96 protein-coding genes, 2 tRNA genes and 3 pseudogenes (2 of these 101 only partly in view) are annotated in these 115,343 nt (G+C 58.6%); 53 read left to right on the top strand and 48 right to left on the bottom strand.

All coding sequences use genetic code 11. The annotated features are described in order from the left end of the window. Together AB4P90_RS15165 and AB4P90_RS15170 are read left to right on the top strand one after the other, a co-directional pair. A pseudogene (locus tag AB4P90_RS15165) lies at positions 1–115 on the top strand (hypothetical protein) (it extends 102 nt beyond the left edge of the window). A gap of 70 nt (positions 116–185) precedes the next feature. Next, a complete protein-coding gene (locus AB4P90_RS15170) occupies positions 186–599 on the top strand; it encodes a hypothetical protein (protein ID WP_069868617.1) in 414 nt (137 codons plus the stop codon). Between the two features lie 67 nt (positions 600–666). On the opposite strand, the gene AB4P90_RS15175 is transcribed toward AB4P90_RS15170, so the two are convergent. Further along, positions 667–1,122: a hypothetical protein gene (locus tag AB4P90_RS15175; protein WP_201914976.1), complete on the bottom strand. Its 456-nt coding sequence runs from the start codon at positions 1,120–1,122 to the stop codon at positions 667–669. A 228-nt stretch (positions 1,123–1,350) separates the two neighbouring features. Between AB4P90_RS15175 and AB4P90_RS15180 the strand changes: the two genes are divergently transcribed. The 3 genes from AB4P90_RS15180 to AB4P90_RS15190 all read left to right on the top strand — a co-directional run bounded on the left by AB4P90_RS15180 (position 1,351) and on the right by AB4P90_RS15190 (position 2,551). Continuing rightward, complete coding sequence (locus AB4P90_RS15180; RefSeq protein WP_201914975.1) at positions 1,351–1,602, top strand: DUF1654 domain-containing protein; 252 nt, start codon at positions 1,351–1,353, stop codon at positions 1,600–1,602. A gap of 461 nt (positions 1,603–2,063) precedes the next feature. Beyond that, positions 2,064–2,306 (top strand): hypothetical protein, encoded by a 243-nt coding sequence (locus AB4P90_RS15185; protein ID WP_191949322.1) that lies wholly within the window; start codon positions 2,064–2,066, stop codon positions 2,304–2,306. 71 nt (positions 2,307–2,377) lie between these two features. Next, positions 2,378–2,551 (top strand): hypothetical protein, encoded by a 174-nt coding sequence (locus AB4P90_RS15190; protein ID WP_191949323.1) that lies wholly within the window; start codon positions 2,378–2,380, stop codon positions 2,549–2,551. A 262-nt stretch (positions 2,552–2,813) separates the two neighbouring features. Here AB4P90_RS15190 and AB4P90_RS15195 read toward each other — a convergent pair whose 3' ends face one another. Continuing rightward, on the bottom strand, positions 2,814–3,197 hold the full coding sequence (locus tag AB4P90_RS15195) for a DUF6713 family protein (RefSeq protein WP_191949324.1): 384 nt from the start codon (positions 3,195–3,197) through the stop codon (positions 2,814–2,816). 193 nt (positions 3,198–3,390) lie between these two features. On the opposite strand from AB4P90_RS15195, the gene AB4P90_RS15200 reads away from it, so the two are divergent. The 9 genes and pseudogenes from AB4P90_RS15200 (at position 3,391) to AB4P90_RS15240 (ending at position 8,120) form a co-directional block, all read left to right on the top strand. Continuing rightward, complete coding sequence (locus AB4P90_RS15200) at positions 3,391–3,657, top strand: hypothetical protein (RefSeq protein ID WP_191949348.1); 267 nt, start codon at positions 3,391–3,393, stop codon at positions 3,655–3,657. Beyond that, positions 3,635–3,865 carry a hypothetical protein gene (locus AB4P90_RS15205; RefSeq protein ID WP_201914974.1) on the top strand — a complete coding sequence of 77 codons (231 nt, stop codon included), beginning with the start codon at positions 3,635–3,637 and terminating at the stop codon, positions 3,863–3,865. Before AB4P90_RS15200 ends, AB4P90_RS15205 begins: the two co-directional genes overlap by 23 nt. Continuing rightward, positions 3,862–4,089 carry a hypothetical protein gene (locus AB4P90_RS15210; protein WP_093114030.1) on the top strand — a complete coding sequence of 76 codons (228 nt, stop codon included), beginning with the start codon at positions 3,862–3,864 and terminating at the stop codon, positions 4,087–4,089. Before AB4P90_RS15205 ends, AB4P90_RS15210 begins: the two co-directional genes overlap by 4 nt. Positions 4,090–4,146: 57 nt before the next feature. Continuing rightward, complete coding sequence (locus AB4P90_RS15215) at positions 4,147–5,307, top strand: hypothetical protein (protein ID WP_236598452.1); 1,161 nt, start codon at positions 4,147–4,149, stop codon at positions 5,305–5,307. Positions 5,308–5,360: 53 nt separating this feature from the next. Then, entirely contained in the window at positions 5,361–6,350 is a 990-nt protein-coding gene (locus AB4P90_RS15220) for a RecT family recombinase (protein ID WP_093114026.1), read from the top strand. 53 nt (positions 6,351–6,403) lie between these two features. After that, positions 6,404–7,012 carry a lambda exonuclease family protein gene (locus tag AB4P90_RS15225; protein WP_395605085.1) on the top strand — a complete coding sequence of 203 codons (609 nt, stop codon included), beginning with the start codon at positions 6,404–6,406 and terminating at the stop codon, positions 7,010–7,012. A 2-nt stretch (positions 7,013–7,014) separates the two neighbouring features. After that, positions 7,015–7,257 carry a hypothetical protein gene (locus AB4P90_RS15230; protein WP_093114021.1) on the top strand — a complete coding sequence of 81 codons (243 nt, stop codon included), beginning with the start codon at positions 7,015–7,017 and terminating at the stop codon, positions 7,255–7,257. Next, positions 7,254–7,721, top strand: a pseudogene (locus tag AB4P90_RS15235) (hypothetical protein); the annotation flags it as partial. The gene AB4P90_RS15230 and the pseudogene AB4P90_RS15235, both read left to right, overlap by 4 nt. 72 nt (positions 7,722–7,793) lie before the next feature. Continuing rightward, the gene (locus tag AB4P90_RS15240; RefSeq protein WP_201914971.1) at positions 7,794–8,120 is read left to right on the top strand and encodes a hypothetical protein; all 327 of its coding nucleotides are present in this window, start codon (positions 7,794–7,796) and stop codon (positions 8,118–8,120) included. Between the two features lie 4 nt (positions 8,121–8,124). Here AB4P90_RS15240 and AB4P90_RS15245 read toward each other — a convergent pair. Then, positions 8,125–8,218, bottom strand: a tRNA-Thr gene (locus AB4P90_RS15245). 300 nt (positions 8,219–8,518) lie between these two features. Between AB4P90_RS15245 and AB4P90_RS15250 the strand changes: the two genes are divergently transcribed. Further along, positions 8,519–9,079 (top strand): hypothetical protein, encoded by a 561-nt coding sequence (locus AB4P90_RS15250; protein ID WP_201914969.1) that lies wholly within the window; start codon positions 8,519–8,521, stop codon positions 9,077–9,079. Positions 9,080–9,173: 94 nt separating this feature from the next. Here the strand turns inward: AB4P90_RS15250 and AB4P90_RS15255 are convergent, their stop codons facing one another. Next, positions 9,174–9,686, bottom strand: coding sequence for a hypothetical protein (locus AB4P90_RS15255; RefSeq protein ID WP_201914967.1), 513 nt, complete (start codon positions 9,684–9,686; stop codon positions 9,174–9,176). A 47-nt stretch (positions 9,687–9,733) separates the two neighbouring features. On the opposite strand from AB4P90_RS15255, the gene AB4P90_RS15260 reads away from it, so the two are divergent. The 7 genes from AB4P90_RS15260 (at position 9,734) to AB4P90_RS15290 (ending at position 15,006) form a co-directional block, all read left to right on the top strand. Beyond that, entirely contained in the window at positions 9,734–11,539 is a 1,806-nt protein-coding gene (locus AB4P90_RS15260) for a DNA cytosine methyltransferase (RefSeq protein WP_201914966.1), read from the top strand. Between the two features lie 44 nt (positions 11,540–11,583). Further along, on the top strand, positions 11,584–11,895 hold the full coding sequence (locus tag AB4P90_RS15265; RefSeq protein ID WP_201914965.1) for a DUF4406 domain-containing protein: 312 nt from the start codon (positions 11,584–11,586) through the stop codon (positions 11,893–11,895). Continuing rightward, positions 11,892–12,272 (top strand): hypothetical protein, encoded by a 381-nt coding sequence (locus AB4P90_RS15270; protein ID WP_201914964.1) that lies wholly within the window; start codon positions 11,892–11,894, stop codon positions 12,270–12,272. Before AB4P90_RS15265 ends, AB4P90_RS15270 begins: the two co-directional genes overlap by 4 nt. A gap of 479 nt (positions 12,273–12,751) precedes the next feature. Next, a complete protein-coding gene (locus AB4P90_RS15275; protein ID WP_201914963.1) occupies positions 12,752–13,387 on the top strand; it encodes a hypothetical protein in 636 nt (211 codons plus the stop codon). A 133-nt stretch (positions 13,388–13,520) separates the two neighbouring features. Continuing rightward, positions 13,521–13,988, top strand: coding sequence for a hypothetical protein (locus AB4P90_RS15280; protein ID WP_201914962.1), 468 nt, complete (start codon positions 13,521–13,523; stop codon positions 13,986–13,988). A gap of 137 nt (positions 13,989–14,125) precedes the next feature. Next, positions 14,126–14,284 carry a hypothetical protein gene (locus AB4P90_RS15285; protein ID WP_236598451.1) on the top strand — a complete coding sequence of 53 codons (159 nt, stop codon included), beginning with the start codon at positions 14,126–14,128 and terminating at the stop codon, positions 14,282–14,284. Further along, complete coding sequence (locus tag AB4P90_RS15290) at positions 14,281–15,006, top strand: hypothetical protein (RefSeq protein WP_201914960.1); 726 nt, start codon at positions 14,281–14,283, stop codon at positions 15,004–15,006. Before AB4P90_RS15285 ends, AB4P90_RS15290 begins: the two co-directional genes overlap by 4 nt. A gap of 35 nt (positions 15,007–15,041) precedes the next feature. Here AB4P90_RS15290 and AB4P90_RS15295 read toward each other — a convergent pair whose 3' ends face one another. Next, the gene (locus AB4P90_RS15295) at positions 15,042–15,233 is read right to left on the bottom strand and encodes a hypothetical protein (RefSeq protein ID WP_231125715.1); all 192 of its coding nucleotides are present in this window, start codon (positions 15,231–15,233) and stop codon (positions 15,042–15,044) included. A gap of 175 nt (positions 15,234–15,408) precedes the next feature. Here AB4P90_RS15295 and AB4P90_RS15300 point away from each other — a divergent pair, with 175 nt between their 5' ends. The 3 genes from AB4P90_RS15300 to xerC are packed head-to-tail and all read left to right on the top strand — an operon-like array spanning position 15,409 to position 16,874. Further along, complete coding sequence (locus AB4P90_RS15300) at positions 15,409–15,627, top strand: hypothetical protein (RefSeq protein WP_201914957.1); 219 nt, start codon at positions 15,409–15,411, stop codon at positions 15,625–15,627. A 2-nt stretch (positions 15,628–15,629) separates the two neighbouring features. Continuing rightward, complete coding sequence (locus tag AB4P90_RS15305; protein WP_201914955.1) at positions 15,630–15,839, top strand: DUF4224 domain-containing protein; 210 nt, start codon at positions 15,630–15,632, stop codon at positions 15,837–15,839. Continuing rightward, positions 15,840–16,874: a tyrosine recombinase XerC gene (gene xerC, locus AB4P90_RS15310; RefSeq protein WP_201914953.1), complete on the top strand. Its 1,035-nt coding sequence runs from the start codon at positions 15,840–15,842 to the stop codon at positions 16,872–16,874. Between the two features lie 384 nt (positions 16,875–17,258). Here xerC and AB4P90_RS15315 read toward each other — a convergent pair whose 3' ends face one another. The 8 genes from AB4P90_RS15315 to AB4P90_RS15350 form a co-directional block, all read right to left on the bottom strand. Beyond that, the gene (locus AB4P90_RS15315) at positions 17,259–19,505 is read right to left on the bottom strand and encodes a TonB-dependent receptor (protein ID WP_395605086.1); all 2,247 of its coding nucleotides are present in this window, start codon (positions 19,503–19,505) and stop codon (positions 17,259–17,261) included. A gap of 158 nt (positions 19,506–19,663) precedes the next feature. After that, a complete protein-coding gene (locus AB4P90_RS15320; RefSeq protein ID WP_019817090.1) occupies positions 19,664–20,647 on the bottom strand; it encodes a siderophore ABC transporter substrate-binding protein in 984 nt (327 codons plus the stop codon). Continuing rightward, a complete protein-coding gene (locus AB4P90_RS15325) occupies positions 20,644–21,426 on the bottom strand; it encodes an ABC transporter ATP-binding protein (RefSeq protein ID WP_014718542.1) in 783 nt (260 codons plus the stop codon). Before AB4P90_RS15325 ends, AB4P90_RS15320 begins: the two co-directional genes overlap by 4 nt. Continuing rightward, the gene (locus AB4P90_RS15330) at positions 21,423–22,373 is read right to left on the bottom strand and encodes an iron chelate uptake ABC transporter family permease subunit (RefSeq protein WP_019817092.1); all 951 of its coding nucleotides are present in this window, start codon (positions 22,371–22,373) and stop codon (positions 21,423–21,425) included. The genes AB4P90_RS15325 and AB4P90_RS15330 overlap by 4 nt, the downstream gene beginning before the upstream one ends. Beyond that, positions 22,370–23,260: an ABC transporter permease gene (locus tag AB4P90_RS15335; RefSeq protein WP_019817093.1), complete on the bottom strand. Its 891-nt coding sequence runs from the start codon at positions 23,258–23,260 to the stop codon at positions 22,370–22,372. The genes AB4P90_RS15330 and AB4P90_RS15335 overlap by 4 nt, the downstream gene beginning before the upstream one ends. A 50-nt stretch (positions 23,261–23,310) precedes the next feature. Beyond that, on the bottom strand, positions 23,311–25,080 hold the full coding sequence (locus AB4P90_RS15340) for an ABC transporter ATP-binding protein (RefSeq protein ID WP_395605087.1): 1,770 nt from the start codon (positions 25,078–25,080) through the stop codon (positions 23,311–23,313). Then, the gene (locus AB4P90_RS15345; protein ID WP_395605088.1) at positions 25,074–26,867 is read right to left on the bottom strand and encodes an ABC transporter ATP-binding protein; all 1,794 of its coding nucleotides are present in this window, start codon (positions 26,865–26,867) and stop codon (positions 25,074–25,076) included. The genes AB4P90_RS15340 and AB4P90_RS15345 overlap by 7 nt, the downstream gene beginning before the upstream one ends. Positions 26,868–26,975: 108 nt before the next feature. Continuing rightward, positions 26,976–27,527 carry a sigma-70 family RNA polymerase sigma factor gene (locus tag AB4P90_RS15350; RefSeq protein WP_014718547.1) on the bottom strand — a complete coding sequence of 184 codons (552 nt, stop codon included), beginning with the start codon at positions 27,525–27,527 and terminating at the stop codon, positions 26,976–26,978. A gap of 230 nt (positions 27,528–27,757) precedes the next feature. On the opposite strand from AB4P90_RS15350, the gene AB4P90_RS15355 reads away from it, so the two are divergent. Further along, entirely contained in the window at positions 27,758–29,923 is a 2,166-nt protein-coding gene (locus AB4P90_RS15355) for a condensation domain-containing protein (RefSeq protein ID WP_395605089.1), read from the top strand. Between the two features lie 47 nt (positions 29,924–29,970). On the opposite strand, the gene basC is transcribed toward AB4P90_RS15355, so the two are convergent. Continuing rightward, positions 29,971–31,290, bottom strand: a complete 1,320-nt coding sequence (gene basC / locus AB4P90_RS15360; RefSeq protein ID WP_014718549.1) for a putative histamine N-monooxygenase — start codon at positions 31,288–31,290, stop codon at positions 29,971–29,973. Between the two features lie 92 nt (positions 31,291–31,382). Then, the gene (locus AB4P90_RS15365) at positions 31,383–35,744 is read right to left on the bottom strand and encodes an amino acid adenylation domain-containing protein (RefSeq protein ID WP_395605090.1); all 4,362 of its coding nucleotides are present in this window, start codon (positions 35,742–35,744) and stop codon (positions 31,383–31,385) included. 141 nt (positions 35,745–35,885) lie between these two features. Between AB4P90_RS15365 and AB4P90_RS15370 the strand changes: the two genes are divergently transcribed. From AB4P90_RS15370 to AB4P90_RS15385, 4 genes are read left to right on the top strand one after another with little or no spacing between them, the layout of a single operon-like run. Further along, positions 35,886–37,031, top strand: a complete 1,146-nt coding sequence (locus AB4P90_RS15370; RefSeq protein ID WP_395605091.1) for an isochorismate synthase MenF — start codon at positions 35,886–35,888, stop codon at positions 37,029–37,031. 26 nt (positions 37,032–37,057) lie between these two features. Further along, positions 37,058–38,893, top strand: a complete 1,836-nt coding sequence (locus AB4P90_RS15375; protein WP_019817101.1) for a (2,3-dihydroxybenzoyl)adenylate synthase — start codon at positions 37,058–37,060, stop codon at positions 38,891–38,893. Positions 38,894–38,932: 39 nt separating this feature from the next. After that, positions 38,933–40,147, top strand: a complete 1,215-nt coding sequence (locus AB4P90_RS15380) for a histidine decarboxylase (RefSeq protein WP_395605092.1) — start codon at positions 38,933–38,935, stop codon at positions 40,145–40,147. A 14-nt stretch (positions 40,148–40,161) separates the two neighbouring features. Next, complete coding sequence (locus AB4P90_RS15385) at positions 40,162–40,497, top strand: isochorismate lyase (protein ID WP_395605093.1); 336 nt, start codon at positions 40,162–40,164, stop codon at positions 40,495–40,497. Between the two features lie 311 nt (positions 40,498–40,808). Here the strand turns inward: AB4P90_RS15385 and AB4P90_RS15390 are convergent, their stop codons facing one another. From AB4P90_RS15390 to AB4P90_RS15420, 7 genes and pseudogenes are all read right to left on the bottom strand, one after another. Next, positions 40,809–41,006, bottom strand: coding sequence for a hypothetical protein (locus AB4P90_RS15390; RefSeq protein ID WP_032872340.1), 198 nt, complete (start codon positions 41,004–41,006; stop codon positions 40,809–40,811). Between the two features lies 1 nt (position 41,007). After that, a pseudogene (locus AB4P90_RS15395) lies at positions 41,008–42,768 on the bottom strand (toxin C-terminal domain-containing protein); the annotation flags it as partial. Between the two features lie 328 nt (positions 42,769–43,096). Continuing rightward, complete coding sequence (locus tag AB4P90_RS15400) at positions 43,097–43,591, bottom strand: hypothetical protein (RefSeq protein WP_343077714.1); 495 nt, start codon at positions 43,589–43,591, stop codon at positions 43,097–43,099. A gap of 223 nt (positions 43,592–43,814) precedes the next feature. Then, the gene (locus tag AB4P90_RS15405) at positions 43,815–44,003 is read right to left on the bottom strand and encodes a hypothetical protein (protein ID WP_395605094.1); all 189 of its coding nucleotides are present in this window, start codon (positions 44,001–44,003) and stop codon (positions 43,815–43,817) included. A 574-nt stretch (positions 44,004–44,577) separates the two neighbouring features. Beyond that, positions 44,578–61,467, bottom strand: a complete 16,890-nt coding sequence (locus tag AB4P90_RS15410; RefSeq protein WP_395605095.1) for a hemagglutinin repeat-containing protein — start codon at positions 61,465–61,467, stop codon at positions 44,578–44,580. Between the two features lie 33 nt (positions 61,468–61,500). Further along, complete coding sequence (locus AB4P90_RS15415; RefSeq protein ID WP_122300773.1) at positions 61,501–63,222, bottom strand: ShlB/FhaC/HecB family hemolysin secretion/activation protein; 1,722 nt, start codon at positions 63,220–63,222, stop codon at positions 61,501–61,503. A gap of 271 nt (positions 63,223–63,493) precedes the next feature. After that, complete coding sequence (locus AB4P90_RS15420; RefSeq protein WP_106111180.1) at positions 63,494–65,353, bottom strand: calcium-binding protein; 1,860 nt, start codon at positions 65,351–65,353, stop codon at positions 63,494–63,496. A gap of 368 nt (positions 65,354–65,721) precedes the next feature. On the opposite strand from AB4P90_RS15420, the gene AB4P90_RS15425 reads away from it, so the two are divergent. Continuing rightward, positions 65,722–66,750: an IS30-like element ISShes10 family transposase gene (locus AB4P90_RS15425; protein ID WP_011711660.1), complete on the top strand. Its 1,029-nt coding sequence runs from the start codon at positions 65,722–65,724 to the stop codon at positions 66,748–66,750. 88 nt (positions 66,751–66,838) lie between these two features. Here AB4P90_RS15425 and AB4P90_RS15430 read toward each other — a convergent pair whose 3' ends face one another. The 8 genes from AB4P90_RS15430 to AB4P90_RS15465 all read right to left on the bottom strand — a co-directional run bounded on the left by AB4P90_RS15430 (position 66,839) and on the right by AB4P90_RS15465 (position 73,837). Further along, the gene (locus AB4P90_RS15430; protein WP_020302730.1) at positions 66,839–67,456 is read right to left on the bottom strand and encodes a hypothetical protein; all 618 of its coding nucleotides are present in this window, start codon (positions 67,454–67,456) and stop codon (positions 66,839–66,841) included. Beyond that, positions 67,456–68,154, bottom strand: a complete 699-nt coding sequence (locus tag AB4P90_RS15435) for a hypothetical protein (protein ID WP_019817111.1) — start codon at positions 68,152–68,154, stop codon at positions 67,456–67,458. Before AB4P90_RS15435 ends, AB4P90_RS15430 begins: the two co-directional genes overlap by 1 nt. A 56-nt stretch (positions 68,155–68,210) precedes the next feature. Beyond that, entirely contained in the window at positions 68,211–68,972 is a 762-nt protein-coding gene (pstB, locus tag AB4P90_RS15440; RefSeq protein ID WP_019817112.1) for a phosphate ABC transporter ATP-binding protein PstB, read from the bottom strand. Between the two features lie 76 nt (positions 68,973–69,048). Beyond that, positions 69,049–69,942, bottom strand: a complete 894-nt coding sequence (gene pstA / locus AB4P90_RS15445) for a phosphate ABC transporter permease PstA (protein WP_014718563.1) — start codon at positions 69,940–69,942, stop codon at positions 69,049–69,051. Then, positions 69,942–70,907 (bottom strand): phosphate ABC transporter permease subunit PstC, encoded by a 966-nt coding sequence (gene pstC / locus AB4P90_RS15450; protein ID WP_003191517.1) that lies wholly within the window; start codon positions 70,905–70,907, stop codon positions 69,942–69,944. The genes pstA and pstC overlap by 1 nt, the downstream gene beginning before the upstream one ends. Before the next feature lie 74 nt (positions 70,908–70,981). Next, positions 70,982–72,013 carry a phosphate ABC transporter substrate-binding protein PstS gene (pstS, locus tag AB4P90_RS15455; protein ID WP_044274067.1) on the bottom strand — a complete coding sequence of 344 codons (1,032 nt, stop codon included), beginning with the start codon at positions 72,011–72,013 and terminating at the stop codon, positions 70,982–70,984. A 444-nt stretch (positions 72,014–72,457) separates the two neighbouring features. Continuing rightward, positions 72,458–73,084, bottom strand: coding sequence for an isochorismate family cysteine hydrolase YcaC (gene ycaC, locus AB4P90_RS15460; protein ID WP_003191542.1), 627 nt, complete (start codon positions 73,082–73,084; stop codon positions 72,458–72,460). A 63-nt stretch (positions 73,085–73,147) separates the two neighbouring features. Beyond that, a complete protein-coding gene (locus AB4P90_RS15465) occupies positions 73,148–73,837 on the bottom strand; it encodes an isochorismatase family protein (RefSeq protein ID WP_019817116.1) in 690 nt (229 codons plus the stop codon). Positions 73,838–74,169: 332 nt separating this feature from the next. Between AB4P90_RS15465 and AB4P90_RS15470 the strand changes: the two genes are divergently transcribed. Next, the gene (locus AB4P90_RS15470; protein WP_069868521.1) at positions 74,170–75,066 is read left to right on the top strand and encodes a LysR family transcriptional regulator; all 897 of its coding nucleotides are present in this window, start codon (positions 74,170–74,172) and stop codon (positions 75,064–75,066) included. A 66-nt stretch (positions 75,067–75,132) separates the two neighbouring features. Here AB4P90_RS15470 and AB4P90_RS15475 read toward each other — a convergent pair whose 3' ends face one another. Further along, positions 75,133–75,591 (bottom strand): Hsp20 family protein, encoded by a 459-nt coding sequence (locus AB4P90_RS15475; RefSeq protein ID WP_014718573.1) that lies wholly within the window; start codon positions 75,589–75,591, stop codon positions 75,133–75,135. 227 nt (positions 75,592–75,818) lie between these two features. Between AB4P90_RS15475 and AB4P90_RS15480 the strand changes: the two genes are divergently transcribed. Further along, positions 75,819–76,247 (top strand): glycine zipper domain-containing protein, encoded by a 429-nt coding sequence (locus AB4P90_RS15480; protein ID WP_014718574.1) that lies wholly within the window; start codon positions 75,819–75,821, stop codon positions 76,245–76,247. 64 nt (positions 76,248–76,311) lie between these two features. Here AB4P90_RS15480 and treS read toward each other — a convergent pair whose 3' ends face one another. Both treS and AB4P90_RS15490 read right to left on the bottom strand, forming a co-directional pair. Next, a complete protein-coding gene (treS, locus tag AB4P90_RS15485; RefSeq protein WP_395605096.1) occupies positions 76,312–78,375 on the bottom strand; it encodes a maltose alpha-D-glucosyltransferase in 2,064 nt (687 codons plus the stop codon). Between the two features lie 153 nt (positions 78,376–78,528). After that, on the bottom strand, positions 78,529–79,338 hold the full coding sequence (locus tag AB4P90_RS15490; RefSeq protein WP_201914937.1) for an AraC family transcriptional regulator: 810 nt from the start codon (positions 79,336–79,338) through the stop codon (positions 78,529–78,531). Positions 79,339–79,525: 187 nt separating this feature from the next. Here AB4P90_RS15490 and AB4P90_RS15495 point away from each other — a divergent pair, with 187 nt between their 5' ends. From AB4P90_RS15495 to AB4P90_RS15515, 5 genes are all read left to right on the top strand, one after another. Beyond that, positions 79,526–81,151, top strand: a complete 1,626-nt coding sequence (locus tag AB4P90_RS15495) for an APC family permease (protein WP_395605097.1) — start codon at positions 79,526–79,528, stop codon at positions 81,149–81,151. Positions 81,152–81,162: 11 nt separating this feature from the next. Further along, a complete protein-coding gene (locus AB4P90_RS15500; protein WP_395605098.1) occupies positions 81,163–82,089 on the top strand; it encodes a 4-hydroxyproline epimerase in 927 nt (308 codons plus the stop codon). 37 nt (positions 82,090–82,126) lie between these two features. Beyond that, entirely contained in the window at positions 82,127–83,074 is a 948-nt protein-coding gene (locus AB4P90_RS15505; protein ID WP_102666554.1) for a dihydrodipicolinate synthase family protein, read from the top strand. 162 nt (positions 83,075–83,236) lie between these two features. After that, the gene (locus AB4P90_RS15510) at positions 83,237–84,808 is read left to right on the top strand and encodes an aldehyde dehydrogenase (NADP(+)) (RefSeq protein ID WP_395605099.1); all 1,572 of its coding nucleotides are present in this window, start codon (positions 83,237–83,239) and stop codon (positions 84,806–84,808) included. 2 nt (positions 84,809–84,810) lie between these two features. Beyond that, positions 84,811–86,058, top strand: a complete 1,248-nt coding sequence (locus tag AB4P90_RS15515; protein ID WP_395605100.1) for an NAD(P)/FAD-dependent oxidoreductase — start codon at positions 84,811–84,813, stop codon at positions 86,056–86,058. A 110-nt stretch (positions 86,059–86,168) separates the two neighbouring features. Here AB4P90_RS15515 and AB4P90_RS15520 read toward each other — a convergent pair whose 3' ends face one another. The 3 genes from AB4P90_RS15520 to AB4P90_RS15530 form a co-directional block, all read right to left on the bottom strand. Continuing rightward, positions 86,169–87,152, bottom strand: coding sequence for a GlxA family transcriptional regulator (locus AB4P90_RS15520; RefSeq protein WP_051661087.1), 984 nt, complete (start codon positions 87,150–87,152; stop codon positions 86,169–86,171). 755 nt (positions 87,153–87,907) lie between these two features. Then, positions 87,908–88,516, bottom strand: coding sequence for a LysE family translocator (locus AB4P90_RS15525; protein ID WP_395605101.1), 609 nt, complete (start codon positions 88,514–88,516; stop codon positions 87,908–87,910). A gap of 111 nt (positions 88,517–88,627) precedes the next feature. Continuing rightward, positions 88,628–89,077: a helix-turn-helix domain-containing protein gene (locus AB4P90_RS15530; protein ID WP_019817122.1), complete on the bottom strand. Its 450-nt coding sequence runs from the start codon at positions 89,075–89,077 to the stop codon at positions 88,628–88,630. Between the two features lie 96 nt (positions 89,078–89,173). Between AB4P90_RS15530 and AB4P90_RS15535 the strand changes: the two genes are divergently transcribed. Then, positions 89,174–90,115 carry an aromatic alcohol reductase gene (locus tag AB4P90_RS15535; RefSeq protein ID WP_014718585.1) on the top strand — a complete coding sequence of 314 codons (942 nt, stop codon included), beginning with the start codon at positions 89,174–89,176 and terminating at the stop codon, positions 90,113–90,115. A 50-nt stretch (positions 90,116–90,165) separates the two neighbouring features. Here the strand turns inward: AB4P90_RS15535 and AB4P90_RS15540 are convergent, their stop codons facing one another. Together AB4P90_RS15540 and AB4P90_RS15545 are read right to left on the bottom strand one after the other, a co-directional pair. Further along, positions 90,166–90,333 carry a hypothetical protein gene (locus AB4P90_RS15540; RefSeq protein WP_014718586.1) on the bottom strand — a complete coding sequence of 56 codons (168 nt, stop codon included), beginning with the start codon at positions 90,331–90,333 and terminating at the stop codon, positions 90,166–90,168. 218 nt (positions 90,334–90,551) lie between these two features. Then, positions 90,552–91,271, bottom strand: coding sequence for a DUF4377 domain-containing protein (locus AB4P90_RS15545; RefSeq protein ID WP_395605102.1), 720 nt, complete (start codon positions 91,269–91,271; stop codon positions 90,552–90,554). Positions 91,272–91,630: 359 nt separating this feature from the next. Between AB4P90_RS15545 and AB4P90_RS15550 the strand changes: the two genes are divergently transcribed. After that, positions 91,631–92,200, top strand: a complete 570-nt coding sequence (locus AB4P90_RS15550; protein ID WP_019817124.1) for a DJ-1/PfpI family protein — start codon at positions 91,631–91,633, stop codon at positions 92,198–92,200. A gap of 67 nt (positions 92,201–92,267) precedes the next feature. Here AB4P90_RS15550 and pgeF read toward each other — a convergent pair whose 3' ends face one another. The 3 genes from pgeF to AB4P90_RS15565 all read right to left on the bottom strand — a co-directional run bounded on the left by pgeF (position 92,268) and on the right by AB4P90_RS15565 (position 95,824). Next, positions 92,268–93,023, bottom strand: coding sequence for a peptidoglycan editing factor PgeF (gene pgeF / locus AB4P90_RS15555; RefSeq protein ID WP_073452387.1), 756 nt, complete (start codon positions 93,021–93,023; stop codon positions 92,268–92,270). A 233-nt stretch (positions 93,024–93,256) separates the two neighbouring features. Continuing rightward, a tRNA-Cys gene (locus tag AB4P90_RS15560) sits at positions 93,257–93,330 on the bottom strand. A 214-nt stretch (positions 93,331–93,544) separates the two neighbouring features. Next, the gene (locus AB4P90_RS15565; protein WP_395605103.1) at positions 93,545–95,824 is read right to left on the bottom strand and encodes an acylase; all 2,280 of its coding nucleotides are present in this window, start codon (positions 95,822–95,824) and stop codon (positions 93,545–93,547) included. Positions 95,825–96,066: 242 nt separating this feature from the next. Between AB4P90_RS15565 and AB4P90_RS15570 the strand changes: the two genes are divergently transcribed. Next, positions 96,067–96,447: a hypothetical protein gene (locus tag AB4P90_RS15570; protein WP_019817127.1), complete on the top strand. Its 381-nt coding sequence runs from the start codon at positions 96,067–96,069 to the stop codon at positions 96,445–96,447. Positions 96,448–96,457: 10 nt separating this feature from the next. Here the strand turns inward: AB4P90_RS15570 and AB4P90_RS15575 are convergent, their stop codons facing one another. After that, positions 96,458–96,652 carry a hypothetical protein gene (locus AB4P90_RS15575; RefSeq protein ID WP_014718591.1) on the bottom strand — a complete coding sequence of 65 codons (195 nt, stop codon included), beginning with the start codon at positions 96,650–96,652 and terminating at the stop codon, positions 96,458–96,460. Between the two features lie 172 nt (positions 96,653–96,824). Here AB4P90_RS15575 and AB4P90_RS15580 point away from each other — a divergent pair, with 172 nt between their 5' ends. Both AB4P90_RS15580 and AB4P90_RS15585 read left to right on the top strand, forming a co-directional pair. After that, on the top strand, positions 96,825–96,956 hold the full coding sequence (locus AB4P90_RS15580; RefSeq protein WP_019817128.1) for a hypothetical protein: 132 nt from the start codon (positions 96,825–96,827) through the stop codon (positions 96,954–96,956). Positions 96,957–97,191: 235 nt separating this feature from the next. Next, a complete protein-coding gene (locus AB4P90_RS15585) occupies positions 97,192–102,111 on the top strand; it encodes a membrane-targeted effector domain-containing toxin (RefSeq protein ID WP_395605104.1) in 4,920 nt (1,639 codons plus the stop codon). Positions 102,112–102,161: 50 nt separating this feature from the next. Here AB4P90_RS15585 and AB4P90_RS15590 read toward each other — a convergent pair whose 3' ends face one another. The 5 genes from AB4P90_RS15590 to AB4P90_RS15610 are packed head-to-tail and all read right to left on the bottom strand — an operon-like array spanning position 102,162 to position 106,567. Continuing rightward, positions 102,162–102,923: an ABC transporter permease gene (locus AB4P90_RS15590; protein ID WP_032902405.1), complete on the bottom strand. Its 762-nt coding sequence runs from the start codon at positions 102,921–102,923 to the stop codon at positions 102,162–102,164. Beyond that, complete coding sequence (locus tag AB4P90_RS15595; protein WP_019817131.1) at positions 102,920–104,119, bottom strand: ABC transporter substrate-binding protein; 1,200 nt, start codon at positions 104,117–104,119, stop codon at positions 102,920–102,922. Before AB4P90_RS15595 ends, AB4P90_RS15590 begins: the two co-directional genes overlap by 4 nt. Continuing rightward, positions 104,106–104,909 (bottom strand): ABC transporter ATP-binding protein, encoded by an 804-nt coding sequence (locus AB4P90_RS15600; RefSeq protein WP_014718595.1) that lies wholly within the window; start codon positions 104,907–104,909, stop codon positions 104,106–104,108. Before AB4P90_RS15600 ends, AB4P90_RS15595 begins: the two co-directional genes overlap by 14 nt. Then, positions 104,906–105,967 carry an acyl-CoA dehydrogenase family protein gene (locus AB4P90_RS15605; protein WP_014718596.1) on the bottom strand — a complete coding sequence of 354 codons (1,062 nt, stop codon included), beginning with the start codon at positions 105,965–105,967 and terminating at the stop codon, positions 104,906–104,908. Before AB4P90_RS15605 ends, AB4P90_RS15600 begins: the two co-directional genes overlap by 4 nt. A 39-nt stretch (positions 105,968–106,006) precedes the next feature. Beyond that, a complete protein-coding gene (locus tag AB4P90_RS15610; RefSeq protein ID WP_032902407.1) occupies positions 106,007–106,567 on the bottom strand; it encodes a carboxymuconolactone decarboxylase family protein in 561 nt (186 codons plus the stop codon). Between the two features lie 103 nt (positions 106,568–106,670). On the opposite strand from AB4P90_RS15610, the gene AB4P90_RS15615 reads away from it, so the two are divergent. Then, positions 106,671–107,576 (top strand): AraC family transcriptional regulator, encoded by a 906-nt coding sequence (locus tag AB4P90_RS15615; RefSeq protein ID WP_058409931.1) that lies wholly within the window; start codon positions 106,671–106,673, stop codon positions 107,574–107,576. Here AB4P90_RS15615 and AB4P90_RS15620 read toward each other — a convergent pair. Continuing rightward, the gene (locus AB4P90_RS15620) at positions 107,573–108,484 is read right to left on the bottom strand and encodes a LysR family transcriptional regulator (RefSeq protein ID WP_058409930.1); all 912 of its coding nucleotides are present in this window, start codon (positions 108,482–108,484) and stop codon (positions 107,573–107,575) included. The genes AB4P90_RS15615 and AB4P90_RS15620 overlap by 4 nt on opposite strands. 116 nt (positions 108,485–108,600) lie before the next feature. Here AB4P90_RS15620 and AB4P90_RS15625 point away from each other — a divergent pair, with 116 nt between their 5' ends. From AB4P90_RS15625 to treZ, 9 genes are all read left to right on the top strand, one after another. After that, the gene (locus AB4P90_RS15625) at positions 108,601–109,596 is read left to right on the top strand and encodes an aldo/keto reductase (RefSeq protein WP_019817132.1); all 996 of its coding nucleotides are present in this window, start codon (positions 108,601–108,603) and stop codon (positions 109,594–109,596) included. 133 nt (positions 109,597–109,729) lie between these two features. Then, on the top strand, positions 109,730–110,188 hold the full coding sequence (locus AB4P90_RS15630; protein ID WP_038450277.1) for an SRPBCC family protein: 459 nt from the start codon (positions 109,730–109,732) through the stop codon (positions 110,186–110,188). 93 nt (positions 110,189–110,281) lie between these two features. Further along, a complete protein-coding gene (locus AB4P90_RS15635) occupies positions 110,282–110,728 on the top strand; it encodes a DUF411 domain-containing protein (RefSeq protein ID WP_014718602.1) in 447 nt (148 codons plus the stop codon). Between the two features lie 3 nt (positions 110,729–110,731). Next, entirely contained in the window at positions 110,732–111,175 is a 444-nt protein-coding gene (locus AB4P90_RS15640) for a YqaA family protein (protein ID WP_032872364.1), read from the top strand. A gap of 47 nt (positions 111,176–111,222) precedes the next feature. Then, positions 111,223–112,224 carry an alpha/beta fold hydrolase gene (locus tag AB4P90_RS15645; protein ID WP_058409929.1) on the top strand — a complete coding sequence of 334 codons (1,002 nt, stop codon included), beginning with the start codon at positions 111,223–111,225 and terminating at the stop codon, positions 112,222–112,224. A gap of 25 nt (positions 112,225–112,249) precedes the next feature. After that, a complete protein-coding gene (locus AB4P90_RS15650; RefSeq protein ID WP_130175476.1) occupies positions 112,250–113,203 on the top strand; it encodes a D-2-hydroxyacid dehydrogenase family protein in 954 nt (317 codons plus the stop codon). A gap of 46 nt (positions 113,204–113,249) precedes the next feature. Continuing rightward, positions 113,250–113,426: a hypothetical protein gene (locus AB4P90_RS15655; protein ID WP_236466368.1), complete on the top strand. Its 177-nt coding sequence runs from the start codon at positions 113,250–113,252 to the stop codon at positions 113,424–113,426. Between the two features lie 254 nt (positions 113,427–113,680). Continuing rightward, entirely contained in the window at positions 113,681–115,237 is a 1,557-nt protein-coding gene (gene glgA / locus AB4P90_RS15660; RefSeq protein ID WP_014718606.1) for a glycogen synthase GlgA, read from the top strand. A 31-nt stretch (positions 115,238–115,268) separates the two neighbouring features. Next, positions 115,269–115,343, top strand: partial view of a malto-oligosyltrehalose trehalohydrolase gene (treZ, locus tag AB4P90_RS15665; RefSeq protein WP_395605105.1) — the start only. The gene runs 1,671 nt beyond the window's last position; only the first 75 of its 1,746 coding nucleotides appear in the window; the start codon lies at positions 115,269–115,271; its stop codon lies beyond the right edge, outside the window.

Consider the following 115,343-nt stretch of genomic DNA (forward strand, 5'->3'; position numbering starts at 1 on the left):
CCAAGGCAGTGTCGAGGCTGGCGGCAATGTTCGCGGTGCACTGGAGACGATCGGTGAGAACGCCGGGCATATCAAGCAGGGGTTGGCTAGGTTGAGGGCACAAGGGCCTGATTGATTACCTGCCCGCCAGTAGTGGCTGTACGCCACGAATGGTAAGGTGCTGGCTCAGTCAGAGAGAGACCCTCATGCTTAAGAAATTGCTCGCTGCTTGTGCCGCCTCGCTTCTTCTTACCGGGTGCGTAAAGCCCACTCCAGAGCAGCTTGAAAATCCGGACTATGGACCTTATCCCTTCGACTATGATCGTACGATCAAGGCATATATGGCGCGGACTCAGCCGGATCCTGACTCAACAAAGTATCAATTTCTGGGTGACCCTATTCCGATGTGGAATGGCATCTTTGGGCTTCGATTCGGGTATGGGATGTGCGTCATCGTGAATGCAAAGAATATTTATGGCGGCTATGCGGGGCAAGAATTGTGGTTTTTCATGCTGCGTGGCGATCAAGTCATGGAGACAAATAGCGCTCGTGTGGGTGGACACCCAAAGGCATTTGCTCGGGTGAAGTGCGAAAAAGTTGGCTTCAACCTGGGAGGCTGAACTAAGTCGAACCCTTGAGAATTTAATAGTGAAGCCCGTCGCGCGCGGGCTTTTTCATGCCTGTAGATTATTGCGACGTCACCGAGGCTTGCGGCTGTGCAGAAGGTGGAAGGCTTACAGCGCTCAGCTTGCCAGTAGCGTCTTCTGGAAGCGTGTACATTGCACCTGTCAACGGATCAACGATCAACATACCTATCAAGCCGCCAATAAGCAGGTTGCCCCAGTACCAACCGCTTACAGTCGACTTCAGAGGGACAATTGTTTCTGCATAGCCGTCTTTTTGGAAGGTAACGGTGTAGCTCTGGCTTTTAAAGTAGCCCCTGCTCGTCTCCAATATCGCGGAATCTGGAGTGACGCCCTTATGCAGCACACCTCCACTACTGTCCTTGATTACGTAGTTGGCATTCGTCGGAAGGCTGTACAACCCAACCTTCGGCTTGCTATCGCTGACAATGCTTGCGCAGCCGCCCAGGGCAATCATTGCAATAAGCACTACGACTCCCGCCGCCTTTCCCATCTTCATACCATCACTCCGTAGCGCCTTCATTGGCTTGGCCGATGCTCAGCCGGCGCGCATTGTATCCGAATGATGGCAGTTAGACACCCCGCCACAGAGCTTGGCTTTTATGGGCTTAGGGCGTCTTTAATCAAGCGATTCATGCATTTATGCATGAAACTTCCTGCCGCACTCTTGCCAAGATACGTCAGCATCAATACTGTGCATCCATACAGTATTCGCAAGGAGCGAAGTATGATCCAGTCACCCTACTCCACCCCGAAACCGAGAAACTCCTACGAGCTTGTGGGTCATCGCCTGCAACGCATAATTGCCTCTCCTAGAGTACAGCGGATTCAGTTGGTCGAGGTTTCCAGACGCGACGATGAAAGCCCTGAAGCTTGGCGCCAGGTCATCCAGGATATCGGCGACACCGCTGGCATAAGGATCGAGCATTTGGAGGGCGGCGCTGTCAGGATCGGCTGGCGCGAGTACTGCGATTCCTAAATGAGCTCGCCGATAGGCCGGCTTCCTGCTACCTCCTTCCCAATCACCCTATAAACACCATACATCGTGATTCAATCATGAAAAATACAAACACATTTCGTGTTGACACAATAAACACACTCTGTGATTATCGCCTCAAGCCAGCAATGAAGAATGTCGGCCAGCAGCGAAACCTGCGCCGTTCTTTAGCGATACCCATTGCCGGATCACCACCGGCCCAGATTCAAAGGCAGCGATGAACCGGCCTAAACGGTTCAGAGGGTTGGCAACTGGCCCGGGCGTGCAGCGTAAAGCGCCAAGAACAGTTATCCAGCGGGAGAACAAGCCGAAAGGCCCGCGGCTGGAAGAACATTTGATTTAAGCCGATGACCGACGCCAGGTGTTATGCGGGTCACGGCGGAAAGCATCACTGAGCAGCCTTCTTGCGAGGGCTGCTTGGGATGACAACCGAGGAATGGGCGATGAGCAATTCAGTTTTTGAAGCAAGCGATGAGGTGGTCAACGAGGCGGCCGCATCGTGCGCCAGGCTGCTGGAAAAGTGGTTCGGCGGAATCGACGAGGCAATTGCAGCGCTCGAAGCTGATCAGGCCGATATGGCAGACCTCGCGCTGCGCAGCTACATCAAACAGCGCAAGGCTATGACAGTCACCGCGCACATGAACATTCAGAGGTTCTCCCGTGAGGTTCTCGGGAAGGTCGCTTGAAGCATGACGGACCTTTTCACTGATGCCCATCCAGAGCGGTGGGCATTTGGAAAACAACCGAGGGCAAGACCATGAATATCGTGATCGGCACAGACACCACTTCTTATTGCGTGATGTGCTCGGATGAGGATCAAACAGCATTGGTGCTGCGAGAGTGCGAAGAGGATGGCCACCAATACCGATATGCAACTGATGCGGATTGCTCTCTGGAAAAGGTCGCGTTCCTTGACTGGAATCCAGCCTGAACAACCAGCGCCACGACAGCCTGTCGTTAACTGCCCTATACCGGTGATGGTTGAGGTCCTGGGTGAACCCACCCGATCCTCTCTATGAGAGCGCATCGGGGTGTGATTTGGAGTTTGCCTCGGCGGATCAGGGGCGCCCTGCGTGCGGGGTGGGGTCGACTAGGTAGCGCTGCCGAAATCGACGTAATTCTTTTGGGTTCGAATCCCTACCAAATCACACCCCGATGCGGACGAAACAGCGTCCTATAGCCGCCTAAATGCATCAACTCGTATGAGACTCAGCAAGCCTAGCATCGTAATTTCGGGTATTGACCAGCAACCATATGGAGCTGATCAAACAAAGAGTTATGACGGCAATAGAAGTGGGCAAATGAAACTGATGCGCGCCAGCCAGAGCCAGTCCGGCGTGAATAATGAATGTCAGCGCACCTAAACCGGCGCAGATCTTGGCAAAAAACGGCGCGCGACTCGTGCCCAGTAAAACATGCCGATACCCAATCAGTAACACAGGTATGACTAAGGCATTGAAGAGCAGAAAGCCTTGAATACCACCGGGCAAGAAAAACAACTCCCATTCGCGCCAAAAGGCAGCATCTATCTGATGAAGAACCAGTAAAAGCATCGTCAAAAAGTAGCTTCTTTCCATTTAAGCAGCCCCATAGGGAAAGTAATGATCATCCATTGATACAGCGCTTGGATGATATTAGCTGCCAAGACAAAACGCTAATGCTCCTCTGCGCCTCTACCCGTCAGCACTCCTCCCCCGCGCCCATCGGCAACCAGCGGGAGGCATGAGTGTTGACGAATACAGGTAAACAACCGCCACCTTGGAGGTGACCATGCACCACAGCATCCAATCACGCCGCGACGTTGTCGACGGCCTGCGTCAGCGCTCCCGTATCGCCACGGCCGATTTCTATCGGCTGATTGGTCGGCCGGTGCCAGTGGTTACCTTCCGGATGATGGTGAAGCCTGCTGGTCGTGATTTCTTCCATGTGGTGGATAGCCTGACCGGAAAGGTCATGGGTTTCCGCCGCGATCACAACGAAGCCTGCGCCCTCGCCCGGCGCCTGGAGACTCACCATGCCAACCAGCTACGCGGATAGCGCCCAGGCCAGGGAATCCGACAGGCGCTGGGACTTGCCCAACTTTGGCAAGAAGCAGCACGTCGACCTGTTCCACGAGTACACGGCTGACGTCGTCGCTGAGCGCGAGGCTCGGCGCATCAAAGAGCGCGCCAGCCTCAAGCTGCGCATAGGTGCCGTTATGGCTCAAATGGAGCTTATCTGCCCGCCAGTAGGAGGTGCCGAATGAACGTCGCACAGCGAGATCATAAGAACGCTGTGAGCTGGATCGAGGGCGAGATCGAAAACATGATCCGCGACCTGGGCAAGCCGAATGCCAGCTCAGCTGCTACATCGTGCGTCACCCTGGCCTTCATGCTGCGCGTTATCGACGACAGCGAACATCGCTACTTCCGGGCGCGCATCGACAAGATCTACGCCAACTACAACGCCTCTATCGTTTCCGCTGCTTAACGGCGCCACCCCACCACAACACTTTCAATGCTGCGCCAAGCGCGGCGAGGAATCGTCATGTCCACAAATCCTAAAAAAGCACCTGCACAAGAATCGCTCGAAATGAGCGAAGCCGAAGAAGCGAAAAAGGCTGTATCCCCTGCCGTGGCGGTGACCGACATCGCTGAATATCGGCCACACGAAGAACAAATCGTTCGCTTGGAAACAACCTACGCGAAGCTGGTCGTTGACTGCTCGACGAGCGAAGGCTTGGCAAATGCGAAGGAAGTCCGCGTCGATATCCGAGACGTGCGCTATGCGCTGGCAAACACCACCAAGACCGCGCTGGTGCCATATCAGCAGAAGGTGAAAGAAGCACAGGCTCGCGTCAACCAAGTTAAGGAGTTCGGTGAAGCGCTGAAAGCTCGCGTCCTAGTGCTTGAAGAGCCAATCGATGAAGCCATCAAGGCCGAAGAGAAACGCGTCGCCGACGCTAAGGCCGAGAAAGAGCGTGTCGAGGCTGAGCGTGTCGAAGCCATCCGGGCGAAGATTACCCGCTTCAGCTCTGTCGCTGCCGCATACGCAAGTCGCAGCGCTGCGGACGTCGCCGGAATTCTGCAAGGCGTTAAGGAGTCGGTCATCCTGCCCGAAGAATATGGCGAATTTGAAGCCGAAGGCACCATCGCTCGCGACAACGCAATTGAGCAGTTGGAAGCGCTACACAAGGCTGCCATTGACCGAGAAGAAGCGGCTGCCAAGCTGCTGGCCCAGCAGAAAGAGCTGGATGAACTGCGCGAGAAGCAACGCCTCGCCGACGCAGAGGCTGAAGAGCTGCGTAAGCAGCGCGCCGAGGAGGACCGTCTGCGCTTGAAGAAGCAGCAGGACGAGCTGGACCAGCAGCGCCGCGACATGGAAGCACAGCAACGCCAGCAGCGTGAACAGCAGGAAGAGCAACAGCGTCAGCAGCGAGAACGTGACGCCCAGTATCAGCGAGATCAGGAAGAGCTGGCCCGTCTGCGCGCCCAAGCTGCCGCGCCGGCCCTAGTTATTGCTGCGGCTCCTGCCTCGATCGAAGCGAATGCCGAGGTCGCACCAGTCAGCTCACAGGCGACCAGCGCTGAACAGGACGATTTGACTACGCCCGCGCCGGCAGTTGACGACATTGTCGAGGTTGTAGCGCTGGGTTTTGACGTCGACCTTGAAACTGCTCGCGCCTGGCTTCGCGCCATCCGCTTCTAACCACCCTTTCCATCTCACAGCCAGCAAATCTCATGCTGGCTACGGAGGGCGCTATGACCGATACAGACACCCAATCACCAACCGGCCTCGCCACCTACCATGACCCATCGCACAACGCGGCAGCACTCATCCTCGACCCAGGAACCATGCGGTCGATGAGTGACCTTGCAATGATGATGTCGAAGGGAGTGACCACCGTCCCGAAACATCTCAAGGGTAACCAGGCCGACTGCATGGCGGTGGTGCTTCAAGCGATGCAGTGGCAGATGAACCCCTTCGCCGTGGCGCAGAAGACCTTCATCGTCAACGGTGGCGCGTTGAGCTATGAGGCGCAGCTCGTTAACGCAGTAATCATCGCCAAGGCGCCAGTCAAGAGTCGTCTTAACTTCGAATGGTTTGGCCCCTGGGAAAACGTCATCGGGAAGATGCGTGAAGTCACCAGCAAGACCAAAAAGGACGAGGATACCGGAGAGTTTAAAAAATACCGCGTCCCGGCCTGGAGCTTTGACGACGAAAAAGGGATCGGCGTTAAGGTTTGGGCGACCTTCCGGGGTGAAGACGAACCACGCACCCTTGAGCTTTTGCTGACCCAGGTCCGTACTCGCAACTCTACGCTTTGGGCGGAAGACCCAAAACAGCAAATCGCCTACCTGGTTACCAAGAAATGGGCGCGCCTCTTCTGCCCTGACGTAATCCTTGGCATTTACACCCCCGACGAATTTGAAGATTCGTATGGTGGCGAGATCGACATCACTCCCGCCCAACAGACCGCAAACACCGCAGCAGCGGCCGGTGTGTCATTTGGCCCGAAATCCCCCTCGCCAGAAATCGACGGAGTATTCGCGGATCTGCTGTCCGTTGCAAAGCGCCAGGACATCGACGCCTACGCAGCAGCCTGGGCAGGCCTCAAGCCGAAGCAGCGCGCAGCAATCGGCCTGGAGTGCCATGAAGCACTCAAGAGCATGGCGGCAACCGTCGACGCTGACTTCACAGACATGACCAGCACCAACAGCGGCCAGCCCCACACAGAGGAGGCTGCGTAGTGAGAACTGAGCTTCAGGGCACAGAGAAGTGGCATGCAGATCGATCTGGCCGCGTGACCGCCAGCCGCTTCAAAGATGTGATGGCCTGGGGGAAACCTGACAAAAATGGCAAGCGCGAGCCAATGGATGCCCGCACGTCGTACATGCGGGAGTTGTGCTTTGAGCGCCTTGCCAAGAAGTCCAAGCACAACGTCAGTAGCGCGTCGATTAAGTGGGGTCACACCGAGGAGCAAAAGGCCCAAGACGCTTACGAAATGCTGACCGGCAACATCGTCCTCCCCTCCGAATTCATCGTTCACCCCAAGTACGACTGGCTCGGCTGCTCGCCGGACGGCCTGATAAATGATGACGGGGGCACCGAATCGAAGTGCCCATTCAACGAAGCAATACATATCAGGACTTGGCTGGAAGGAATGCCCGAAGAACACATGCCGCAAGTCCAGGGCTGCATGTTCGTTACCGGCCGCAAATGGTGGGACTTTATTTCGTTCGACCCGCGTCAGGATGAGGACTGTCAGCTCTACATCGAGACGATTTACCGCGACGAAGCCTACATCGCCAACCTGCACAGAGAACTGGTCCAGTTCAACCTGGAGCTGAATCGCATGGTTGATGAGGTAGCGGACAAAGCTCGGGCGCAAGCCCATCGTTTAGGAGCCTGATCATGATCAGCAACCTGAAATCAGTCATCGAGTTTCGGCGCGAGAAAGCGCTGGAGCTTTCCAGTCAAGTCCGGCGGCACCTGGCCGCCGGCGGCAAACTCACCATCGGCGATAGTCCGCCGATGAATCCAGACCCGGCGAAGCGTTCGGAATTCATCGACCCGACAACCATCCTCAAGCGCCGCAAGCCGCTCATCACCCGGGCCGAGCGTGAAGCGCTGCGCAAACTCGCGGAGGCTTTATGAGCAAGCGCAAACCCCACAACCTCAAAGCCCGCATTGACCGGTCCTGCCGGTCGCTGCTGGCCGCCAACCACGTCGCAGTGGTCAACATCGACCCCAGCGGCCGCCAGGGCATGATCAATTACAAGTCGCTCAAGAGCATCGCACCGGGGAAGATTGGCCAGGCCGTCTGCGGCATTCCCCACCGGTGGACGATCTACCTCAGCGCGCTTTGCATCGACGCCCGCGGTGACCACTACAGCAAGTCAGTGGAGGTGGCGCCCGATGGTGTTTACCTCTCCGACCACCTGGAAGACGTTATCGAGCATTGCTACAAGAAACTGCGGGACGAGGCCAATCAAAGCCAGATGGTGGCTTCGGGCTGGATCGCCATACCTGAAGCGATATCGCTGGACGAGGCGCACGCCGCGCGGATCTTCGAGGCCGTCGGCGCGTGGCGACAGTTAAAGGTCGACTCATGCGCCGCAAAGCCCGCACCCAGCAACGCAAACGTCAAACCTGGCTCGCACTGCCGGCCAGCGGAATAGAAGAGGTAGGCCATGGCCAAGACTGTGCAGGAACGATCGGCCAAGGCTGCGCAGAAGCGGCTGGCGGTCGCCGAGAAGGAATTGCGGCACAAGGTAAGGCCAGGTATCGAGCAGGCCATGGAGCGTATCCGGTTGCGCGGAAAGGTGCGGATCATCAGCGAGGTCCTGCAGATCGCTATCATGAAGATGGACTTGATGAGCGACGACGAACTGTCTGTCTTCCTGAGTTATCCGCGCCACGAAATCGTGATTAGCGAAAACGTGGCGCGCGACTTTCAAGAGAAGAGCATGCTGATGATTCAGCAGAGTCCAGGCGATGAAATCATATCGCCCGGATAGGAATTGGTGGGAACGGGGGGAGTTGAACCCCCTGCGGTGCTGTCCGGAAGCTAACATTACTCGTCGAGTTCTTCGCAATTTGAAAATCGAACGTTCCCAGAACCGCCCCACCTAATTCAAATGCTGCTGTTGTGCTCATCAGTAATGCTCCTAGATCAATGTCGGTGAAAAATGGGAGTGCCAATGGAAGCGCCCACCCGCCTACTGTGATTAGGTCCGATGCAATAGCCAAACCGCTGAAAAACTTCTCTTTTACGTCAGCCTTTAGTCCGTGCTCGTTAGAAGTCGCCAAAAGGCGAACTTTGCAATGGATGCGATAGTACACGCTGATCACCCTAGATTTCAAACAATGCCACTCACCGAGATAACGGAGGGCGGCGCCTGACTGGAGATAATCCATGAGCAACTACATGTACAAGACCACCGCTCCTGCCGTGGTTGCGGCCGTCATCGCCTGGGAAACCAAGCGCAAAGAGTGGGACGCCCAGCGCGCCAAACTTGGCCAGTTGTTCGGTGGTGCAGCCTCGCCGATGCGGTCAGGTAGTCGAAGCTACGTCGGCGGGGTGAAGATCAGTGCCAGCCGTGACTTGGATGTGCACTGGTGCCGCCCCGACCAGTACGACTACCGCGCCCTTCGCTCCAGCGCCAAGCCGGCGAAAGGAACGCCAAAGGAAGCGCGCGCCGCCCAGGTCGTCGAGCATGAGCGCCTTTCGGCACTGTGGAAGGAGCATTGCCCGGCCAGCATCGACATGGACGAGGCCTGGGAGGCGATTGGCCTGAACCCTGGCGCACTGTGGATGTGCGGCGGTGTGTTCTTCGAGCTGGATGGGGTCGTGTACCTGAACCTCGGCATCAGGCTTGAGGATGGGCACGAGAGCATCGATGGTTCCGCCGAGATCCTGGGCAGCGAATTTGAAGCCGCACGCCAGCAAGCGCTGGGACAACGCCAGGCCGCCTGATCCGGCTCCATGCCGGACACCCGTAATACCCCATATCAACGAAATCTGCCACCTCAGTTGCTCGGAAGCAGGATCGTGCCAGCCCCTACCGGTACTAATGCTTCGATTCAACAAGAGCCTTACAGGACTCCACTAGGGCTGGCGCAAGCTTACGCAATTTAACAATTTCGGAAATACGCTCGAAGGGATCTATATGACGACCATTTTCTAAAATAAATATTATTGATGTAAGGGATGCTCTCAATATGTGAATTTGAACATTGCGCGCCGGGTTTAGGTCGTCATCAAAATTAGCATTTAGTCGATTGATAATTCGGCTGAATGCAACAGACACGATTTGGTCGGCCAATCCTGAATCATCTTCTTGTGCAGGTTCAACGACATTTAAAAGCGTATCGCAATATTCCTTCGCGATCAGGTACAGCCTTCCTGCTTGTGCCAACGAAGTCTGGGCAGCGTCTTTCTTTTCCCTTTTGACTTGGTTTCTGGCCTGGCGGCTGGCGATCCACATCGCCGCGATGATCGCTGCAATAGATCCAAATGCCTGCACCCACGACGCCAAGCCTGGATGACTTTCGATCCAGCAAAATACGACTTCCCAACTCATAACCCACTCCCCTGTAGATCCCGGAACTATACCGGTGAGGATCCCCTATGTCCGCACAACAGAAATTGCCTCAGTTCATCCATGGCCAGCCGAGCATGGGCCTGCCGTTCGAAAAGGAACTGGTGGTAGACCTGTTCGCCGGCGGTGGCGGCGCCAGCACCGGCATCGCCAGGGCATACCGGGAGCCGGACGTAGCGGTGAACCACAATCCAATCGCCCTGGCCGTGCACCGCGCCAACCACCCCAAGACAGCGCACTATGTTGCAGACGTGTTCGAAGTTGATCCGCGTGAAGCCACTGGCGGGCATCCAGTCGCGATCATCTGGGCATCGCCTGATTGTCGGCATCACAGCAAGGCCAAAGGTGGAGCGCCACGTGATCGCGGGGTGCGTGGACTAGCATGGGTGGTGATTCGCTGGTTGTTCGTCACGAAATCCCGCCTTCTCTTCCTCGAAAACGTTGAAGAGTTCTGCGACTGGGGCCCGATCGACGATGACGGCCAGCCGATCAAGTCTGAGCGCGGCCGCACCTTTAAAGCGTTCATCGCCGCAATCAGTACAGGGCTGCCAGCTGATCACCCTGACATGCCGGAAATCATCGAGGCCATCGGAGAGTTCGTGCCGATGGAAGCTCTGGTGCGCGGGCTTGGCTACAACGCCGATTGGCGGGAGCGGATCGCGGCGAACGCAGGCACCCCGACCATTCGAAAACGTCTTTACCTGGTGGCCCGCAGCGACGGCAAGCCAATCGTTTGGCCGGAGCCAAAACGCCACAAGCGGCCTGCCGCGAAGCAATTGCCGTGGCGCTCTGCGGCCGAGTGCATCGACTGGAGCAATCTCGGCCGCACGATCTTTCGTGAAAAGCCGATGGCCGAGAACACCATGCGGCGTGTGGCCAAGGGCTGCTGGCGGCATGTGCTGACCAGTGCGAAGCCTTTCATCGTCCCCATGCGCGGAACGTCGTCGGCGCACACCAGCACGCACGGAACTGATGAAGCGCTTTCCACCATCAGCGCCGGCGGCACGCATCACGCATTGGTGCAGCCGGTGGCTTCTCCGTTCCTCACTGAGTGCGCCAATGGCTCATCTCAACGTAACTTCGACGCCCAGGAGCCATTGCGCACGCAGGTCGCTCAAGTCAAGGGCGGCCACTTCGCGATGGTCGCTGCACACATGACTGCATTCGGGCAAAACGCCGCGGGTTGCTCGCCTGACGACCCGGCGCAGACAGTTCTGGCCGGAGCTGCGCGCCACGGCATCGTCACGGCGTTCTTCGAACAGGCGAATGGCGGTTTCTACAAAGGCGACGGCCGATCGGCCCACGACCCGATATCGACAATCTGTCAGACCGGCGCCAACCAGCGCCTGGTGAGCGCTTATCTGGTCAAGTACTACGGCCGCGAGAAGGACGGAATATCGCTCAATGAGCCGATGCACACGCTGCCGACAAAAGATCGCGTCGCGGTCGTCGAGACTGTAGAGGTGCCCGATTCGCTGACTCCTGAGCAGATGGAAGGCGCGCGCCGCTGCGCCGCGTTCATGCACAAGTATTTGCCGGAGCACTTCAAAGACCCGGCAGAAATGGTGATGGTCGGCGGCTACGTGCTGATCGACATCACCCTGCGCATGTTGCAACCGCCTGAGCTGAAGGCCGCGCAGGGCTTTGACAAGGACTACATCATTGACCGCGGGTTGTTTGTCGACCCGGTTACCGGTGCCGAGGAATGGCGCGACGTCAAAAAGGCCGACCAGGTGCGGCTGATCGGCAACAGCGTCTGCCCGGATGAGGCCGAGGCACTAGTCGCCGCCAACGCCGCCGAAATCATCGAGCTTTACCAGCGCCTCGACGCATAACTCCCCCACTCCACCGCCCGGGCATGGCCCGGCAAGGACTCCCCGTGAAACGATTTTACCTAAGCGGGCCCATGAGCGGCTTGCCAGGGCTGAACTTCCCCGCCTTCCACAGCATGACCGCCAGCCTGCGCGCCAGCGGCCACACAGTCACCAACCCCGCCGAGATCAACTCTGAAGGCGGAACCTGGACCGACTGTATGCGTCGCGACATTGCCGCCCTGATGGACTGCGACACCGTGGCCACCCTGCCCGGCTGGGAGCATTCAAAAGGAGCGAAACTGGAAGTACTGATCGCCGAGAAGCTCGGCATGTCCGTTGTGGATGCCCATGATCTGGTAACGAGGGAGGCTGTATGAGCCACAACCAAACGATTGACGGCGTGCCGGGCGAGCAAATGGCATGCATGCTGGTGGATCGCAGCTACGACGTACGGGCGAAAATGATCATTGCCTTCAACGTGGCCAGGAAGGCTGGCGGCGATTTGGATGACGCGCTCGACGCTGCATATAAATCAGCCTTGCGCTTCTCGCCCAACCCTCTGGCGGCCGAACAGCCCGATCGCTCACCAGAGGCCTATGCCATCGAGCATGCCGAGTACATGGCCAAGTCAGCCGATGATGTGCTGGCGAAGTTCCAGGCATATGGCCTGGCCCTTCTGGCAGTCGATGAGGGCGGCGACGATGGTGAGGGTGAGTTGCTCGAGAATATCGACTCAACCCGCGGCGACCTGTAGGAGTCACTGGTAGATCTGCGCAGCATGGTTTACGAGTTCCGCAAGCGTGCCGCCAAATCCCGATAGGAGTACATCCGTACTCCACCCGCAACACCTGTAACCCCTCCCCCTTCAAAGTCAGCCGCTATAGCTCATATCAAGGGCAGGCGATCGGCTTTCGAGACTGCTCTTTCGTCCACATATTCTGGCCTTTGATAGACCCTTTCGTCCAAGACTCACTAACCAGTGAGCAGTTGTCGTTTAGTTTCTCGACAAAAGTCCTGGGATAGCCTTCGGGTTCGTCGCCTATACGCAGCCAATTTGGATCTGTGGATGTAACAACCGATTTATTTGAACTGCAGGCTGCCAGTGCAGCTAACGAGAGCATCAGAACTACTTTTTTCATGGAAATCCTAGGCAATCCGACAAATCGTCGGGCCATTATCTTGCCACTAATCCTTTTTAAACACAGCCCGCTCTAGGCGCCTGATGGTGAAGCCATGTCTGAAATAAAGGAACGCCCCATTCTATTCTCGGTGCCGATGGTGCGCTCCATTCTGGAAGGCCGGAAGACGGTCACGCGCCGGGCAGTCCGCGCCGACTTCAACCCGGAGGACCTGGAGGGCACGCTTAGTGCCAGTGAATGCCAGAAGCTCTACCGCGAACTGCCACAGCACTTCGGTGCCTCCTACTTCTGCCCATACGGCCAGCCCGGCAATCGCCTTTGGGTGCGAGAGACATTCATCGATCTGCGCGGCACCGGTGTCGAGCATCGCCCAGACCCGAACGGCCCGCTCCAGCGATACGCCTACGCTGCTGACTGCCGACCTGGGTCACACAGTGACGAGGCGAGGAAAGACTTCGGCCTGAAGTACAAACCCAGCATTCACATGCCCCGCGCCGCGTGCCGCATCCTGCTGGAGATCACCGACGTGCGCGTCGAACGCCTGCAGGACATCACTGAGGATCAGGCTACGGCCGAGGGCGTATGCGCCAGCGCAGTTGAATCGTTCAAAGCCGCCGGCGTGGAGCGGCCCGCCGGGTTCGCTTTCCGGGATATCTGGACTTCGATCAACGGTGACGAGGGCGGGCCGTCCAACCCGTGGGTCTGGGTGGTCGAGTTCAAACGGGTGTAGCGCAAATTGAGGAAGATCAGCGCTTTGCTCGTTGGGAGAGCCCGATAGCCATAAAGGCTATGCCGGGTATCCAAAAGCCAGGGTTAGATGTCCCCAAGCCGACTGCAAGTAGTGATACACCGACAGCAAACATATGCGCTCCTCCCTGAAAAACTATCCATTCCATATCCACCCATTTAAGCATAAACCGGCCATCAAAACGGCCAAGGACGAAGTCATGCCTGGTGAAAAGAGAATTTCCGATGAAACCTGGTCAGCCAATGAGGAACTGTTCAATTGCGACAGCCTGGGTGAGCTGCTGGACGAGAACGAAGACTTTAAAGTCGGGGCGACCGTTTGGAAGGGAGAGAAATTCCCGATAAACATCGCTGGCTATGTTGATGCGGGCGACATCATTGAAATGCTTGGCGAGCGCGCCTATGACGATGTGGGTGAATTCGCAGAGGACTGGCCGGACGTTCCTGATGAAGCCCGCCAGGAGCTCGACGCACTTCTTTCCGAATGGATCAGCAAGAACTGCACAGCAACGTTCTATCGGGTGCGCAACGTCATCGAGTACAAGCTCACCGCAGAGGATTTTGCAGGCCGGGTGACGCCATGATCGCCACCCTCTGGTTCGCCTACGTCTTCATCTAATAAGGGGCCCAAGCCATTAATACCTATAGACACACCTTCGCAGCCGTCTGCCCTTCCGACGGAGAAACGATCCTCTACAGGCTGGAATTGCGCTCAAGCGCCATGATTCGCGTCGAGCACATCAAGGCGACGACAGCGCTGATCACCAAAGGCTGGCATGAACAGATTGCCGACAGCCTGGCGGAATCCTTGGGCGGCGATCAGACCATCATCGCCACGCACCAGGGCGTCGAGATCGAAACGGTGAGGCTCAGCGGATGATTGCATACCACGGCACGCCAGTCGGCGGCACTCGCCAGGATGGCGCCCGGTTTCTTGCCGGCCGGCATGCCTTGGTACCCTTTCCGCGCCAGGACGACATGGGCATCGTTGCCGATGTCTGCCAGTCGTTTGTGTTCGACAACGGCGCGTTTTCGGTCTGGAAGAAAGGCGGAAAACTGGATATTGATGGCTACACAACCTGGGTTGAGCAATGGCACCGACATCCCGGTTTCGACTGGGCGCTGATCCCGGATGTCATCGACGGCGACGAGGCGGCCAACGACGCGCTTCTGGAGGCCTGGCCCAGAGAGTTACGCGGTGTGCCGGTCTGGCACCTGCACGAATCGTTGGAAAGGTTGCAGCGCCTCGCTGCCGGCTGGCCGACAGTGGCCATCGGCAGTTCAGGGCAATGGGCATACCCTGGAACGGCGGCTTGGTGGAAACGGATGGGTTCAGCAATGGATGCAATCTGCGACGACCAAGGCCGACCAGCCTGTCGCCTCCATGGTCTCAGGATGCTCGACCCCGCGATATTCCAGCATCTGCCGTTCGCATCAGCCGACAGCACGAACGCTGCGGTGAACGGCGGGAGTATCAGCCGATTCGGCATGTATGCCCCACCAACTGCGGGCCAACGCGCCAACGTCATAGCCGACCGCATCGAATCGCACAACAGTTCCCCGATCTGGCAGCGAGAAACCCAGGCCGAGATGGCGCTGTAACCCCAATCCCCCTATACGCCTGCCGGCGAGCTGAATCAGGGCAACTGACTATCAATCCATCGTTCAGCTGCCGCCATTGCGTCATCAAGCGCTGCCGGATAGTCAGGCCAAGGGCCCTCCAACTCTGCTGCAACCTCACCCAAGCCATTGATGGGTGCTGGCTCAATGATCTTTGCAGCAACAGGGCTCTGGTCGTTCGGGCGACGCCAGTCGAACTTGAGAAACATCACGTGGCCCCGGTAAGCGTGCGCTATCGGAGCATCGAAGTTGTGTGACACGTCCATGCCTCATCACGAACTTAGTTGAACCCTTTTGTACACCGCTTCGGTCCTGTTTGAAAGATAGGCAGAAAGCTATCACTCCAATCCCCTATGCGCCGCCCCAGCGCGGCAAGGACACCCCATGTTCGCTATGAAACTCACCCTGATACTGCTGGGCGCTTTTCTGTACCTGGTAGGAACCATCGGCTGGTTCGGCTGGCTCGGGCTCGACCTGCTGGACACCGGCACCACCGAGGCACTGCTCTACGCCTTCGCCGGCACATGTGCCTGGCTGCTGATCAGCTTCGGCCTGGCAATTCAAATCATCAAGACAGCGCGGCCCACGGCCGGCGGGAGGTAGGTATGGAGATTCACTTTCTGTCACATGAGGAAGTTTGCACGCTCACAGGCGCTCGGACAAAGGCGGGACAGGTACAAGTGCTCAAGCGGAACGGGATTCGCCACACCATTAAGCGTAGCGGCTGGCCTTGCGTCATAGCTAATGCGCTCACCGGAGAGGCGGTCACCGAAACTATGACAAAACCAAAATGGCAGCCGCGGCTGGTGAGTTAAATGGGAAGGAAACCAACACAGCCTGACAGCGTTACGCGCCTCAGAAAGCGGAAGCAACGCAGCGGAACCATCTATTACTACTACGACCTCGGGGGATCGCCAAGGAAGGAACTTGCCCTGGGCAGCGACTACGGGATAGCTATCGTGGAGTACGCAAAGCTTGAGAAGAGCCGCGCGTCCTCCGCCCTGGTTCAAGACGTGCTGACCTTCGCATACGTGGCAAACATCTACATGAACGAGGTGGTCCCTACCAAGAGCATGGCCACGCAAAAGGACAACACCCGGGAGCTGAAGCAGCTGCTGAGATTCTTCGATGATCCGCCCGCGCCCCTGGAGGCGATCGAGCCACAACACGTCGTTCAATACCTACGGCAGCGCGGCAAGACAGCTCCGGTGCGCGCAAATCGTGAGAAAGCTTTACTCAGCGCAATCTGGAACTTTGCCCGCAGCAGCGGCTATACGGCCTTGGCCAACCCGTGCGCCGGGGTGAAGGGGCACAAGGAATCTGGTCGCGATCAATACATTGAGGATGAGATGTTCGCCCTGGTGTACCAGCACGCTGAACAGCCGCTACGGGATGCGCTCGATTTGTTCTACCTGACCGGGCAGCGCATCGCTGACACCCTGAAAATGGATGAGCGAGACATCCGCGACAACAGGCTGGCCGTAAAGCAAGGCAAGACGAATGCAAAAAGGAGGATTGAGATAACGGGCGAGCTGAAGGTTGTGATTGATCGAATCATGGCCAGGAAGGATGGGCACAAGATCAGGACAAGCCGGCTAATCGTTATGGAGAACGGGCAGCCTATGACCAGCAGCATGTTGCGTGGGAGGTTTGACGCGGCCCGGGAAGCAGCCGGTGTTGAGAAGGGAGATTTTCAGATGCGCGACTTGCGCGCTAAGGCCGGTACCGACAAGGCAGAATCGAGCGGTGACATCCTGCAGGCTCGCGACCAACTTGGGCACACCACCGTCGTCATGACGGAGAACTACATCCGTAAGAGGATCGGCAAAAAGGTCACGCCGACGAAGTGATTTCTGCACCGCAATCATTTTAGCCCCCTTGAAAACAAAGGGCTGCGAGGGAGCTTAGGGGAACGCATAGCGGTGCAGAACTCACGCTATGTTATTGTTTTTAAATAATTACGTTGCGGACTTAAAATCCCCCGCTCGTAAGGGCGTCCCGGTTCGATTCCGGGTTCGGGCACCATCTCCTGTTCCACTGACGGCCAGCACTGTTTGTGGAACCCTTGAAAACCCGCCGTTTGGCGGGTTTTTTCGTTTATGGCGTTTCGTCGGTTTCCGTATGTTTGCAGACTTTCGTGTTTCCGAACTCTGCCAGCGAGGAAGCGCTCAGCCTGTATGAACGCTGGCTTGGCATTCCTCGCCAGGGTCCAGTGCTTTTGGACTTGCAAACCCTCAGAAATCTACCGTACCCGAGAGCAATACCGTGCGCGGCGCGCCCAAGCCGCCAGAAAGGCCGCTGCCATCCCCGCCGTTCCACGAACCAAGCCAGTACGCCTTATTGGTGACGTTCTGCACGGTGGCGCGCAAGGTCACAGGCTTGGTCTCGACCTTGAAGGCATAGCGAGCCCCCACATCGTAGGTGGTGTACGAGTCCAGCGACACCCGATGATCGTTGGTCGCGTATTGTTTGCCCGTGTGGTTGATGTTGCCGGTCAGGGTCAACCCAGGGACGTCGAGGAGGTCATACTCCGTGCCTAGCTTGGCAATCACCTTGGGCACGCCTGTCACTTGCTTGTCTTTGACACCACCGGTGACCACCTTGGTCATTTCTGCCTGGGTATAGGTCGCACCGCCCATCAGGCGCAATCTTGGTTGCAACTCGCCAAAGAACGACCATTCCACGCCACGGTTTTGTTGCTCGCCGTAGACGCCGAAGACATTGGTGAGCGGATCGGTAAAGGCACTGGGCTTCTCAATCTGGAACAGGCTGACGGTATGGGCGAAAGAGCCCAGGTCTACCTTGGTCCCCAGTTCGTATTGCTTGGTCTGGTACGGCTGCATGACCGCACCTGCGTTCTCTGCCGAGTCAGGGGCCGACGCGCCTTGGCTGAGGCCCTCGATGTAGTTGGCATAGAGCGACACCTCATCCGTCACCTTGACCAGAAGTGCGGTGGCGGGCGAGACACGGCTTTCGTCATAGCTGGTTTTCGAAGCCCTGGGGCCGAAAGCGTCGGTGGTGTTTTGCACGCGCTGACGACGGGCGCCTACGGTCCATTGCACACGGCCTTCGGCGAAGGACAGCGTATCGGCAATCGCATAGCTGCCCAGGTTGGCCCTGGTTTGCGAGGTGGTTGCACCATAGCCCGGGAAGGTCGGCGCGTTGCCAAAGTCGAGGTTGTCGTAATTTGTGGTGCCGGGGATGGCGGCTCTCGCGTCCTTGAAACTGTTGTCGGAGGTAAAACGGGTCGCGGCGATGGTCCAGGCATGATCCACGGGGCCCGTCTGGAATTTGCCCTTCAACCCGACCTCACCCGATTGCTGGGTGCCACTGCGAATCGAACGAATGGCCGAAGAGCTGATGCCACCCACATTGTTCACCAGGGTGCTTGAGTTGATCATCGCGTTGTAACCACCATCGCGCTGCCCCCACGCCGCGTAGGCAGTAAGCGAATCCGTCAGGTCGTATTCGCCCCGCACCATCGTGGTAGTGGTGTTGTTGATGGTGTAGGCCCACTTGGGTGCCAACGCATAATCGCCCTTCTTGGGGCTTGGCAAGTGGGTGACGTTGGCGGCAATTGTGTTGATCCCGAAGTAGTTGAGACCATCAATGCGTTCACGCTGTTTGTAGAAATCGAGCGATATCCGAGCCCGCTCGCCACGCCAATCCAGCCCGAGGGAAGACAGTGCCATTTTGTGTTGCTGATTATCCACGGGGGTATCGCCGTCACGGTAAACGCCGTTGAAGCGCACACCAAACTGCTTCTGATCACCAAAACGTTGCCCCAGGTCCGCGTGCACACCCCCTAGGCCCCGGGACTCATAAGTGGTGGTCAAGCGTGCCAACGGTTCGTCGCCGGCGCGCTTGGGTACCAGATTGATGCTGCCACCTACACTGCCGCTTGGCGGCATGCCGTTGAGCAGCGCCGAAGGGCCCTTGAGCACTTCGATGCGCTCCGCCAATTCGGTAGAGCCGCGCATATTCGGCGCCATGCCGACCAGGCCGTTAAAGGTGATGTCATCGGCGTTGCTGTAGAAGCCGCGGATGAAAAAGGTTTCAAAGTTGCTGCGTTTGGTGGGCACGTACACCGAGGGGTCGGTCGCACCGATCACCGAGCCGATATCCTGCGCCTGACGGTTCTGTATGTATTCATCGGTATAGCTGATGGTATTGAAAGGCGTCTCCATGAAATCCTTGTTGCCCAACAGCCCAACGCGGCTGCCGGAGGCAACCTGCCCGCCAGCATAAGCCGGCGGCAGACCTGTAGCGGGGTCCATGACGCCCTCCACCACCGTTTCCGACAACTCCAGGCTGGCGCTGCTTGTGCCTGCTTGCGGGGCAGCGCTCGCGGCGGTGGGCGCCGCCGTCAGCCCCAGTACCAGCGCCATCTGCACAGCCGTGAACATATGACTCAAAGTAAAGCGTTGCGCAGCCTGCGGTGAATCAGGGGTAGCGCGATGTTGGCGACAGCGTTCCGACATGCTGAATTCCTTTTGATTCGGAGAATGTGTATGTGCTCACTAGGCTTTCCGAACCAGAAGGCAAAACCCTCAATAACAATCATTAGCATTTGTGTTTTTTTGAAAATAAAGGCGAGTGCCTGCACGGCACCCGCCCTTGCGACCCCAAGCGCAGCGGGTCAGCCCTTGTAGCCTTGAACCACCTCGTCGGCCATGCGACCCAGACACGTTGCACTGACGGTACACAGGTACCAGGTCTGGGCGTCGACAAAGATCACACGTCCGTTGGTCCAGGCCTTGGTTTTGCGCAGCAGCGGGTTATCCAGGCTCTTCATGTCCAGCGCCGGCCGCCGTTCCATCACTGCGGTACGGTCGATCACGTAGAGAATGTCGGGATCGGCCTGCTGGATGAATTCATTGGAGATGGGCTGGCCATGTAAGCCAGCCTCGATGTCGGTGCTGGCGGGTTTTACGCCCAGGGTGTCGAAGATGAAACCGTAGCGCGACTTCACGCCATAGGAGGTAAATGCGCCGTTGTTATGCAAAACGATCAGCGCTTTCTCCGGGCGCCCATCGGTGACGCGCCGAGTCTGTTCAACCTTGGCGTCCATTTGCGCAACCTTCTGACGAGCCAACGCTTCTTTGCCTAGAATGCGCCCCAGGGTCATGAGGTGATCCTTGGCGGTGGCGAAGAGATTGCCGTGTTGGTTGGTCAGGTCCACATCGTCATAGAGCGTCGGTGCGATCTGGCTCAGTTCTGCGTAACTTTGCGCCTGGAGCGGCGAGATCAGGATCAGGTCGGGCTTGAGGGCATGCAACCGTTCAAGGTTGGGTTGGATGGTCGACCCCACGTCCATGATGTTCGGATTGTCACGGTACTGGGTAAGGAAACTCGCGACATAGTCCTTGGCGATACCCACCACCGGCGCGTCCAGCTGGTCGAGTGTATCGAGTTCACTCATATCGAACGCCACCACACGTTGGGGGAGCTGGGTGATCATCGTGCTACCCAGTGGATGCTCGATCTTGATCGGCTCGTAGTGCGTATGCGCAGCGACTGGCGCGGACGCCTGTGCCGAGGGTTTGTCACAGCCCTGCAGGCCGGCCGCCACCGCGACCGCCAGCAGTGCCCCACGGATTGTTTTTGCCTTACCAATACTCATATCTGCTCCCTTGATAATGATGGGTTGAAGTAGTTGCAGACGAACCCCTGCTCGCTCTGCAGAATCTCGAAATCCAAATCAAAGAGATCGCGCAGGTGCGCCTCGGTGACAACCTCCGCTACCGGGCCACGCCAGTGCACCGCGCCGTTTTTCATGGCCACGATATGATCGGAGTAGTTGGCCGCGAAGTTGATGTCATGCACCACCAGAATCACGGTGCGACCTTGTTCGTCACATAAGCGGCGCAGCGCACGCATGATTTGTACGGCATGCTTCATGTCCAGGTTATTGAGCGGCTCGTCCAACAGCAGGTAATCGGTTTGCTGGGCAATGGTCATTGCCAGGAACGCCATTTGCCGCTGCCCGCCGCTCAGCTCGTCGATGTAAGAAAGGCGTAATGGTTGCAACGACAGAAACTCGATGGCTTCGTCAATGACCTGGCGATCCTGGACGGTGAGCGCCCCTCGGCTATAAGGGAAACGCCCGAAAGCCACCAATTCTTCAACGGTCAGCCGCAGGTTGAAATCGGGTGTCTGGCGTAAGGTGGCGACACGCCTGGCATATTCGCGGATGGGCACATCCGCAATGCTACGCCCGCCAATCAGCAGTTCACCGCGGGTCGGCGCCAGCAGACGTGCGATCAACATCAGCAAGGTGGTCTTGCCTGCCCCGTTGGGCCCAATCAGCGAAGTCACCTGCCCTGGCGGGAACTGAACGCTGACGTCACTCAGGACGTGCTTGGTGCCGTAGGTCTTATAGACGTGACGAAGGGAAATCATGAAGCGCCTCGGGTTCGAATCATCAGCGCGAGGAAATACCCGCCGCACACCAGGTTGATGAGAATGCTGACGGAGGTGTTGTAGTTGAACATCTGCTCGACCACGTACTGGGCGACGATGAAAATGCCAATGGCAATGGCGCAACTCATGGGCAATGTAATCCGGTGCCGGGCGGTGCGGGCAAGCGCATAGGTGATGTTTGCCACAAACACGCCCATGAAAGCCGTCGGCCCGACAAGACTGGTTGAGACAGCCACCAGAATCGCGATCAGCGCAAGTTGCAGGCGCACGCTGCGTTGAAAATCGACACCCAGGGAAATCGCCTGGTCACGCCCCAGCGACAACACATCGAGCACCGGCAGGCTTCTTTGCGCGATAAAGCACGCCGCCGCCACCAGCAGCCCCGAATAGATCACTTGCGTGGGTTGCGCCTTATTAAAGGAGGCGTAGTTGAAACCCTGGAAGATCGAGAACTCACCAGGGCTGATCTTCAGTTGGATAAACTGGGTAAAGGTGCCCATCACCATGCTCAGTACCAGCCCAAGCAGGAGCAGCAGGTACACGTTGTTGCGTCCGTCATGGAACAGCCAACGGTGAATGAGCCCTGAATAAGCGAGCATCAACAGGATCGACAACAATACGTTACCGTTACGCCCCAACAGCACCAGGCTCTGGGTACCCAGCACCAGGATCAGCAAGGCCTGGAACAACAGGTAGATTGCCTCATACCCCATGATCGCCGGCGTCAGTATTCGGTTGCCGGCAAGGGTCTGGAAAATCACCGAAGAATAAGCAACGCATACTCCGGCAATAACCATCGCGGCCAAACGGGTCATTCGCTTGGGAATGACGTAGTCGAAGTCAAAGCCTGAGCCCAACAACAGGAACGCTATCGCCAGGACCAGCACCAGTGCCCATAGACCATAGCGGGTAGCCACACGCCTCATGCGTATTTCCTGATCAGCAACACCAGGAACAACACACCGCCTACGCTTCCCGCGGTGAGACCGATGGGCACTTCGAAGGGATAGATCAACAAGCGGCCGAGAATGTCGCACGCCAGCAACAGCGACGCGCCGCACAACGCGACGATGGGCAATGTTCGCTCCAGGTTCTCGCCGTAGTGCAACGCCACCAGGTTGGGAATAACCAGCCCGACAAAGGGAATGGCCCCTACGGTAATGACCGTGGCGGAAACGGTGACCGCCACCAGCATCAACCCCAACGCCGCATTTGCCGTGTAGTTCAGGCCCAAGCTGCCGGCCATGCCCTCGCCCATGCCGAGTACAGTAAAGCGGTGCGCGAACAGATAAGTGAGCACGACTATCGGCAAGATCAGGTAGATGATCTCGTAATTGCCCTGGACGATCTTCGAGAAGTCTCCGAGCATCCAGCCCTGCATGCTCTGCAAGATATTGTGACGATAGGCGTAGAACTCGGCGATGGCGCTCAATACGCTGCCGTACATCAGGCCGATGACCGGAACCATCACGGTGTTCTTGAACTTGATGCGGCGGATGATCGCGACATAAAGCAGGCTCGCCGCAAAGCAAAACGCCAAGGCAAACAGCATACGGCCGGCCGCACCGGCAGCGGGGGCCACCGTCAATGAAATCAGAATGCCCAGCTTTGCTGCATCCAGCCCGCCGGAAGTTGCCGGTTCGACGAAGCGGTTGCGCACGATCTGCTGCAGAATCACGCCGCACACGGCCAGCCCCACCCCCGTGAGAATCAGGGCGGCCAGGCGCGGAAGGCGGCTGGCAGTCAGTGTCAGCCAAGCGTCATCGGATAACGTGAACAGTGCCGTCCAGGAAACCTCTTTGACCCCCACCATCAACGAAAGGCAACAAAGCACGGCAAACACGCAGAGTAAGATTGCACGGTTCAAGAACCGCCCTCACCGTCTGATTCTCCAGCAATCCGCCAGCCTTTCGCGGCTTGGCGTTGGGCGAGAAAGTGCGCGTAGAGCCCTGGCTTGGCATTCAACTGCGCATGGGAGCCCTGCTCGCTGATCTGGCCGTGATCGAGCACTAGAATCTGGTCGGCCATGACCACTGTCGACAGCTGGTGCGCGATGACAATCAGCGTGCGCGTGCCGCGTAAACGCGCCAACGCTTGCGCGATCGCCGCTTGGTTCTCGGCGTCGAGAGCGGCGGTGGCCTCATCGACCAACAAAATCGGCGCCTCTTTGATCAGCGCACGGGCGATGGAGATTCGCTGTCGCTCTCCCCCGGACAGGCGTGCACCGCCCTCGCCTACTGGCGTGTCCAGGCCTTGGGGCAAGCGTTCGATGATCTCCAGGACGCCAGCCTGTGTTGCTGCTTGCATCACTTGGGCATCACTGGCATCGGGTTTACCGATGCGAATGTTGTCGGCGATGCTGCCCTGGAACAGGTAAGCATCCTGAAAGATCTGGCTGATCTGACCGGCCAGCTGCCCACTGGACATCTGCCGAACATCTACACCGCCCACCATCACGCGGCCTTGCGTCACATCGAAAAAGCGCGCAATCAGCCGCACCAGGGTGGTCTTGCCCGAGCCAGAAGCACCGACCAGCGCCGTCATGCTGCCGGGCTCGATACGCAGGCTGACATCGCGCAACACATCGGCCTGATCCTCGGCATAGCAAAAGCTCACGTTTTCCAATACGACCGATCCATCGACCGGCGCTTGCGGGGCCTGCGGCTCCGGCAAAGGGTCGACCTCGAAGATTTCGCGCACGGCATCAAGCTGACCGCGCGCGCCACGTAGCACTTCGCTATAACCTGCGACCTCCAGAAGCGGGTCGATAAAGCGGCTGACCAACAGCAACGACACGATCACGGCTATGACCGAAGACGGTGCCAGGCTTGCGCTCAACTGATCACCCAGCCATAGCGTGGCAGCCACCAGCAAGACGGCGAAGCCGGCCTGCACCGCCCAGGCATTGAACACCACCGACATCGCCGAGACGTGGATCAGCCGCTTTGCAGACTGCTGCTGGCGCCCGATGGCCTGCTCGAGAAACTGGGTGCCGCCGTCCTCGCCATTAAAGGCGCGGAGCACCGATTGTGCCTGGGCAAACTCGACCATGCGCTGGCTGGTCTGCGCGGCGCTGTGCTGAAAGCGTTGGTCGGCGCGCTGCCCCAGATGAGCTGTCAGTGCAAAGATACCCAACAAGAGGGGTAAAGCCAGTAGCGCGATCAACCCCATTTGCCAATGTAAGTTGAACAACGCGGCAACGATTACAACCGGTGTGACCACCCCTGTGATCAACGGCGTGAAAACGTGGGCCGGAAGCTGAGCCAATTCCATCATGCCCTGGGAGGCCAAATGGCTCAGTCGTGCGGTATTTTGTGCGCTGAACCAACCGACCGGCAAACGCGCCACATGGTCGCCGAGGCGATGACGACCACGCTGCAGAACAGCGATACCGACGCGGATACCCGCCTTCTCCACCGTCCGTCGCAAGGCCCAGCAAACCAGCACCCCGATCACGAGCGCAGTCAGCCATTGCCCTGCTGAGCGCACATCACCGTTCAGCAGACGAGTGAGCACCGGTACCAGAGTGACAATCGTCAGCCCGCAGAGCAGGCCGTAGACGAGCGTCATCCAAAGGTAGCGGCGCAATACGCGGGCATCTTCGCCCAGCAGTTGATTAAAGGTTTTCAGCATGACGATACCGCCTGTTCCTTGGCCTGTTCGTAGCCGCCCAGCGCCCACATTCGAGCGTAGCGGCCGTTGCGGGCGAGCAGTTCGTGGTGGCGTCCCTGCTCGCAGATCGTGCCGTTGTCGATCAGGATGATTTGGTCAGCATGCATCACCGTATCGAGGCGGTGCGCGATCACCATCAAGGTTCGGCCCCGGGCGAAGCGCGACAGTGCTTGTTGAAGCTTCACCTCGTTCTCGGCATCGGCCGCCGCCGTGGCTTCGTCGAGCACCAGCAGTGGTGGGTCCAACAATATGGCGCGGGCAATACTCACGCGCTGCAACTCGCCGCCGGAAAGCTGTACATCCTCCCCGATCACCGAGTCGTAACCTCGCGGCAAGGCGCAGATGCGCTCATGGATATTGGCAGTGCGGGCTGCGTCTTCGATTTCCTGCTGACTGGCCGAGGCGCGGCCCAGGGCGATGTTGTCGCGCAGGCTGGCATGGATAAGGCGTACCTCCTGCAACACAAAACCGATGCGCCGGTACAACTGCGCGCTCTCGATCCGCCTGAGGTCGACGCCGCCCAAGGTGATGCGCCCTTCACTCGGGTCGAAGAAGCGCAGCAACAGACGGGCCAGGGTCGACTTGCCGGAGCCCGAAGCACCGACAATCGCGGTCACCGTGCCCGGCTTGAGGATGAAGTTGACGTCCTTGAGCACCGGGGTCTGGCCGTCGTAGCTGTAGCCGAGCTGCTCGACACGTATTTCGGCATTTTCCGGCAACGCTGGCGCGGCAGTTGCCAAGGTTTCCAGCACGGGCGTTTGCAACAGCGTATGAACGCGCTGCGCTGCGCCCGTAGCATTGTTCAAGTCATGAGTAACGTAGCTCAGCAGCAACAGCGGCGCACAGATTCCCGGCGCCACTAAGGCAAAGGGCAACACGTCTACCGGTGTGATCCAGCCCAGGCTCACCCAAAGCGTTCCAAACGTCAGCACTACGCCGAGCACCGCCACCGGGGCAATCATCGCGTGAGCGTTGGCCATCGCGCTGACCAGCGGCCGGGTGAAGTCGGTAAAGGCCTCAGCGAAGCCATCAACCGCCTTGCGGTAGCTGCCATGGGCCTTGCCCTCGACCCCGAAAGCCTTGACCACAGGAATGCCATTGACGAACTCAACCACTGCATTATTGATGCGTGCCATGCCGGCGCCAAATGACTGCATGTTCGCCCCACTGGCCTTGGTGGCCCTGGAGAAAAACAGGAAGAACAGCGGGAACGGCAACAGCGAAACAATCGCCATGCGCCAGTCCATGACGAATAGGTAGAGAACCGAAACAAGAATTGCGCCGATGGTACGACCCAAGGTGGTAAAGAAGTGCGCGGTCAGGCTGTGCAACGTGCCAATGTCGTCTTGCATCGCTTGCTTGACCTCGCCGGAAGCCCGACTGGTAAACCATCCCAATGGCACCTTGGCCAGACGGCGGGTAATCGCCCGGCGCAAATGGCCAGTGATGCGGTTGTCGGCCAGGTGCGCAGCCATTTCGCCCAGCGAAATCAAGGTCATCCCGAGAAACAGGCAGGCCAGACTGATGATGACAACCCGCCAGACTTGATCCTGCATCTGGCTCCAGGCTGTCGCCACCTCATCTTGGGCCATTGCAAGCTGTGCGATATGGGCGATACCGGCCAGGGGCACCAGCGTCAGCATGGTACCGATGGCGGCCAATACCGCCGCGACTATCAGTTGCCCACGTATGGGTCTGAGTATCTGAGATACCGTGCCGGCAACGCCGGGTTCATCTGTAGCACTCATGAGTTCTCCTGAATAACCACTGCAGGTAGCCTGAAGGCCACCTGGCTTCCTTTAGGTTTGAGTGGTATGCACTGCGTACTTTGTATTCCGAACGGCAACGCAAAATCCTCAATCGAGACGTTCATTAATCGATGAGGCGGTGCCAGGCACCAGCCCGGGCACGAATGGGTAGCAGGCTCGCAGGCCAGACGCGATGTACTTCTCGACGGAAGACACCGACACTTTCAACTCGCAGGCAATGTCGCGGTGGCCCATACCATGCAACTTGCACAGCAGCAGCGCTTGGCGGGTTTTGGCTGGCTTGCGGCGCAATGCGTCATCGATCTGAGCCAGCGCTTCACTCACGAGGGCTCGTCGCTCCTCTGACGGGACCAACAGTTCGGCCTGCAACTTGAGCGCCTCCAGATGGCGGGCCTCAAGATGACGTCGGCGATAAAGATCGATCACCATGCCTTTGGCGATTTGGGTCAGGTGGGCGCGAGAATCCTCGGTGGAAGGAACCCGGCCTTTCTTGATGAGATTGAGATAGACATCGTGAGCGAGATCAGCGGCATCGACCGAGCTGCCCAACTTGCGGCGCAACAGGCTGCATAGCCAACCGTGATGGTCGACATAGAGCTTTTCAAATTGCTGCGTGGACGCGAACGCTCCGTTGTTCACAACACCTCTCCTGAGACGGTCAATTCGCGATCAGCTTTTGACTAATGCGAATAGGTATGATTATTATTTAATATCATACGGCGTTCATTGACCCCCTGCAAATGTGAGTTGCTTGCACCTTCTCTTGCGCCTGGATTTCTGAGCGTTGCAGCAGACCGAGGATCGGCCTGTCGGCACTGCGGTGCCCTCTCTACTTCTTACTATTCAGTTTGATAAGGCGGGAAATTTCCATGATGGAACTCAATCCAGACTCGTTACCGAAACTGTCTGTCACTGATAACGAAGAGCATTTCTGGCTCTTGCAGCAGCAATATCCCGAACGCGTGCTCAAGCACTTCAGCGCCTGGCGATTCGACGCCGACATTGACCTTTCACGACTTACGTCAGCGATCAGGAGCGTTATCGAAACACTCCCCGATCTGAATGCGCGCTACCTGTTCAACGACGATGGTGAAGTGCACAAAGTGCACGCCGCTGACTGGCAGTCCTGCTTTGAACTCGTGCATCTACACTCGGACGTAGAGGCCACCGAGCATTTGCGCGCGCAGCAAATGGCACCCTGGGACGCGCAAAGCCAGCCGCCATTCAAGGCGTTGATTATCCAAACCGGGCAAGACACTATCCTTGGCTTCATACTCCATCAGGTCCTCGATCAGAGTTGCCAGGAAGACCATTTGTATCACCAGGTATTGAGCGCCTATATCGGCCACTCGGCCAGCAATACGCCTTGGTTGCACGGCTTGGCGAATGGTGAAGCGCTATCGTCACCCATCAGTGCGCCCACCGCCCAGCCTGCGGCCAACGACGACGTTGCGTCGATTATTCTTGATGAGTTTCGAGCGGCCCTGGTAGAGCCTGACATGCAACTCACTGATGATTTCTTTGATTTCGGCGGTCATTCGCTACTGGCCACACGCATCATTGGCAAGCTGCTGAGCGGCCATGGCATTGAAGTCCAGTTCAATGATTTTTTCAGCGCGCCGTCGGCCGCCGCCTTGGCTGCACACGCCCATGTCATCGAGCAAAACGATGCAACTGCTGTTGCCATGGACCGCCAGCAAGACGTACAGAGGGCACCTTTCGCGCTGGCCCAAGCCTCCCTTGGGCGGGCTTACGCAGCCTTTGAGTTCGGGACAATTTTCAACCTGCCCTTTGCCCTGGACTTCCTCGACCAGGTGGATGAAGCACTGTTCGAGCAAGCTTTCCGTGACCTGCTAAAGCGTCACGCCAGCCTGCGTTCAACCTTCCACTTCGAGGGCTCTGAGGCGTACCAGCAGATCGTGCCGTTCGAGCAGCTGTCCGAATACAAGTGGTTCTGGCCAAGCCAGGAAAGCCGGGGTGCAACGCTCAAAAGCGAAGCCACCTATCAGTTCGACCTGACCCGCGAGCTACCCCTACGGGTTCGCTTCATTTACGACCCGCAACGCCAACGCCAAACCCTGTCATTGCTGATCCACCACATGGCCATTGATGAATGGTCACTCAACGTGATGATGGAGGAACTGGCTCAGGCCTACCTCGCCCGTGCAGCAGACAAAGCACCCACCTGGTCAGCGCCTGCACCGTCATTCCATGAGTTCGCCCTACGACAACAGGCCACTGGCATCAATCAACAGCATCTCGACTACTGGACGAACATGTTGCGCGGCGCAACCCAGGGCCTGGCACTGCCCTCCCCTGACTATCAGGCCAGCGTGCCGGCCAGCGAAGTGTCGACGAACGCGCAATGGTTCGAAATCAAACCCGACCAGGCGCTCACCGATAACCTGTATGCCTTCGCCAGACGGAATAACGCTTCGCTGTTCGGTGTGGTCTATACGGCGATTGCGTTATCCCTGCATAAACTCGGTAATTTGAAAGACCTTGTGATCGGCACGTCCGCCTCCGGCCGCACCGACCCAGGGTTTTATGAAACGGTCGGTTACTTCACCACGATGGTGGCGCATCGGGTGCAGTTCGATCCCCAGCAGGCCGTTGGCGCACTGATTGAAAACACCACTCGCCTGATCAATGATTCCATGGCTTATGCCGATATTCCGATGGAGCAGATCCAACAGGCCCTCGGCATGACGCCCGCAGACGGCCTGCTGTTCGACGTGTACATTCAAATACACGCCAACAACGCCTTGAATGGCACCCTGAGCACACCGGACGCCGGGACGATCCGCTACCGGCAGATTGACCCGGACAAGAACCAATCGATGTTCGGTATTCAGTTCGAAATCATGGAGAACACGATCGACGGCAAACGCTCGCTGCGCCTGGTCATTACTTACCGTTCGGACCGCTACAGCGCAGCACAGATGGCGCGCCTGAGCACGACCATAGATCAGGTGTTCGCGCTGTTTACGACGCCCGACGCAGCCCGCACCGCCCTTAACCATATCCACCTATAACCTGATCAGGGTCTTGGTAATGCTACCAAGACCCTCAACCCTCGGCTCTACGCTTCATGCATCCCGTATCGCTGGAACGATGACCGTTTGGGCAAGCGGTAGTAAGGCTGGCCAAGCAACTGGTTGATAATCGTTGCATTGCGAATCGCCGCAATCCCCAAGTCCGGCGAACCAACACCATGCTGGAAGATCTCCGCATTCTGCACGAAGACACGGCCCGTGCCTGCATCGCAGCGGCGTGCGGTGAAATCGTCCTGGACGATACAGTCACCATACTCATCGGTTTCAAGCACCACGCCCTTGAGCCTTTCAAACCACTGCGGCCATGTATGCCCGTAGCCTGTCGCCGCCACAATGGCATCAGCTTCAAGAGTGCCGGTCTGGTTCAATTCACGGTGCCGGTAAGCGATTTTCAGCATGCCATCAATCTCTTCCACGGCCTGCACCTCGCAATTGGATAGCAACGTCAGGCCCGGATCACTGCCGCCAATCGAGCGTTCATAGATCAGGTCGTAGATATCAGCGATGGTCGAGAAGCTAATGCCTTTGTACAGCAGCCCTTGCCCTGCAACGATGGCACGGCGTCGCTCCCTCGGAATGCTGTGGAAGTACTCCATGTAGGACGGCGTAAAACACTCCTGCCCCAGTTTCGAATACTCCATGGGATGAAAACCCGCTGAGCGTGTGATCCAGCGAATCGACGCCCCTGCTGCAATCCGCTCGGGTGTCAACTCGCTGAACAAGGCCAACACACATTCGGCCGCACTTTGGCCGGAGCCAATGACCGTGACCCGCTGGCATTTCGACAACTGTTGCTGACGCTTGCCGAACTCCGCCGAGTGCATCACCGGCGCGGTGCTCTTGACCTGTGCCCACTGGGGCAACACAGGCGCCGTACCGACACCAATCGCCAGGTCCCGACTGTGATAATAGCGCTTGAAGCCTGACACTGATTGGCTCTCTACCAGAAACTGGCCAGCGTTGGCGTCATACGTCACATCACAGATCTCCTCGCCGAAATGGCAGGCTGGCAGCTGCTGCGACGCCCAGCGGCAGTAGTGATCGTATTCACGGCGAGGCACCTGAAAGTTTTCGTAATAGTAGAACGGGTACAGGCGATCGTGCTGATGCAGGTAGTTCAGATAACTGAGCTGATGGGTGGGATCCGCCATCGTCACCAGGTCGGCCAGAAACGGAACCTGAAGCGTTGTGCCTGGTAACAAAAGCCCTTCATGCCAGCGAAATTCCGCTTTCCGGTCAAGGAATACACCGGTCACGCCAGGATGCTTGGACAGTAACGCGGCCAAACCCAGATTAAAGGGGCCAATGCCAACGCCGGTAATATCAACACTTTGTACATCCATCATCCAATCCATCTCCCTAGGCCCAACTGTTTGGTTATTGCAGTTGACGTGCGCGCAGGCGCACCACCGCGCTTATATCAACATCCGTTACACGCTCAGGAACCCTCAGCCATGAGCAGGCGTTCAACGTCTTGTGCATTGCGACAGCGCAGGAGCTGCCCTGGCGAAAGGCGCACCGAGAAATCCTCTTGGACCCGCGCCGAAATCGCCTTCAAATGCTGGGGCCGTAGCCCAAGGCTAATAAAGTCCACGCTGGCATTCGCCCCATCCGCCAGCGGTCGCCCCAGTACGCTCAAGTAGATATCCAATACCTTGTTGCGTGGGGTCGAGCGCCTCATCGCAGCGGGCTCACTTGCGTCATTTACCGAAGCCGTAAGCAGGCTGCGGGCCCGTTGACGATCAGGCTTGCCGTTCTGCGACAGCGGCAACGCGTCCACCCTGAGCAAACGCGTGGGCACATGGGAGTGCGGCAGGTGCTGACGGGCGAAGTTGCGGAGTTCGGTGGTGGTCGGCTCTTCGCCGCCCTGCTGACAGACATACAAAGCGCCAATGCAGACCTCGCCTTGGCGCTGCTCGCCGTAATCCACGACCAACACGTGCCTGAGCGACGGATGATTGATCAGCGCTATCTCGATATCCGGAAGCGATACCCGCACACCGCGAACTTTCACGTAGCCATTTACCCGACTGTCGAAGATCAAGGTACCGTCGCGGCGGTAACGCCCACAGTCACCGGTCCGGAACGCCCGAACGGCTTGGCCATGTTCATCAGTGACGGTCACGAACTCGCTTTGAGCCAACTCGCCGTTTTCGAGGTACCCCAGCGCGAGATTGACGCCGGCGGTGTGAATTCGGCCAACTACGCCTGCCGGGCAATGCTCGCCTCCTGGGTCTAGGACGAAGTAGCTATTTCCGGGCAAGGGCCTTCCATAAGGAATCAGCGCACGGTCATCGTCCGTAATTTCATGCCAGATACTCCAGATGGTGGTCTCCGTCGGCCCACCCAGGGAAATCAACCGAGATGACGGCAGCAGTTCACGCAACTCGGCGATCACGGCCGGCTTGATGTAATCACCGCCCTGAGCAATCAAACGCAGGCTCTTCAAATCATGGCTGGTGCGGCATGAAAGGAGCATTTCCAAAATAGCGGGCACAGAGCACCACAACGTCACCTGATGTTGGGCGATCAACTGGTTCCAGCGTACGGCGTCCTTTTCCTCGCCACCCCCGGTAAGCACCAGTGTTGCCCCTGCCGTCAGGCATCCGAAAACGTCAAACACCGACATGTCATGGTGAAGTGGAGTCACGGACATGAACACATCGCGCTCGGTGACAGCCCAACGTTCAAGGGTGCTGCCGACGACATTGGCGGTGGCTCGGTTGTTCAGAGCCACGCATTTGGGTTTACCAGTGGTGCCCGAGGTATAAAGGTAATAGGCCGGGGCGTCGCTTAACGACAGGTCATCCAGCACGGGCATCGCCTGGGTCTGCACAGCCAAGAGTTCCGCCGGTGTAGCCGTGACTGAGCCGACAGACTCATGCTGGGCAATCACCACAAGATCGGGCTGACAGTTTTCCAGCAGGTAACGCAACCGCTCGGCCGGCGCTGAAACGTCGATGGGAACCCAGATTACGCCTGTCAGAGCACACGCCAACGTCACCATCGTATGTTCCGGGCTGCGAGGCAGGCAGATGGCGACGACTTGCCCACGTGATAATCCGCGCGCTTTCAATGCCCCGATGATGCAGCACACGCTGTGGCCGAGTTCGGCATAGCTGATTAGCCGATCACCACTGACAAGAGCAGTTTTGGTATTGCTCCGATCAAAGATGTTGGTCGCGATCCTGTCGAGAAACCCTTCGCGGCACGCTTCAGTGACCCGACTATTGAAACGGTAGTGGCCTTTTTCGATTATCGCCTTGGCATCAACGGCCAAAACCCCGCTTGTGGTGGCTTGGTCGACCGCTTTTTCGATTGCGTTCAAAACGGCGCTGACAAGCTCCGGCTCCAGCACTGCGCGTGCATAGTCGATATCGAACACCAATTCGCCGTCGGCATTGGCCGAGAAGCGAATATCCATCGCCACCTGTGGCGTCTGGGTCAGACCGCCGTGCAGGCTCATCGGGCTGCCCTGCGCCGAGACTGGCCAGGAAAACCCGTTGGTGATCACCACCGGAAGCACCGGGCCGGGACCATGGGACTCGAACAGCAAACGAGCAAGGTCCACCCCTGAAAAGCTCAGGTGCTGCAACCCTTCCAGCACATCTACTTGCAGCTTGGCAGCGCGTTCGGCAAAACCATCTGGCTCGTCGCTCCAATTGATCGCGATAAAGCTTGAGCGATTCGCAAAGGCACCGACCGTTTGCGGGGCAACAGGCACCGCAACACACAAACCACCCTCATCGAGCCAGTGCGAGAGCACTTCGAGCACCAATGCCATTAGCGTGGTGTTTTTAAACAGCCGCTGCCGCGCGCCCAACTTGCAATAGGCGCCGAACGTCGGCTTGGGGATCAGCAGGCTCTGTCGCTCGTAGCGTGAAGCGCCCACCCGATCCAGCGCAGTGATCCACGGCAGCCGCGGTGCCCCGCTGACCGCAGCAAGCTTGGCTTTCCAATAAACGGAATCTGCCTTGCGCTTACTGTCCAAATCCTCTGGCTCGGATGCCGTCTGCGGGAACGACTCCTCGCCAGTTGTGCCGTCGAACAGCTCGACCATGAGGGTGGCGATTGAGCGCCCATCGAGAATCAAGGCGTCGAGGCGTACGAAGACGCTCAACTGGCCCTCCGGAAGCTTGAAGATCGTGACGTTCCAGGGCGAACGGTCCAGCTCGAACAACGCATGCGCATACGCCTCGCGGCGCGCCTCGACGTAGTTGAGCGCCTCTTCTGGCGATAAGGTCGTAAGGTCGACTTCGTCCAGGTTCAACTGCACCTCATCGCTGACGAACTGCACGAGTTTCTGCGCGTCGATGCGTACTCTCAGGCTTTCGTGGCGCTGGACCATCTCGACCAGCCGGCTCCGCAGCAGTGCCGGATCCATAGCGCCGCGGTACTCGCGAAACTCTTGCATGGCCACACCACCCAGCGGCATCTGCGCGCTGCGCCCAAGCAAATAAGCCTGCTGTAAAGCGGTCAGTGGTTTTGCGACAACCGCTGGCTGGGAGAGTGGCTGGTCCAGAACAGCGGAGCAAGCGGCCACCTCGCGCGCCATCAGCACGAAACGGTCGAAAAACTCCGACACCCAGGCGGGTGGTAACGCATCCAGACGGATATCCCAATTGATCAAGATGCCGCCGTCGGCGCAGACAACCTGCGCGTCTAGCGCAACCTGAGGCCCTTGGGAAACCACCCAGTTCATGGGGCCCAACACTCGCCGCACCCGCTCAGAAAGAAGGTCTGCGCCAGACAGATCCAGCCCGGCGGTAAACACAACAGGGGCCAGTTGCGCAGCGCCATGATGACGCGACAGGTCGCGCATCAGGTTCACCCCGGGATAAGCGCAATGCTCGAGCAAATCCACCATATTGCCTGCCAGTTGCCTGCACAGCTCGGCCAGGCTCCGGGCCGCCTCCAGATCGATATCCAGAATCAGCATGTTGGCAAAATCGCCGACGATCCGCTCAACCTCGCCCACCAGCGCAGGTCGCCAGAACGTAGGGACATTGAGGCGAAATCGCTTGTCTCCCGTTTGGGCGCCGAGGGCCGCTGCAAACACCCCCATCATCAAGGTAGACAGCGTTATTCTGCGTTCGCGGGCGAGACGCTGTAACGCCTGGCGCTCTTCTGGACCCAGCCATGTGCTGAGTCGATCGCTGTGCGGCTGGTCAGGCGGGGTTTCAAGAAAAGGTAACGTCGGCGCCGGCGCGATATCAGGCAGACGCTCGCGCCACCAGCGACGGTCCCGGTCGCGGGCCGTTTTAAGTGCGCTATCGGTGCGCGCTTTGTCATACCAGTCGAAGAACGATGGCGTGTGTGGCAGAGCGGCCTCTGGATGTTCATAGAGCTCTGCCAGGTCTTCTATCAACGTGCGAAAACTGGATGGGTCAATGGCGATCATGTCCGTATCGACATGCAGCCGAAACGCATCATTGGCCAGCAGGCTCACACAAAACCGTGCTGCGGGCCCTTGACACAGATCAAGCTGCTGATGAGTCCATTCCTCACGCTTGCAGAGCAGGCGCTGCGCAACCTCCTCTTCACTTATCGAACGTAAATCCTCCACCTCCAATAGCGGTGACTGGTCCATCGCAGCAATGGATTGAAGCCCTTCTGCATTCAGCCTGACTCGCAGCATGGGGTGCAGCCGACATACCTGCTCAAGTGCCTTGCGCAGCCGCTCCAGCTCAATGCAATGGCCATCGAATTCGGCATACAGATGAGCTGAAACTTTCCCTAAAAACGCATGAGCAGTCCGCCCGATCCAACAGGCGGCTTGCATTGAAGTTAACTCTCTCATGGCTCACTCATGTGATTGACAAATCGTAATGATTAGCATCACATATTAGAAACGATAATGATTCTATTTCAAGATTTCTTTTTATCCCTAGGCCACGGAGGCTTCCCCCAAATGAGAACGGGCACCCTAAGAACGACCGAGATGGAAGAGGTGCAACTCGCAGAGGTACAACGTAGTTTTTCGTTCACATCCGGCGATCGCGAGTTAGCGGTCACCGGGATGCTGCAGAGAATTGAAACACCTGCCATTGGCGGCGATGACGCCAATAGCCTGTTCCAGCAGACAATTGCGCAAGCGCTTGATCGGGCGCGCGAAGCTGGCCAGAGCAACCCAATCATCGTTGGCGCCATCCCTTTCGACCCTGCTGAACCTTCCTGCCTCTACATTCCCGAACACGCGCAATGGCGGACCCGAGACATCCACGCGAAAACGGGTATGTCGACGCTGCCTGAGTTGATCGAACAGAAAAACATTCCGGACGAACAGGCCTTCAAACGGGCGGTGGAACACGCCGTCGTCAACTTCCGCCACAGCGACGTACGCAAGGCTGTGCTCTCGGTTCAACGCGAGCTGATATTTGCAAACGATGTGGATGTGAGTGCCCTGCAGCACAACCTGAAAGCCCAGAACCCGAGCGGCTACCACTTCCGTGTGCCAATGCCTGATGGCACCACGCTGATCGGTGTCAGTCCCGAACTTCTGGTCCGCAAGGAAGGCCTGAGCTTTCTGTCCAACCCGCTGGCAGGGTCAGCCAAGCGCCTGGCCGATCCAGAAGCCGACCGGCGCAATGCAGACTGGTTGCTGACATCGGAAAAAGATCACTACGAACACGGGTTCGTGACCCAGGACATCGTCAGCCAACTGGGGAAACTGTGCACGCAGCTGAATGTGCCGCAACGCCCCTCCCTCATCAGCACGCCCGCGCTCTGGCACCTCTCGACCCGCATCGAAGGTACGCTGGCAGACCCGGCTGTATCGGCCTTGCAGCTTGCCTGCCGCTTGCACCCCACACCGGCTGTGTGCGGCTTCCCCACCGAGCGCGCCCGGCGCCTGATTCGCTTCGTCGAACCCTTCGAGCGCGGCCTGTTCACCGGCATGGTGGGTTGGTGCGATGCCCAGGGCAATGGCGAATGGGTCGTAACGATTCGTTGCGGCACGGTCAGGCGAAACAAGGTCCGCCTGTTCGCCGGCGCAGGCATCGTTGAAGCCTCAAGCCCCGACTCCGAATGGGCAGAAGTCCAGACCAAGCTTGGCACCATGCTGCGCGCCTGCGGATTGGCCCACTAACTCGAATTTTTTCACACGTGAATACTATGACTATTGAATTTAACCACTGGCCTCTGGAAAGCGCACAGCGTTATCGGGACAAAGGCTATTGGCTCGACAAACCGCTCACCCACCTCCTTCAGGAACGCAGCCAGTCGCAACCCGACGCCCCCGCGATTATTTGCGGCGATCGCCACTTCAGCTATGCCGAGTTGGACCAATTGTCTTCCAACCTGGCCTCGCGACTGGCCGCCAGCGGGCTTGGCAACGGTGACACTGCACTGGTGCAGTTGCCCAATATCGCGGAGTTTTACATTGTCCTTTTTGCCCTGCTCAAGTCAGGAATCGCACCCCTCAACGCGCTCTACAGCCATCGCAAACTTGAACTCAAGAGTTACGCCAAACAAATCGCGCCAACGTTGTTGATTGCCTCCCGCGAACATGAAGTCTTCCGTGACGACAGCTATATCGCCGACTTCAAGGAGGTGGGTTCAAGTCCAGACATCATCTTGCTGTTGGGCGAGCAACGTCACGAAAACAACCTCGCCGACTGGATCAATACGCCGAGCGAGAGCAACGTGAACGTCTCCCCCTCGGGGCCCGGCGAGGTCGCATTGTTCCAACTGTCAGGCGGCAGCACGGGCACCCCCAAACTCATCCCCCGCACTCACAACGACTATTACTACAACGCCAGGGCAAGCGCGCAAGTATGCGAACTTACGCCACGCACGCGCTTTCTATGCGCGCTACCTGCCGCCCATAACTTCTTGCTCAGCTCCCCCGGCGCCCTCGGTGTTCTACATGCTGGCGGCTGCATCATCATGGCGCCCAGCCCGGAGCCCTTGACCTGTTTTTCGATCATCCAGCGCCAAGAAGTCAATACTGTGGCCTTGGTGCCAAGTGCAGTCGCCTTGTGGCTGCAGGCAGCGCCGGAGCATAAAGAACAACTGCAATCGCTTGAGTTCCTCCAGGTCGGTGGCGCCTGTTTTGCCGACTCGCTGGCACGCCAGGTGCCCGGCGTGCTCGGTTGTAAGCTGCAACAGGTATTCGGGATGGCCGAAGGCCTGATCAACTACACCCGGCTAAATGACTCCGACGAACAGATTTTTACTACCCAGGGCCGTCCGATCAGCCCCGACGATGAAATCAAAATCGTTGACGAACAAGGCCTCCCCGTCCCGGACGGAGAACCTGGCATGCTCGCCACACGTGGCCCTTACACTTTTTGCGGGTACTACCAAAGCCCCGAACAAAATGCCCAGGCGTTCGATAACGAGGGGTACTACTACTCCGGCGACCTCGTCCAACTCATGCCCAGCGGCGATTTGCGCGTGGTCGGCAGGGTCAAGGACCAGATCAACCGTGGCGGTGAAAAAGTCGCCTCGGAGGAAATCGAAAACCTCATCGTCCTCCATCCTGATGTGACTCACGCGGGCTTGGTGGCCATGCCCGATGACAGGCTGGGAGAAAAAAGCTGCGCGTTCGTCGTCTCACGCAACCCGAGCCTGAAGCCGCCCGCGCTCAGACGTCACCTGATGGAACTCGGCATCGCCGAATACAAACTGCCCGACCGCATCCGGTTAATCGAAACCATGCCGCTGACCCCCGTGGGCAAGATTGACAAGAAGCATCTGCGTCAGCTTCTGGCAGCGGAAACCACCCGCGCCTGGTTGCAGACTCGCGTGCGGCAACTCGTCGAGGACTGTGAAGACCTGGACCCCGAGGAAAACCTGATTTTCTATGGCCTCGACTCCTTGCAAGTGATGAGACTCGCTGCCGAACTCAAGGAGCGTGGCATTGCCGTCAGCTTCGAAGAACTGGCGGATTCGCCCACGCTCAGCAGCTGGTGGTCATTGGTAGACGCGAGGCAGATAGCCGCCTGACCGGGCGGCGTCACCCAGTCGTTTTAAAAGGAGTTAGACATGACTTTATCCCCTGCCGACCAACGCAAGCTTGAAGGCTTCTGGCAGCACTGCGTGACACATCAGTATTTCAACATCGGGTATCCCGAATCAGCCGACTTTGATTACTCCCAGCTGCACCGTTTCTTGCAATTTTCGATTAACAACTGCGGGGACTGGAACGAGTACAGCAACTACCTGTTGAACTCGTTCGATTTTGAAAAAGACGTCATGACGTATTTTGCCGAGCTGTTCAACATTGCCCTTGAAGACAGTTGGGGTTACGTCACCAATGGCGGGACGGAAGGCAACATGTTTGGCTGCTACCTGGGACGCGAACTGTTTCCGGACGGCACCCTGTACTACTCGAAAGACACCCACTACTCCGTGGCAAAGATCGTCAAATTATTGCGGATCAAATGCCGTGCGGTCGAATCGTTGCCCAATGGCGAAATCGACTACGACGACCTGATGGTAAAAATAACCGCCGACCAGGAGCGTCACCCCATCATCTTCGCCAACATCGGCACAACGATGCGTGGAGCCGTGGATAATATCGAGACCATCCAGCAACGCCTGCAACAGGCAGGCATTGCCCGCCACGACTACTACCTGCACGCTGATGCGGCCCTGAGCGGGATGATCCTGCCCTTCGTCGATCACCCACAACCCTTCTCGTTTGCCGACGGCATCGACTCGATCTGCGTCTCCGGCCACAAGATGATCGGCTCGCCCATTCCTTGCGGAATTGTCGTGGCCAAACGCAAAAACGTCGCGCGCATTTCAGTGGAAGTGGACTATATCCGCGCCCATGACAAGACCATCAGCGGCTCGCGCAACGGCCACACCCCCCTGATGATGTGGGCGGCACTGCGCAGCTACTCATTGGCTGAATGGCGCCATCGAATCAAACACAGCCTGGACACGGCACAGTACGCCGTCGACCGCTTCCAGGCCTCGGGCATTGATGCCTGGCGCAACGAAAACTCCATCACCGTCGTGTTCCCTTGCCCATCAGAAAGAATTGCGACGAAATATTGCCTGGCCACCTCCGGTAATTCGGCACACCTGATCACCACACCTCATCATCACGACTGCAGCATGATCGACGCCTTGATCGACGAAGTGGTTGCCGAAGCTCAACTGAATACCCTTCGATCCAAGCGAGCATTCACTGAACAAACGGTCGTCGAGCGATTGCCCGCGGCGTCATTCAACTTGCGTACCCATTATTGAAAGAGACCAGCCTCATGCTGCCGCTAAAACCGCCACAAGCCTGCGAGAACCTCAATGACATTCGAGCGGGCATCGACTTTTTTGACCGCCAGATCCTTGACTCGCTACAAAAACGCCTGCGTTACGTAAAGGCTGCGGCGCAGTTCAAAGCCAACGAACAGGACATTCCAGCACCTGAACGCGTCGCGGCCATGCTTGAGGAGCGGCGACTATGGGCGGTAGAAGCCGAACTTGATGTCGCTTTCGTCGAGAAGCTCTACGAGCAGATTATTCACTGGAATATTCAACAGCAAATCCTGCATTGGCGGGCCACCCCACAACCAACGTACTCGGCGCAGGCCAAGTCATGACGATGGCGGGTGGATGCCTGACGACTTGAGGTCTGCGATTCACGCGGGCTGTCCTTGTTCGAGTGGTGTGTGTTCACAACTATCACCGTAGACCAAGGGCGGCCTTTTCTTCATTTTTTTGTAATCAGATCAGCCTGTTAGCTGTTAATTAAGTGCCATTCAAATCTGTCCCCTTTTTGTTTCGCCATAATGCTGATATCGAATTCTTTGCATTTGACCTTGCCCGTAATTCGATTGGCCGCAGTGTCGGGTAGAGTCACCGCAGCCCCATCTATTCTGCTCTACGCCCCCCGGCACTACCATAGCCCGCGTTAAAAATCCGACTCGCAATTAAATAAAACACAGACACCATCTTCCTTCCCAACCAAGCTGATTGGCTTTTTACTTACGCCACCGTCAACTGAAATCTCAACCATAAGAGTTTGATCCTCAAATGAGCGTAATTCTTCAATTAATTCAGAAATGGTCTTCCCACGTGTAATCCAATCCGGCATCTCAGTTTTTTTCATTTCAATCACCAATACGTTTCATATTCACGTCAAAAGTACCCAGTCTCGTATCTTTCGAGCCAAGCGCTTTAACCGATTTAGCTGCTTTCCATGCTCCTCCGTTATGTCCGTCAAGGTCCCTAGTGATATACAAATTCCCCTGTTTGAAAACAGCCTGCCCATCATGAACTGTTTCGTTGATTTTTTTATACCCCAACGCTTCTGCAGCCTGCTTGGCCTCCTTATTTGTCCTATAGACAGGTTCGGCAAGAGGACGAGGAGAATTTGCCTCGGAATCTTTACCGCCCTTACCTTTTCGAGCAGGCATCGCCCCAAATAAAATACTGGAAAGTAGCTCACCACCGCCAATCAGATATTTGTCGCTGTCATACGTCGGATTCAGCTCGGTCCCTTCGATGATTTGAGCGACTTTCTTTCCGACGAACGCATTCGCTTTGTCTATATTCTTCGAGATCGCCTGCCCCGCCTCGGTCCCCTCAACAGCCTTCATCGCAATGAATTGAGCAACCCCTTTCGGGCCTTGAGCCGCGGCCAACACATAGGCTATGGCTTCCACACTCTCAGGATGTTTGTTTTTATAAGCCTGTATTTCCCCGAGTTGACGAATCAGACCTTGAAGTTCTTCAATCCCTGTCGGGTTGACTTCCGACGTATCCAGTACCACTGCCTGAGGGTCGGGTTTATAGGTGCTCGACTCAACAAGCTTCTGCGCGTCGCTAAGCACCTGGGGTTCGATCCCATTTAACGACGCCATACTTCTCAGGACGCTGTCGATGAATTCGGGATCCCCCATTTTTGCCATTGCCGATCGAGGACTCATACCAGAGAGAATGAGGGCTTCAAGCGTGCTTTCTGCCAAGTCTTTGCCGGCCATGGCTTCTGCACGAGCATCCATCGGACGGCCCTGCATGACTTCCACTCGATTGACTAATGCATGCAATGCCCCGGCGGCCTTGTTGAAGTTGTCCAACGCCGTTTTATCGTAATTGAGTAGCCCATCAGACCATTGCTTCAGCGTTTCTCCAGGTTTGAGCACAGCATCAATGGACGAACTACTCGCATACAAATCCGTTCGTTTTTCATCATCCTTGGTGATCTCATAGGCCTTACCCACATCCCGGTTCAACCCGGCCGTAGAGTCACCTCCCGTCTCAGCATCCTTGCGCACAACGACTTCACCTGCCCCCACCGTGGCGCGGACAATCTGTTCACGTTCTTTCTCGTAGTTCCAACCCTCAACGCTCCAACCGGTCTTACCTTCCTTGCCTTTGCCCGCCTGGCTGCTGTCTTGTACGGTGTTGCCTTTGCTTTCACTGCTCCCGGCTTTATAGGTGCCGCCTACGTTCAGGTAGTACCCATGCTCTTTGTCTTGCCCGGCGATATCGCTGAAGCCGAGGGTGCCGGTGTCCAGTTTCAGGTTGCCGTTGTCAGCGGCGATGACGGCTCCGTCGATCTGGGTATGGTTCTCTGTTCTGATATCGACGGCATTTTTGCCGGTGATACGGGTTTGCTCTTCGACCCAGTCCGTTTTGCCTGTGGTCTTGCCAAAGCCGACCGAGCCGCTGACACCCGCACCCGGGCCGATGGTGGCCGTAACGCTGATATCAAACTCTTTGCCCTTGACCTTGCCCGTATCAGCGACCGACGAAACCTTGAGGTCGCCGCCCACACGCCCCACCACTTCATCGCCTCTCAGATTTGCTCCACCGATGGTGGTGTCTTTGCCACTGGCGAAACCCAGGCGGTCGCCGGCATAGAGAAAAAAGGGGACAGATTTATTTTCCAGAGACTCATTCCTTATATCTAAAAGGACTCGTCAAACCTATAAATAAATCTGTCCCCTTTTTTACATGAGATCTTGATCTTCAAATGACTGCAACTCCTCAATCAGTTGAGAAATGGTTTTTCCACGCACTGTCCAATCAGGAACTTTATTTTTGATCACTTTAAACACCTGCACACTTGATCTTCACATACAAAGCAAAATATTTTTCAGAATTTCATTGCCGAATCTCAAATACCCCCTCAAACCTGAAAATCAGTCCGCTCACTTTTTGTTTTGCTTTTCTGGGCTGACTCAATTCGAGGCTTCAGTCACGAGGCTTACAGCTTAAAACGGAAAACTCACGAGACAGCACTTCAAACCCAGAACCTCCGTAATCTTTAAACCTAAAGTTTACGCCTTCAAGCTGGTCTGCCGAAACATTTTCCAACTCAATCTCGCTCAAGTAAAAATCGCCATTTACTTCAGGAACTTTAAAATACCTCACACCCGCAAACTTAAGGCCAACGTCACATTCAAAACGATCAAGCTTATAAAGCATGGCAAGCATTATTTCATATGTCGAAACGCTCTCTCCCTCATACTCTTGCCGAACGCTAAAACTTAATACATAATTCAAATTATAGAAATTAAATTCTGGAATGATCGATAGCTTTTCAATTCCGTTCATATCACTTCCTATGGATTGCATATCCCCCTGACAATCCGGCTGTACACCAGGCCCAGCGCCTTTTACATTTTGATTTTTCAGTGAAAAAAATGGACAAAAAAAAGAGGACAGATTTATTTTCCGGAGACTCATTCGTTACATCTAAAAGAACTCGTCAACCCTAATAAATCTGTCCACTTTTTACTTCCCCAAGCCATGACTAAAGCGAGCAGTGAAGGGCGGAGATTTTGCAATAAACAGATATAACAACACCGGCGGGATCTGTTGTTGAGTAAAGCCCATGCAAAACAATTACTCATAAACTTTCGACGCACATAAAATCCTTGCAAAGGTGCTCCAGCTAGGGCTAATAACTTTATTGTCGCCCGAGTTTTTTTGCATACATATCTATTGATCTAACGCAGGCTTCCATTGCCGCTAAAAACCTTTCTAAGTCCGGATTTTCCCAGTCATTTGGATTAAGCACCAACCCCTCTCTGAACTCACCAACAAAATCCGCAAGATCTTCTTTTGTCTGTATATCTCTAACTCGCTCAAAACTCATACCGTCCTCACTTATAAATACCTCGAACACAGATAATCGAACCATTATTGGGGGTAGTCATTTTCCATCCTTCCTTAGCAACCTCTGCTGGCGTAGCCGGAACAACTTTGATTGGAACTCCCGCCTCAGACGCAGCAAGCAAACGTCTGTTGTCCAAGCTATAAACCGCCCCGTCCTTCTCAAACGAAAAAGGGGAGAGATTTATTTTCCAGAGACTCATTCGTTACATCTAAAAGGACTCGTCAAACCTATAAATAAATTTGCCCCCTTTTTTACCTTGAAGGTACTCATCATAAAGTCATTTGTGACATCTACTTTGGGAATGGGTGGCTCAATTCCCCCCAGTTCTTTTGTACCTACTCAGGAATGATTTGCAACTCACTCCACAATGGTTTCAGCCCGAGACCTTCCATATAGGTCCCATAGTCGACAAAGGCCTTAACCCCAATGTCTTCGTATAAAAACCATGAGGCCTCGCACTCTTGACATACGAACAAGCAAGTGTCGTTAGCTATAATTCTAACCTTGACAACTTCTCCCTGCACACACCTTGGACACAGCATATAAAATTTCTCTAATTAACAGGATAGGCGGTAATAACCTTATTGGTCCCAGGACGAACAATAATTTTAATACTTGTTTCTCCCGTAGTACCAATCGGTCGGCCCATTGGGACAACATATGCCCCCGGATCACCTGACACGGGACTACCTTTCTTGCGCCATGCCTCATCGACAGCGCCTAAAATTTCTTTTCTGTCCATACTAAATACGCTATGCGTTGTCTTGGCCGGATTCGGCTCCGCGTGCTCTAAAACATGCAAAACTCTGTTCCCTTGGACTGATCCTTGTCCATAGTCTAAACCTGCTGGAGTTGTCCAAGTCCGGGTGGCCTTGTCAAACGTTAGCTCTACTGCACCACCTGTCGCTTTTGCACCGCTCTCCTCACTGTACATGTTTCCCGGATCAAGTCGATGCTCCGGCGTCACATACTTACCATCGTCCTGTCGCCCATCCAGCTGCGTCCCACCGGTATGAACCGTCGGAGCAACCACACTGCCATCACCAAACCCGCCACTGCTCGGATGCACGGCAATGTCCGTGAGGATCGGATTGACCAGACTTCGATTGCTAGGATCAAGCAGGTGGATCGGGAATGCCGTACCAACAATCACATCCCAGATCAATATGCTGCTTTTCATGCTTTGCGCAGCATTTTCTCCAGTTTTGGCTGCTGCCTCAACCATGGAGTTTGCCGCAATACGCAAGTTTTCCTGAGTGGTTGGGTTAGCTGCAACTAACGCGCCGCCTATGGCTGTGATGCCCGCCATAGCGAGAGGTATCGCCGGTAAGAAGTTATTTTCTCCATGACCGCTTTTATTCAAGCTCGTTAGCAACGTCAACACTTGCTGAGCTTTTTGCGGGTCGTCTCCTGCTATCTGAGTGATCTTATCTGCCAGTGCTTGAGTTTCAGGAGAGTGGTCGTTATTTGTGATATTGCCAAGCACTCGGTTGACGATAGCGGACCGTTCCTCTACGTGGCGACTACCTAGCTGCCTAAAAGCAGCCTTGCCTTCCATCATGCGACCAACCCAATCAGGGTTTGTGCCTTGCGCAATCTCCGAACCAGCGCCGAGCAGGTCCACCATCTGGAAAATCGTCTCTTCGGTTTTGTCACCTAACTTGGCGGCGTCGGTTTTCCATTGTTCTAATGTTGCCTTTGGGGATGTCACCGCTTTCAACGAAGAGTCAGTTACATACAGATCCGTACGTTTTTCCTGGTCCTTGGTAACTTCGTAAGCCTTATCAACATCGCGATTGAGCCCCGTCACTGCAGATGTAGCATCGCCCACATCCCGCACAACGATCTCACCCGCGCCCACTGTCGCGCGGACTGATTGCTCGCGGTCCTTATCGTACTTCCAGCCAGTAACACTCCACCCCGTCTGCCCCGTCTTGCCTTTACCGACCTGGCTCGGATCCTGGGTAGTGCTTTCACCGTTTTTATAGGTGCCACCGACGTTCAAGTAATACCCGTGCTCTTTATCTTCTCCAGAGATGTCTCTGAACCCCAGCGTGCCGGTGTCCAGTTTCAAGTTGCCATTGTCTGAAGCGATTAATGCGCCATCGAGTTGTGTGTGCTTCTCCGTACGGATATCTACTTTGTCGCTGGCGGTAATACGCGTCTGATCCTGGACCCAATTGGTTTTTCCAGTGGTCTGACCGTAACCAACCGAACCGCTGACACCGGCACCCGGCCCGATGGTGACGGTGACACTCAGATCAAATTCTTTGCCTTTGACTTTGCCGGTGTCGGGGACAGAAGAAACATTCAGGTCACCGCCGACCCGGCCAATGACTTTATCTCCCCGCAAGTCGGCACCTGCAACCTGAGTATCGCGGCCGCTCTCGAAGCCCAAACGATCGGCAGCATAGAGATAGGCATCCTGTTGACGCTGCCCTTCCCGGTCCAGGTTCCCTTTGCCCATGCTGACGCTGGCATAAACGCCGACTCCCTCGTTGCCAAAGGTAAACCCGACTTCTCCACCTCCACTGTTTCTATTACTGTCGCTTGAACTGTCGTTCTGCGCAGCACGGATGCTCAAGTCGTTCCCTGCCTTGAGATCGATGTCGCGGCCGGCCTTGGCTTGAGTACCTATCAGGTTCAGGTCATTGCTCGCATTCAGGTTAATATCGCGCCCGGCCTGCGCTGTCGTGACGGCAGAAGTACCGTTACTACCCTTCTCGCTAGCAACGCCATGGCTTCCACCTACGCCTAACTTTACGCCACCACTGGTACCGCCATGGATGCCACCCCAGCTCTGACTCTCACTGTCATTTTGGTTAATGCTGCCCTTGGCTACATCAAGCAAAACATCTCGACCTTTGATGTTGATATCGCGGCCGGCATTCAACTGGCCGCCGCTGATCGCCACATCATTCCCAGCGACCATGTTGAGATCTTTACCGGCCTTCAGGGTCGATGAACGATTGGTCTCTTCAATCAGCTGTGTGCTGGTGCTGTGCTTGCTATTGCCGAATTTTACGTCCCCAGTGGGACCTGCAAGGAATTGGCTGACTGCATCAACACCTTTCAGCGTGCTGGAGCCCTTGCTGATATTGTCCTCTCCCTTCCCGGCCCCGCTCACCGCATCCTTGGTGTTGCCATAGTTATGGTTGATAGCCACGCTCAACCCGTTACGCTCCGTCTCCCGCTGCTGCTCCATCAGCAAACGTTCACGCGCCGCATCGATATTTATATCTCGCCCGGCCGTCAGCTCAGCATCATTGGCAGCCGATAGGTCAGAGCCGCGCTGGTTGATATCTCGCTTGGCATTGATCGTCAGGTCCTGCCCTGCATTGATCTGGCTGGCGGCTGCTGTTTGCTGCTCAAGTCTATTTTTCTCTGTACTTTTATCAGCGCCCACAAACAACGTCACACCATTGGCGTCACTCGATACGCCAATACCGGTCTGTTTGCTTTTTTGCCAATCGCGCTCACTGGTACTGCTTTGGGCCGCAAGTACATTGACATCGCGTCCTGCATTGAGACTGACATCACGCCCGGCGCTGACCCCACTGCCCACCAAGTTAATATCTCGCTCAGCGTGCAAGCTCGCATCACGATCCGCGGACACTTGGCTCCCCACGCTGGTGCTGCGTTGGGCTTCTTGGCCAGCTTTTTTGGCCGAGGAGATCGCAATAAACCCACCCGAGATCGAGCCGGTTTTCTTCTCGTATTTTTCACTACGGCTATAGGCGGTGTCGTTTGCAGAAACCAGGTTGATGTCGCCTGTCTCCTTGACCAGTCCAGACCTTAACTCGACATCATTTTCTGCACTAATCTCACTGGCCCGCACCCGCACATCATTACCTGCAGCCACCACCACATCGTTGCCCGCCTCCAACTCACTGCCCACTTGGCTCGCAGTAGTCTTCAACTGGCTTTTGCCACTTTTGGACAGCCCCAGGAACCCGGACTTGGTCTTCTTGCTGTAGGAACCATGCTCCTCGACACCCGACAGCACCGCGATGTCACCGGTGGCACCCAGCAACATGTCGCCACCCGCCTTCAACTGGCTGCCGATCACGGTGACGTCACGCCCGCCGTCGATGCTCATCCCGCCACCAGTCTTCTTGGTGGCATTGATGGTCAGGTCTTTGCCGGCTTCGACGACCGAGGCCACGTTGGTGCTGTCATAACTTTCCCGCTGTTGGCTTTTGCTGCGTCCGAACGAGCCCTTGCTCTTTTTCGAGTAGAACGAGGCGTCTTCGTCCAGTGCCGACAGGATGCTCACATCGCGCTGTGCATCGAGGGCCACGTTGCCGCCGCCGGCGATTCGGCTGGCGGTGAGTTCCAGGTCTTTACCGGCATTGAGCGACACGTCGCCGCCGGCCGTCAGCACGCTGGAAACCTGACTGATGTGGTCCTTGGACTGGGTGACTTTCTTCGTCTTGCTGGAGGAATGCTGTTCGTCGGCGGCCGACGAAATGCTCAGGTTTTCGGTGGTCGTAATGCTCAAGTCACGCTTGGCGTCGATGCGGCTGGCAATGGCGCTGAAGTCACGCCCTGCCGATACCTTGAGGTCACGGCCTGCCTCCACGCTGGCACCGTTTTGCGTCACGGTTTCGGTGCGCAGGCGGCTGCCCAGATCCAAGCCATTGCGTTGCTCAACGGCATCGATGTGCACATCGCGGCCAGCGACCAATGTGGTGTCACGTCCGCTTTGCAGTACGCCACCGGTATTGGCGATGTCACGACCTGCATTCATCGTCAGGTCATTGGCAGCCTCGATGCGTGACGCACTGTCGAGATAGTCGCGTCGCTCGGCAGTACCGTTACCAGTGCGGGTCACGGCACGCTCGTTGATCACATCCCCCTTGATCGCCGTCAGCGTGACATCGCGTCCGGCGATGATGCCGCCGGACTTGTTGACGATGTTGTTACCCGCCAGCAGGTCGAGGCGGTTGCCGGCTTCGATCAAGCCGCTGTTGATCAGGTCATTGCCCGCTTTGGCGGACAGGTTGTTGGTGGCACGCAGGGTCCCGGCGTTCTCCAGGTTTTCGCCGGCGATCAGGTTAAGGTCGTTGCCTGCGATCAATGCGCCATTGGGTGCAAGACGATTGTCGGCCTGGGCCATGTACAGCACCGGCACCAGCACCTTTTCACCGTTCACTTCGTGCTGTTCGAGCCAGACGATGTCATGGGTCAGCGCCGCGACCTGTTGCGAGGTCAAGGTAACGCCCACTGCCAGGTTCAGTTGCTGCTTGCTCTGGATCGCATTGTCCATCAGGTACTTGAACAGCTTTTCGTCGGTGTTCTGGCCGTCGATAAAACGCTGCCCTGTGCGCGCTTGCACGGCCTGCTGGATCAAGCGTTGCTCATAGAGCCCGTCGCCCAGGCGCTTGGCACTTTCGTCCGGGTTGTAACCCAGCCCTGCGAGCAAGTAGTCGGAGCTCATGAACTGCTTGAGGTCCGTGAGCACCGGGTTGGTTTCGATCAGGTATTTATGTGGTTGCGACTTTGGCGCGGTAGGCGTGAAGCCTTGCACGCGGTTGATGGTCTGGCTGGCGACCGGAGTGGTTTGCGCCAGCGCATTGACCGGCTGGGCAATCACCTCCGCGACCTGGGTTGGGCTGCTGCCCGCACCTTGTGCGACGGGTGTGTTCACCACCGGCTGCACGCCTGGCATAACCGGCGTCACGCCAGGGATGTTCAACGTCGGCCGAGCGGGCTCGCCCGGTGTGGCGACCTGAACGTGGGTGTCCCTTTGGGTCAGCGCCAGGTCTGGCTGATCCGCAGGCCCTGTGACCTTCGCCACTGGCGGCGTTGAACCGCTGGACGGATCTTGGGCGTTGATACCGTCGCCCCGGGCGATTTCACCTGGGGTGATCTGGCTGGGCGTCCAGCCACTGCCGTTGGCCACATCGCCGGCCCCGGCAACGTTAAGTGTTCTGGTGGTGGCGGTGACACCACTGACCTGACGTGCAGTGGAGTCCACCTGACGCGTAGCTGCGCCCTGTTGAGTGACGCTTTTGAAATCGAAGGTGCGCGTTTCAAGCGCCGGCTGTGCATCCTGGCGTTGAGCCAGGCCGAGTGTCGCACCGCCCATGGTCCAGCTTTGTGGGCCACTGGTGGCTTGGGTGGCCTGGGCATCCTCACCCGCCCGGCTACTGAGGCGGAACAGTCCGTGAGTGCCCGTGGGCAAGGTGAACCCGCGTAGCGTCAAGGGGTTGACTTGTTGTTGGGCCAAGTCCGGTGGCAGCTGTGGCGCGAGTTGCACGACCACCGTTGTCGGGGCGCTGGCAACACCCGTGTCCTCATTGCGCGCAGCGCGCCCGGCCAAGGCGGTAAAGGATGTCTCGATGCTGTTGATTAAGGATTTGGTGGCCGTGATGTTCACGGTACCGGCTGCCTGGATGATCGCGGGTGCCAATGACGCGCCAGCGGTCGATACCAAGGTATCGCCAATCAGCCTGAAGGCTGACAACGCACTGACCGGCAGGTTTTTGGGTCCGGGCTGAGCGTTGTAGGGGTCCATGATGTTACGTTTGAAACGCCAGTAAGTACCATTGGATGATTCCATCCGCCAAGTCCGGGTACGCGTTCCGGAGCCAGACGCTGCTCCTTTGTTAGTCAGCGTATCAGCGTTGATATTCATGTCCGCGCCGGAAGCGATGACACTGTATTCATTGAGCACATTATTTGCGACGACATCCATACGGCCGCCCGCCTGGATAGTCGAAGCAGCCGATGTTTTCAGCAGCTCACTTTGATAGTTCTCGGTACCAATAAAATCGACGACAAAACTGCCCCCGCTACAGTCCCAGCAGATATTTGTAAGCGACCCGCCACTACCGGGTGTTTCTTTGGTCGAAAATTCATCCCGACGGTTAGTCAGGCTGGCAACCTTGAGGGACATGTCTCGGCTGGACTCAATGCTCCCCGATATGTTCTCCAGGCTGACCGCCTTACTCGTACCATCAAGACCGCTTACATCCAGGCGCGCTAGGCTGTAGATATCACCGTACTGGTTCGTGATTGCGTTGCTATGCAAGGTCATGTCGTTGCCGCTGAACAACAAACCATGATCGTTCAACAAGGCGGCACCGGTGACTGTCACATTTTGTGCGCCACCCAATGTCCCGTAGTTGTTCAGCGTACCTGCCGAGAGTTCGAGGTTGGTCGCAGAGGTCAGCCGTCCATAGTTGTTCAATTGACTATCAACGTTGACGTGGGTATCGCCACCGCCAGTAATTTTGGCGCTATTGCTCAGATCCAACTGACTCGCATGCAGGTTGAGCCCCCGCTGACTGGTGACTCGTCCATTACCGCTATAAGCGCCCGCGAGGTCGATATTTAAACTGCCATCACTGGCAATCAACCCGTTATTCACCCAACTGCCACCCTTACCTTCCAGGTGCGTCGAAGCCAGCAACTGCCCGGTTTCCGTCTGGGTAAAGTGATTGACGTTGACGTTCAATCGCCCTGCCTGAATGACACTGGTGTTGGTCCAGGTATCCGCGTTCAGAGTCAGGCCACCACGAGTTACAACAGTGCCGCCCGCGCCGGTTACGTTGGGCAACGAGATGTCGAATGTGCCCTCACCCACATGCAGCAATTGGCCGCCGTTGTTCTGGAAGCTGGCGGCCGCCAGGGTCAGGTTCTGGTTGGCGGTTTCCACGGCGCCGTTACGGTTGTCGAACACGCTGCCGATCTGGAACTCTGTCTTGCCGGCGCGTCCCAGGGCGCGCAACTTGCCGCCCTGGTTATCGATGGCGTTGGCGGCCACGGTCAGGTTGTTGGTGCTTTCGATCAGGCCGTTGTGGTTGGTCAGTTGGCCATCGAGGCCAAGCGCGATCTGGTCACCGGCAATCTGGCCGGCGCTGTTTTCCAGGGCGCTGCCATTGATGCGCATCAGGCCCTTGGCATACAACGCGCCCTGCTGGTTATTGAGGGTGGCAACCGTCAGCCATGCATCGCTGGTTTGCGCGCCGAGATAGCCGCCCTGATTATCGAATTGACCGGCATTGAGTAGAAGGCGCTGGCCTTGAATCAAGCCGCCCTTGGGGCTGCCATTGAGGTCATGGCCATTGCGAAGCACTCCCACCACACCGGCTTCAATGGCGCCCTTGAGACTGGCGAGCACACCGCTACGGTTGTCGAGGTTCCCGGCCTTGAGGTGCACGTCACCGGTCTGGCTGATGATATTGCCGCCTTGGTTGTCGAGATCGCCATTGACCTCGACACGCAGGCCGTTCTGCCCCTGCAACTTGCCCTGCGCGTTCGTCAGGCCAAAGGCGTTGATGCGCAGGTCGCCGTCCTGGCTGTAGATCAAACCGTCAGCGTTGTTTTGAACGATGGCGCTGGCATCGATGGCCAGCGGACCTTTGGCCGCGACGGTGCCGCCTTGGCTGTTGTTCAGGCCGCCCATGGCCAATGACAGGCGTCCCTGGCTGGCCAGTTGGCCGCCTCGGTTATCCACCTCGATGGCGCGCTGGAGTACCAACGACCCAGTGCCTGCGATCTTGCCGTTGACGTTGCCAAGGTTGCCTTGCAGGTTGAGCACCAGATGGTCGTTACCCATCAGCGAGCCACCGGTGTTGAGCAAGTTGCCACCCAGGAAGTTCAGGTTGCGCAGGGCCGTGATATTACCGGCACTGTTGTCGAGGTCGGCCGCGCTCAGATCCAGCGTCGAGCCGCTGTCGATCAACCCACCTTGGGTGTTGTTCAATGCGCCAATCACGTTCAAGGTCTGCTGCGCGCCGCTGGAGATAACACCTTTGTAGCTGTTATCCAGGCTCGCGGCGCTGACACTCAACTGCCCTTGGCTGGCCAACGCCCCTTCGCCACTGTTGAGCAAGCTGCCACTGAGGTGCACGTCAAGGTCGCCGTTGCGACTGGACAGCGTGCCTTTGTCACGGTTATTCAAGTGAGTGCCGATCAGGTTGAGGCCCTGCCAACCCGATATCAGGCCGCCGCGGTTAACCAAGTCGCCTGCATTGAGCGTGAGTAACTGTTGGCTGATAAGCGTGCCGGCGCTGTTGTCCAGGCTGCGCCCCGTCAAGCTAAGTGCATTTTGGCTGGACAGTTCGCCGCCCTGGTTTTGCAGGTCGCGTAGGCGTTTTAAGGTCAACGGGCCTTTGGCAAAGATCAGGCCCTTGCGGTTATCCAGATCACCGTTTGCCAAGTCGACGCTCAGGTGCTGCTCACCTATCAACCTGCCGCCACGCAAGGCCATGGACGTGAGCGTGAGGTCCATATCACCCTTGGCCGATACCTCGCCGGCGTCACTGGCGTCTAAACTCAGGGCATTGAGTTCCAGGCTGCCCTGGCTGTTGATCAGGCCTTTGGCGCTGTTGTCCACGGCCAACGCATTGAGCGTCAGCGCGCTGGTACCCAGCAGGCTGCCGCCCTGGTTATTGAAGTTGCCCGCGTTGACTGTCAATGCCTGCGCGGCGTTGATCAAACCTTGTTGCCCGTTGCTCAGCAGCCCAGTGCTGGTCAATTCAAGGCCACCACGGCTGGTGAGCGTACCGCCGCTGTTATCGACCACGGCCGCTTGCGCACTCAGGCTTGCACCTGCAACCAAACCCTTGATGTTAGTGAGTACCTGGTCGATACGCAGTGTCAGGCCCTGGTTGCTGAGCAGGCGACCACCGCTGTTATTCAGGTTGCGCGCCACGATATTGAAGGCCTGGCCACTGGAGATTTCACCGGCCTGGTTGTTCACACCATTGAGATGGTTGAGCACCAGCGGCCCGGTCGCGTTGATGAGGCCCTGCTGGTTGTTGAGCTGGCCATTGTTCAGGTCCAGGATCAGGCCCGCGTTGCTGAACAGCTTGCCACCTTGTTGATCAAGCCCATCGACGCTGGCCGTCAGGACCTGGGCACTGCCGATGTTGCCGGCGCTGTTGTTCAGTAGCCCAGCCTTCAGCTCCAAGGTGTCGCCACTGGTGAGACGGCCCCCAGTGTTATCCAGCGCGCCAGTGGTTACACTGACCGCCCCTTTGCCACTGAGCACGCCCTTCTGGTTCCCCAGGCTAGCGCTGCGCAGTTGCAGCGTGCTGTCAGTCACGAGCTCACCGCCCTCGTTGTCCAGAGCCCCCTGCGAACCCAGCACCAACGCGTCGGCGCTGGAAATCCGCCCCTGACGGTTGACTACGCTCGCCGCATCGACGCGCAGGCGCCCTTCACTGTTGAGCACGCCTTGAGTGTTATTCAGCTCCCCTTTCAGCTCAAGTTGCAGAAGCTGCTGGGCGAGCAGTTTGCCGTTGCTGTTGTCCAGGTCCTGAGCGCTCAGCATCAGCCGCTGAGTGTTGAGCTGGCCTTGGTTGCGATTAAGCAGCTGGGTGAGCGTAAGGTTCAAGGATTGCCCGGCCAGCACACGACCCGCATCGCTGTTATCCAAGGTGTGCCCTGTAACGGTCAGGTCGGCGTTGGTCGATAGTTCGCCACCACGGTTGTCGACCCGATCGACCAGCAGTTTCACCGCCTTATCGGCGCCAACCAGGCCTTTGCGGTTGTCCAGGACCGCACCACGCACATCCACGGCTGTGGTGCTGATGAGTTGACCGCCGCGGTTATCGACCTGATCGATATCAACCGTCACCAAGGCTTTGCCCGATACATCACCGTCACGGTTGTCGAGTCGAGCGGAAGACAGCCGCATGGCGCCGTCGGCAATCAGCGTTCCGCGCTGGTTATCCAGCGCCTGGGTGGCAGAGACGTCCATGACGCCACGACTGTTGAGCAAACCATCAGTGTTGTCCAAGCGAGCACTGTTGGCGTTGAGGGCGGCTGCGCTGATCGCACCTTTGGCGTTGCCCAAAGCGTCTTGAATCTGCAGGATCAGGCCCTGGTTACTGATCAGCTTGCCACCGCCGTTATCCAGGTTGCGAGCCGCCAGCACGAAGGCTTGCTGGCTGGAAATTTCGCCGCGCTGGTTATTGATATCAGCCAGGTTTTTCAACATCAGCAGCGGACTATTGATCAGGCCACCCACGTTGCTCAGTCGGCCGTGGTTCAGGTCCAGGTCGAGCTGGGTGTTGCTGAACAGTTCACCGCCCTGTTGATTCAGGCCGGTGATCGCGGCGGTAAGATTTTTACTGCTGGCGATACATCCGCTGTTGGCCACCTGGGTGGCTGCCAGGTCCAGGCGATCAGCGCTGGTGATACGGCCAGTGTTGTTCAGCGTGCCGGTGGCCAGGGTCAGCGCGCCACGGCTGTTGAGCAGGCCTTTGGGGCCGTTGTCCAGGCTCGCGCTGGTGAGCGTCAGGGCGGCATCGGTCTCCATGACGCCGCCCTGGTTGGTGATAGCACCGCTGGCAGCAAGTGTGAGCGCACCCGCCGAAGAGACGGCACCCGCGTCGTTGTTGAGCGTCGCGCTGCTCACCTGCAGGGTACCTTCGCTGCTGATTTTACCCAGCTGGTTATCCAGCCGACCATCCAGTTCAGTGCCGGGAATGGCGACCAGCGACATGCTCAGCGATTGCTGGCCCGCGAAAGTGCCTTGGCCGTTATCCAGGCGCGCGCCGTTGAAGCGGTTGTCCCGGGCGAAAATCATCCCTTGGGCCTGGTTGATCACATGGGCCACGGCCAGTTCCAATGCGGTACCGGCGATCAGTTTGCCCGCGCTGTTATCCAGGTGCTGCGCCTTGAAGTCGATGCTGCTCTGGCTGGAAATCTCGCCCGCACGGTTATCAATGGCGTCGACCGTCAGTTTCAGCGCTTTTGTGGCGCCTACCAGGCCGCCATCGCGATTGTCCAGGGAGGCCCCGCTCAAGCTCAGCTCGTCCTGGGCAACCAGTTCACCGCCCTGTTGGGCCAGTACACCGATAGTTGCCTGTAGATCCGCCTGGCTGGCGATTCGGCCAGCCGCGTTTTGCACATTATCGGCAGTCAGTCGCAGGGGCCCTGCTGCACTCACCAGCCCCTTCTGATTACGCAATTGTTGTCCGGAGAAGCTCAGGGCCGCTTTGCTGCTGAGCGAACCTTGCTGATTGTCCAACTCACCCACATTGAGCTGAAGGTCCTTCTGGGCAAGGATCACACCACCACGGTTGTCGACGTTGGCGCTGTGCAGCGTCAACAGGTCCTGCCCGGTCAGCCGCCCTTCGCGGTTATCCAGACGACCGGCACGCAGTTCCATCGCGCCTTTGGCCAACACTTGCCCTTTGGCCTGATTGTCCAGTAACCCATCAATCGTGGCCTTGAGTTGGCCGTCGCTGCCCAGTTTCCCGGCCTGGCGGTTATCCAGACTGGCGGCCTGCACGTTCAACGAGGTGCCGGCCCCGAGCGTGCCGGCCTGATTATTCAGCGCGCCCTTGACCTTCACATCCAGGCTGACATCACCGAGCACCTGCCCGGCAGTGTTATCCAAACTGGCCGCCTTCAGCTGCGTGTGGCCTGCGCTGACGATTTCGCCCTGGTCGTTAAGCAGGTCCTCATTGACCACCAGGCGCGCATCCAGAGCGCTGCTGACCTTGCCTTCACGGTTGTCCAGGCGCGAGGCACCCAGCTCGACACCGGCGGCTGAAATCAGCCCTTTGACGTTAAGCAACGCCTGTTCGATTTTGAGGGTCAAGCCTTGGTCGCTGAGTAAGTTGCCGCCGCTGTTGTCCAGGGTGTCGGCACGCAAGGCAAAGGCCTTGGCGCTGGAAATTTCACCGTTACGGTTGTCGACGCTTTTGAGGTTTTTGAGCAACAACTGCCCTGGCGCGTTGATAAAGCCATCGGCGTTATTCAAGTGCCCCTGGTTCATGTCCAGGGTCAGTTCGCTGTTGCTGTAAAACTCACCGGCTCCGCGCTGGTCAAGGCTGCTGAGGCTGGCGTTGAGCGCCTGGCCACTGGCGATACGGCCCTCGAAGCGGTTGTCTACGTCGGTCGCTGTCAGGTTGAGGCGATCAGCGCTGGTGACACGGCCTTGATGTTGGTTAAGCAATACGCCTGTGGTCAGTTGCAGTGCACCGTCAGCCACAATGCGCCCGTGGCTGTTGTCGACACTGCCTGCATTCACCGTCGCCGTATCAGCGCTGAGCACCTCGCCGTTCTGATTGGCGAGGGCATTGACGGCGCTCAACAGTAACGCCCCGCCGCTGCTGATACGCCCGCCGTTGTTGCCAAAGCTGGCGCTGCGCAGTTGCAAGGCGGCGTCGCTGCGCATGACGCCTTGGCTGTTGTCAGCCCGCCCGGCCAGGGTCACGTCCAGGTTGCGTTTGGCGTAGACACTGCCTTGGGCGCTGTTATCCAGGCTGGTGGCCTTGAGGTTGACATCCTGCTGCGCAGAAATCAGGCCCTTGAGCTGGTTGTTCAGCCTGTCGAGCGTCAGCTGGAGCGTACTATTGGCCAGTACGCGACCGGCATTGCTGTTGTCCAGCTCACGGCCCATCATCGTCAGTTCGGTAACGCTGGAAACTTCACCCCCTCGGTTGTCCAGCTTGCCGATGGACAGGTTCATGGCTTTACCCGAATTGAGCAACCCGGCCTGACGGTTGTCCAGCTCGTCCCCCTTGACTTGCAACTGCCCGACCGACGTGATGCTGCCACCTCGGTTATCCACGCTACCCACCACAAGGTGCGCCTCACCCTTGCTGGTCAGACGGCCCTTGGACTGGTTGTCCAGGCTGGCAGCATTGACCGTCAGCATCTGACCGGCAGCTAGCGTGCCTTTGTCATTGTTGACCGCGCCGTGGCTGGTCAAGATCAAGCGGTTATCGCCCTGGATGCGCCCTTGACTGTTGTTCAGCGCAGCCACTTCGACTGTCGAGTGCTGACCCAGCAATTCACCGTTGCGATTGTCCAGCACACCTTCTACGCCGAGGTTCAGGTCGGAAACGGCACTCAGTTTGCCGCCCTGGTTGCCCAGGCTGGCGCTGCTGACCAGCAAGGCTGCCGCGGAAATCAGGCCACGGGTGTTATCCAGTGCCTGGGCGATTCGCAGGGTCAAGGCTTGTTGGCTGAGTAACTTGCCGTCCGCTGTGTTCAAGGCGGTTGCCGCCAGCTCAAAGGCGTGGGCGCTGGAAATTTCACCGCCCTGGTTATCAACGCTGCCCAGTTGCTTGAGCAGCAATTGCCCCGGCGCGTTGATCAAACCACCGTTATTGTTTAGGTAACCACCTTGCATATCCAGGCTTACATCGGCTTGGCTTGCGACATGCCCGTTACGGCTGTTGTCCAGTGCAGTAACGGTCATCCCCAACTGAGTGGCACTGCGCAGTTCTCCGCCTTGGTTGCTCAGGTTGCCCGTTGCAATCTTCAGCTCGCCAGCACTCGATAGCGTTGCGTCATCGTTGGTTAAACCACCGGCATTGATGGTCAGGCGAGCATCGCTGCGCAGCGTGCCTTGGGCGTTGTTCAACTGACCGCCAACATCGACGCCCAGTTGGTGTTTGGCGTACAGGCTACCGCCCGCGCGGTTATCGATGCCTTGTGCACTGATCTGTACCTGCTCAGCGGCAATACGACCGTTGAGCGAGTTGTTCAAGTCAGCAACGTTCACCTGCAAGTCAGTGCCGGCGCTCACCAGCCCCGCTTGGTTGAGCATATTCGCGGCTATACGCGCCGTCAGCGACGCATCGCTGGTCAGGGTGCCCTGACGGTTATCCAGGCTGGCGCTGTTGACGGTCACGCTTTGCCCGGCGGCCAATGTGCCTGCCTGGTTGCTGATCGCGCCACCCGCTTGGAGCACCAGCGTTCCATCACCCTGCACCAGGCCCTGGTCGTTATTGAGCGTCCCAACCCCAAGCACCAGGTGCTTGCCTAGCACCTTCGCGCTGCGGTTATCCAGCTCGCCATCGACTTGCAGGTTGAGGCCCTCCACCGCAGCGAGTCGACCGGCCTGGTTAATCAGTGTGCCCGCACGTACCTCCAGGGCCTTGGCGGTTAACCCACCTTTGGTATTGTCCAGGGCGCGGGCAATGCGCACGCTCAAGGCTTGCTCGCTGAGCAACTTGCCGGCGCTGTTATTGAGTTGATCCGCATTCAGATCGAAGGCTTGGGTGCTGGAGATTTCGCCGCCCTGGTTATCGACGCTGTTCAGTTGAGTCAGCAACAACTGGCCTGGGGAGTTGATCAAGCCGCCTTGGTTGTTGAGGTGACCCCGATTGAGGTTCAGGCTCAAATCGCCTTGGCTGAAGAGTTGGCCGCCATTGCTGTTGTCCAGGTGACCTACGGTCAACTGTGCGCCTGAATCGGCACTGAAACTTCCGCTTTGATTGGCGAGCAAACCACCCACCCGGGCGTTAAGCCGATCACGGCTGTGAACTCGACCGCGTTGGTCGTTGAGCAAACTGGCAACGTCAATATCCAGGCCGCTGGCTGCAATCTGACCGGCACCATTGTTCAGTGCCTGGGCGATACGCAAGCCCAAGGCTTGATCACTGAGCAGCTTGCCAGCGCGGTTGTCGAGGCTGTTCGCCGCGACGCTAAACCCACGGGCACTGGAAATCTCGCCACTGCGGTTGTCGACGCTATTGAGATTATTCAGCGCCAGCTGGCCACTGGCATTGATCAAACCTGCATCGTGGTTGTCGAGGTGGCCGTTGCTCAGGTCCAGGGTTAGGTCGCTATTGCTGTAAATGCGCCCTTGGTCATGCTGGTCGAGGCTGGTGACACGGGCATTGAGAGCCTTGGCGCTGTAGATTGATCCACCTTGGCTGTTATTGACCGGGCCGGCCGCCAGTTCAAGGGCGCCACCACTGGCGAGCACGCCATGTTGTTGGTTATTGAAGTTCCCGGCATTGACCTGTGCAGCGGCCCCCGATTCGATGCGGCCCTGCTGCTGATTATCCAACGTGCCGGCGATATTCAGCCCCAGCTCGCCCTGGCTGGTGAGGATGCCTGACTGGCTATTGTCCAGTTGCCCCGCGTTGACCCGCACCATCTGCCCGGCCACCAGGCGACCGTTTTGATTGTTCACCGCCGCGCTGGCAGTCAAGCGCAGCGCCTGGCCCGCAGATATCAGGCCGGCGACGTTGTCCAGGCTGTCGACCTGCAAGGTGACGTCAGCAAGGCTTGAGAGCTCGCCCTTGCGATTGACCAACTGCCCGATGCGGCCGCTGAGCCCTCGGTCGCCCACCACCAGGCCTGCGTCAGTATTGAGCAACTGCCCGGCATTGAGCTCAAGGCGTGAGGCGCTCAACACGCGGCCTTGCTGTTGGTTATCCAGTTCTTCGGTCGTCACCTTCAGCTGGTTTTGCGCGCTAAGGGTGCCGCCGCGGTTGTCGAGAGTGCCATCCACATTCACGGCTAGGTCACGACTGGCGATGACGGTCTTGCCGTTGTTATTCAACTGGGCGGCAGTGACGTGGATATCGCCCTGAGCATTGCGCGTCCGATCAGCGTTGACACCCGCTTCGATGACGCCGTTGTTGGTCAACACCCCACCGCTTTGCAGCGCCACGCGATCACGCGCAGCCAGGCTTTTTTGATTGAGCAAGCCGCCTTGCGTCTTCATCTCAAGCACACTGCCCGCCGCGACCACGCCCTGGGCTTCAACGCTGCGGGCCTTTACGTCAATGGCGCCGGCCGCCGTTGTCTGGCCCATGACCACGTGGCCACCGGCATCGATCTGAATATCACCGCCGGCGACCATATCTCCTGACAATTTCACGCCGACACCGGCTTCAGTACCGACCAGCTTGACCGCGCCCACATACATGCCGCCCAGCGCCGACGAGTCAATCGCCAGATCCGGCGCCTGGCTGCCATCTGCGGCTCGCGCGGTAGCATTCAAGGTGCGTGCGTCGACGTCGTTACGACCAGCGACGATGGTGAGTTTTTTCGCCTGGATCTGCGCATTGATGGTGGCGGCGCGGGTGATGATTTCGAACTGATCGACGTTGCTGGCGTTCAGGCCGGCGCCTTCGATAGCCACACTGCCCTGGTCCACTTGGTAACGATTGATCTGGCCGTTTTCAATCACGGCTTTACCGGTGGTGAGCGTCGCTTGCGGGGTGTTGATAAAGCCGCAACCGTTACAGCTGATGCCATACGGGTTGGCAACGATCACATGGGCCGACTGCCCGGCCACTTCGGTGTAGCCGCGCAGTTGGCTGGGGCTGCCGCCGTTGACTTCGTTGAGAATGATATTGGCCGCGGTGCCGTGGAGGTTGGGGTTGCCGACAATGATGCCGCCCAGTTGGGTGGACTGGGTACGGTCGGTGGCGTTATTGAGGATGACCCCGTTGGCGCCAACGTTGTAGTCATGAAATTGGTTGTGCGAGAGGCCGTTGGCGTTCGGCGTGGCGATGTTGACGATGGGCACGCCATTGCCCGCTTGTCCGAGCGAAGTACCTGGAGCATTCACCACAATGCCGTCTGCCTGGGCCAGCAACGGGTGCCAGAACATGGCGTTGGCCAGAATCAATGCCAACCCACGTTTAGGCAGCCCCAGGAAATGGGCGCGGCTTTTTACGGCAGCAGAAGGCTGGCGCGCGAGGAATGCGTACTGGCGAACGTCCATGTCATGTCTCGAAGCCCGAAGGCGGTCAAAAATTTAAAGGAAAAAGTCCAGACGGAAATAGATCGGCGCTTCACGGTCCGTGATCGCTTCCGGTCGTTCCAAAGAGTGTGCAAAGGTCACGCTGGCCGCGACGTTCTTGCCGCGCGCAAACAACTCCACCGAGTTGCTGCTCATGCGCCCATGCTGCTCGGCGTTGTAGCGGCCATGGCTGATGACGCCCTGGTCGTAGCCCAGGCTGGTGCCGTATTCAGTGAGCACCGGCTGCATCCAGGCCCAAGTCACCGGCCGACTCCAGCGCAGGTCGTTGCGCCAGTAGCCGCCGCTGTCGCCGGCAAGCATTTGGTCTTTGTAGCCACGAATCGACGACTGCCCGCCGAGGCTCATGCGCTGTGGGCTGAACAACACGTCTTCGCTGTGCTGACCGGTCATCAAACTGCTGAAACTGAGGGACTCACCCCACAGTTTGAATGGATACAGATAGCTCACCGTGGCGGTGTACTTGCGGTAGCGCGCATCCGGCTGCCCAGGCTTTGGATCGTGATTGGCCTGGGCATCGAATGCGCCGACGCCGTTTTGCATGCCAAGGTCAATGTTGAGGAATGAACCGCCGATACGCCGACCATGGTTGATACCCACTTGCGCTTCGCTGAGGCGGTTGCTGCTCAAGGCAAGCTTGCTGTCTTCAATGAAATTATTGGTACGAAGGTAGGCGATGCCAGTGTTCAGAGATGTTTTGCTCAACGCATCACGATGGATAACCCGCTCCAGGCGCAACTGGTGATTCTGACTGTCGCCGGTCTGCTTGAACTTGAAGTGGTTGGCCTCGGCCTGAGAGCGGTACTCACTTTCGATGTAGCTGTACGAGAGGTTCCACCAACCGAACGGCAGGCTGTAACTGAGCATCGAATTGCGCGAGGTTTTCTGGTGATCGCTGACGGCATCGTGGCCGCCACGTAGCGAAAGCTGGTCGGCCAGGCCCAACGGATTGTCCCAATCCAGGCTGGCGCCCCACTGCTGCTCACCGGTGCTGCGCTGGCCGCCGTTGTGCCGCGACAGGCCAACACGCCAGGGCTTTTGCGAGGTGTTTTTGACCAGTACATCACTGCCCCCCACGGCCTTGCCCGGCGCCAATTCCATCTGCGCCTGGTTCGACGGCAAGCGGTTCAACTGATCGACCATCTGCTCGATTTCGCGCAGATTGAGCAGTTCGCCCTGCTTGCCGGGGAAGCTCATGGTCAATTGACGGTCAGTGATTCCGCTGCCTTCGGCAGCCTTCAGGCTCTCCAGCTTACCTTCGACCACTTGGATCTTGAGATTGCCGCTGGAAAGGTCTTGCTGCAGCAAATACGCGCGACTGGTGACCAGGCCTTTGGCCAGATAACGGTCGGTGATCACCTTGAGCACTGCGTTGAGTTGCGGCACACCAAGACATTGGCCGAGGTAGGGCTTGATCAGATGAGCTCGCTCACCTTCAGTCAGCGCATCCGCGCCGCCCAGCTCGATGGTTTTGATCGGGAAGCAGCGGGTGTCGACAGGTGTTGCCGAGGTTGCCGGCGCGGCGGCTTTACCCGGCAAGTCTTTGAGCTCCTCAAGGCGCCGTTGCTGCTCTTCGAGCAGGCGGTCCTGGCGGTCACGGATCAGGTCGGTGATGCCGGGGGCGTTCTGCGGCGTGGCCGCTTGCGCCCATCCGGAGGTGCCCAGGCAAAAAAAAGCGGACAGCAGGCTTAACCTGGTCCGACGCGGTAAACGCCACACTGTATAGATCCCTCTATATGGCTTTATGCCATCCAATGTGGCGATGATAAGATGTCATTTTGATGGCGTCAATTAACAGTGCAAACTCGTTCAACCCTTCACGCAGAGCGGCTCAGGCGTGAAAATGAAGAGTTTTTGCCCGTTTGAGTCCGACCGCTAGGCACTGATGCTGCGTGTGGTACCGAGTCATTGCGTCAAACAGCAGGCCATAAAAAACCCCACAGCTTCGGGGAGCCTGTGAGGTTTTATCTTCTGTTTCGCAGGTGTCGCATCACACCACGCTGATCATCTCTGCACTCAACTGCGCCGCATTGAACCCCACCAAGGTGACACTGCTGTCCCCCGCCAGAATTACGCTGTCACTGCCATGCTGGGTAGTGGCACCGAGCACGGCATCGGCGCTGGCAAACAGCGACTTGGCGAACACCAGCAGGTCCTGCCCATTCTGGTGAATGTTGAAGTCGCTGATCACGTCGTGGCCAAACCCGCGTTGATCGAAAACAAACAGGTCGCTGCCCACGCCACCGCTGAGTTGGTCATTGCCCAGCCCGCCGATCAAGACGTCATTGCCGCTGGCGCCATACAGCGCGTCGTTGCCCGTGCCGCCCAGCAGTGTGTCGTTGCCGTCGCCGCCGTGCAGCAGGTCGTTGCCGGCGCCACCGTCGAGCCGGTCATTGCCGTTCTGGCCGAATATCAGGTCACGCGCGGCGGTGCCTTTGAGGGTGTCGGCCAACTGGCTGCCTTCGATGGATCTGGCATACGCTTTATCGGCGCCAAACAGGCCTTCGAAGTCGAGTTTGCCACTGGTCACCGTATAGGCCGGCGTGAGGACCTCGCCAATGCCACCGAAGAGCCCGCCGAACACGGGCACCTGGCCGAGGCTATTGGCCAGGCCGGTTTCGAACTCCACATGCTCTACGCCGTGCAATTCCTTGAGGCCGTATTGGCCGCTGCTGTCGTTCAAAAACAACGTGCCATCGCTGAGTTTCACCGCTTCGTAGGAAGATGCAGTGCCTTTGAGGAAGACTTTGTCGTTGCCTTCACCGCCGGCGACAATATCGGCACCGGTACTCACGCGGAAACTGTCGTCACCCTTGAACCCGTCGAGGAAGTCATCGCTGCGCCCGTCCTGCAGCTTGTCCGAACTGTCGGTGCCCAGCAGGAAGGCCGGTGTGCCGTAATGGTTGGAGGTGGCGGTCTGTTTGTCGCTGACCCAGGTAAAGCTGCGGCTGATGGCGTCGAGATTGCTGATGATGATGGTGCTGTCGCGTTCGATGTAATCGTAGAAGGTCGATTGGGCGATACGCTGGATAGGGTTGATGAAAATGCCTTCCAGATGCGCGGCCCAGCCTGACAGGTTGGCAATTGAGAACGGACCATTGGGCCAGGTTGGCAGCGCGTAGATCGTGTCGAACAGCACGATGTTGTCAGTCGTCGAAGTGTAACTGGCGTCACTGCCTTGAAGCGCATCGATAATGGCGCTGCCCACGTTGGTCTCTTGCCCCGTGAGGCGGTGGACCACATCGTTTTCAAAACCGAAGTTGAAGATTCCGTCGCTGTTGCTGGACTTGGGCGACTCCATGCCAAAGTAGTCCGAATCCTTGAAAAAACCGTCTGCCAAAGTGTCCTTGCCGATATACATGCTGTTGGTGACAGAACCACCCTGGCTGTAGCCGGTTACCAGAACATCTTTGCCGCTCAGGTTGTGGTCGGTGGCGTAATCCTTGATTGAATTGAGCAGGTAGTCGTAGCCGTTGATATAAGAGTTATCGATCATCGCCGGCCAACCCAGCAGATCAATTGGCGAGTTGGTGCCGGCAATGGAAAAACCCATTTTGACTAATTGGCCGCTGTCATCGTATTGACCAAACACCCTGGCCTGGGAGCCGAACACGCCGTCACCGGTAAAACTTCCAGTGATGTCGATGTGGCTGCTATCCACCTGCAGTTCGCTCGCGCCGATTTCACGCCAGCCCTTGGGCAGCGCGAAGGTGTTGCCCTCGCCCAGCACAAGCCCCGGAATATTGTAGAGCGCGCCGACGGTCGCGACACCACTGGTATAAGTGGCGAGGGTCCAGGCATCTGAAATCAGGACGCGGGCATCTTGCCCCTTGTAATCGAATATAGCCATGTCAGTACTCCTTGAGCCCAGCGATCAACACCGAAAGTCAACGGTAATACCTGATGCGTCGGGCTAAACAATATGCATTGAAGTTGTTGTTGTGCATTCTGTTCAGGCTGCTTCGTTGCTTAATATCGAGGTTGACCATTAAGGAAGCTCGTCAACACTAGCCTAGAAGTGCCGCGTTAAAGTGACCGACTATCGGATGATAAGGGTATGTACTTAGGGAGATAGACGACAAAAGCGCCATAAGCGCTGTTTGACGAACACGAGGTGAAGTTCTGTGTTGTTCGTGACTGGCGAGTCAAAGAAAATTAAACCCGGCGGCCGCAAAAACTGAGTGCAACACCTGACCTTTCCGGTACGGTGCTGCCACTATGTCCTATCACGAACTCAGTATCCCCGAACGTGCGACCCTTCAACTCGGCCTTGCCCAAGGTTTCAGCCAGCGGCGAATTGCCCGGATGCTCGGCCGCTCCCCCTCGACCATCAGCCGGGAGCTGCGCCGCAACCGGGCCCCTGGCACCCGCTACCAGGCCTGTGCTGCCCAGCAGCAGATGCAGGTCCGCCGCCAGGTCTGCAGGCCTCAGTGCAAGCTGCTGCCGGGCAGTGAGCGCTTCGAGCTGGTCGTCCATATGCTGCGTGAGGGTTTGTCTCCCGAGCAGATTGCCGGCAAGCTGCGCAGCATGAACATACCCAGCCTCAGAGAGGCCTACGTCTGCCGCGAGACGATCTATAACGCGATCTACGCCCTGCCGGTCGGTGGCCTGCGCAAGGAGCTGATCATCTGCCTGCGCCAGGGCAAGACGAGTCGCAGGCCGCGCTCTGGCGGCGTCGATCGGCGCGGCCAGATCCCTGAAATGCTCAGCATCCACGTGCGCCCGCCGGAGGTCGAAGACCGGCTGATGCCAGGCCATTGGGAGGGCGACCTGATCAAGGGCAAGGCCAATGCCTCGGCGGTGGGCACCTTGGTGGAGCGTACCAGCGGCTACCTGATGCTGATCAAGATGGCCGACGCGACGGCGACCTCGGCGCTGGAGGGCTTCAGTGCGGCGCTCAATGGCATGCCGCTGGCGGTGCGCAAGAGCATGACCTACGACCAGGGCCGGGAGATGGCGCGGCACGCCGAGATCACCCAGCGGACCGGGGTGGCGATCTACTTCTGCGACCCGCACAGCCCCTGGCAACGCGGCAGCAATGAGAACATCAATGGACTGATCCGCCAGTACCTGCCCAAGGGCACGGACTTGTCGGTGCATAGTCAGGAAGCCCTGGACGCCATCGCTTTGCAACTGAATATGCGACCGCGCAAACGCTTCGACTTCAAATGCCCGATCGAGGTGATGGGCGAAGTGATGCAAGAAGCCGTGGTGATGCGGCATGATGCTCCCGCTTCAATTCAATAACCGTGTTGCACTCAGATCCTGCAACCAGCCCCTTATAGCAAGTTGTGAACTGCAATAAGTGCTCAAGAAGTTCAGGTTTCTCTGGAACTCAGGAAGAATAAACCTCAGCACCTTGGCATACAGGCTGCTTGAACCTGGGTAATTGCTGCCGGGCCAGTTGCGCCTGCACGCCCGCGACGGCTTCAAGCACTCGTTGTGCCCAGTGCTCATCCTGCGGGTCGACCACCACCACGCGAAAGCCGTGGTCGTTGCCTTCAAGGCGCACGCCCTCGGAATCATCCACGTGCAAATCAATGTCGAAGGCCGGCGGAAATTTCGAGGGGGTGTTCGACAGCCCATGCACCGTGAGGGCGTGGTTATGCCGCTCGCTATTGACTACGCCGTCGACACGAATGCCGTACAGCATCAGCCAACGCCTGATGTAGGAAGGCGCCCTTCCCGATGAGGTATAGACCCAGATACTGCAACCCTGGCGCCGCAGCTGCCGCGTCAGCGAACGAGTGCCGATACGCAGCGGCTCTCCCCACCAACGATGAGCACAAGCCGGTAGCCAGCTGCTCTCGACGTCAGCGTGGTGGAGCTGGCAAGCCAATGTGTCGTCGATATCAAAGGAGATGCGTACGCGCGGGCGCTTGGCGGCACGCGTGAGAAGCGCCTGCTGGATGGCTTGCACGGCTCGGCTGGCGAGTGTTGGATACCGGCGCATTAATGGCCTCCCTGATAAATAGGCTGTGGTGCGTCGTTCAAGAAAAACGCCTTGGGATCCGGCGCCTGTTCCTCCAGGAAGGCGGCGTACTTTTTCTTGATCTTGGGCAATTCATACAACGCCTTGACCCCATGTTTGGCCGAGTTGCGGATTACCGAGGAAGGATTGAAGTAACCCTCGGCATTTTCCAGCGTCAGCACGAACGGTGGCAACCCGGCCCGCATCAGCAGATAACTGACGATCAGCGAACCACTGCGGTTGTTGCCTTCGATGAACAACTGCGGCTTGCTGAGGATGCGCACATACACACCGGCCGCACGCTTCCACACCGATTCACTGCGATACGCGCAGTACCAATTGAACAAGTCCTTGATACCGCCTTCAACGTTGTTGAAGAAGTGCTCTTCGGTGGCGGCCAGGTGCTGCGCGTATTCCACGCGGCGCGCCGGGTCGCTACCGCAGAGCACCGTGGCGTTGATCTCCAGCATCAGGTCCAGATGATGAAGGTCAAACAGGTCAACGCCCCGTGCGACATAGTCGTCAACCAGCGCATAGCCTTCAAGCACGTTGTGCAGCACTTCGTCGGTCAAGGGGTCGCGCGGCTCGGTAAATTGCGTGCTGAGCTCGGCAAAGCGGCTCTGCACTTTGCGGAGCGCGCGTTCAATCGCTGACAAATCAAGACGATGCGTTGCAGACATTGGCATTCCTGGGCTGACGGTGGCGCACCTGTGGTTTCTATCGAACATGGGGTTACTCAGCTGAACTTGCCACTGATGTAATCCTCGGTCATCTGTTCACGCGGGCTGCCAAAAATCTGCGCGGTCGGGCCCATTTCCACCAGGTAGCCGGTACGCGTGCCCTGGGAAATATCCACCGAGAAAAACGCCGTGGTGTCCGCCACGCGGATGGCCTGCTGCATGTTGTGGGTGACCAGGGCGATGGTGTAATCCTTCTTCAGTTCCACCATCAGCTCCTCTACCCGGCGAGTCGCAATCGGGTCGAGTGCCGAGCACGGCTCATCGAGCAACAGCACTTCCGGCTCGGTGGCGATAGCGCGGGCAATACACAGCCGTTGCTGCTGGCCGCCGGAGAGCGACAGGCCGCTGACCTTGAGCTTGTCCTTGACTTCATCCCACAGCGCAGCGCCTTGCAGGGCGTGCTTGACGCGATCGCCCAAGTCGCCTTTGTAGCGGTTCAGGCGCAGGCCGAAGGCGACGTTGTCGAAGATGCTCATGGAAAACGGGTTCGGCTGCTGGAACACCATGCCGATGTAACGGCGCACCACCACCGGGTCTACACCCTTGCCATACACGTCCTGCCCCAGGAAATGCACGTGGCCTTCGAAACGAAAACCCTTCACCAGGTCGTTCATGCGGTTGAGGCTGCGCAGTACTGTACTTTTGCCGCAGCCGGACGGGCCGATAAAACCGGTGATCTTGTTTTTCTCGATCGGCACATGGCTGTCACGCACCGCCATGAAGTTGCCGTAGAAAATCCGGTCCAGCTTGCAGTCCATGACCACAGGCGATTGGGTGACAAACGGAGCGGCTATTTGCGCAGTTGAGACGTTCAAGATTCAGATGCTCCCGTTCTTAATACTTAGGCTTGCCGAAGATACGGCTCACAATATTCACGACCAGCACGATCATCACCAACACCAACGAGGCCGCCCAGGCGAGCTCCAGCTGGTTGTCGAAGGGCATGCCGGAAAAGTTGTAGATCAGCACGGCAAGGGAGGCCGTCGGGTTCATCACCGCCAGGTCGCCGTCGTGGTAGATCCAGTAGTTGCTGAACAGCGCGGTAAACAGCAACGGCGCGGTTTCGCCTGCGGCACGTGCCACGGCAAGCATTACGCCGGTGAGGATCGCTGGCAGGCCGGTCGGCAAGATGATCTTCCAGATCACTTGGGAGCGGGTGCAGCCCATGCCGTAGGCAGCGTCCTTCATGATCTTGGGCACCATGCGCATCGACTCTTCCGCCGTCAGCACCACGATAGGCAGCATCAGTACCGCCAGGGCCACGCCGCCTGCCGGTGCCGAGTAGGTGCCGGTGGTCATCACCACCAAGGCATAGGCAAACACGCCGGCCAGGATCGAAGGCAAGCCGGTGAGCATCTTGGCGGCAAAGCGTGCAGCGTTGGCCAATTTGCTGTCCGGCCCCAGTTCGGCCAGGAAGATCGCGGCCATGATGCCGACCGGCACCGCAATCGCCGCAGCGATACCGACCATCACAAAGGTGCCTGCCATGGCGTTGCCAAAACCGCCGCCCGTCTCGAAGCCGGTGGGCGGCAACTCGGTGAACACCTCCAGGCTCAGGCGTGCGCCGCCACGGGTGATCAGCATGTAGAGCACAGAAATCAGCGGCACACTGGCCAGCAGCGCGCCAAACCATACCAATGTGGTCAACACCAGGCTGCGCAAGGCGCGGCCTTCGAACTTGCGCTGCAAGCTCGGTACAGCGGTGATAGGGGATGTGAGATTCGTCATCATCGGTTACCCCGTTGGGCGTAGAGCATGATCATGGAACCGATGACATTCACCAGCAGCGTGATGAACATCAAGACGAGAGCGGCGTACATCAATACCTCCACCTCGTTGGGCCCGGCTTCGGGGAAGTTCAGCGCCAACAAGGCTGCCAACGTATTGGCCGGCGCGAACAGCGACAGGGAAATGTTGTTGGCGTTGCCCACCAGCATCGCCAGCGCCATGGTTTCGCCCAGCGCACGGCCGAGGCCGAGTACCAGGGAGCCGAAAATACCGGTGGCGGCGGATGGCACCATCACCTTGAGGATCGCCTCCCAGTGGGTGGTGCCCATGCCGTAGGCGGCCTGCTTGGTTTTCATCGGCACGCTGGTGAGCGCGTCCTGGGACACGGCGGCAATCGTCGGCAGAATCATGATGGCCAATACCAGCGCCGCCGGCAGCAACCCCGGCCCGCTCAAGGACGTGCCGAAAAACGGGATCCAACCCAGTTCGCTGTTCAACCAAGTGGTCAGTGGCCGTATAGCCGGGATCACCACGTAGATGCCCCACAAGCCGTACACCACGCTGGGGATGGCGGCGAGCAATTCAACGATGGTGCGAAACACGGCGGCCAGCTTGGCCGGCAGGAAATCCTGGGTGAGGAAAATCGCCATGCTGACACCGAAAAAGCCGGCGATCAGCAGCGCGATAAACGCGCTGTAGAGCGTGCCCCAAATGGCCGGCAGGATCCCGTACTTGCCTTGGTTTACGTCCCAGACACTGCCAAAAAGCACATCGAACCCGTGCTTTTCCATGCCCGGCAAGGCCTTGCGTCCCACCTCGAAGACCAAGGCTGCGACCAACGCCAGAATCAGTACCACCCCGATTCGCGCGAGCCCACGGAAGGTGCGATCGACCAGGAAGTCTTTGGCCGAGGGAGGTTGGCAGGCAGAATCCCGGTTAACCGGTACGACGAAAGGTTTGTTCATTGGCTAATTCCGGAACAGGGGGGAAACGCCCCCGGCGCGGCAAACAGCCCACACCGAGAGCGGCCTCACGGGTGTTACTGAATGTTGGCGGAGGCTTTGCGAACCTGCTCTACCACCGATGGCGGCAGCGGGATGTAACCCATCGAGTCGGCGATTTTCTGCCCCTCGGTCAGGCTGTACTCAACCATTTCGCGCATGGCCTTGGCCTTGGCGGGGTTGCCGTTGTCCTTACGGAAAATCATCCAGGTGTACGAGGTGATCGGGTAAGACTTGGCACCGTCCGGGTCCGGCAACCAGGCCACCAGGCTTTCCGGCATCTTCACTGCGGCCAGGGCCTCGGCGCCGCTTTCGGCGTTTGGCACTACGTACTGGCCGGCCTTGTTCTGCAACTGAGCGAAGTCAACCTTGGCCAATTTGGCAAAGCCGTACTCGATGTAGCCAATCGCGCCTGGGGTCTGGCGTACGGTGGCGGTCACACCATCGTTCTTGGGCGACTTGATGAATTTGTCGCTGGCCGGCCAGTTGACGGTGTTGCCCTCCCCCAGCGCCGTTTTGAATTCAGGGTTGATGGTGGCCAGGTGCTTGGTGAAGACCGCCGTGGTGCCGCTGGAATCTGCGCGCACTACCACGGTGATCGGGGTGTCGGTGAGTTTCAGGTCCGGGTTGGCGGCAACGATCTGTGGGTCGTTCCACTTGGTGATCTTGCCCAGGAAGATATTGGAGTACACATCGCGTGGCAGCTTGAGGCCCTTGGGATTGCCCGGCAGGTTATAGGCCAACACGATTTCACCGGCGGTCATTGGCAGCAGTTGCACGCCTTCGGCGACCTTGGCGATGTCTTCGTCTTTCATGGCCGAGTCACTGGCGGCGAAATCGACGGTTTTATTCAGGAAGTCCTGCACACCGGCGCCGCTGCCCTTGGATTGGTAATCCACGGTGACGCCAGCGGTCTTCTTGCTGAAATCCTTGAACCAGGTGAGGTAGATCGGTGCAGGGAAGCTGGCGCCGGAGCCGGTGAGGCGTACGTTCTCGGCGGCGAAGGTCACGGAGGAGGCACACAGGGATACCGTAATGGCGAGTGCTGCGGACTTCATCAAGCTTTTCATTAAAAGGAACTCGTTGTGGTGACGGGCTCCCGAACTGTGAAGCAGGGTTGTTACATTTTTATGAAAATTGAATGGCGAGGGGGTGTTTTGTCCCGCTTTGCCGCCACAGCGCTGTATTTTTAGGGCATGGGTTAGTAACAAAATACGACTACAGTGTTGTCATCCCTCTAGCGGTACTGATCTTGCTCCCGTGACGGTCGAAGCTGATCCCATTGATGCTGCGCCATCCAACTGTGGGAGCTGGCTTGCCTGCGATGACGGTCTGACAGCCAACGCCTATTTACCTGACACCCCACCGTTGGATCGCGAGTGTGTCAGGTCAATAGGTGTCGGGCGCAATGCCGCCATCGCAGGCAAGCCAGCTCCCACATTTGGACCTAGGGGTGTCAGGGAAATAGGCGTTCTACCGCTCCCCCCACGGCTAGCGGCCGCCTTCCATCAGGCTTACTTGCCTTCAGTCAACGCGTTGTAGCTGGTGAACAGGTTGCGGTAGTCCGGAATGTGGTTGGAGAACAACGTCCCCAAGCCCTCGATGTCGTTGCGCCAGTCGCGGTGCAGCTCACAGGCCAGGCCAAACCAGGTCATCAGTTGCGCGCCGTTGGCGGACATGCGGGCCCAGGCGGACTGCTGGGTCAGTTCGTTGAAGGTGCCGGAGGCGTCGGTGACCACAAACACTTCAAAGCCTTCGGCCAGGGCCGACAGCGCCGGGAACGCCACGCACACTTCGGTCACGACGCCGGCAATGATCAATTGCTTCTTGCCGGTGGCCTTGATGGCCTTGACGAAATCTTCGTTGTCCCAGGCATTGATCTGGCCTGGGCGCGCAATGTACGGCGCATCCGGGAACAGGGCCTTGAGCTCGGGCACCAGCGGGCCGTTGGGGCCGGTTTCGAAACTGGTGGTGAGGATGGTCGGCAACTTGAAGTACTTGGCCAGGTCAGCCAGGGCCAGCACGTTGTTCTTGAATTTGTCCGGGTCGATGTCGCGGACCAATGACAGCAAGCCGGCCTGATGGTCGACCAACAGTACCGCGGCGTTGTCTTTGTCCAAACGAACGTAAGGTGTAGACATCTTCATACTCCTGATAAATAGGCAGCGCCCAACATGGGCTCGCCGCAAAAGGCCCCAGCGTATTTACTTGCGCTGTGAGTCTAGTACTTCGTGGTTGTTTGCCACTTCCTGAGCCTTGATGTAGCTCTCGATCAGAAGCTGGTAATGCGGCATGGCCTGGGTGTAGACGTTAGCCCACTCCTGGGCATCCGGGCGGTTCCAGGAGCCTTGCAGCTCCGACAGCGTGCCCATGATGTCGATCGGCACTACGCCGGCCTGGGCCAGGCGTGCAACGGTCAGGTCGGTGGCCAACCTGGAGTGGTTACCCGAGGCATCGACCACCGCGAACACCTTGTAGCCTTCATGCACCGCCGCAATGGACGGGAATGCCAGGCACACGCTGGTCAGGGTGCCGGCGATCACCAACGTCTTTTTGCCGGTGGCTTTGACTGCGGCATGGAACTGCGGGTTGTCCCACGCGTTGATTTCGCCACGGCGGGCCACGTACTGGGCGTGCGGCGCGGCTTCGTGGATTTCCGGGATCAACGGGCCGTTGGGACCTTGCGGCACCGAGGCGGTGGTGATGACCGGTATTTTAAGCAGGGTCGCGGCCTTGGCCAGCGCGATGGCATTGGCGCGCAATTGAGGAACATCAATGTCCTTGACGATCTGGAACAGACCACTCTGGTGGTCAATCAGCAACATGGCGGTGTCAGCGGGGTCAATCGTCGGCTTTTGCCCATTGAAGTTTGCAGCGTTACCTGATGCAGTCATTTGCATGTCCTCTTGCTTGGCGATACCTCCCTGGCGTGTGCGCCGGAACTGCGCCCGGCCGTGCCTGTACTTCCTGTACAGATACGCTTGGGCAAGGACGTGTGTCAGCAGGCCCACCCAAAAAAACAGTGGGACCACCTTAAGCATCGCGCTCAGGGTTAGGTAGTGGCTGAAACGGGCCGCTCCATCTCAAAAATGGAACAATGCAGCCGCACGGTGGCAAGCTCATTTGGACGTGCCAGTCGTTACAATGCGATCATCGGCTCCACCCCGTGGATTTCAGGCACTTGCGCCAATCATGACCGTTCACTTATTTCCAGGCAGGTGCCTTCATGGATATCAAACAACTTAAATTCCTGATCGCGCTGGAGCAGACGCGCCATTTCGGCCAGGCCGCTGCCCGCTGCAACATCACCCAGCCCACCCTGTCGATGCGCCTGCGCAACCTGGAGGACGAACTGGGCCTGGAACTGGTGACCCGTGGCCAACGTTTCGAAGGCTTTACTCAGGCCGGCGAACGCGTGTTGGCCTGGGCCAGGACCCTGCTCGCCGCCCATGACGGCCTGTTCGCCGAAGCCGCTGCGTGTCGCGGCCAGTTGGTCGGTAACCTGCGCCTGGGCCTGGTGCCCCTGAGCGGCTTCAATCCGATCAGCTTCATCCAGGGCTTGTCCCACAGCTTCCCGGAACTCAAGTTCAGCCTCACCTCCATGAGTTCGGACAAAATCATCGAAGCGCTGGGCACCAATCAACTGGACTTGGGCGTGTGCTACCTGGACCACGTGAGCCCCAACTACCTGGAATTTTTCGAACTGGGCGAAACCCGTGTCGGCCTGCTGTACGACACTCGCCACTTCCACTTCGAAGGCACGCAGATGAGCTGGGAAGAAGCCGCCGAACTGCCCCTGGGGATGATCAGCAATGGCATGCACTACCGAAAATCCATCGACTTGAGTTTCCGCAGTCGCGGTCTCGATCCCCAGCCGATTCTGGAAAGCGACTCCACCTATCAACTGTTCCAGGCCATCCACGAAGGCTTCTGTTGCGCAATCATGCCGTTGGACAGCGGCCTGGAAAACCCCATCGAAAACCTGGCATTTATCCACCTGCCAGACGCCAGTGTCCTTGCGCCCCTGGGCATGGTGATGCGCAAGACCGAACCGCGCTCGGTCATCGCAGAGAAGTGTTTTGCCGAGGCCAGGCAGTTGTTTGCACCCAATACCCAGGCTTAGCCGGCCTGCGTTTGCAGCGCGCACAAAAAAGGCGCTCCGTAGAGCGCCTTTTTACCGCCGATTGTTTTACTGCAAGCTGACCTGACGCAGCTCGGGTTTGGTCTCACCACCAATCATGATGCGTTTTGGCTTGGCCTCTTCAGGCACTTCACGCAGCAGGTCGATGTTGAGCAAACCGTTGGTCAGGGATGCGCCACGTACTTCGATATGGTCCGCCAAGCGGAACGACAACCGGAACGCACGTTGGGCAATGCCCTGGTGCAGGTAAGCGACCTTATCGTCGGTTTCGCGTTTTCCGCCGGAAACCGTCAATACACCCCTCTCGACCTGGATATCCAGATCCTCCTCGGTCAGGCCAGCCACGGCGATCACGATGCGGTAGGCGTCGTCACCGTGCTTTTCCACGTTGTGAGGTGGATAGGAATTCGGAGCCTCGCTGCGCAGCGCCGACTCGAACAGGTCATTGAAGCGATCAAAGCCCACCGATTGACGGAACAGTGGGGCCAACGACAGGGTAGTAGCCATTTTAAAATCTCCTGAGTTTCTCCAAGTGATTTAGTACGCAACCCGGATTCGGCATCGCGTGATCCAAAATTTATGGACGCGCAAAAGGAATTCAAGAGGGCTGGAAAAAATTTTTCTTGTGCAAGGGGCGATCACCGAAGCCCAAGTGTTATGACGTGTGCTCTAATCAAAGTGCCAGGCGTGCTTTACCCCGTGAGCGCCTGAGACAGCCCTTGAGGTACAAAAAAATGAAAATGACATTCCCGGCCCTGGCATTGGGCATTCTGATCTCCCAAGGGGCCCTGGCCGCTGGAGATGGTACAGCCGCGCTGGGAGGCGGTGTCGGCGGTGTGTTGGGCAACGTGGTAGGCCAGCAGCTTGGTGGCTCGACCGGTGCGGCCATCGGCGCCGGCGTGGGGGGCGCCGCCGGGAGTGCGGTGGGGGCGCAAAAGGGCAACAAGACCGAAGCGGCGATTGGCGGCGGTTTGGGCTCGGCAGGCGGTTCGCTGATTGGCAATCGCCTGGGCGGCACCACCGGCTCGACCATCGGCGCCGGCGTGGGGGGCGCAGCCGGTGGCGCGCTGGGTAATAACCTGGCCGATGACGAGAGCGGCCATCGTTCAGGCGGTGCCAAGCACAAAGGCAACAAGCATAAGCACAAGAACAAGCACCACTGATCGCGTGGCACGGCTTGCCATGTAGGAGCGAGCTTGCTCGCTCCTACGCCGGGCCAATATCCCTTTACATCGGCGTGCTGCTCACCACCCGCAACGCCAACCCTTCATACGCGTCCAGCGTGATCGTGAACGCACCCTCCTCTGTCAAATCGCCTTCCACCCGTTCATTGATGATATCCACCACCGGCCCCGGTGCGATGTTGGGCAGGTGCAGGGTTTCGGTGATCGGCGTGGCGCCAAAGTTCAGCGCAGTGATTTGAGTGCCCTTACCCGCCGGCAGTTCGTGGACCATGATCAGCAAGCCGGGATGCTCGACGTCCGGCACCAGGATCTGGCGGCTGGCGGCGATGTCGTAGGCGCGGCGTACGGCGAGGATTTTTTGCAGTTGGGAGGCAAAGGAGTCCGGGTCCTGCAGCTGGCTGTTCAGACTGCCATACAGGCTTTGTGAGCGCGGCATTTGCCCCGCCGACAGTTCGGCGTCGGGGTTCAGGTCTACCAGATCATAAGCGCCACGATGGATCCAGCGGGTGTCGCCATCGGCCATCAAATGCGCCACCTCTTCGGCCGCCAACGGCAGCGCGCCCACCAGGTCCCAGCCGGACAAGGCAAACACCCCAGGTTGCATGGCGTTGTACATCACCAGTAGCAAGTGGATCTGGCGAACCTGCTGTATATCCGCCGAAGTGATCGCCTCCAGGTCACGGATACCCAGGGCTGCGGTGATGATGCTGGCGGTGGTGCAGGACACGCCGTTGGTGACGAATTTGAGGTTATACGGCGCATGTTCGCCGGTGAGGCGTTCATACATCTGCTCGCGGATATGCTCGCGCAGGATGTTGCCGGGGAAGGTCTGGCCCTGGAACAGGAAGCTGTCATGGGCGTGCAGCGTCCAGAAATGCACCAGCTCCAGGGTCAGTTCATCATGGTTCTGCAGCGCGTGAATCAGTGAGCCGGGGTCGATGCCGAGGCTGTGCATCTGGCGCAGCATCAGGCGCAGGAATTCGGTATCGCCCATCAGCAATGCATGCTGGTAGGCCGGCCGGGTGATGAAGTCATAAGACAGGTCAGCGCCGCCGTGGGACATGGACGCGATGTCGTCCACGGTGAGGTTGAGTTCCTGAAAACTGAACCCGCCCGCCTTGCGAATGGCGCCGCCGAGTAACTGATTGCCGGTGATCGACAGCGGATGGCTTTCGGACCAGGCCGTGCCATCGAGCTTGCGCTCCACGCCGAGAAAGCCGTTGGCATCCAGGCGCAGGATTTTCGCGCCCATCACATCAATGGCGTGCAGCGCATCACCGATGATCATCTGCTGCGCAGCAAACGAAGGGTCGAGCCAGTTGAGCGACGGCTGGCCTTCCTTGAAGTAATGCAGGTACACCCAGCGCCGCGGCTTGCCATCCACGCCGAGCACCACCGGGGTGGCGCTCCAGTCGGTTTCTTTGACGCCGGGCTCGAAGAAAATCACCCGCTGCAATTGGCCGACGATGTAGTGCTTGTCACGCAGTGCGTCTACCTGGGAGGGGCTGAGGTTGTGTGCATCGCGCCCGGCGGCCACGTCGGGCAGCAACGGCCAGTCTTCCTCGCGGATTTCGACCATGTGGTACAGGCCGGGATAGTCCTCATAGACCATTTCAGCCAGGCGAAAGTCCGCGCCCTTGCCGGTGTGCGACGGGATCACATCGTCGATGATCACCGCATTGTGCGCGGCAGCCATGCGCGTCAAGGCCTGCAATTGTGCCTCGGTGCCCAGTTGCGGATCGATGTCGAAGCTGATGCGGTCGAAATTGCCGTCGATGGTCGGGGTGTGCTCGGTGCCAGACAAGCCACCGGACCTCTTCAACGGGCCGTTGTGAATGCCCTGGATGCCGATCTTGGACAGGGTATGCCACAAGGTTTCGTCCCCCAGCGCCTCCAGCACGGTGCCGCCTTCGCGGGTGACAATCGAGGCGGGGTAGGCCGTGAACCACACCGACGACAAGGCCGAAGCGTCACGCGGCCGGGTCTGTGCATAGGGCTGCTGCCACAGGCGGCCTTGCCCCGAATACAGCTTGGCCCGCTGCCGCGCTGCGTGGAGCATGGAATGTTGCACCAGCCAGTTCACATGGTCGTTGTTCGCCGCGGTCATAAGCTCGGTACCTGTCGTGGTGAAAAGGGTCGGTGTAAGCATATGAGGGGCGTGCGCGGCATTCGTTGCATCGACTTGGCTTCATCCAAATGTGGGAGGGGGCTTGCCCCCGATGGCGGTGGATCAGATAAAAATAGCCTGACTGACACACTGCTATCGGGGGCAAGCCCCCTCCCACATTAGATTTTCATCTGGCCTGCCGCCTTGCGTCGCTTGCCGGTACTGCCTCGGGGTGAACCCGGTTGAAGATTTGAACTGCCGGGTAAACGCGCTGTGATCGGTGTAGCCGCATTGCAGCGCCACCTCGGTAATTGGCAGCTCGGTATGCAACAACCGCCGGGCATGCTCAAGCCGGACTTTCTGGATCATTTGCCGAGGCGTGAGGTGAAACACGCGTTTGCAGTAGCGCTCCAGTTGCGCCACGGAAATCCCGGCGATGCGAGTCAATTCACCTAGGGTGACGCGGCGGTTGAAGTGGCTGCGGATGTGTTCGTCCACCGCCGCCAGGCGCTGATAGGCCGGGTGGGTTTCGCTGGCAGACTGCAAGTCCACCGAAATTCCGGCCAGGCCGATGATCGCGCCGAGTTGGTTGTACAGCGGCCACTTGTGGGTCAGGCACCAGCCGGGTTCGCGGGTGCCGTAGAGGTGCAATTCGAGTTGATCTTCCAGTACCAGCCCCTGCTTCAACACACGCCGATCTTGCTCGGTATAGCCGGGGCCCAATTGTGCGGGAAACACTTCGGCGCTGGTCTTGCCCAGCAGCGGTTGCAGGTGCTTGAGGCCGCAGCGTTGCACCAGGGTGCGGTTGGCGAGCACGTAGCGCGCGTCGATGTCCTTGATGAAAATCGCGGCATTGGGCAGTACATCGAGCATCGGCAGCAACTGCTCTACCCCGCTCAATAGCTGCTCGATGTTGTGGGGTCGGCTGCCCTGGAAAAGGCTCGCGAACGCGCTCTGCAGCATGACTTTATCTGCCCTTTTATTCGTCGACAGCCAGCAGATTGCGCCATGGAACGAGCGCTGTCGAGCGCGGCAAATTGTGCTGAATTCGTCATCCATCGCCGCATAAAACATCAATCGTCAGCCGGGCATGTGGGTTCAGGATAGCGCCACTGCATGCCTATCCAATAACTCACAAGAAGGCGCCGCTATGTCAGGCCAAGGCAAGTTCAAGAAACAGCTGTCACTGATGGACCTCACCTTTATCGGGTTGGGGGCCATCTTCGGTTCGGGTTGGTTGTTCGCTGCCAGCCACGTGTCTGCCATCGCAGGCCCGGCAGGAATTTTTTCCTGGTTGCTCGGTGGTTTCGCCGTGCTGCTGCTGGGCATTGTCTACTGCGAACTCGGCGCCGCCCTGCCCCGCGCCGGTGGCGTGGTGCGCTACCCGGTGTATTCCCACGGTCCGCTGCTCGGGTACCTGATGGGTTTTATCACGCTGATCGCGTTTTCCAGCCTGGTAGCAATTGAAGTGGTCGCCTCGCGCCAATACGCCGCAGCCTGGTTTCCGCAGCTGACCAAGGCAGGTTCCAGCGACCCCACCACCCTGGGCTGGCTGGTGCAATTTGCCCTGCTGTGCCTGTTCTTCGTGCTCAACTACCGCAGCGTGAAGACCTTTGCGATCGCCAATAACCTGGTGAGCGTGTTCAAGTTCATCGTGCCGTTACTGGTGATCGGCGTGCTGTTCACCTTCTTCAAGCCGGCGAATTTCCAGGTGCATGGCTTCGCGCCGTTCGGCTTATCAGGTATCGAGATGGCCGTGTCGGCAGGCGGGGTGATCTTTGCCTACCTGGGCCTGACGCCGATCATTTCGGTGGCCAGCGAAGTGAAAAACCCACAGCGCACCATCCCCATCGCCCTGATCCTCTCGGTACTGTTGTCTACGGCCATCTATGTGCTGCTGCAAACCGCGTTCCTCGGCGGCGTGCCTACCGACATGCTCGCCAATGGCTGGGCCGGCATCAGCAAGGAACTGGCCCTGCCCTATCGCGATATCGCCCTGGCGCTGGGCGTGGGCTGGCTGGCCTACCTGGTGGTGGCCGATGCGGTGATCTCTCCCAGCGGCTGCGGCAATATCTACATGAACGCCACCCCGCGCGTGGTGTATGGCTGGGCGCAGACTGGCACCTTCTTCAAGATATTCACGCGCATCGATGAAAAGTCCGGCATCCCGCGCCCGGCGCTGTGGCTGACCTTTGGCCTGTCGGTGTTCTGGACCTTGCCGTTCCCGTCCTGGGAAGCGCTGATTAACGTGGTGTCTGCCGCCCTGATCCTCAGTTATGCCGTGGCCCCGGTGACGGTCGCCGCCCTGCGCCGCAATGCACCCGGCATGGCGCGCCCGTTTCGGGTCAAGGGCATGGCGGTGCTGGGCCCGCTGTCATTCATCATCGCTGCGTTGATCGTCTACTGGTCGGGCTGGAGCACGGTGTCGTGGCTGTTGGGCCTGCAAATCCTGATGTTTGTGGTGTACCTGCTGTGCGCGCGCTGGGTGCCGACCGCGCACCTGAACCTCAAGCAACAAGTACGCTCCTCGGCCTGGCTGATCGGCTTCTACGCCGTGACCATCCTGCTCTCCAAGCTCGGCAGCTTTGGCGGTATTGGTGTGATCAGCCACCCGTTTGACACCCTCGTGGTGGCGGCCTGCGCCCTGGGCATTTACTACTGGGGCGCCGCCACCGGCGTACCCGCCCACTTGGTACGCCTGGAGCAGGAAGAGGACGAAAGCGAAGCCGTCAGCGACGCGCACTACAGCGCCCCACTGTCCCCGACTACCCACTGATGGAGCGCCTTATGAAACGACTGCATGTGATTGACTCACACACCGGCGGTGAACCTACACGCCTGGTCATGAACGGCTTTCCCGAACTGGCGGGTGCCTCGATCGCCGATCAACTGGACCACCTGCGCACCCACCACGATCAATGGCGCCGCGCCTGCCTGCTGGAGCCACGGGGCAACGATGTGCTGGTGGGCGCGCTGTACTGTGCGCCAGTCACGCCGGGGGCGACCTGCGGGGTGATCTTCTTCAACAACGCCGGCTACCTCGGCATGTGCGGCCACGGCACCATTGGCCTGATTGCCTCGCTGCATTACCTGGGGCTGATCCAACCGGGCGTGCACAGCCTCGACACGCCGGTCGGCCCGGTCGCGGCCACCTTGCACGAAGACGGCAGCGTGACCCTGCGCAATGTGCCCGCTTACCGCTACCGCAAGCAGGTGGCGGTTGAGGTGCCTGGGCATGGCGTGGTGCTGGGCGACATCGCCTGGGGCGGCAACTGGTTCTTCCTGGTGTCGGACCACGGCCATGAGTTGCAGATGGATAACGTGGAGGCCCTGACCGACTACACCTGGGCCATGCTCAAGGCCCTCGAAGCCCAAGGCATCCGTGGCGCAGACGGTGCGCTGATCGACCATATCGAATTGTTCGCCGACGACGCCCACGCCGACAGCCGCAACTTCGTAATGTGCCCCGGCAAAGCCTATGACCGCTCCCCCTGCGGCACCGGCACCAGCGCCAAGCTCGCCTGCCTGGCCGCCGACGCAAAACTGGCCGCAGGAGAACCCTGGGTACAAGCCAGCATCACCGGCAGCCAGTTCCTGGGCCGCTATGAGTGGGACGGCGAACACGTACGCCCATTCATCACCGGCCGCGCCTACATGACCGCCGACAGCACCTTGCTGATCGACGAACAAGACCCGTTTGCCTGGGGCATCTGAGCCCATTATTCATTCAACTGAAACCGGAGTTAGCACCATGAGCGACAACATCTTCACCGGCTGCATGCCCGCCCTGATGACCCCTTGCACCGCCGAGCGCCAACCGGACTTCGATGCCCTGGTGGCCAAGGGTCGCGAGCTGATCGACATCGGCATGAGTGCCGTGGTGTATTGCGGTTCCATGGGCGACTGGCCGCTGCTCACCGAGGCCCAGCGCCAGGAAGGCGTGGCGCGCCTGGTGGCTGCGGGTGTGCCGACCATCGTCGGTACGGGGGCGGTGAACAGCCGTGAAGCCGTATCCCACGCAGCCCATGCCGCCAAAGTCGGCGCCCATGGTTTGATGGTGATTCCCCGTGTGCTGTCCCGAGGGGCTTCGGTCACTGCGCAAAAGGCCCACTTTGCAGCGATCCTCAACGCCGCCCCCAACCTGCCGGCGGTGATCTACAACAGCCCCTACTACGGTTTCGCCACCCGCGCTGATTTGTTCTTCGAACTGCGCCGCGAGCACCCTAACCTGATCGGCTTCAAGGAGTTCGGCGGCGCCGCCGACCTGCGCTACGCCGCCGAAAACATCACCTCCCAGGATGACGATGTGACCCTGATGGTCGGCGTCGATACCCAAGTGGTGCACGGCTTCGTCAACTGCAACGCCACCGGCGCCATTACCGGCATCGGCAACGCACTGCCCCGCGAAGTGCTGCAACTGGTGGCGCTGAGCAAAAAAGCCGCCAAGGGCGATGCCAAGGCGCGTCGCCAGGCCCGCGAGCTGGAAGCTGCACTGGCGGTGTTGTCGTCGTTCGACGAGGGCTGCGACCTGGTGCTGTATTACAAGCATTTGATGGTGCTCAACGGCGACCACGGCTACGCCCTGCACTTCAACGAAACCGACGGCCTCAGCGCTGCCCAGCGCCGGTATGCCGAGCAGCAGTACGCGCTGTTCCGCCAGTGGTATGCCAACTGGTCGGCCGAACAGAACGTCGCTTGATTTTCTGTAGGCGCGAGCTTGCTGTGGCGAGGGAGCTTGCTCCCGCTGACTGCGCAGCAGTCTCCGGCTTTTATTGGGGGCGCTTCGCACCCCAGCGCAAGCATGCTTGCTCGTCACAAAAGCTCGCGCCTACAACACTCCTCTGTTTTTCAGGATGCCCCCATGACTCTGACAGGCAAGATGCTGATCGGACAGCAATCCGTTTGCGGCCATCGCGATGCGATCCGGGCGATCAACCCCGCTACCAACACCCCACTGGAACCCGCCTACGCTGGCGGGGATGAGCAGCACGTCGACCAGGCCTGCGCACTGGCGTGGGCCGCGTTCGACGCTTACCGCGAAACCACCTTGGCAGATCGCGCCACGTTGCTTGAAACCATCGCCATCCACATCGAAGCCCTGGGCGATGAGTTGATCGAACGCGCCTGCGCCGAAACCGGCTTGCCGCGCGCACGCATTGAAGGTGAACGCGGCCGTACCTGCGGGCAACTGCGCGCTTTTGCCCGCACCGTGCGCCTGGGCGAATGGCTCGACGTGCGCGTCGATACCGCACAGCCCCAGCGCCAACCCCTGCCCCGTGCCGACCTGCGCCAGCGCCATATCGCCCTGGGCCCGGTAGCCGTGTTCGGTGCCAGCAACTTCCCTCTGGCCTTCTCCGTGGCCGGCGGCGATACCGCATCGGCCCTTGCCGCCGGTTGCCCGGTGATCGTCAAGGCGCATAACGCGCACCCCGGCACCAGCGAGCTGGTGGGGCGCGCCATCGCCCAGGCGGTTAAAGAGTGTGGCTTGCCGGAGGGTGTGTTTTCACTGCTCTATGGTGCGGGTAACGAGATGGGTATCGCATTGGTGCGCGACCCGCGCATCAAGGCCGTGGGCTTCACGGGGTCGCGCAGTGGCGGTATCGCCCTGTGCCATGCGGCGCAGGCACGCCCGGAGCCGATCCCGGTGTACGCGGAAATGAGCTCGATCAACCCGGTGTACCTGTTTCCTGCTGCGCTTGAAGCTCGGAGCGAAGCCTTGGCCGAAGGATTCGTCGCGTCGCTGACCCAAGGCGCCGGCCAGTTCTGTACCAACCCTGGCCTGATGATTGCCCTGCAAGGCGCCGCTCTGGACCGTTTTATTCAGTCTGCCAGTGAGCGTCTCTCGCGTTGCCCGTCCCAGACCATGCTCACACCGGGTATTTTCAGCGCCTGCGAAACCGGCCTGAAGACCCTGGCCCAGCACGCCACCATAGCCGCCAAAGGCTTGCCAGCGACCGGGCCAAACCAGGGCCAGCCCCATCTGTTCGTGACCCAGGCCGAGGCGTTCCTGAACAATGAACACCTGCAAGCCGAAGTATTCGGCGCCGCCTCGCTGGTGGTGCAGTGCCGTGATGTCGAGCACATGCGCCAGGTGTCCGAACACCTGGAAGGCCAACTCACCGCCACCCTGCAGATGGATGACCACGACTTGCCACAGGCGCGGGCATTGCTGCCGGTGCTGGAGCGCAAGGCTGGGCGCCTGCTGGTGAACGGCTGGCCGACCGGCGTAGAAGTGTGCGACGCCATGGTGCATGGCGGGCCCTTTCCGGCGACTTCGGATGCGCGCAGTACCTCGGTGGGCACGGCGGCGATCCTGCGATTCCTGCGCCCGGTGTGTTACCAGGACGTCCCGGACGCCTTGCTGCCCACCGCGCTGCAGCACGACAACCCGCTGCGGTTGCGGCGCCTGCTCGACGGCCAGCGAGAAGCATGATCATGGCCGATCCCAAGCAAGCAGACATCGTAGTAGTCGGCGCCGGCATTATCGGCGTCGCCTGCGCCTTGCAGCTGGCACGCCAAGGCCGCCGAGTCGTCGTGCTCGACCCGCAGGCACCCGGCATGGGCGCCTCCTACGGCAACGCCGGCCACCTGGCAACGGAGCAGGTGTTCCCCATCGCCGACCTGTCGATCCTCAAGCGCTTGCCCGCCATGCTCCTGGACCCCATGGGCCCGCTGCGCCTGGACTGGACCTATCTGCCCCGCGCCCTGCCCTGGTTTATTCGCCTGCTGCTGAACCTGCGGCCAGTGCGTTATCAGCGCACCGTAGCCGGCCTTCGCGCGCTGAACGAAGGCAGCCTGGGCGCGTGGCAACGCTTGCTGCAATCGATTGGGCAAGCGCCATTGCTGCGTGAAGACGGTTCGCTGTTGGTGTATGAGCGCGGCGAATCCCGCGCTGCACTGGATGCAGTGCAGCAACGCATGCGGCAACAAGGCGTCGCCGTGGACTTCTGGAGCGGCGATGCGGTGCGCAAGGCTGCGCCGCAACTGAGCGACGCCATACAAGGCGGGTTGTTCTTCCCCGCTACCGGACACTTTCTGGACCCGTACACGGTGGTTGGCGAACTGGTGAACGCGGCCAAGGCTGAGGGGGTGCAATTTCTTCAGCAGCGCGTTCTGGACGGACGCGTGGAGGGTAGCGGCATTTCCCTGACGACCGACCAAGGCGTACTGACAGCGCAGCAAGTGCTGATCGCCTGCGGCGCCCACTCGGCCAAACTCACCGCAGCTCTCACCGGCAAACAGGTGCCGCTGGACACCGAACGCGGTTACCACCTGATGCTGCCCCACGAACAACAGCGCCTGCCATTCGCGGTCACTTCGTTGGAACGCAAATTCATCATGACGCCCATGACCGGTGGCCTACGCCTGGCCGGCACGGTCGAATTCGCCGGCCTCGACCGCCCGGCCAATATGCAACGGGCCTGGCAGTTGCACCGGTTGAGCAAAGGGCTGTTCCAACACGACTTGAGCGACAGCGCAGCCACGCCCTGGATGGGGTTTCGCCCTTCCCTGCCCGACTCGCTGCCGATCATTGACCGGGTGTGCGAAGGCAAAGTGCTGCTTGCGTTCGGTCACCAGCATCTGGGGCTGACACAAGCGGCGGTGACGGCCGAGCGGGTTGGGCAGCTTGCTGCGGGTGAGCGGGTGCCGCAATTGCACCTCTACCGCCTGGAGCGATTCTGAGAATACCGAGAACCCAATGTGAGAGCTGTCGAGCCCCGGCGAGGCTGCGAAGGGATCGCCTCGCAGCCCCTGAAGCACCGCAGAGTCTGTATCGCCCAGGGCTCGACCTGCTACTTGACCAACCGTTTCTCCTTGGAGGGGCGATAGCCGAAATACGCGCTGTAGCATTTGCTGAAATGGCTCGGCGAGACAAACCCGCACGCCACCAGCACATCCACCTGTGACAACTCGGTGTGCTGCAACAGGCGTCGCGCTTCAGTGACGCGCAATTCCATGTAGTAGCGTTGCGGCGTGGTACCCAGTTGTTCCTTGAACAAGCGCTCCAGCTGGCGGCGGGAACGGCCGGCGTAGACGGCGAGCTGATCGAGTTCCAGGGGCTCTTCGAGGTTGGCGTCCATCAGCTTCACCACCTCGCGCAGCGGCGCGCTGACACAGATGTTTTCGGTGGGTTTGATGCGGCGGTAGCGCGATTCTTCGAACGCCAGAATATCTTCGATGCCTTCGACCAAGGCTTTGCCATGCAGGCTCTTGATCCAGTCCAGGGCCATATGGAAAGCCCCCGAGGGGCTGGACGCGGTGAGGCGGTCGCGGTCGATGACGTAGGGTTCGCTGGTGACCTGCGCCGCCTTGGACACTTCGGCCAGTGCCGGCCGATGCTCGGGATGGATGGCACAGCGATAACCCTGCAGCAGCCCCGCACGCCCGAGGAACCACGAGCCGTTCCACAAACCGGCGAGGCGCACGCCCGCTTCACCCGCACTGCGCAGCCATTGGACAAATGGCTCGCTGGCCTTGAGTTCGGTGCGAAAACCACCGCAGATCACCAACAGGTCCAAGTCCTGCAAGCTCGCCAGCATCAGGTTCGCATCCGGGCGAATGATCAGGCCCAAGTCGCTGATGACTTCGCCCTCGCCCCACCCGAAAGTGCGCGTAGCGAACAGATCAGGGCGCAACAGGTTGGCGGTCACCAGCGTGTCGAGGGTCTGGGTGAAGGCCGGCAAAGAGAAGTGTTCGAGCAGCAAAAAACCGACACGGGTGACCGAGGTTGATTGCTGGGGGTTATCACTGAGGTAGCGCAGGTTCTTGCCTTGCATGCCACCGCTGAACTGGCGTCTTTCCATCGAGGGTCGGCCCACGCTTATTGTTGTGCAGTGGGCGCTATCTTAGGGGCAAATGCAGTGGCTGTCTCAGGTGACGCTCAAGGCGGGTAGCGGCCATTGCACTGATCTTGATAAAAACTGTTCGCTTCAAAAGCCACGGCCCAGGCGCTGCGCGCTGATCTGATACGGTTTTTTCTTTTCAATCTGCGCCTGTATTGAAAACCGCTTGAGGCGGACAATAGCCCCATCCCGACATTCCTGTCGTCCCCTTCCCCTCGGAGGCCTTATGACCAAGATGGCAATTTTCCTGTTCGGCTTTTTGGTGTTGACCATTGGCATCGGCATGTTGGCGACCATCTCACCGGTCTAAGCCCGCATCAACGTGGCGAGGGAGCTTGCTCCCGTGACGGCCTCATACCCGACGCCCCACGATCCAACTGTGGGAGCTGGCTTGCCTGCGATGACGGCCTGACAGCCGACGCCTATCTACCTGACACCCCGCGATCAAACTGTGGGAGCGGGCTTGCTCGCGAAGGCGGCCTGACAGCCGACACAATTGGATTGTGTGCATATCCATTGCTGCGGTAACGGCCACTTAGGGTTCCGCCTGACGGCGGGTCACTTTGGAAAAGAGCCGGAATGCCGGCCCAGCCCAAAGTAACCAAAGGGCTCTTGCCCCACCCTCGGCACCTCGCCTTGGCTCGGTGTGCCCGAACGCAGGCTTCGCATCGTGGTTACCTACGCCCGCCTCAGCCCACAAACAGCATCGGATACAGCGACAGCACCAACAGCCCGGCCATGGACCAGTTGAACATCCGTAACCAGCGCGGCTCGCGCAGCAAGTTGCGCAAACCGCTGCCACACCCCACCCATACGCACACACTCGGCAGGTTGACCACCGCAAACACCAGGGCGATCACCAGCACATTGGTGACATAACCCTCGGCCGGCGTGTAGGTGGTAATCGCCCCCAACGCCATGATCCAGGCTTTGGGATTGACCCACTGGAAGGCCGCCGCACCGAGGAAGGTCATCGGCTTGCCATGTTCATCCTGGTTATCAGACATACCGCCCGCATTGGCAATCTTCCACGCCAGATACAACAAATACGCGGCGCCGACATAACGCAACAGCGTGTAGGCCCACGGAAACAGCTTGAACACCTCGCCCAAGCCCAGCCCCACACAGATCACCAACAGCATGAAGCCGATACTGATCCCCAGTGCATGGGGCATCGAACGGCGAAAGCCGAAATTCACGCCTGAGGCCAGCAACATGGTGTTGTTGGGCCCTGGGGTGATCGAAGAGACAAAAGCGAACAGCACGAAGGCTGATAACAGGCTGGTAGACATGAACATGGCGCGGCATCCAAGCGGTGGTGATGTGCCTGCGACAGTAGTGGGTTATGGCGCGCTGCGCCCCGTACAGCTAGGGGTGGATCGAGGCATACACTTGCACAGCCTAAGCGCTTACCGAGACGCGTCGGGAACCGGTGTGGGAACCTGCCATGCCGGTTTTTTGCCCTCCTGACTGTCGAACATACGCCGCGCCTTGCGAAAGTCCTCCACGTTTTCGACCACCCAGGTCCAGACAGGCGACATGCGAATCAAAAGCTCCCTGCCCAGGGGCGTCAGCTCGTACTCGACGCGTGGCGGAATCTCACCGAACTCGCGTCGAACCAAAAAACCATCGCGCTCCATGGCGCGTAGGGTCTTGGTCAACATGCGCTGAGTCACACCCGTCATCTGCCGTTTTATCTCGGCATGACGCATCGCACCGTACACACCCAAGGCATGCAGGATGCCCAATGACCAGCGGCTACCGGCGTGAGCCAGGACTTCACGCCTGACGCCATCGTCTTCTTCCCTGAGCGACTGGCAGATAATTTCTGCCTGGCTGAGCGTTTCATGATCGGTCATTTCTACCCCTGGTATCACACGTGTGCCTTCTTATGAGCGCTGCCGAATCGTGCCAGCATGGGCTCATCTTATCGCCAACAGGTCTGCGGAGAAATCATGCCTGAAATGCCCCCACTTCCCTCTCAATCGATCCTCGTTCTAGGCGCCGGCGAACTCGGCCTGCCGGTTTTGCGCAACCTGGCGCGTGAGGCCAAACGCGCGCCCGGTTCCACTATTAGCGTGCTGCTCAGGGAATCGACCATCAACACGCAAATGCCCGAAAAAAAGGCAGAGGTCGACGAGCTGCGCAGCCTGGGCATCCAGATGGTCGCCGCAGACTTGGTGAACGACTCAATCGATCAACTTGCCAAGGTCTTCGCACGCTTCGATACCGTGATCGGCTGCGCAGGCATGGTCGCGGGCCGAGAAACCCCGATGAAGCTGGCGACCGCCGCGCTCAAGTCCGGCGTGAATCGCTACTTCCCCTGGCAGTTCGGCGTGGATTTCGAAGTAATTGGTCGGGGCAGCCCCCAGGATCTGTTCGATGCCCAGCTCGATGTGCGCGAGTTGCTGCGCGCCCAGCACAACACTGAATGGGTCATCATCTCGACAGGCATGTTCACCAGCTTCCTGTTCGAGCCGGTGTTCGAGGTCGTCGACTTCGACAACAACACAGTCAACGCCCTGGGCAGTCTGGAGAACAGCGTGACGCTCACCACACCGGACGACATCGGTACGCTGACAGCACACATCGTGTTCTTCGAACCCCGCCTGCGCAATCAGATTGTCTACCTGGCCGGCGACACCGTGACGTATGGGCAGGTTGCGAGCATGCTGGAGCGTGTTCTGGATCGCCCGTTCAAACGCAACGTGTGGACGGTTGACTATCTCATGCAGGCACTGGAGCAAGACCCCACACACCACATCAAGAAGTACCGTGCCGTATTCGCACAAGGCAAGGGTGTGGCCTGGCCTAAGGCGGCCACCTTCAACGAGCAACAGTCGATTCCGGTCACCACTGCCGAGCAGTGGGCTCGGGAAAACCTTGCAGGCCATTGAAAGTCGGATTCTGAAGCCAGCCGTAAAGGCTGGCACAGGTGAAGGGACGGTTAGCGGCTTTGAGCTTCACGCTGCTGGTCAGAGGCATGTTGTTTTTTTACATGCTTGCGCGACCTGAGCTCGTATTGATGGTGAATAAACCAGGCGACCAACAACACCCCAGTGACGCCAAAAACCAAGACCAACAGCTCTAGTGCGGTACCTTCATGTGAAAACATTTTTCGTTCCTCGTCCTGAAGCCGTGTGACCGAAAAAACAGCCACACCGAAATTGTTTGTAATAATTCAAACATTTTCAGGGTAGTCTGCAAAAGCTCAGGTGACAACCCCCGTTCGACCCAGAACCCTTGATCTAGACGTGTCACTCGTCGAAAACACGGATAAATCACAGGCGATAAAAAACCCCGTAGACGCGAATCTACGGGGTTTCTTTTCGCTTATTTGCTGCCTGAAGCGTCCTGCTCGACCACCATATCCAACACGTAGACCGTCGAAGGCGCATCCGCTGGCGGATTCTTCCATTCGTACTGTTTGACCCGCAGCACAGTGCGCACGCCGTCATGATGCACAAAGCCTTCGATAGGCTGGTACAGCGGATGCCAGGTGTCTTGGGTCGCCAGTTGCAGGCCCGCGTCGTCATAACGACGCTCGCGCACTTGGAGGCACTGATAATCTGGAATCAAAGGATGGCTGCACTTGACCGTCTTGGCCGCCACTTCCAGAAACTTGACCTCACCCTCGCTACCGTAGCGGGTCTGCGGGGTGGCCTCGCCTTGCAGCTTGAGCACCGAGCCATCCGCTGTCGTCAGTTGCAGCATCGGCGCCACGTTATCGCCGGTGATCACAGCGCGCAGCTCACCCTTGAACAGCCGCCCTACCTGGGCATCAAGGTCCATCAGGCTCTTGTCACAGGCCATCAGCGTAGAGGCCAGTGGCTGAACCTTCAGAACCCCGTCCTGATAGTGAAAGCCGCCGAACTGACGATTGCAGCCACCGCTGATGCTCAGGTTCTTGTCACCGAAGGCAACGCGCAACTTGCGCTCGATGCCTTTGTTCATCGCCACAAGAGGCTTGCCCGACGCGTCCGTTGCCGAGACCAGGTTCCAGTCGTAAGCAGATAAGGTTGGCTGGGCTATAGCGGCTGAGGTAGTTGGCATCGAAGGTGATTCTTCATGGCTTTTGGAAGGGGCGGCACAGCCTTGGATGAGTGCAGCACACACGGCTACAAGAAGAATTTTTTGTTTCATGGTTCACTCTGTCAGCTTTGATGAGCCCGGGCGTTATCCTGCGCTGGCAGGATAAGCGCGCGGCTGAACCGGCATGAGGAGGTCGCTTGAGGCTTTACTGAGCGTAGACCCAATGCGCGCTTGGCGGACCTCTTCCTTGGCCGATAGCAATCGGACATCATTTGCTTCGATCAGTTTCACGCATGACGCGCCGTTATCAACCCACGGCTGCCCTTGATGTATGTGTGTTGTCGCCCTATGTTATTGGCATTCATGGAGGATTCTGACTGATGCCACGCGTGGGATTGATACTGACACCCGGTTTTTCGGACTGGGAATACGCTTTCATTGCTGGAACTGCGTCTCCGTATTACGGGATCGACGTCAGGTTTTTCGCTTCTGCTACGGGGCAATTTCGCTCGCAGGGTGGATTGGCGGTAACGGTCGATAGCAGTTTGCAACAATGTCTGGACTGGAAGCCGGACGTTGTAGCCGTGATTGGAGGAATGGTCTGGGAGCGTGCAGAAGCACCCGATATTCGAGCGTTTCTTCATGCTAGTCGTTCAAGTGGAGCGACAATTGCCGGTATCTGTGGAGGAACGCTGGCACTCGCCAGGGCCAGCCTTCTCGACACCGTTCCTCATACATCGAACAGCGCTGACTTCCTGCAACAGAATGCCGTGGGTTATAAGGGGGGCACGCTTTATCGAAGCAGTCCAGTGGCTGTGGTTGCAGACCGCATCATAACTGCTCCAGGCCCTGCACCCGTTAGCTTCACCTGCGCAGTGTTCGAAGCTGCCGGGCTATCTTGCGAGACCACTTCTCAATTCAGATCAATGTTGGCAGCGGAACATCGGTGACTGCGTCGTCCTACAAAACAGCCGGTTAGGTGATGTGTTCGAGTCGCCGCCCATGGACGATTTTTGCCTATTGTGAACGACTGAAATCGCCATTCAATGAACCGGATTCCGAGAACGTTATCCAGGAATACTGGAAGGATTTAGGCTCGACTTGATGGCTCCGCCGCCGATAGCTGCCCAGATCAGCGCTGTGGCAATAAGTACAATGTTCGAGCACCTGAATCTGTTCAATACTCACACCGCTCGCCACCAAGTGGCGCAGCGCATATTTTCGTAGATCAAACCAGGCTTCATTATGTGTGATCTCAGGTTCGACCCAAGGCACACTCGCCGGTGGCACGCGATAGGGGGTCCACGGCGCAGAATCGTTTTGCCAAAGATGGCTGTCGACATGTTCAATACCTTCGACAAACTTCCTGCTCACCTCATAACAACAGGGGCCGATAGATGGGCCTATCGCTATTCTCAATCCCGCAAGAGAAGCACCTTCTTTCTCTAGCCGGCCGATCGAATGACCGAGAATACCTGCTTTCAAACCCTGCCATCCGGCGTGGATTGCCGCTACAAGTGGTTGATCAACCGAAGCAACCAGAACAGGCAAGCAATCGGCAGTAATGACCGCTATCGCACCCTGGACTCCTCTTGAGAATAGTGCATCGGCGACAGGACGTTCATCTCGTCCTTTCCCGTCAGCATCGACGATGTGCGTACCGTGAACCTGAGCACAGTAAAGTGTTCCTTCCGGCAGCGTTAAATTTCCCGAAGTCTCGAAACCGTGGTCCACGCCGGGGATTTCGAGCAGCAACGAAGACAGGTAGGTCATAGAGCAGATCCTATCGACGGCAACCCGGGTACCGGCATATCATCCGTAAGAGGGATGGGTCAAGTTCGCTTAGAACTCTATGTTTCGGATGAGGTGAGCCCACGTTTAACGGCGTCTCAAATTTGCTGAAAAAAGGCAGGGTTACGCAAGCGATCCGGAAAATTGCGGAAGCGATGACTAAATCGCAGGCATTAAAAAACCCCGTAGACGCTAATCTACGGGGTTTCTAAGAGTGGAGGCCGAGGTCGGAATCGAACCGGCGTAGGCGGATTTGCAATCCGCTGCATAACCATTTTGCTACTCGGCCTCAAACGATCAATGCCCTTGTTGCTGACATTCACCGCATACAAACTTGAGTGGGCTACGTGATGCCTGCCTCTACTCTAAACCATTGAATACATTGAAGTTTTTAATGCTTCATTGCGTTCGATGGGCGCCATTATGTACTCATTTGCCTAGGCCTGCAACCCCTTGATTTCAAAAAATATTCTGCCTTGGCATCAAGGGGTTGCGCGTCTGCCCTACTCCTTCACTGTTTGGATTTGGTAGTGCGGGTCGGCCTTGATCTGGGCTTCGGTGAAGGGCAACGGGTGCAGTTTTTTCTCGGAGAAGCCTTGGGTCTGGTCCTTTGAATAAGCGGACGCCGGGTTGCTGGACTCGGAGAATGCCAGGACGCCGACTGCGTTGGGGCCTTTGTCGTCGAAGCTGACGATTTGCAGGTAGCTGGTGCCGCTGACGACTTCGCGTTTGCCGTCGGCGCGGGGCACGGTTTGCATGGCGTTGTAGATACCCAGTTCTTGCGGGCCGCCGTGGATGGGGGTTTGGCCGGAGACTTGGATATCGCCCCAGCGGGTCTGCCCCAATTTGCTGACCTCAGCGCTGGAGGCCAGCATGGCTTCCAGCAGGGCCTTGGCGACAGGGGCGCGGTCAATGGCGAGGCCGCTTGGGGTGGTCAGTGGATGGGCCGGGTCGAAGGCCACGCGCCAGGCATCGGGGATTTGCTGCAGGTGTTGCATCAGGTTGATGAAGTGCACCAGGCCCACGCCGCTGTCGAGGTTGGCGCGCTGGTCCCAGTTTTTCAGGCTGGTGCACAGCGGTTGTAGCGCGTTGGCGTCGGTGCCGAGTTGGTTGGCGCAGAATGTCAGCAAGTCGGGCATGACCTGGCCCGCCAGGTACACCTCGTTGTCCATGACCATGTCTTGCAGATCAGTGACGGTGATCGGCTGCTGCTCAAGGGTTTGCAGGCGCTGGAGCGCGAAGCGCGCGCGCGGGCCGAGGCCGATGTTGTCCTGGCTGATCACCGGCGAGAAGCCGCTCAGCGGCGCCTTGGGGTTGGCCATCCAGGCAGAATCATTGGAGTGCTGCACGTAGTCGGTGCGTTGCAGTTGGGGCAACTGGTCGGCCGGAAAGATACCGGGCTGGGCCGCGCGCGGGTCGATATCCCAGGCGCAGGCGCTGTGGGCGCCGTCAAGCATGATCATTTGCAGGCCGGCCCGTGGGTCGCTGCATGTTGCCAGTTTAGCGGCGCTGACGTTGGGCACCACCGACAGGTTCATGTACAGGCTCTGGCCCTGGTCATCGGCGGCCAGGGTGTTGACCCAGGGGATGCCTTGCAGGGTATGCACCGAGCTTTGCAGTTCCTTGAGGCTGCTGGCGCGGTTCATGGCGTACCACTGTTGCAGCACCCGGTCGTTGCTCAGGTTGGCGTCGCGCAGGCTGAAGGCGTAGTGGCTGTCCCAGTCGAGCTTGCCCGGCCATTGCACCACGGGGCCGAACTGCGAACTGTAGACGTTGTGGGACACGGCCTTGAGGCTGCCGTCAGCTTGCTTGACCTGCACTGTTACGGCCGTTTTTTCCAGTGGGATGGACTTGCCGTCCAGCAGATAACGGGTGGCGTCCTTGGGGTCGAGGGTCAAGCGGTACAGGGTGAAGTGTTTGGAGGTGTCGACGGTGTGGGTCCACGCCACATGCTGGTTGAAACCGATGTTCACCACGGGCAGCCCTGGCAATGCGGCGCCCATCACATCCAGCTGGCCAGGGATGGTCAGGTGCATCTGGTAAAAACGCATGCCGCCCAGCCAAGGAAAATGCGGGTTGGCCAGCAGCATGCCACGGCCATTGAATGAGCGGTCACGGCCCACGGCGACGGCATTGCTGCCTCGGTCCAGCGTGAAGCGTTGCTGGTTGGCCGCGGCCAGTGCAAAGCCTTTGGCGTCGGATTGGACATCGGCGGTGGCTTGGGGTGGTGTTGCCCCGACCAGGGCTTCGGCGAATTGGCCGACGCCCCCTTCCACCAATAGCCTGCGGGTCAACTTGACCAGGTCTTGGACTACCAAGGGCCGTACCCACGCGGCCTGGCAATGCGCGGGTGCGCCCTGCTCCTTGAGGTAACGGTTGTAGCCGGCCACGTACCCTTCGAGGCGCTGTTGCATCTGCGGGCTCTGGGCTTTCCAGAATGCCGCCACTGCCTCGGGGGTATTCAACCAATTGAAGAACACATCGCTGGCGAGGTTGTTGCGCTCTTCCAGGGTCGCTTGGTCCGGCCCGAAAAACTTGGCGCGCTCGCCATTGACCGTGACCACTTCATTGGCCAGCAAGCACAGGTTGTCCTGGGCATAGGCGTACCCCATACCCACCCCCAGACCACGCTCGTCAAAGGCGCGAATATGCGGCACGCCATAACTGGTACGCCGGATATCCGCCGACGCCTGCGTCACTTGCTCCCGTGCCGATACGGCCAGGCTCAACCCCAGCAACAGCCCTGCCACGCCCACTCTGGACAACCCGTTGGAAATAATCACGCCGACTCCACAGTCAAATTGAACACCCTCACAAGGGATGGTTACCCCACCGTAAGAACGCAAATCGACCGGAATAATTTAGCCGCACAAGGCTGTATATCGTCAGCGCTTGAAAGGTGACAAATCTGATACCGACAAATTTTCTACATTCATCGTTTCATGATTTGCCTCACTCGTTCGTCTTATTACTCAAGAGCACCATCTTTTCCTGATCAGGCTCTGAAAAGAAAAGGAGTTTTTGCATGTATAACCCGCAAGTGCCCACGGATGGACATTCAAAGGCCACCGATACTCACTTTGGCAACGATACACAGGCGTTCGGCAACGCGCCCGAACAGCAAGGCAACCAGCGCATACGCCACTTACTCAAGTGTTTCGGTTTGCGCACCAGCCTGATTCGACTGAAGGTCATCGACGCCCTCCTCACCGCTGCCGCCAACCAGCGCACCCTCGGGGTACGCGGCGTGCACAGCCACCTGCTGGAGCTGGGCATTCCGTTGTCGTTTCTCAGCGTGCGCGAGGTACTCAAGCGTCTGTGCAGCGAGGGTGTGATCACCCTGAACGCCGACAAGAGCTACAGCCTCCATGAAGAGGCTGCCAAGGTACTCGAAGGTCGTGCCTGACTGACACGCGTCAGAAGTTAGGCTTGACCTTGCGGCGCATGATGCCGTTGATCACCACGACGACCACGGCAATCGCGATGGCCAGGTACTGGAAGGTTTTCTCGCTGATCACGCCAGTGTTCTGCAGATAAGACAGGCCGAACATCGCGCCCAGTACAGCCAGGGCAATCAGAAGCGAGTATTTCAAGCGTTGCTTTTGGGTCATGACGAATTCCTGGACCTGAAGGATGTATCCACTGTGTATCGCCGCGCATGCCAAGCACATACCCAACTACGGGGATGGCACGGCGTCGGCGGGGTCTTATGTTACAGGCGATGAACAGATTTGGCTTGTCCTACGCCTGACAGACCTTTGAAGCCCCTTGGAGAATTGTGAAATGCTTCGACGACTCATCCTGCTGGTTCCCTTGATGATCATGCTGAGCCTGGGCGGTTGTTTCTTCTTCCCGCGCGGCGGTGGCTGGCATGATCGCCACGATGATGGCGGCCGAGTTTACGAACGTCGCTGATCCCCTCGGGAGTACTCCGCCCTAACGAGCTGCCCCTGCGTGCTCACTGTGTGCAGCAAGCCCACTTTCCCCGTGTTGCTGCACCGACGCGTTACATATTCGTTAATAACATTTCCCCGGGCGCCTTCGGAACCTTCCGACGCTCTCATCCCAATCATTCGAGGCCCAAACAAGGAAGAATCATCCCTCGGATTATCATCAGGACGCGTGGGCCAATGCCATTGGAATAACTCACTTGATTTCAGGTATCGCCCACCATCGCCTGCGCCGAAACGTCTCCAGCGATGAAATCGCCGCTCCTGCCCACACCCGTCCGATGCCAGGGACGGTCCAGACGATAGCCGTTCCGGACGTGGATGCGATCACGCCGGTCAGTGCGATTCGTTCTGACCTGATCAAGGGCCTTCAAATAACTGATCAACGCTTGTTGCTCAATCAATACCAACAACTCAACCAGGACATCCAGGCACTGCTGCTGCGCCAGCCGACGCTCAGCAGTGTTATCGAGCAGCAATTGAATCGCAGCTTCGGTACTACACCGCCTGTAAACGCCTCGTCACTGTATGTGCATCGCTATCACACTGATGAACACGGCCAACGCACATTAATCTCGGTGCAGAGCATCACCGAAGCCCTGTTCAACGCACTGCGCCAGCTCAAGGCACCTCCCGGCGCCCAGGCCTCGACCAGTACTGCCAGCACGGAAGTCGGCTTCTACACCAGCGCCTCGCCAAGCGAAAGCAGCCAGCAATTGCACGCTCGCGACACCCTCCTTTCGATTGCACAAACCATCGAAAAAGAACTGCCCCTGAGCCTTTCCCGATTCTGGACCGAGCCACGCACGGGCGAACCCAACCCCGAGTCACCCCAGAACGAATTGCTCAGTATCCACCGAGAGATGCTGTCCACCCTCGCCGCCTTGGGCGTGGAAGACGGTGCGTTAACGCCCGCCGCCAAATCATTGATCGACAAGGCGCTTGAGTATCCAACCCTGCAGGCTCGGGAAAGCGCGATGAGGGATGGCGAAAGGCCCGGTGTCTACCCGCTCAAATTGGATACCCCAAGCCCAGAGGGAAGCCTGCTGGCAGGGGCCTTCCTGATCACCAGCAGCGATGGATCGTCGGCGACACGCCCATTCAGTAGCGCACAGACAGACCGCACCTTACTTCCTGGCCAACAGCAAGGCCTGACGGTGCTCTACACACCTCGCGATGGCTACGAAACCTTCGACAGCCCGGCCAAGGCACTTGCGACCTTGCGTCAACGCATTAATGACGACCCCGAAGCCGCAGCGCAGCTACTGCAGAGTTTGCCGGTGGAGGTTCAAAACGGCTTGAAGGATGACTGGAAAAATCACTTGAGCCAGGACCTCTCCCCAGTGACCGGCGACGTCATTGCCACAGGCGTGCCGCAGTTGCTGGAGCGCCAGCGGCATCAGGTGAGTAACGCACTGCAAGCGTTGTATGAGTCGAACAACGTTGAGCCGACGCTTGTCGACCCGTGGGGGCATCTTCTGACTGAGACGGGCCTGCCTGAGGCTGCCGACCTGGGACCGCATTTCGACGGCAACAGCGCCCTGTTGGCGCGTGCGCAATGGCTGGACGAGCGCGCGAACAGCATCGACGCGCGCCAGGCATTGGATCAACGCCTGGGTGATCAGAAAAACTGGCGATACCTTGCGCAAAAACTCAACGAGTCTGCCCAGGCCTTGCCGCAAAGCCCAACAGAACGTGAGGTGTCGGCCCTGCTGAAAAATACGCCGATGAATATCGCGCCAGACTCAGCCCATTACCAAGCCTACATACGGACACCTGGCATGTCCGTAAGCCTCGAAGCCTTCCTGCTTGAAAACGGCGTGCCATTGCCCAAGACCGTGGTCGACTTGCTGGCCTTGGCGCAAAGCGCAAAAGCACGCGCACAGCAACACCCCTTGGGCAACTTCGCAGGGGGCCTGTCCTGGCCGATCCCCTTGGATGTCAGCCAACAAGACACGCTGCGCACGGCCGCCGTCGAACATGCCAACAGCGATCCCGACTTACCGCAGGGGAATCCCAAGCGCGGCGTACTGGAACATCTGGGTAGAAACCTGAGTTTCTCCGAGCAGGCACTGGCGGACCCGGTCAAGGTGCTCGAAACCCTGATCAGCTCCAAGGATGGCCAGGCTCTCGGCCAAGCCATGCAAACCAAAATGAATGGTATCGCCACCGACACCAGCGCAAACGACTATGCGCTGGCGGCGATCCAATTGATGCTGGATCCCGAGTCGTTGACGGCGCCTGTGCGAAACCATGTGGCGGGTTTCGACCTGGCGCAGAAAAGTCATTGGGGCAAACCGCTTTCGACCATCACCAACAGCCTGCGCCAACACTTGATTGACACGGGGCGCGAATCCCCTGAGCTCGCTGGCGCGGCCGCACATCTGTTACTCAGACGCACTGCGCCGCAATTGCTGGTCAAGGACATTCCTGATTCGGTAGTTTACGGCAGCGCCGCGTGGGCGAACCTTTGCATTGCAGTAGCCGCCATTGAAGCCAAGACTCCAGGCCGCGTGGCCGCCCTGTCTTATGCCGAAGTGATGATCACCGCCGACACTGCTGGCGCCGTGCCCGCCTCTGCGCAAGCCGCAGTGATGTTGGATTGGGCCGTGGCCAATGACATTCTTCCAGCGAAAGACGATGCCCTGTATCAGCCAGCCGACCTGGAAAAAGCCCAGGCGCTGTTCAAAGCACAACTCGATACGCTGATAGAAGCCTCATCGCTCATCGGCGGGAGTTTTCCAAGCCGTAAACACATGGCGCTGGACCTCCTCGTGAAGACATTCGGCCCTGGCATGGATTTCGAGCTCAAGATGTTCTCCAGATACAATGGCGATACGCCCAGCGCGCCGCGCTCACTGGTGGAAATCGTCATGGAAGAACGGGTCATGGAGGGTCGCTGGGTACTCACGAAAGAAAATACCGGCGTGGACCTTGATGCCGTTATTGCCTTCACCCACAGCGCGCCATTCAATATTCAACGAGCGTTTGAGGATGCCTTTTCTACCGCCTTGGACAATCATAAGACCGTTAAAAAAACAGCTCTCCTCAACGCGCTCAGCAACCTGCCGCCCGAAGACAGAAAAAACTTGACCCAGGGCAAGCTCAATTATTTTCAAGAAAAAAGTTACAAGGTGGGCATGATCCCTTTCGAAGGTGACACCTTGTTTCACACCAGCCCTACGGTACTGGTCACCGCGCAAAACAATGGACAAACCACCACCTATGAGTTCGATACGGTAAACGGCGTTATCCGAAGCCGGGGCAACCGAAAAACACCGGCGGCCCCTGTCAAGTTCTCCAACGAGATAATCAGGGAAGAGCCATTTTATCCGGACAGAGACAACGTCAAGATCGTTGACAGCGGGCAATCGATTCTCGCAAGTATCCCGGCCAACCCTGTGCCGTTTTCATGGTTCGACCTGGGTGATTTGAAGGAAAGCAAGCTGGATCGCGAACAGCCCTCCACGGCACCTCAGCCGTATATGTTCCTGAACCCACGCACTCACCATATCGCCGACTCCGTGCTCAAGGCGTTGGACCTGGACAATCCCGCCATCAAGAAAGCCGCTGCGGGGACCACGACCTTTGAGCGTAATCATGAAAAGCTGACGAACTTCAAAGAGTTTTTGCTCGACCTTATTCCCTTCCGTTCCGCAATCGTCAATTTCATGGACGGCAACTACGGCGAGGGGATCACTGACGTCACCCTGGATATTTTCGGTTTGGTCACCGCCGGCATCGGCTTGGCGGCCAAACTCGGAAAAGTACTGGGTACGGCTGGGTCAGCAGTGAGCAAGGCGCTCAAGGCAACGAAAATCATGGTGCCAGCCCTGCTCAAGGAGTTGAACCCGTTAAACGGCGTGGGTGATCTGCTAAAGGGCTCAGGTAAACTCATTTACGAAAGCGTTGAAGCGATAGCTGGTGCGGTGCCATCCTTAAAGGGAAGCGCAAGCCACGAAGCGCTGATCAGCGCCGCAAGCCGCTACGAGGCAGCGGCAACCGGGACCTTCAAGGTGGGCAACCAGCGGGTTCATGGCTCTGCCGTCAAACACAACGGTAAATGGTACCCCTACGATGTGCATAAGCAGGAGGCTTACGGTGCGCCTCAAGCTTTTGATCCTGCGCATACGCTGATGCCACCCTCACCCCATGCTGACTTTTCCCCTCGGGGGCACATGAACGCTCGGCAAAACACGCGATTTCAACCCTACAAAAGACCCACCCCAAAAGCGCCGAACATCAATGGACACACGCCGACGATCGTAAACAAAACCGATCATCTGGACGCCATCAAAGACGAATACGTAAAACATATTAAAGGCGCCCCCAACGAAGGCCACTTCACACCCAGCCGAAGGCAACCGACACAAGAGCGGTTCAACGCAGAAATGGAAGCTTTCCATCAAAAACTGGACCCGTTGAACCCACAAAATCGCCCCATAATTCCAGAAACGAAACCTTACGAGACAGTGCCCGACCTGATCGAAAAAGCCTTGGACAATTCGGACGTGGTGGTATTCGGGGAGAGTCACCAGCATTTGGCCATGTTCCGCGAAATTGACGCAAGCATCGACCTGTTCAAGCGCAAAAATGTAAAGGTGGTCGGCATTGAAGGTGTCGTCTATGACAACAATGGACTACTCAAGGACGATGGCATGGGCCATACAGGCCACGGTTTGCGGCCCGCCCACCCTCAATTCAATCTGCAGACGTTGATCAGAAAATTCAAGGATGCCGGAATAGAAGTCGTGCCCCTTGACCACTTTTATCTGACACGCCACCGGCATGACCGTAAGGCCTACACGACGCTAAGCGAAACCGAACGAAACCTGAAAAGACTCAAAGAGTTCAACTACTACGCCGCACGCGTCATTGAACAACACAAGCATAAGGGTAAAGTGATCGCCTTGGTGGGCCGCCAACACATCAACTCCACTCAAGGCGTCACCGGCTTGGCTGAGGCGACCGGAGGCATTGGCATCGGTGTTTACGAACGAACAGGCATGAAGGTGGGCTACGGCACGAACTCCACGGATGCCAAACCGGGCCCGCTGGGTACCCTGAACGCTGACAACGATCTGGCGGGAGATCTGCAAATCTTTTCGCCAGCAACCTGATAACACGCTAAATAGTTGCCTGCGTAGCACGCAGGCAACGTTCGAGCCCATCAGCCGCCATGCACCCACCGCTGGTGCAACCAACGCGCTAACGCATCCAGCGCAAACCCCAGCACCCCAATCACCACCACCATCGCCATCAACTCCGAATACGCCAGGCGATCACGCGTATCGAGGATGTAATACCCCAGTCCCGCACTGACCCCAAGCATTTCGCAGGGCACCAGTACGATCCACAGGATGCCGATGGCCAGGCGCACGCCGGTCAGCACATGGCCGACGACGCCAGGAATGATCACCCGACGCAATGTCTCCCAACGCGTCGCGCTCAAGCTCTTGCTCAACTGCAACCAGCGCGGGTCGAGCTGACGCACGCCCGCTGCGGTGTTGAGCATGATCGGCCAGACAGCGGCAAAGGCCAGAAGGAAGTAGATAGGCTGATCGCCCACACCCATCAGCATCACCACGATCGGCATCCAGGACAGTGGTGAAATCATCCGCAGAAACTGGAACGCCGGCGTGGTCGCCGCCTCTAGGTTACGCGAACTGCCCACCAGCAACCCGAGGGGTACGCCTACCAACAACGCGATAAACAGCCCGACGAAAATACGCTTCAGGCTCACGGCGATATGCAGGTACAACTCACCCCGCCCGAGCAATTCCCACAAGCTGCTGGCGGTGGCCTCCAGGGAAAAGCGCGCCGATAGGCCATCAGCCTCGCCGAACACGTTCACGCCCAGCCACCACAGCACCAACAAACCCGCCAAGCCAATCAGCCCCAGCCACCAGCCGGGGATTCTGCTGTTGTTCAAACGCCGATCTCCTCGTGCCGCTCATAACCATCCGGCAAACCGAAGGTCTGCATGCCACCCACGGCTTCGATCGCGTTGCGCACGAAGCGGTCGTCCACCAGGTCCTTGGCCACGAAGGCAGGGTCCAGGCCTGCGAGAAACTTCTTGTCGCCTTCGATCAAGGTGTCCTTCAAGCGCCGCACCAGTTCTTCGGTGTAGCTGGGGAACGGGTACGGTTGGAAGTCGATGCGGTGCTCGTCCCAGTTGGCGTGCTGGATCGCGCCGTCGGCCACGTAGGAGGCGCGGTCGCTGGCCGCCGGCGCCAGGACTTTGCTCAACACCGGCTCGGCATGGGGCGTGTAACGGTTCGGGCCATCCTTGGACAGCAGCTTCACTGCCTCTTCACGGTTGTCGCGGGTCCACACCTGGGCCTTGACGATGGCGTTCACCACCTTCTGCGACCACTCCGGACGGTTGGCCAGGTCGTGCTCGTGCATGAACACCACGCAGCAGGCATGGTTTCGCCACACGTCACCCGTGAAGCGTTGCACGCGACCGACCTTGAGGTTTTCTGCCAAGGCATTGAACGGCTCGGCGACGATGTAGCCGTCGATGCGTTTGCTCGCCAAAGCCGGAGGCATGTCCGAGGGCGGCAACACGATCAGGTTGACCTCATTGGCAGCAATCGAACTGCCGGTGGCGCGGGTGACCGGCGTGAGGCCGTTATCGCGGAACAGTTGCTGCACCACCACGTTATGGATCGAGTACCAGAACGGAATCGCCACCGACTTACCGCCCAGTTGCTTCACGTCGGTAATGCCTGGGGATACGGTCAAGCCCGAACCGCCCACATGGTTCCATGCCACGACTTTGGCCGGGACCTTACTGGCGTAGCGCGCCCATACGGTCATTGGCGACAGCAGGTGTATCACGTTGACCTGGCCGGAGATAAACGCCTCGATCACCTGGGCCCAGCTACGCAACAACACCGGGCGCTCGGCCTTGATGCCTTCGGCTTCGAACAGGCCGTTGTTGTGGGCAACCAGCAGTGGCGTGGCGTCAGTGATGGGCAAGTAGCCGATGCGGACCGGCGCGTCGGGCTCATTGGCGGCGCGCGCCTGCAGGCTGCTCAACAGGGGCAAGGCGCCCGCGGCACTGAGCACGGCAGAGAGCTTGAGAAAGTCACGGCGCGAGTGGGTCAGGTCATCCAGACACATGGGTAAACTCCTGTTGTTCAAGGGGGTTGGGTTGAGGGCGGCTCGCCTGCCGTAAGGTTTTCAAAATCTCGATACGCAGCGCGCCAATGGCCTCGACCTGCTCTTCCCGAGGGTGCGGCAGGTCGATAGCCCACTCGCCCAACGTCCGCGCCGGGCGGTTACCCAGTAGCAGGATGCGGTCCGACAGCAACAGCGCTTCGTCGATGTCGTGGGTGATCAATACGGCCGCCGAGCCTTGCTCACGATTGACCTTGAGCAACAGGTGCTGCATATCGGCGCGAGTCACTTCATCGAGCGCGCCGAAGGGCTCGTCGAGCAGTAACACTTGTGGCTGACGCGCCAGGCAGCGGGCCAGTGCCGTGCGCTGTGCCATGCCACCGGACAATTGCGCCGGGAACTGCTGACGCGCAGGCTCCAGCCCCACCGCTGCAATGGCGTGGTCAACACGACGGCGGCGTTCTTCACCACTCAAGTGCGGTTGGCGAGCGAAATCCAGGCCGAAGGCAACGTTTTTTTCCAGGGTCAGCCAAGGCAACAGGCTCGGGTCTTGAAAAGCCACCACCACGCGCGGATGCGGGCCGCTCAACGGCTCGCCCAATACCTGCACGCGGCCAGCCTGAGGTGCCTGCAAGCCGGCTAGCACGCGCAGCAGGCTGGATTTGCCCACGCCGCTCGGGCCTAGGATCGACACCACTTCACCCGGTTGCAAGTGCAAGTCGAAGCCTTGCAACACCGGCCCGCTGCCATACCCCAGGCAAATGCCCTGGGCCGTCAATACCGCCTGGCTCATAGATTGGCCTGGCGGTGTAGCTCGGTACGCAGTTGCACCAGGCTGGGCGTTACGATCGGTACAAAGGCCGACTCGCGCCAGCGCCGGGCAAAGCCGCTGCCGTGGGCGGTCAGGTAGGCCTTGCCACCGCTGGCTTGCAGTTCAAGCTGCACAGCGCTGGCGGCGGTTTCGGCCAGCGCGATACGCAGCTTGAACAGCGGTATCGGCTCGGCGGTAAAGCGCCCGGCCAACAGCCCGCTTTTAAGCTCGCTGACCAGATGATCCAGGGTCACGCGCAGGGCTTCCAACTCGTCGCGCAACACGGTGCGACTGGCGCCCAAATGGTGGGCTACTTCAGCCAGGGAACGCCGCGCCAAACCAATCGACATGCCGCACTGCAAGCCTAGAAACGCCGGGCGTACCGCCGGTAAAAACTTGCGCGCATCCTCGTGCAGCAACCATTCGCGACTCAGCTCCACGCCTTCCAGGCCAAGCGCTGCGGTGTTGCTCGATTGCAGCCCGAGCAGCTCCAGGTCGCGGGAGCGCTGCAACCCGGCCACCGAATCCGGAATCGCCAGGATAAATGGCGCGCCGCCCCCTGCATGCTCGATGGCCGCCGCAGCGACAAAGCCATTCTTGCGCAAGTTGGTCACCCAGTGCAGGCGACCGTTGAGGGTCCAACCGTGGTCGTTGGGCTCGGCGCTGATCTGCAACGACTCGATACCCGACAGAAACTTCATCGCATTCGACAGCCCGGTGGCCCCAGCCAACTTGCCGCTGAGCAGGTCAGGCATCAGTTGCTCGCGCAGACGCTGATTGGGACTCTGCAGCAAGTACTCGATAAACGAGCGCTGGCCCCAGCACACAAACGCCGCCGCCAGGGAATGGCTGGCTACATTGGCGATGGCCTCGACCGCACCCGCCACGTCACCGCCCAGGCCGCCCAACTGGGTGGGTACACCGATTTTCAGAATATTGGCTTCTGCCAGCCGCGGCAGCACTTCCTGTGGATCGCAACTGCCCACGTCCAGGGCCTGCGCTTGAACATCGAGCCAACGGCTCAAGATTGGGTCAAGCATTCATGTTTCTCCTTTTACAGCAGGTGGGCCAACGCCAAATCAGTTGGCCGGTTTTTCCCAACGGTATTGCGCCAGCTCCGGGTTCAGCGGGGTACGGGCAAACACGTTGGCGAAGTTGCACAGGGTTGCCAGGCTGACCCCCAGGATGACTTCCAGCGCGTGGCCGTCGGTGTAGCCGGCGGCGCGGAACGCCTCAAAGCCCGCGTCACTCACATCCCCACGGGTGGCGATCACCTCACGCGTAAAGGCGGCGAGTGTCTCATAGCGTGCGTCAGGCAACTCACCCCGGCGGCGCAAGGCCTCGATCACCTCCTCGGGCAGCTTCGCTTTGTTGCGGGCAACCGCGGTATGGCCAGCGACACAGAAATCACAACCGTGGCTGGTGGCGGCAATCAATTGCACCACTTCACGGTCGGCCAGGCTCAGTTCTGCCTTGGCATTCAAGCCGGAGACGGTGATGTAGGTTTCCAGCGCGGCCGGTGCGTTGGCCAGTACGCCCAGCAGGTTAGGAATAAAACCCGAGGCTTTGAGCGCGTTTTCCAGGAAGGGTTTGGCGGCTTCCGGTGCGGTTTCAGGCGTGAGCAACGGTACACGGGACATGAAGTGGACTCCTGTTGGGTTTCAATGCCCCAGTCTGTTGGTTCTAAAAAAAGCGCTCAATAGGCTAAAGTAGCGATTACTTGCTCTTGAGTCTTTCCATTAGATGAATTCGTCCGATGTACTTGTCGATTGGTTATTAGATAGCCTCGAACTCAACACCAGTTTGTTTCACGTCGGCCGTTATTGCGGTGACTGGCACGCGAGCACCCACGGCCTGGCACAGGCGAGCTTCCATTTGATTGTGCAAGGCGAATGCTGGCTGCATATCGACGGCGATCCAATGCCCCACCACCTGAATAATGGTGACGCGGTGTTTCTGCTGCGTGACTTTGCTTTTCGCCTGTCCGGCCAAGCCACGGCAGCCGGCGCCCAGGAGTGCCCACGCCGTGCGATGCTGCCCCTCGACAACACGGCCACCGACGGTGTGGGATTAGTCTGCGGTTTCTTTCACTTTCAATCCGGCTTGTCGACACTGATCGTCGACACCCTGCCCAGCTGGATCATCCTGCGCGCCGGCGACCCGTCGCTGACGGCCGCACGCAGCCTGTTTGAGTTGATCCTGCACGAATGCGCACGCACGCCAGCGCCCTCTTCCGCGCTGCTGGAGCGCCTGTGCCACCTGCTGTTCCTGTATGTATTGCGCCAGCAAGTACTCGACAACACCGAGCTTGGCGGCTTGGCGGCGCTGGGCCGGGCACCGGCGTTTGCGCATTTGCTGGAACAATTGATCGCCCGCCCGGCCGAGCCCTGGAGCCTGGAAAGCATGGCGGCCTGTACCGGGTTGTCGCGCTCGGCGTTTTTCAAGCGCTTCAGCGAATTGTGCGGGCAGTCACCCGGGCAAGTACTGCTGATGATCCGCATGCGCCACGCCTGTGGGTTGCTCAAGGCGGACCAGACCGTGGCCGAGGTTTCGCTGGCAGCCGGGTATCAATCGGTGGCGGCGTTTACCCGAGCCTTTCATAAAGTTACCGGGCAACAGCCTGGCGCCTATCGCAGGGCGCAAGCCTAGCCTTGTAAACCGGTGCCGGGCCGGGCACACAACTGCACCAGCCAATCGACGAACACCCGCACCCGCTGCGACAATTGCCGATGGGGCGGGTACAACGCAGTCAGCGCCATCTTCGGCACGGCCACATCAGGGAGCACCTGCACCAGGGTGCCCTCGGCCAGTTGGCGCAGGGCGTGATAACGAGGTGCCTGGATCAGCCCGTAGCCGGCTTCGCACGCAGCGAAGTAACCCGCGGAGCTGTTCACGGCAACCACTTTCGGCAGGTTGATCGGATGCAACTCGCTGCCCAGCAGAAATTCCAGGCCAAACCGTTTACCGCTGGCACGGGAAACATACTCGACCATTTGGTGACCCGCCAACTGCTCCAGGCAGGTGGGCGTGCCCATGCGTTCAAGGTACGCGGGGCTGGCCAGCGTCAGTTGTTCCATCATCGCCAAGGGCCGCGCCACCAGCGATTCGTCCAAGGCCGGACCGCCCCGCAACACACAATCGACGCCTTCGCGAATCAAATCCACTGGCCGATCATTGAGGCCGATCTCCAACTCGATCTGTGGGTACAACGCGGTAAACGTTGGCAAAGCCGGAATGACAATCAAGCTCCCAATGCCTGAGGGCATATCAATGCTCAAGATGCCCCGAGGGTTCTGGCGCCGCGTGGAGAACACCGCCTCGGTTTCCTCAAGATCGGTCAGCAACTGCACGCAACGTTGATAGTACGCCGCGCCATCCAGGGTCGGGCTGACGTGGCGCGTGGTGCGCTGCAGCAGTTGCACGCCGAGATGGGCCTCCAGTTGCTTGATCAGAATTGTTACGGAGGCGCGTGGCAATTGCAGGCTGTCGGCGGCCTTGGCAAACCCGCCCAACTCGACAATCCGAGTGAACACGCGCATGGCGTTAAAACGATCCAAGAGAATGCTCCTGTGGGAGATTGTTTAGATATTACGAACAGTGATAGCACTTTTAACGGGTTTATCTGCATTTTTTCAAGGGTAACAATGGGCCCCTCATCACCAGGAGCTTCCCTATGCACACTCGACAACTCGGTAAAAACGGCCCGCATGTATCTGCCATTGGCCTTGGCTGCATGGGCATGACCGACTTCTACACGCCCGGCAGCGATACCACCGAAGCCACCGCAACCTTGCACCGCGCCCTGGAGCTGGGCGTCAATTTTCTCGATACCGCGGACATGTACGGCCCGCACACCAATGAGCAACTGATCGGCAAGGCTATTGCCGGCAAGCGCGACCAGGTGTTCCTGGCCAGTAAATTCGGGATTGTGCGCGACCCTGCCAACCCCATAGTGCGCGGGGTGAATGGCCGGCCCGAGTATATCCGCAACGCCATCGACGGCACCTTGCAACGCCTGGGGGTGGATACGCTGGACCTGTACTACCAGCACCGTATCGACCCCGACGTGGCCATCGAAGAAACCGTGGGTGCCATGGCCGACCTGGTAAAACAGGGCAAGGTGCGCTATCTGGGCCTGAGCGAGGCGTCCGCCGCTACTCTGGAACGGGCGCATAAGGTCCATCCCATCAGCGCCCTGCAAAGTGAATATTCGCTATGGAGCCGCGACCAGCAAGACAATGGCTGCCTCGCGGCCTGCCAGCGCCTGGGCATCGCGTTTGTGCCGTACAGCCCACTGGGCCGAGGCTTTCTCACCGGCGCGTTGAAGAGCCCGGATGATTTCGGCGCCGATGATTACCGACGCTTCAGCCCGCGCTTTCAGGGTGAGAACTTTGCGAAAAACCTGCGGCTGGTAGAACAGGTCAAGACGCTGGCGGCAGACAAAGGTGTGACGGCCGGGCAACTGGCGCTGGCCTGGGTCTTGGCTCAAGGCGATTACATCATCCCGATTCCCGGCACCAAGCGGCGCACCTATCTGCAAGAGAATGTGGAGGCGCTGTCGATTTCTCTCAGCGCGGACGAACTGGCTGCGCTGGATGCGATCTTCCCTGCCGATGCAACCGCAGGCCTGCGTTACCCCAAGGACGTGCTGGCCATGCTGGATATCTAGTGCCTGCTGGGAGCCCTTGTCCGGGCCGTTCTCAGCGGGATTGACGAACGGCCTGCCGACGCCCGTGCAAAGCGCGGGCGTCAGACTATCCTCACAGCTCCTAGTGTAAAAACCGCCACACAGGAGGTGTGTCATGCACGCGACTGAGCATTCGGTCCGCTTGGAGCAGATCAGTCAGGAACGCTTCATCCACACGCCGATCGAGGCGGTTTATGACTATGTGACCCAGCCCGACCGCTGGCACGAGTGGCACCCCACTTCCCTTAGCGCCGACACCGGCAACACCGGCTCATTGCCGATCGGCACGCGCTTTACCGAAATCATCGACCTGCTGGGCATACGCGTCTCCATGAGTTACCGCGTACAAATCGCCCGCCGCCCCAGCGAGTTCAAAACCGTGTTCACCTCCCTGGCGGTTGATGGTTCCATTCATTACTACTTGCGCGCTCATCAGGGCGGCACGCTGTTCAAGCGGGTGCTGACTTATGAAACCGAACTGCAACTGGCGTCTTTGCACGAGCGCATGGTCGCGTTGTCGGCGATTGCGTTGGACCGGCTCAAGCAGCGACTGGAAAACCAGCGCTTCGTATAATTTAGAAACATTACAACGGCGTCACATTGCAAACATACCCGCAAAAGCAGGGAGAATGCCCGGCTTATCGCCGCGCCTTCAGTGAGACCCACGATGAAAACCCCATTGCGACTGGCCCTGCTCAGTGCCTTGTTCACCACTACCTTGGCCCAGGCCGCCGAGTTGATCCCCATCGACGTCCACCGCGACGCCAACTGCGGCTGCTGCAAAAAGTGGATCAGCCACTTGGAGAGCAACGGTTTCAAGGTCAACGACCACGTTGAAGCCAACATGAGCGCGGTGAAGCAGCGCCTGGGCGTCGCGCCACGGCTTGGCTCCTGCCACACCGCGGTCATCGACGGCAAATTCGTCGAAGGCCACGTACCCGCCGAGCAGGTCCTGGCCTTGCGCAAGCGCAACGACCTGCTGGGCCTTGCCGCACCGGGTATGCCCTTAGGCTCACCAGGGATGGAAGTGGACGGACGCAGCGAGGCCTATCAAATCATTGGCCTGACCCGAGACGGTAAAGATGTAGTGGTAGCGGACTACCCGGCTCACTGACCGGTGTTGATGGGTTACCTGGGGCTGTTCGTCGCGGCATTTGGCGCCGCGACGTTATTGCCCCTGCAATCGGAAGCCGTGTTGGTGGGCCTGCTGCTCAGCGGGCATTACAACCTATGGCTGCTGCTGGGCATCGCGACTTTGGGTAACGTGCTGGGCTCGCTGGTCAATTGGCTGCTGGGGCGCTCGGTGGAACGCTTCAAGGAACGGCGCTGGTTCCCGGTCAGCACCAGGCAGCTGGACAAGGCTCGCAGCCATTACGCGCGCTGGGGGCATTGGACGTTGTTGCTCAGTTGGGTGCCGATTATCGGTGACCCGCTGACGTTGGTGGCTGGGGTGATGCGTGAGCCGTTGTGGCGTTTTCTACTGCTGGTAACCCTGGCGAAAAGCCTGCGGTATGGCGTACTCGCAGCACTGACGTTGCAGTGGGCGTTAATCCCCCGTTAATCGCGAGCAAAGAGCATCCGGGCATCTGTCTCTCGGAGCCAAAACCCATGCCTTTTATCCGTACATTGTGCGTAGCCGGTTTGTTTTCGGTCAGCGCGGCGCCCGTGTTAGCTGACACCTACGGTCCTGAGTTGCAGGGCTTTGCATACCCCTACCCTTTGAATCATTTTGCCTTCCAATCCCAGGGCAAATCCCTGCAAATGGGCTACATGGACGTCCCCGCCACCGGTACTCCAAACGGTCGCAGCGTGGTGCTGATGCACGGCAAGAACTTCTGCGGCGCCACCTGGGAAGGTTCGATCAAGGCGCTGAGTGACGCCGGTTACCGCGTCATCGCCCCAGACCAGATCGGCTTTTGCACCTCCAGCAAGCCCGACCACTACCAGTACAGCTTCCAGCAACTGGCGACCAACACCCATCAACTGCTGGAAAAGCTCGGCATTCAAAAGGCCACCGTGATCGGCCATTCCACCGGCGGCATGCTCGCCACACGCTATGCGCTGATGTACCCCCAGCAAACCGAACAGTTGGGGCTGGTGAACCCCATTGGGCTGGAAGACTGGAAAGCCCTCGGCGTGCCTTACCAGAGCGTCGACCAGTGGTACCAGCGCGAGCTGAAACTGAGCGCCGACGGTGTACGCAACTATGAGCGAAACACCTATTACGTGGGGCGCTGGAAACCTGAATACGAGCGCTGGGTAGACATGCTCGCCGGCTTGAACAAAGGCCCGGGGCATCTTCAGGTTGCCTGGAACTCGGCGTTGATTTACGACATGATCTTCACCCAACCGGTGTACTACGAGTTCAAGGACTTGCAGGTGCCCACCCTGCTGCTGATCGGCACCAGCGACACCACCGCTATCGGCAAAGATGTGGCGCCGGCGGCGGTCAAGGCCAAAATTGGTCATTACGAGGTACTGGGCAAGCAGGTGGCCAAGCTGATTCCCCGCGCCACGTTGGTGGAGTTCCCCGGCCTGGGCCATGCGCCCCAGATGGAAGAGCCGGAACAGTTTCATAAAGCCCTGTTGCAGGGGTTGAACGCCCTCTAATTCAACCTTTTCGAGGCCCGCGTGTATGTCGATACAGATCGCAGTGTTGGATGACTGGCAAAACGTGGCCAGTGACGTGGTGGATTGGTCGACGCTGGGCAGCGTAGGCAAGGTGCATTTTCTCCACGACTACCCCGCCGATACCGCCACTATGATCGAGCGCTTGAAAGGGTTCGAGGTGATTTGCCTCATGCGCGAACGCTCAACCTTTGACAAAGCCCTGCTGCAAGGGCTGCCCAAGCTCAAATTGCTGGTGACCGGCGGCATGCGCAATGCCGCCATCGACCTTCCCGCAGCCAAGGCCCTGGGCATCCAGGTGTGCGGCACCGACAGCTATAAACACGCCGCACCGGAACTGACCTGGGCCTTGATCATGGCCTCTACACGTAACCTGCTCGCCGAAGCCAACTCACTGCGTGCGGGCGGATGGCAGGTCGGTCTGGGCGGCGATCTGCATGGCAAGACCTTGGGCATTCTGGGGCTGGGCAGCATTGGCCAGAAAGTCGCAAAGTTCGCCCAGGTCTTTGGTATGCGGGTGATTGCCTGGAGTGAGAACCTCACACCGGAGCGTGCGGCTGAATCGGGGGTGACCTGGGTCAGCAAGCGCGAGCTGTTTGAGCAGGCGGATATTCTGACCATCCACCTGGTGCTCAGCGAGCGCAGCCGTGGCCTGGTGGATGCGCAAGCGTTGGGCTGGATGAAACCCACCGCGCGGCTGGTGAACACCGCACGCGGGCCGATTGTGGATGAGCAGGCGCTGGTGCAAGCGTTACGCAGCGGTCGTCTGGCCGGGGCGGCGCTGGATGTATATGCCCAGGAACCGCTGCCGGCTGACCATCCGTTTCGCCACTTGCCCAATGTACTGGCGACGCCACACGTGGGGTATGTGAGCGAGCAGAATTACCGGCAGTTCTATCAGCAGATGATCGAAGATATCCAAGCCTGGGCCAAGGGTGTGCCCATTCGCGGGCTCACCTGACGCACTTTAGTGCGTTATTTCACCCTGTCTTTTGGTAGGAGCGAGCTTGCTCGCGAAAAACGCCAACGATAACGCGGTCATTCTGGTTTTACTCGGCGGCCTTTGGTTTTTCGCGAGCAAGCTCGCTCCTACAGAGGCAGGGCGGTATATCGATAAAAGTTTTTTGTCCTACAAAATCGGCTTGAAAACCCAGCAGGCGCTGGGATCTGTCCTAGACTCATGACCGATGGGTCCGTTCCAAAACAAAAACCCCGCAAAAAATCTAAACTTTCGAAACCTGCCGCTGGTCAAGTTTTAGGTAAGGGCGAGCACGCGCGCTTCAGGCCGAATGCCCGCTCATCCAATCTTTTTAAGCCGACGTTGCAACTGGCATACGCCTTGCCAGCTTGTATAGCGCTTGTGTGCCTGGCCGCAGGATGCGGTCACTCGGAGCCGATGGCAGCGGGCCATTAGCCAACCAACAGATGGGAGTGCATTATGATCAGTGCCGCAGTAGATACTCAGGGAGAGCGTTTTAGTCAGCCGGCAGGAGGGCCAAAGTCTTTGGCCGACCTGCCCAACACTGTGCGGCCGGTCGTGAGTCAGAATCCGAATCGAAAGAAAGTCTTGTTTGTCACCTCCGAGTTCGCGGACTTGGTGAAAACCGGTGGCCTGGGCGACGTCTCCGCTGCCCTGCCCCGCGCCATGGCTCACCTGCATGATGTGCGAGTACTGATTCCGGGTTACCCGCAAGTGATGGAAAGCGACAACCCGATTCATATTGTCGGTGAACTGGGCGGCCACGCTGCGTTGCCACCGTGCAAGATCGGACGCATGGACCTCAAGGACGGCCTGGTCATCTACGTGCTGATCTGCCCCGAACTGTATGAGCGTGAAGGCACGCCCTACGGCGCCAACAACGGTCGCGACTGGCCGGACAACCATATCCGCTTCGCCCGTCTGGGCCTGGCCGCCGCCGACATGGCCGCCAACCTCGCGCAAATCCACTGGTGCCCGGACCTGGTGCATGCCCATGACTGGCCTGCGGGCCTGGCTCCGGCGTACATGCACTGGCGTGGGTCGCGCACGCCAACCCTGTTCACCATTCATAACCTGGCCTACCAGGGCGTGGTCAGCCTGGCCTCGACGCCAGAGCTGGGCATTCCGCCCCATGCCCTGCAACAAGAAGGCATGGAGTTCTACGGCAAGATGTCGTTTCTCAAGGCGGGCATGGCGTATTCCAGCCATATCACCACCGTGAGCGCCACCTACGCCCAGGAGATCACCACCCCGGAATTCGGTTGCGGCCTGGATGGATTCCTCGCCAGCAAGACCCAGCAAGGTCTGCTCAGCGGCATTCCCAACGGTATCGACGAAAGCTGGGAGACGTCCACCGACACGCATCTGATCCACAACTTCAATATCGGCGACTGGGAGGGCAAGGCTATCAACGCCGCCCATGTGCGCGAGTTGTTTGAGCTGCAGCCATCCAGTGGCCCGCTGTTCGCTGTGGTCTCGCGCCTGGTCTACCAGAAAGGCCTGGACCTGACCGAAGCCGTCGCCAGTTTCATCGTCGAAAACGGCGGCCAGATTGCGATCATCGGCCGTGGCGAGCCGGAAGAAGAACAGGCCATGCGCGAATTGGCACTGCGCTTCCCGGGCCAGGTGGGGGTACGTATCGGCTTCAACGAGACCGATGCGCGCCGCATGTTCGCCGGCAGCGATTTCCTGCTGATGCCGTCACGCTATGAACCCTGCGGCCTGAGCCAGATGTATGCGCAGCGCTTCGGCTCGTTGCCGGTGGCGCGTAACACCGGCGGGCTGGCGGACACCATTGAGGATGGCGTCACCGGCTTCCTGTTCAATGAATCCACCGTGCAAAGCTACGAAGAGGCGCTGCGCCGCGCCTTCAAGGTGTTCGCCTTCCCCGGTCTGCTCAACGCCATGCGCAGCCGTGCCATGACCCAGCCGTTCAACTGGTGCCAGGCCGTGGAACCCTACGCCGAACTCTATGAACGACTGGTGGCCAAGGCATTGGGAAAATCGAACAAGTAACGACTGGAACAACTAAGGGAGGTCTTCATAGATGCCGTTACGGACTCTGGAAACCTGGCCCCACGGCGCAATCATGCTGGACGCGCACCGCACGCGCTTTGCGTTA

It is taken from the genome of Pseudomonas sp. B16120, from assembly GCF_044218845.1.
Taxonomy (GTDB): Bacteria; Pseudomonadota; Gammaproteobacteria; order Pseudomonadales; family Pseudomonadaceae; genus Aquipseudomonas; species Aquipseudomonas paracarnis.

Coding starts and splice junctions, on each gene's coding strand:
- AB4P90_RS15170 (WP_069868617.1), top strand. CDS start 186: ATGCTTAAGAAATTGCTCGCTGCTTGTGCCGCCTCGCTTCTTCTTACC.
- AB4P90_RS15175 (WP_201914976.1), bottom strand. CDS start 1,122: ATGAAGATGGGAAAGGCGGCGGGAGTCGTAGTGCTTATTGCAATGATT.
- AB4P90_RS15180 (WP_201914975.1), top strand. CDS start 1,351: ATGATCCAGTCACCCTACTCCACCCCGAAACCGAGAAACTCCTACGAG.
- AB4P90_RS15185 (WP_191949322.1), top strand. CDS start 2,064: ATGAGCAATTCAGTTTTTGAAGCAAGCGATGAGGTGGTCAACGAGGCG.
- AB4P90_RS15190 (WP_191949323.1), top strand. CDS start 2,378: ATGAATATCGTGATCGGCACAGACACCACTTCTTATTGCGTGATGTGC.
- AB4P90_RS15195 (WP_191949324.1), bottom strand. CDS start 3,197: ATGGAAAGAAGCTACTTTTTGACGATGCTTTTACTGGTTCTTCATCAG.
- AB4P90_RS15200 (WP_191949348.1), top strand. CDS start 3,391: ATGCACCACAGCATCCAATCACGCCGCGACGTTGTCGACGGCCTGCGT.
- AB4P90_RS15205 (WP_201914974.1), top strand. CDS start 3,635: ATGCCAACCAGCTACGCGGATAGCGCCCAGGCCAGGGAATCCGACAGG.
- AB4P90_RS15210 (WP_093114030.1), top strand. CDS start 3,862: ATGAACGTCGCACAGCGAGATCATAAGAACGCTGTGAGCTGGATCGAG.
- AB4P90_RS15215 (WP_236598452.1), top strand. CDS start 4,147: ATGTCCACAAATCCTAAAAAAGCACCTGCACAAGAATCGCTCGAAATG.
- AB4P90_RS15220 (WP_093114026.1), top strand. CDS start 5,361: ATGACCGATACAGACACCCAATCACCAACCGGCCTCGCCACCTACCAT.
- AB4P90_RS15230 (WP_093114021.1), top strand. CDS start 7,015: ATGATCAGCAACCTGAAATCAGTCATCGAGTTTCGGCGCGAGAAAGCG.
- AB4P90_RS15240 (WP_201914971.1), top strand. CDS start 7,794: ATGGCCAAGACTGTGCAGGAACGATCGGCCAAGGCTGCGCAGAAGCGG.
- AB4P90_RS15250 (WP_201914969.1), top strand. CDS start 8,519: ATGAGCAACTACATGTACAAGACCACCGCTCCTGCCGTGGTTGCGGCC.
- AB4P90_RS15255 (WP_201914967.1), bottom strand. CDS start 9,686: ATGAGTTGGGAAGTCGTATTTTGCTGGATCGAAAGTCATCCAGGCTTG.
- AB4P90_RS15260 (WP_201914966.1), top strand. CDS start 9,734: ATGTCCGCACAACAGAAATTGCCTCAGTTCATCCATGGCCAGCCGAGC.
- AB4P90_RS15270 (WP_201914964.1), top strand. CDS start 11,892: ATGAGCCACAACCAAACGATTGACGGCGTGCCGGGCGAGCAAATGGCA.
- AB4P90_RS15275 (WP_201914963.1), top strand. CDS start 12,752: ATGTCTGAAATAAAGGAACGCCCCATTCTATTCTCGGTGCCGATGGTG.
- AB4P90_RS15280 (WP_201914962.1), top strand. CDS start 13,521: ATGCGCTCCTCCCTGAAAAACTATCCATTCCATATCCACCCATTTAAG.
- AB4P90_RS15285 (WP_236598451.1), top strand. CDS start 14,126: ATGATTCGCGTCGAGCACATCAAGGCGACGACAGCGCTGATCACCAAA.
- AB4P90_RS15290 (WP_201914960.1), top strand. CDS start 14,281: ATGATTGCATACCACGGCACGCCAGTCGGCGGCACTCGCCAGGATGGC.
- AB4P90_RS15295 (WP_231125715.1), bottom strand. CDS start 15,233: ATGTTTCTCAAGTTCGACTGGCGTCGCCCGAACGACCAGAGCCCTGTT.
- AB4P90_RS15300 (WP_201914957.1), top strand. CDS start 15,409: ATGTTCGCTATGAAACTCACCCTGATACTGCTGGGCGCTTTTCTGTAC.
- AB4P90_RS15305 (WP_201914955.1), top strand. CDS start 15,630: ATGGAGATTCACTTTCTGTCACATGAGGAAGTTTGCACGCTCACAGGC.
- xerC (WP_201914953.1), top strand. CDS start 15,840: ATGGGAAGGAAACCAACACAGCCTGACAGCGTTACGCGCCTCAGAAAG.
- AB4P90_RS15315 (WP_395605086.1), bottom strand. CDS start 19,505: ATGTCGGAACGCTGTCGCCAACATCGCGCTACCCCTGATTCACCGCAG.
- AB4P90_RS15320 (WP_019817090.1), bottom strand. CDS start 20,647: ATGAGTATTGGTAAGGCAAAAACAATCCGTGGGGCACTGCTGGCGGTC.
- AB4P90_RS15325 (WP_014718542.1), bottom strand. CDS start 21,426: ATGATTTCCCTTCGTCACGTCTATAAGACCTACGGCACCAAGCACGTC.
- AB4P90_RS15330 (WP_019817092.1), bottom strand. CDS start 22,373: ATGAGGCGTGTGGCTACCCGCTATGGTCTATGGGCACTGGTGCTGGTC.
- AB4P90_RS15335 (WP_019817093.1), bottom strand. CDS start 23,260: ATGGTGGGGGTCAAAGAGGTTTCCTGGACGGCACTGTTCACGTTATCC.
- AB4P90_RS15340 (WP_395605087.1), bottom strand. CDS start 25,080: ATGCTGAAAACCTTTAATCAACTGCTGGGCGAAGATGCCCGCGTATTG.
- AB4P90_RS15345 (WP_395605088.1), bottom strand. CDS start 26,867: ATGAGTGCTACAGATGAACCCGGCGTTGCCGGCACGGTATCTCAGATA.
- AB4P90_RS15355 (WP_395605089.1), top strand. CDS start 27,758: ATGATGGAACTCAATCCAGACTCGTTACCGAAACTGTCTGTCACTGAT.
- basC (WP_014718549.1), bottom strand. CDS start 31,290: ATGATGGATGTACAAAGTGTTGATATTACCGGCGTTGGCATTGGCCCC.
- AB4P90_RS15365 (WP_395605090.1), bottom strand. CDS start 35,744: ATGAGAGAGTTAACTTCAATGCAAGCCGCCTGTTGGATCGGGCGGACT.
- AB4P90_RS15370 (WP_395605091.1), top strand. CDS start 35,886: ATGGAAGAGGTGCAACTCGCAGAGGTACAACGTAGTTTTTCGTTCACA.
- AB4P90_RS15375 (WP_019817101.1), top strand. CDS start 37,058: ATGACTATTGAATTTAACCACTGGCCTCTGGAAAGCGCACAGCGTTAT.
- AB4P90_RS15380 (WP_395605092.1), top strand. CDS start 38,933: ATGACTTTATCCCCTGCCGACCAACGCAAGCTTGAAGGCTTCTGGCAG.
- AB4P90_RS15385 (WP_395605093.1), top strand. CDS start 40,162: ATGCTGCCGCTAAAACCGCCACAAGCCTGCGAGAACCTCAATGACATT.
- AB4P90_RS15390 (WP_032872340.1), bottom strand. CDS start 41,006: ATGAAAAAAACTGAGATGCCGGATTGGATTACACGTGGGAAGACCATT.
- AB4P90_RS15400 (WP_343077714.1), bottom strand. CDS start 43,591: ATGAGTCTCCGGAAAATAAATCTGTCCTCTTTTTTTTGTCCATTTTTT.
- AB4P90_RS15405 (WP_395605094.1), bottom strand. CDS start 44,003: ATGAGTTTTGAGCGAGTTAGAGATATACAGACAAAAGAAGATCTTGCG.
- AB4P90_RS15410 (WP_395605095.1), bottom strand. CDS start 61,467: ATGGACGTTCGCCAGTACGCATTCCTCGCGCGCCAGCCTTCTGCTGCC.
- AB4P90_RS15420 (WP_106111180.1), bottom strand. CDS start 65,353: ATGGCTATATTCGATTACAAGGGGCAAGATGCCCGCGTCCTGATTTCA.
- AB4P90_RS15425 (WP_011711660.1), top strand. CDS start 65,722: ATGTCCTATCACGAACTCAGTATCCCCGAACGTGCGACCCTTCAACTC.
- AB4P90_RS15430 (WP_020302730.1), bottom strand. CDS start 67,456: ATGCGCCGGTATCCAACACTCGCCAGCCGAGCCGTGCAAGCCATCCAG.
- AB4P90_RS15435 (WP_019817111.1), bottom strand. CDS start 68,154: ATGTCTGCAACGCATCGTCTTGATTTGTCAGCGATTGAACGCGCGCTC.
- pstB (WP_019817112.1), bottom strand. CDS start 68,972: ATGGACTGCAAGCTGGACCGGATTTTCTACGGCAACTTCATGGCGGTG.
- pstA (WP_014718563.1), bottom strand. CDS start 69,942: ATGACGAATCTCACATCCCCTATCACCGCTGTACCGAGCTTGCAGCGC.
- pstC (WP_003191517.1), bottom strand. CDS start 70,907: ATGAACAAACCTTTCGTCGTACCGGTTAACCGGGATTCTGCCTGCCAA.
- pstS (WP_044274067.1), bottom strand. CDS start 72,013: ATGAAAAGCTTGATGAAGTCCGCAGCACTCGCCATTACGGTATCCCTG.
- ycaC (WP_003191542.1), bottom strand. CDS start 73,084: ATGTCTACACCTTACGTTCGTTTGGACAAAGACAACGCCGCGGTACTG.
- AB4P90_RS15465 (WP_019817116.1), bottom strand. CDS start 73,837: ATGACTGCATCAGGTAACGCTGCAAACTTCAATGGGCAAAAGCCGACG.
- AB4P90_RS15470 (WP_069868521.1), top strand. CDS start 74,170: ATGGATATCAAACAACTTAAATTCCTGATCGCGCTGGAGCAGACGCGC.
- AB4P90_RS15475 (WP_014718573.1), bottom strand. CDS start 75,591: ATGGCTACTACCCTGTCGTTGGCCCCACTGTTCCGTCAATCGGTGGGC.
- AB4P90_RS15480 (WP_014718574.1), top strand. CDS start 75,819: ATGAAAATGACATTCCCGGCCCTGGCATTGGGCATTCTGATCTCCCAA.
- treS (WP_395605096.1), bottom strand. CDS start 78,375: ATGACCGCGGCGAACAACGACCATGTGAACTGGCTGGTGCAACATTCC.
- AB4P90_RS15490 (WP_201914937.1), bottom strand. CDS start 79,338: ATGCTGCAGAGCGCGTTCGCGAGCCTTTTCCAGGGCAGCCGACCCCAC.
- AB4P90_RS15495 (WP_395605097.1), top strand. CDS start 79,526: ATGTCAGGCCAAGGCAAGTTCAAGAAACAGCTGTCACTGATGGACCTC.
- AB4P90_RS15500 (WP_395605098.1), top strand. CDS start 81,163: ATGAAACGACTGCATGTGATTGACTCACACACCGGCGGTGAACCTACA.
- AB4P90_RS15505 (WP_102666554.1), top strand. CDS start 82,127: ATGAGCGACAACATCTTCACCGGCTGCATGCCCGCCCTGATGACCCCT.
- AB4P90_RS15510 (WP_395605099.1), top strand. CDS start 83,237: ATGACTCTGACAGGCAAGATGCTGATCGGACAGCAATCCGTTTGCGGC.
- AB4P90_RS15515 (WP_395605100.1), top strand. CDS start 84,811: ATGGCCGATCCCAAGCAAGCAGACATCGTAGTAGTCGGCGCCGGCATT.
- AB4P90_RS15520 (WP_051661087.1), bottom strand. CDS start 87,152: ATGCAAGGCAAGAACCTGCGCTACCTCAGTGATAACCCCCAGCAATCA.
- AB4P90_RS15525 (WP_395605101.1), bottom strand. CDS start 88,516: ATGTTCATGTCTACCAGCCTGTTATCAGCCTTCGTGCTGTTCGCTTTT.
- AB4P90_RS15530 (WP_019817122.1), bottom strand. CDS start 89,077: ATGACCGATCATGAAACGCTCAGCCAGGCAGAAATTATCTGCCAGTCG.
- AB4P90_RS15535 (WP_014718585.1), top strand. CDS start 89,174: ATGCCTGAAATGCCCCCACTTCCCTCTCAATCGATCCTCGTTCTAGGC.
- AB4P90_RS15540 (WP_014718586.1), bottom strand. CDS start 90,333: ATGTTTTCACATGAAGGTACCGCACTAGAGCTGTTGGTCTTGGTTTTT.
- AB4P90_RS15545 (WP_395605102.1), bottom strand. CDS start 91,271: ATGCCAACTACCTCAGCCGCTATAGCCCAGCCAACCTTATCTGCTTAC.
- AB4P90_RS15550 (WP_019817124.1), top strand. CDS start 91,631: ATGCCACGCGTGGGATTGATACTGACACCCGGTTTTTCGGACTGGGAA.
- pgeF (WP_073452387.1), bottom strand. CDS start 93,023: ATGACCTACCTGTCTTCGTTGCTGCTCGAAATCCCCGGCGTGGACCAC.
- AB4P90_RS15570 (WP_019817127.1), top strand. CDS start 96,067: ATGTATAACCCGCAAGTGCCCACGGATGGACATTCAAAGGCCACCGAT.
- AB4P90_RS15575 (WP_014718591.1), bottom strand. CDS start 96,652: ATGACCCAAAAGCAACGCTTGAAATACTCGCTTCTGATTGCCCTGGCT.
- AB4P90_RS15580 (WP_019817128.1), top strand. CDS start 96,825: ATGCTTCGACGACTCATCCTGCTGGTTCCCTTGATGATCATGCTGAGC.
- AB4P90_RS15595 (WP_019817131.1), bottom strand. CDS start 104,119: ATGTGTCTGGATGACCTGACCCACTCGCGCCGTGACTTTCTCAAGCTC.
- AB4P90_RS15600 (WP_014718595.1), bottom strand. CDS start 104,909: ATGAGCCAGGCGGTATTGACGGCCCAGGGCATTTGCCTGGGGTATGGC.
- AB4P90_RS15605 (WP_014718596.1), bottom strand. CDS start 105,967: ATGCTTGACCCAATCTTGAGCCGTTGGCTCGATGTTCAAGCGCAGGCC.
- AB4P90_RS15610 (WP_032902407.1), bottom strand. CDS start 106,567: ATGTCCCGTGTACCGTTGCTCACGCCTGAAACCGCACCGGAAGCCGCC.
- AB4P90_RS15615 (WP_058409931.1), top strand. CDS start 106,671: ATGAATTCGTCCGATGTACTTGTCGATTGGTTATTAGATAGCCTCGAA.
- AB4P90_RS15625 (WP_019817132.1), top strand. CDS start 108,601: ATGCACACTCGACAACTCGGTAAAAACGGCCCGCATGTATCTGCCATT.
- AB4P90_RS15630 (WP_038450277.1), top strand. CDS start 109,730: ATGCACGCGACTGAGCATTCGGTCCGCTTGGAGCAGATCAGTCAGGAA.
- AB4P90_RS15635 (WP_014718602.1), top strand. CDS start 110,282: ATGAAAACCCCATTGCGACTGGCCCTGCTCAGTGCCTTGTTCACCACT.
- AB4P90_RS15645 (WP_058409929.1), top strand. CDS start 111,223: ATGCCTTTTATCCGTACATTGTGCGTAGCCGGTTTGTTTTCGGTCAGC.
- AB4P90_RS15650 (WP_130175476.1), top strand. CDS start 112,250: ATGTCGATACAGATCGCAGTGTTGGATGACTGGCAAAACGTGGCCAGT.
- glgA (WP_014718606.1), top strand. CDS start 113,681: ATGATCAGTGCCGCAGTAGATACTCAGGGAGAGCGTTTTAGTCAGCCG.